The 88,402-nt window shown below is 63.0% G+C and carries 56 protein-coding genes and 1 pseudogene (1 of these 57 cut by a window edge); 19 read left to right on the top strand and 38 right to left on the bottom strand.

From position 1 onward, the window contains the following. The 4 genes and pseudogenes from ACFQ9K_RS02595 to ACFQ9K_RS02580 all read right to left on the bottom strand — a co-directional run. Positions 1 to 3,628: winged helix-turn-helix domain-containing protein (locus ACFQ9K_RS02595; RefSeq protein WP_378982717.1), on the bottom strand; the 3,628-nt coding region annotated here is incomplete at its 3' end. Between the two features lie 304 nt (positions 3,629 to 3,932). Then, on the bottom strand, positions 3,933 to 4,058 hold the full coding sequence (locus tag ACFQ9K_RS02590) for an IS3 family transposase (RefSeq protein WP_378713449.1): 126 nt from the start codon (positions 4,056 to 4,058) through the stop codon (positions 3,933 to 3,935). Between the two features lie 41 nt (positions 4,059 to 4,099). Further along, a pseudogene (locus tag ACFQ9K_RS02585) lies at positions 4,100 to 4,732 on the bottom strand (DDE-type integrase/transposase/recombinase); the annotation flags it as partial. Positions 4,733 to 4,764: 32 nt separating this feature from the next. Further along, positions 4,765 to 5,061, bottom strand: coding sequence for a transposase (locus ACFQ9K_RS02580; RefSeq protein WP_378713447.1), 297 nt, complete (start codon positions 5,059 to 5,061; stop codon positions 4,765 to 4,767). A 268-nt stretch (positions 5,062 to 5,329) separates the two neighbouring features. Here ACFQ9K_RS02580 and ACFQ9K_RS02575 point away from each other — a divergent pair, with 268 nt between their 5' ends. Beyond that, the gene (locus ACFQ9K_RS02575) at positions 5,330 to 5,662 is read left to right on the top strand and encodes an Lsr2 family protein (protein ID WP_378713446.1); all 333 of its coding nucleotides are present in this window, start codon (positions 5,330 to 5,332) and stop codon (positions 5,660 to 5,662) included. 2,044 nt (positions 5,663 to 7,706) lie between these two features. Here the strand turns inward: ACFQ9K_RS02575 and ACFQ9K_RS02570 are convergent. Then, positions 7,707 to 8,267 (bottom strand): hypothetical protein, encoded by a 561-nt coding sequence (locus ACFQ9K_RS02570; RefSeq protein WP_378713445.1) that lies wholly within the window; start codon positions 8,265 to 8,267, stop codon positions 7,707 to 7,709. A gap of 41 nt (positions 8,268 to 8,308) precedes the next feature. Then, complete coding sequence (locus ACFQ9K_RS02565; RefSeq protein ID WP_378713443.1) at positions 8,309 to 9,547, bottom strand: hypothetical protein; 1,239 nt, start codon at positions 9,545 to 9,547, stop codon at positions 8,309 to 8,311. A gap of 437 nt (positions 9,548 to 9,984) precedes the next feature. Here ACFQ9K_RS02565 and ACFQ9K_RS02560 point away from each other — a divergent pair, with 437 nt between their 5' ends. Continuing rightward, positions 9,985 to 12,585: an ATP-binding protein gene (locus ACFQ9K_RS02560; RefSeq protein ID WP_378713442.1), complete on the top strand. Its 2,601-nt coding sequence runs from the start codon at positions 9,985 to 9,987 to the stop codon at positions 12,583 to 12,585. A gap of 20 nt (positions 12,586 to 12,605) precedes the next feature. On the opposite strand, the gene ACFQ9K_RS02555 is transcribed toward ACFQ9K_RS02560, so the two are convergent. The 3 genes from ACFQ9K_RS02555 to ACFQ9K_RS02545 all read right to left on the bottom strand — a co-directional run bounded on the left by ACFQ9K_RS02555 (position 12,606) and on the right by ACFQ9K_RS02545 (position 15,346). After that, positions 12,606 to 13,331: an enoyl-CoA hydratase/isomerase family protein gene (locus ACFQ9K_RS02555; protein WP_378713440.1), complete on the bottom strand. Its 726-nt coding sequence runs from the start codon at positions 13,329 to 13,331 to the stop codon at positions 12,606 to 12,608. 27 nt (positions 13,332 to 13,358) lie between these two features. Next, positions 13,359 to 13,970, bottom strand: a complete 612-nt coding sequence (locus tag ACFQ9K_RS02550) for a dihydrofolate reductase family protein (RefSeq protein ID WP_378713437.1) — start codon at positions 13,968 to 13,970, stop codon at positions 13,359 to 13,361. 131 nt (positions 13,971 to 14,101) lie between these two features. Continuing rightward, positions 14,102 to 15,346, bottom strand: a complete 1,245-nt coding sequence (locus ACFQ9K_RS02545) for an FAD-dependent oxidoreductase (RefSeq protein WP_378713435.1) — start codon at positions 15,344 to 15,346, stop codon at positions 14,102 to 14,104. A 293-nt stretch (positions 15,347 to 15,639) separates the two neighbouring features. On the opposite strand from ACFQ9K_RS02545, the gene ACFQ9K_RS02540 reads away from it, so the two are divergent. Continuing rightward, entirely contained in the window at positions 15,640 to 18,267 is a 2,628-nt protein-coding gene (locus ACFQ9K_RS02540; protein WP_378713433.1) for an AAA family ATPase, read from the top strand. A gap of 95 nt (positions 18,268 to 18,362) precedes the next feature. Continuing rightward, the gene (locus ACFQ9K_RS02535; protein ID WP_378713432.1) at positions 18,363 to 19,247 is read left to right on the top strand and encodes a helix-turn-helix domain-containing protein; all 885 of its coding nucleotides are present in this window, start codon (positions 18,363 to 18,365) and stop codon (positions 19,245 to 19,247) included. A 35-nt stretch (positions 19,248 to 19,282) separates the two neighbouring features. Here ACFQ9K_RS02535 and ACFQ9K_RS02530 read toward each other — a convergent pair whose 3' ends face one another. Then, the gene (locus tag ACFQ9K_RS02530) at positions 19,283 to 21,874 is read right to left on the bottom strand and encodes a prolyl oligopeptidase family serine peptidase (protein ID WP_378713430.1); all 2,592 of its coding nucleotides are present in this window, start codon (positions 21,872 to 21,874) and stop codon (positions 19,283 to 19,285) included. A 1,273-nt stretch (positions 21,875 to 23,147) separates the two neighbouring features. Between ACFQ9K_RS02530 and ACFQ9K_RS02525 the strand changes: the two genes are divergently transcribed. The 8 genes from ACFQ9K_RS02525 to menD all read left to right on the top strand — a co-directional run bounded on the left by ACFQ9K_RS02525 (position 23,148) and on the right by menD (position 42,438). Further along, positions 23,148 to 23,426 carry a hypothetical protein gene (locus ACFQ9K_RS02525; protein WP_378982713.1) on the top strand — a complete coding sequence of 93 codons (279 nt, stop codon included), beginning with the start codon at positions 23,148 to 23,150 and terminating at the stop codon, positions 23,424 to 23,426. A gap of 1 nt (position 23,427) precedes the next feature. After that, positions 23,428 to 25,044, top strand: a complete 1,617-nt coding sequence (locus ACFQ9K_RS02520; RefSeq protein WP_378713426.1) for a hypothetical protein — start codon at positions 23,428 to 23,430, stop codon at positions 25,042 to 25,044. Between the two features lie 156 nt (positions 25,045 to 25,200). After that, on the top strand, positions 25,201 to 26,043 hold the full coding sequence (locus ACFQ9K_RS02515; RefSeq protein ID WP_378713425.1) for a hypothetical protein: 843 nt from the start codon (positions 25,201 to 25,203) through the stop codon (positions 26,041 to 26,043). Further along, positions 26,040 to 36,980, top strand: a complete 10,941-nt coding sequence (locus ACFQ9K_RS02510; RefSeq protein WP_378713423.1) for a hypothetical protein — start codon at positions 26,040 to 26,042, stop codon at positions 36,978 to 36,980. The genes ACFQ9K_RS02515 and ACFQ9K_RS02510 overlap by 4 nt, the downstream gene beginning before the upstream one ends. Positions 36,981 to 37,812: 832 nt before the next feature. Beyond that, the gene (locus tag ACFQ9K_RS02505) at positions 37,813 to 38,415 is read left to right on the top strand and encodes an HAD family hydrolase (protein ID WP_378718276.1); all 603 of its coding nucleotides are present in this window, start codon (positions 37,813 to 37,815) and stop codon (positions 38,413 to 38,415) included. Between the two features lie 253 nt (positions 38,416 to 38,668). After that, positions 38,669 to 39,505 (top strand): hypothetical protein, encoded by an 837-nt coding sequence (locus ACFQ9K_RS02500; protein WP_378718278.1) that lies wholly within the window; start codon positions 38,669 to 38,671, stop codon positions 39,503 to 39,505. Positions 39,506 to 39,706: 201 nt separating this feature from the next. Further along, the gene (locus tag ACFQ9K_RS02495; RefSeq protein WP_378718280.1) at positions 39,707 to 40,831 is read left to right on the top strand and encodes an isochorismate synthase MenF; all 1,125 of its coding nucleotides are present in this window, start codon (positions 39,707 to 39,709) and stop codon (positions 40,829 to 40,831) included. Next, positions 40,828 to 42,438, top strand: coding sequence for a 2-succinyl-5-enolpyruvyl-6-hydroxy-3-cyclohexene-1-carboxylic-acid synthase (menD, locus tag ACFQ9K_RS02490; protein ID WP_378718281.1), 1,611 nt, complete (start codon positions 40,828 to 40,830; stop codon positions 42,436 to 42,438). The genes ACFQ9K_RS02495 and menD overlap by 4 nt, the downstream gene beginning before the upstream one ends. A 17-nt stretch (positions 42,439 to 42,455) precedes the next feature. Here the strand turns inward: menD and ACFQ9K_RS02485 are convergent, their stop codons facing one another. Then, positions 42,456 to 43,319, bottom strand: coding sequence for a fumarylacetoacetate hydrolase family protein (locus ACFQ9K_RS02485; protein ID WP_378718282.1), 864 nt, complete (start codon positions 43,317 to 43,319; stop codon positions 42,456 to 42,458). After that, the gene (locus ACFQ9K_RS02480; protein WP_378718283.1) at positions 43,316 to 44,374 is read right to left on the bottom strand and encodes a cupin domain-containing protein; all 1,059 of its coding nucleotides are present in this window, start codon (positions 44,372 to 44,374) and stop codon (positions 43,316 to 43,318) included. The genes ACFQ9K_RS02485 and ACFQ9K_RS02480 overlap by 4 nt, the downstream gene beginning before the upstream one ends. Before the next feature lie 312 nt (positions 44,375 to 44,686). Here ACFQ9K_RS02480 and ACFQ9K_RS02475 point away from each other — a divergent pair, with 312 nt between their 5' ends. Continuing rightward, positions 44,687 to 45,052 (top strand): hypothetical protein, encoded by a 366-nt coding sequence (locus ACFQ9K_RS02475; protein WP_378718285.1) that lies wholly within the window; start codon positions 44,687 to 44,689, stop codon positions 45,050 to 45,052. Positions 45,053 to 45,113: 61 nt separating this feature from the next. On the opposite strand, the gene ACFQ9K_RS02470 is transcribed toward ACFQ9K_RS02475, so the two are convergent. After that, positions 45,114 to 45,626: a hypothetical protein gene (locus ACFQ9K_RS02470; RefSeq protein WP_378718286.1), complete on the bottom strand. Its 513-nt coding sequence runs from the start codon at positions 45,624 to 45,626 to the stop codon at positions 45,114 to 45,116. A 297-nt stretch (positions 45,627 to 45,923) separates the two neighbouring features. On the opposite strand from ACFQ9K_RS02470, the gene ACFQ9K_RS02465 reads away from it, so the two are divergent. After that, positions 45,924 to 47,030: a transglycosylase SLT domain-containing protein gene (locus ACFQ9K_RS02465; RefSeq protein WP_378718287.1), complete on the top strand. Its 1,107-nt coding sequence runs from the start codon at positions 45,924 to 45,926 to the stop codon at positions 47,028 to 47,030. Here ACFQ9K_RS02465 and ACFQ9K_RS02460 read toward each other — a convergent pair. From ACFQ9K_RS02460 to ACFQ9K_RS02445, 4 genes are all read right to left on the bottom strand, one after another. After that, a complete protein-coding gene (locus ACFQ9K_RS02460; protein ID WP_378718289.1) occupies positions 47,024 to 47,650 on the bottom strand; it encodes a dihydrofolate reductase family protein in 627 nt (208 codons plus the stop codon). The two genes, ACFQ9K_RS02465 and ACFQ9K_RS02460, sit on opposite strands and share 7 nt — an antisense overlap. A gap of 133 nt (positions 47,651 to 47,783) precedes the next feature. Beyond that, positions 47,784 to 48,305: a hypothetical protein gene (locus ACFQ9K_RS02455; protein WP_378718291.1), complete on the bottom strand. Its 522-nt coding sequence runs from the start codon at positions 48,303 to 48,305 to the stop codon at positions 47,784 to 47,786. A gap of 144 nt (positions 48,306 to 48,449) precedes the next feature. Continuing rightward, positions 48,450 to 49,283: a MerR family transcriptional regulator gene (locus ACFQ9K_RS02450; protein WP_378718292.1), complete on the bottom strand. Its 834-nt coding sequence runs from the start codon at positions 49,281 to 49,283 to the stop codon at positions 48,450 to 48,452. Continuing rightward, complete coding sequence (locus ACFQ9K_RS02445) at positions 49,231 to 49,524, bottom strand: WhiB family transcriptional regulator (RefSeq protein ID WP_378718294.1); 294 nt, start codon at positions 49,522 to 49,524, stop codon at positions 49,231 to 49,233. Before ACFQ9K_RS02445 ends, ACFQ9K_RS02450 begins: the two co-directional genes overlap by 53 nt. Positions 49,525 to 49,539: 15 nt before the next feature. Between ACFQ9K_RS02445 and ACFQ9K_RS02440 the strand changes: the two genes are divergently transcribed. Further along, positions 49,540 to 50,013, top strand: a complete 474-nt coding sequence (locus ACFQ9K_RS02440; RefSeq protein ID WP_378718296.1) for a DUF1707 domain-containing protein — start codon at positions 49,540 to 49,542, stop codon at positions 50,011 to 50,013. 6 nt (positions 50,014 to 50,019) lie between these two features. Here the strand turns inward: ACFQ9K_RS02440 and ACFQ9K_RS02435 are convergent, their stop codons facing one another. Together ACFQ9K_RS02435 and ACFQ9K_RS02430 are read right to left on the bottom strand one after the other, a co-directional pair. Beyond that, entirely contained in the window at positions 50,020 to 52,314 is a 2,295-nt protein-coding gene (locus ACFQ9K_RS02435; RefSeq protein ID WP_378982708.1) for a tetratricopeptide repeat protein, read from the bottom strand. A 243-nt stretch (positions 52,315 to 52,557) separates the two neighbouring features. After that, positions 52,558 to 54,093, bottom strand: a complete 1,536-nt coding sequence (locus ACFQ9K_RS02430; protein ID WP_378718298.1) for an amino acid permease — start codon at positions 54,091 to 54,093, stop codon at positions 52,558 to 52,560. Between the two features lie 177 nt (positions 54,094 to 54,270). On the opposite strand from ACFQ9K_RS02430, the gene ACFQ9K_RS02425 reads away from it, so the two are divergent. Together ACFQ9K_RS02425 and ACFQ9K_RS02420 are read left to right on the top strand one after the other, a co-directional pair. Continuing rightward, on the top strand, positions 54,271 to 55,320 hold the full coding sequence (locus ACFQ9K_RS02425) for an SPFH domain-containing protein (protein WP_378718300.1): 1,050 nt from the start codon (positions 54,271 to 54,273) through the stop codon (positions 55,318 to 55,320). A gap of 171 nt (positions 55,321 to 55,491) precedes the next feature. Continuing rightward, on the top strand, positions 55,492 to 56,373 hold the full coding sequence (locus tag ACFQ9K_RS02420; RefSeq protein ID WP_378718302.1) for a hypothetical protein: 882 nt from the start codon (positions 55,492 to 55,494) through the stop codon (positions 56,371 to 56,373). Positions 56,374 to 56,527: 154 nt separating this feature from the next. Here the strand turns inward: ACFQ9K_RS02420 and ACFQ9K_RS02415 are convergent, their stop codons facing one another. The 8 genes from ACFQ9K_RS02415 to ACFQ9K_RS02380 form a co-directional block, all read right to left on the bottom strand. After that, the gene (locus ACFQ9K_RS02415) at positions 56,528 to 61,369 is read right to left on the bottom strand and encodes an NAD-glutamate dehydrogenase (protein WP_378982704.1); all 4,842 of its coding nucleotides are present in this window, start codon (positions 61,367 to 61,369) and stop codon (positions 56,528 to 56,530) included. Positions 61,370 to 61,450: 81 nt separating this feature from the next. Next, a complete protein-coding gene (locus ACFQ9K_RS02410) occupies positions 61,451 to 62,131 on the bottom strand; it encodes a hypothetical protein (RefSeq protein WP_378718305.1) in 681 nt (226 codons plus the stop codon). 8 nt (positions 62,132 to 62,139) lie between these two features. Continuing rightward, positions 62,140 to 63,156: a discoidin domain-containing protein gene (locus ACFQ9K_RS02405; RefSeq protein WP_378718307.1), complete on the bottom strand. Its 1,017-nt coding sequence runs from the start codon at positions 63,154 to 63,156 to the stop codon at positions 62,140 to 62,142. Between the two features lie 82 nt (positions 63,157 to 63,238). Beyond that, complete coding sequence (locus ACFQ9K_RS02400; protein ID WP_378718309.1) at positions 63,239 to 63,616, bottom strand: helix-turn-helix domain-containing protein; 378 nt, start codon at positions 63,614 to 63,616, stop codon at positions 63,239 to 63,241. A 12-nt stretch (positions 63,617 to 63,628) separates the two neighbouring features. Continuing rightward, entirely contained in the window at positions 63,629 to 65,356 is a 1,728-nt protein-coding gene (gene eccE, locus ACFQ9K_RS02395) for a type VII secretion protein EccE (protein ID WP_378718311.1), read from the bottom strand. After that, positions 65,353 to 66,708 carry a type VII secretion-associated serine protease mycosin gene (gene mycP / locus ACFQ9K_RS02390; protein WP_378718313.1) on the bottom strand — a complete coding sequence of 452 codons (1,356 nt, stop codon included), beginning with the start codon at positions 66,706 to 66,708 and terminating at the stop codon, positions 65,353 to 65,355. The genes eccE and mycP overlap by 4 nt, the downstream gene beginning before the upstream one ends. Continuing rightward, positions 66,708 to 68,228, bottom strand: a complete 1,521-nt coding sequence (eccD, locus tag ACFQ9K_RS02385) for a type VII secretion integral membrane protein EccD (RefSeq protein WP_378718314.1) — start codon at positions 68,226 to 68,228, stop codon at positions 66,708 to 66,710. The genes mycP and eccD overlap by 1 nt, the downstream gene beginning before the upstream one ends. Beyond that, on the bottom strand, positions 68,225 to 69,163 hold the full coding sequence (locus tag ACFQ9K_RS02380) for a MinD/ParA family protein (protein ID WP_378718316.1): 939 nt from the start codon (positions 69,161 to 69,163) through the stop codon (positions 68,225 to 68,227). Before ACFQ9K_RS02380 ends, eccD begins: the two co-directional genes overlap by 4 nt. 126 nt (positions 69,164 to 69,289) lie before the next feature. Here ACFQ9K_RS02380 and ACFQ9K_RS02375 point away from each other — a divergent pair, with 126 nt between their 5' ends. Next, on the top strand, positions 69,290 to 69,472 hold the full coding sequence (locus tag ACFQ9K_RS02375) for a hypothetical protein (RefSeq protein WP_378982701.1): 183 nt from the start codon (positions 69,290 to 69,292) through the stop codon (positions 69,470 to 69,472). Between the two features lie 122 nt (positions 69,473 to 69,594). Here the strand turns inward: ACFQ9K_RS02375 and ACFQ9K_RS02370 are convergent, their stop codons facing one another. From ACFQ9K_RS02370 to ACFQ9K_RS02330, 9 genes are all read right to left on the bottom strand, one after another. Beyond that, positions 69,595 to 70,491: an ESX secretion-associated protein EspG gene (locus tag ACFQ9K_RS02370; protein WP_378718320.1), complete on the bottom strand. Its 897-nt coding sequence runs from the start codon at positions 70,489 to 70,491 to the stop codon at positions 69,595 to 69,597. Beyond that, entirely contained in the window at positions 70,481 to 70,780 is a 300-nt protein-coding gene (locus ACFQ9K_RS02365; protein ID WP_378718322.1) for a WXG100 family type VII secretion target, read from the bottom strand. Before ACFQ9K_RS02365 ends, ACFQ9K_RS02370 begins: the two co-directional genes overlap by 11 nt. Positions 70,781 to 71,211: 431 nt before the next feature. Then, complete coding sequence (locus ACFQ9K_RS02360) at positions 71,212 to 72,522, bottom strand: PPE family protein (protein WP_378982697.1); 1,311 nt, start codon at positions 72,520 to 72,522, stop codon at positions 71,212 to 71,214. A 29-nt stretch (positions 72,523 to 72,551) separates the two neighbouring features. Further along, entirely contained in the window at positions 72,552 to 72,872 is a 321-nt protein-coding gene (locus ACFQ9K_RS02355) for a PE domain-containing protein (protein WP_378718325.1), read from the bottom strand. A gap of 87 nt (positions 72,873 to 72,959) precedes the next feature. After that, positions 72,960 to 76,973: a type VII secretion protein EccCa gene (gene eccCa, locus ACFQ9K_RS02350; RefSeq protein WP_378718327.1), complete on the bottom strand. Its 4,014-nt coding sequence runs from the start codon at positions 76,971 to 76,973 to the stop codon at positions 72,960 to 72,962. Further along, positions 76,970 to 78,520 (bottom strand): type VII secretion protein EccB, encoded by a 1,551-nt coding sequence (eccB, locus tag ACFQ9K_RS02345; RefSeq protein WP_378718329.1) that lies wholly within the window; start codon positions 78,518 to 78,520, stop codon positions 76,970 to 76,972. Before eccB ends, eccCa begins: the two co-directional genes overlap by 4 nt. Positions 78,521 to 78,556: 36 nt before the next feature. Beyond that, positions 78,557 to 80,317, bottom strand: coding sequence for a type VII secretion AAA-ATPase EccA (gene eccA, locus ACFQ9K_RS02340; protein WP_378718331.1), 1,761 nt, complete (start codon positions 80,315 to 80,317; stop codon positions 78,557 to 78,559). A 642-nt stretch (positions 80,318 to 80,959) separates the two neighbouring features. Next, positions 80,960 to 82,657, bottom strand: coding sequence for a hypothetical protein (locus ACFQ9K_RS02335; RefSeq protein ID WP_378718332.1), 1,698 nt, complete (start codon positions 82,655 to 82,657; stop codon positions 80,960 to 80,962). 27 nt (positions 82,658 to 82,684) lie between these two features. Further along, complete coding sequence (locus ACFQ9K_RS02330) at positions 82,685 to 83,467, bottom strand: C40 family peptidase (protein WP_378982694.1); 783 nt, start codon at positions 83,465 to 83,467, stop codon at positions 82,685 to 82,687. A gap of 370 nt (positions 83,468 to 83,837) precedes the next feature. On the opposite strand from ACFQ9K_RS02330, the gene ACFQ9K_RS02325 reads away from it, so the two are divergent. Then, entirely contained in the window at positions 83,838 to 84,941 is a 1,104-nt protein-coding gene (locus ACFQ9K_RS02325) for a hypothetical protein (RefSeq protein ID WP_378718334.1), read from the top strand. 77 nt (positions 84,942 to 85,018) lie between these two features. Here ACFQ9K_RS02325 and ACFQ9K_RS02320 read toward each other — a convergent pair whose 3' ends face one another. After that, a complete protein-coding gene (locus tag ACFQ9K_RS02320; protein WP_378982691.1) occupies positions 85,019 to 86,971 on the bottom strand; it encodes a hypothetical protein in 1,953 nt (650 codons plus the stop codon). 259 nt (positions 86,972 to 87,230) lie between these two features. Beyond that, positions 87,231 to 88,402, bottom strand: partial view of a type VII secretion target gene (locus ACFQ9K_RS02315; RefSeq protein ID WP_378724149.1) — the 3' portion only. It continues 715 nt past the right edge of the window; only the last 1,172 of its 1,887 coding nucleotides appear in the window; the start codon falls outside the window, past its right edge — the gene reads right to left on this strand; it ends in the stop codon at positions 87,231 to 87,233.

Below are 88,402 nucleotides of genomic sequence, written 5' to 3'. Positions count from 1 at the left end.
TCCCAGCCCGCTCCATCAAAACCCCCAAAATCTCCGACTGCCTCGAAGACAGGAAAAACTCCTCACCACCAACAACCACCCGCCTCCCCGCCGGCTCCAATCGAACCCCACCCACCTCAACAGCATCAGGATCAACCTCCGGAACAACAGGCAACCGAGCCTCACCAACACCCATGAAGCGATAACCGAGACCCAGCACGGTCGTGAATAGATCAGCGTCTGTGCTGCCGACGATTGTTCTCAGCTGGGAGATCACGGCTGTTATCTCCTGATTCTGCCCACCTCGAATACCAGGCACACGCTCACGGATTTCGCCCAAAGATACGAACCGGCCGCCCCGCTCCATCAAAATCCTCAAAATCTCCGACTGCCTCGAAGACAGGAAAAACTCCTCACCACCAACAACCACCCGCCTCCCCGCCGGCTCCAATCGAACCCCACCCACCTCAACAGCATCAGGATCAGGATCAGGATCAGGATCAGGATCAGGATCAGGATCAGGATCAGGATCAACCTCCGGAACAACAGGCAACCGAGCCTCACCAACACCCATGAAGCGATAACCAATCCCAGGCAAAGCCATGAAAGGATCAACGCCCGTGCCGCCGAGTTCCAGCCTCAATTCGGATACGATCCGGTGCACAGCCCGGGTGCGCGAGTCTCGCAGTTCCGGCACATACTTCCGAATTTCAGCCGGGGAAACGATCTGACCGCCCCGCTCCATGAAGACCCTAAGTATTTCAGACTGTGTCTGTGTCAGATAGTGCTCTGTATCAAGAATGAGTGCTCGTCGAGAGGATGGCTCAAACCGTACCCCACCCACCTCGATAGAGTGGGGATCGACGTCCGGAGTCGCAGGCAACCGATCGTCACCAATACCAACGAAGCGATACCCGATTTCCCGAACATTAGCGACCGGGTCAGCGCCAGCCCTTCCGAACATTTTCCTTAAGCCGAGTATGGCAAGGGCTACCTGACCGCGTTCCAGGTCATTTGTAGTCTGTATTCGTTGGTATATTTCCTGGGTGGACACGACCTGGCCGCCTCGTTCCATCAGGATCCTAATTGTTTCAAACTGATTTCGAGGGAGGACATAGTCCGCATTGGCAGTGTGAGCTAGCCGAATCTCTGGGTCCAGCCGGATTCCGCCGACTTCGATGCCGTCCTTTTCATTGGGCGGCTGCTCGTTGTTTGTGCCGGCCAGCTGCTCCGCCACTCTTGTGATCGCACCAGTGAGCAAAATGGTGGCGGTGTCGGTATCGAATCCCATTGTCAGCGCCACTTCCTCGATCGGCCTGCCTTGCAAGAACCGCAAGATTATAAGTCGGCGCAACGGCATCGGCAGCGATTCAAGGACGTTCTGCATTTGTGCGTAAGTCGCAGCGGCCAACGCCCGGCTGATTGGACTGGCATTACCGATCTCATTTGTCAGTAATGTCCACATTCCATGACGGAATCGATCAAATATTATGCTATGGGCTAGACCGATCAGCCGTTGCCCCGTGTCCAGACTTCGAGAGTCGGTGTCTATCCAAACGCGGACTGCATGATCGAAAACCTCCTCGGTAATATCAGCAGCCCAGTTATAGACTTCTACCCGCGATCGCACATACTTGAAAAGCATGTCCTCGTAGCGCTCATGCAGCTCATCTGCAAGCGCACGACCGTCGCGCTCGGCTTCAGCGCCGATGTCGGCGATATCGGATCCCGTTGCTTCCGATTCCACCGTGGTGGAATCTTCCTGCCCGTCATCGGCAACAGCAAGCAGCGGCAGGAACGGTTCATACTGCGGCGCAGAGAGATGACGAGGCGGCATGAATGTCGGTACTTCGGCTACTGATCGTTGTTCCGGATGGTCTGAGATTTCCGTCGGATCATCAATTTTTCCGGGCTGGGCGATCTGGCCGGGATGTCGTTCGTGTGGGTCGAGCACTGGCGGCTCCAGGGTCGGATCCGTCTGCATGCCAGGCTGATGCGGGTTGGGACTCAGTACCCGCTCGGGCTGCAGCGAGTCGGTCGCTGATTCCGCCGAGCCAGAAACCTCCCCCCAGTCGCGCATCAGCGTCTGTACGATCAACTCTCGGTCTGGTGCTCGCGATAAGCGGGACGAGACTCCTGCGTTTGGCTCAGCGCTCGCCGACACCGTGGATCCAAAGACATCAGGTTCGGTGGCGGAAGCGCGCATACCCTGATTGGAGGTGAATGTGTCTGCCGCATCGCTCGTGCGAGGTTGGGTTTGCCGCGACACGGGCAACAGTGTGGCAACACCGCTCGTGCGATTGCTCCATGGTGTCACGTTCGCGCCGTGATCTGGGTCCAGAGGGCCCTGCGGCGGTCCGCTAGGGCGCCCCTTGGACCATGCCGAACCGCCCTGACCCGGCTCTCGGCCTCCGGCATCGGGTGAACTGTCCCCGGCGTTGAATCGCAGGACATCTTCGAGTCCGCCTGATTCGCCACCGCCAGCGTGTCGCCCTGCCAGACGCCATACCGATTCGGAAACACCGCCCGCCGGCAACTTCAGTCCGGAATCACTGTCCCCAGTAAGTCGCCGCAACTGAGCCGACGCGGATTCCTCCGCCAGTCTGCTCAGGTCAGGCACTTTTACGTCAGCCAGCCATCCCCCCGCTTCTCGAACCGGCCGCGAACCAGGAACAGCCTGGCCTAGGACGTTCAGAGATCCCGGACTCGGACTCCACACGACATTGTCTGCTTCTGGAACGGCGCGTCCATCGCGTCGGGGGACGCTCGCATATGGGTCCGGTGTGGAACGTGCCTGCCTACTCATCCAACCAGCAGCCACGCCGGTTAAAGAATTGCTGATTACCCCGGACAACGACAACCTGAAATCACCAGAGATCAACGCGGACGCCGCCGCGCCACCGATAACTCCGACGGCACCAGAACCCGCGGCCTTCGCCAGCGCCGAATCAACTAGGGCAGAGCCAACCAGCCGACCGCCCAACACCCCACCAATAGCCGAACCAGCACCAACGAACCCAGCGGCCACGACAGTAGAGTGGTCGATCCGGCCGCGATGTCCAGCAATCATCTGCCCTGCTTGCACCCCCAGATCCACCAACGCCGCCAAGCCACCGAACCCGAAAACGTGCACCGACAGAATTCCTGCCCGCTGTGCACCTCGAACAGCACACTCACCAACGAGCCTTGTAACAAATGCTTGATATCTCGCCAAGTGCTTGGCCCTCGCCTCGACGAGAACCTCCGCCGCACCAACCGGATTCCAACCGCCGGCAAGCATCAACTGCCCCACCACCAACAAACCAAAAGCAGCCATCACATACTGCTCTTTCTCCAAATCCGCCGCCGCAGTATCGACGGACTGCGCCATATGATCACAGAACTCTGCCAACTCGCGCACCATCTCCGCCAACTCGTCCCCAACCGCCACTATCCCCTCCCCCACCCGCCCCTCCACCGCAATCTCACTCGTGTCAGCACCACTGATAATCCCCCGCTCAAGTTGGCCCAAGGAGTCGCCAGCACTGCACCAAGCTTTTGCCACCTGACGCAGACACCCGGCATCTCCCTCAGGAAATTCATCCCCGAACACCGCGTCCCGCACTGGCCAAGGGATCTGTGCTAATAACCCCATCAACTCGTCGGTCATATCGCGCTCATACCGACCATCCCAGGGATGGCCGGATCGTCGGACGGTCCGGTGCGTGCGATAATTCGCCGAATACGGTCGTATTTTCTCGACGTCTGAGACCTGTCAGCATCGGCACGCCCTTAGGTGTCGTGCGAACGAACTCGCTCAAGTATCCGGTACTTCCGCAGATGGGAGGGATCCTGCAAAGAGGGCTTAACCGGTACCTATCGGTGAACCCAACTCAGACCGAGCATGGGACTGCCCCCGGTTTGGTTGATTCCTTGACCTGCCCCAGGTTTCGTTACCTGCCCGGATGTGAATCTCAGGCGGTGATGGACTGGCGTTCGTAGCGTAACTCGTGCTCGGTCGGCGATAGATAGTCGAGCTGGGAGTGGCGCCGTTGCCGGTTGTAGAAGATCTCGATGTAGTCGAAGCTCGTGTTCGCCACTTCTTCCGGTTCAGCAGCTCGATCTGCATGCTCGACCAGAACGATTCCATCATCGCGGTGTCGTGGCCATCTCCGATGGTCCCGAACGAAGGCATCAGGCCGGTGGCGCGGATCCTGTTGGTGAACGCCCAAGAGGTGAACTGGACACCATGATCGGCATGAACAATCCCGCCCAGCAACGGTTCTTGATAGCCATGTCGAGCGCGTTGACGACCAGCGCCGAGTCCTGGCAGTTGTCGATCGACCCAGCCGACGATCTTGCGACTGAAGGTGTCCATCACCGCGCAGCAGTAGACCTTACCTTCCCTCGTGGGATGTTCGGTGATGTCGGTGACCCACAACTCATTTGGTTCGAGTCGGTGGAACTTGCGATGTACGAGATCGTCGGCGGTCGCGACGCCATGCAGGCGTTTGACCTTGGCCGGTCCCGGAAGTCCAGCGACGCCGGCAAGTTTCATCAGCTCGACGACGAGGTTCTCGCTGACCATGACTCCCATTCCCTGGGCCAGTTCCGCACGGACCCTCCGTGATCCGTACGTTTGGCGCGACGCACGACGAACTTCACGAATCAGCCCGGTCAGCCACTGGCGGCACATCTTCGTCGGCGACATCGGAGGGGTTCGGTACTTGTAGTACCCCGGCCCGGAAACGCCCAGCAGGCGGCAACACACCATCGCATGGTGCCCGGAATCGACGAGAGCATCGATTACCGCGTGAATCCTTCTGGGGTCGGACGACTCTCCCTGAGCAGCCCCGCCGCCTTGCGCAGGCTTTCGACCTCGGTTTCGAGTTCGCGAGTGCGTTTGTTGGCTTTCGTCAGCGCCGCGTTTTCGGGTGTGCTGATACCGGGGCGTTCACCACGGTCAATCTGGTCCTGGTGGACCCAGTTGTGCAGGGCCGCGGCGCTGATCCCCAGCTCGGTGGCGTCGGTGGTGATCGGTTTCCCTGCCCGCACGAGCGCGACGGCGCGCAGACGGAACTCCGGCGGATACGGTCGGGGCATGGGATCAGAGCCTCTCAGTTGGCGCTGATCTTCACACCGAAACGGGTAACAAAGCCCGGGGGCAGGTCACCTTGACATTTCTGCGTGGTTCCGCCAAATCGAACCGCGCCTCGAACATACAAGCCCTTCCGGACGAGGTCAGAAGGGGTTTCTCGCTCAAGCCGGCAGGATTCGAAACCTGCGACGACCTCACCGCTAGGTCGTTGCAGCCGGTCGGCTACTATCGTCATTCGATACCCACTGTTCATCAGTCACGGAGGAAATTCCTATGGCGCGCCAAGTTGTTGTCACCCTTATTGATGACTACGACGGCAAGTCCTCAGCCGAAGAGACCGTAGTATTTGGACTCGATGGAGTGAGCTACGAGATCGACCTGTCGGTGCTCAACGCAAGCACACTGCGTGGTGCTTTCGAGCAGTGGACCCCGCACGCTCGCAAGGTTGGACGTGCATCGCGAGGCAAGAGCAGTAAAGTCCAACAGTCCACCAGCCGCGAGGACACGGCTGCCATCCGAGAGTGGGCAGCCAAGAACGGACACAAAGTCTCAACCCGGGGACGCATCGCCGCCGAGGTTGTCGAAGCGTATGAGAAGGCCAACTGAGACACTGGTCACCCCCCGAAGTGACGCATGGGCATGCATTCATTTGTCACACCTGAGTACAGCCAACGGTGAAGATACGCCACAGCCGGACAAATTAATATATGTCCATGCCGATCTCATAATCAGTGCCAATTCAAATCAGCCGTGAAAAACAGACCAGTCGCCATCGTAACAATCACATTTCCTGGGCAAATTGAATTACCAGACGGCTTGGTATCGCAAATCAGGCGTTCGACACGTACGCACTTGCGCGCTGACCGTTGACAAGAGGGACACCTTCCCGAAGTGGCCCGTACAGCCACCCACCCGGGTCGATACCGACTGTTCGTTCCTGCTCGGCCGTTGGTGACCTATACCGTCTCCCTCGACGTCATCGCGACCTGTTTTCCGCCACTGGCACAACGTGTCAACGCGCCTGCGGGCTGCTCGTCAGATAGCCTATGACTCGGCGACATCGACGCCGTGACGCCTACCGTTTGGTCATATCCGGGATTCGCGCTGCCGTGCGAGGGCACCGCGAATCGCCAGATGCGCGGAGGCCGCCTTGGATGAAGAACACATACCCTCCACATCCAAGACGGCTGATCGCGATGCGACGAGCCAGTTTCGGCGCCACGCATTTCTGCATAAGTCGCCTTGGCCTCCATACAGCAGATCTTGATGTTTCAAGATCAGCAACTTAATCGCAACCATCCGGCCACCTCATGCTTGGCAGCGGGTCGAGTGTGACCGGCGTTATCGAGAACGGCACCTTGTCGAAAACCCAAGGCTGCCGCGATCCCGAGACAAGCATATTGCGCTGTCCCGCAACATCCTTCGATGCACGCACCACAGCTGGGAAGCGGTAGGCTCACCGCCGCCAACTCCACGATTGACAGGCATCGGACACGGCCCGCGCACCTGTAGCCCTACATGCGAACACGTCGTGCGTCCGGAAACTACTCGTGATCGTAAGAGCTTCCGCCGCGGAGAATGCTGGCGGTCGCGGCGCCCTCGGTTTAGCGGACATGTCGCGACCTCGAAGCGACCACCAGTTGGCCTGCGAGTTCCAACGCTTTCAACTTCCCAGCAGTGACGACACGCTCATGGCTCGCAGGCACGTAATCGGAACAATGCCTATTGGTCACGAGCTTCGAATCAACTCCAAGGCGGTTCGGATGAATGTGTACTGCGCGCACTGTTCGAGGTCACCAACCGCTTAGTCAGGAACGTCGCACTGACCAGAGTCGCGGCGGCCAACACACCGACGGGACAAGTTGCAAACGGGCTAGCGGCCGCGGCAAGGGTAGTTGACGTAGATCAAACTGCCGTAGGTCAGCAGCCGGCCCTGCCACTTGGCCGTAAGCCAAAGAACCACCACAAAACGACGACAATCGGGCTGTACCGCCCTCCAGTCGATCGTGGGGCTCAGCGCAATAGCGCCAGCGACCAGCGGCTCGAGAGTGATCATCGTTCAGCGGGGCGAGGGACGATGCTGACGCAGCCACCGAAACACAATGCGGATGTGTGGCACAGGACCCCAAACTGGGCGCAACTGTGAATGCACTCGGCCGGTCCGCTATCCAGGCGAAGCCTGTTACAACTGCCGGGTCCGGAAATGGCACGTATTTCCTCGCTGGTATATCGACGCCAACCACAACCTTCCCTCCGTTTCCGACGCACTCTTTCATACGCGGGGAACTGTACGCGTCAGAATTGGCGCCGCTCGCCAGCGACTCGATGTTGAGAGGTGGCTCGATTCCGTAATCTGCAAGTCACTCGTAGACGCCAGACCGGATAACCTTTCGCTACGAACGCGTGCCCGACGATGGCCGCGTATCGGTGCTCAACAGAATCGGGCGAACAGCGAGTTGGCTTCATTAGCATCCGTGGCGGACCGAACATCTCCGACACTTCCACGATCCCCATCAGCCGTGGAAGTTGTTGAACACGACCGCGAGTGTGCCTACCGGCGCAGTTGCCACCGGGCCAATGAATCACAACCGAATCCCCCACGCCTACCGTGTTTTCGGTTTTGGGTGCTCATGAAGGCAACGTGCGCGGGCTACTGGGCTTGACCACTACCGAATCTTATGCCGAACCGCTCACCGACCGTACGCAACGCGGCAGGATCACCGTACGCGTACACGACTTCATCGTCGGTGGTCGGTTCCACCGGTCCACACCACCGTTCCGGTGAGCTTGCCGGCGTGAGGTCTGCAATTCTGTCCATGAAGACCTGGAACGCGTCGTAGTCTTCGCATTCCGTGGGCCCGTGCGGGATCGACCAGGTTTTCTGCTCGCCGTTGCAGCGGAAACGAAGAAGATGATCTCCGTGCAGCTCGTCCACCGCCACGTCGGTAATCGTTACCTTGCCTCGTGTGGTGTCCGACAATGCCTGCAGCTGAGCGCAGTACACCTGCAACCCTCGCTCGTGCACTCTTTCGAACTGCTCGCTGTCCAAGAGGCATAGAACCCCCAGCCCGATCAGCACTCCTTGCACATCGTATGCATCTGTACAGCGGGCTTCCAGGTATGGGTCTGATCGCTCGAGCATTCGCGGGTCGCCGATGCCGAGACCGACGATCCATTCCGCCGTCTGGCGGATCGTCCAGAACGACTCCATCAGTATTACCTCCGTTGGTTCAGCGGCATGGAAGTACACGCTCAGGTGGAGACGGTGATGTCTGCTCCACTGAACATCAGGTCAGGTCGGCGGCCGGTGACGGCCGGAGCCTCAAGGCTTCTCGCGTTCGGAGTGAGTGCGTGCAGTTCGCGAAGGAATACCGTGATCGCCGATGTCGCCAGCTGTTTTCCAGGGCACACATGACGCCCCGAACCAAAAGTCAACGGCAGCTTGCCTTTACCCGTCAAATCCCATAATCGCGGAAAAGCATCGCTGTCCCTGTTCGCCGCGGCGAACATTACGAGCACCGGCCCAGGCGGCAACGTGGTACCGCTGCCGAGCGTGATGGATCTGTCAGCGCGGCGCTTCCACGCGACGAGACCGGGGTCGAGTTGCAGCAGCTTGACCGCGACCTCGGCGGCGTGTGCTGGATCGGGCAACAAGCTCCACCAAGCTCGATGTGGATCGGCGAGCAATCGCTGTACTCCCTGCTGAATGGTGCCGCTGACGGTGTGCACACCTGCCGCAAGCGAATTCGCCATGGCGGACACCGCGATCCGGCGCGGCAGTCCCGCCGCGCGCAACCGTTGCGCCAGCCCGCCCGCGTCGGAACCCCGTGCAACGGCCCTGGCGCATATCGTGAACAACCACCCTAGCGCGCAGACCGCGTCACCGAGTTCACGACCGCGCAGCGGGCGACCGAGCAATCCGGATTGAGCCCCACTCCACATTGCCACATCGCGCCACATCTCCGGCGCTAGCCCGACCGCATCGCCCGTCACCCGAGCGGCGTAAAGGGTCGACAACGCGCTTACGTCCAATGTCGCGCCCCGTCCGGCCGACGATGGCAAACTCTCGAGCGCCGCACGAAATTGTTCGGTGAAGACAACTTCGCGTGCTGCTCGATCTGCTTGGGCGATGGTGAAGCATCCTCCAGACCCCCCCAATATGTCCCACACCTGTTTGTGCAATACAGTGTCAGTGAGGTTCGCTGTCGCCTTGGCCGGCGGCGGAAACAAATGCCGTATGAACGGAAAGACGGCAGCGGGGGTGACCGCAATCCGCGGATATCCGACCAGGGGATCTAGCGAATTCGCGTTGGTTATACCCGGTAGCACGGCCTCGAGTGCGGCCCGCACGTCGTCGTACTTCCAAATCATCCGCAGGCCGCTAGGATGCGAATAGCTTCGCTCAGGCCATTCGTGCAGACGCCGATACTGCTCATCTCTTTCGGCGAAGGACAGCTCGTTGGCCGTCACATTTGCGAAGGGAAACTCCATAACCGTACCTTGCCGTTTCAAGACTCATATTTGTTGTCCATCCTTGGCTATAGTCAGCTCTGGGAACATCCCAGCAAATCAGTGAGGCCCAACGCGGCGGCCTACTGACACCAACCCACCCCGGCGGCCGTGCGTCATCGGCAGACCCAACGCCTGTCCTGGGCCGACGGCACCTTACCCAGACGTACAGTCAGCGGCGCCCTCGGCTCGTTTGCCGACGAGAAGACATGCGCAGCATTCCTGTCGGGTAACGATCCCGCCGCTACGCCATTCACCGGAAGTAAAGGTCCGTCGAGGTCGTTGCTACTCAGACCGAGTTCCACGTAGATTCGACTGCTCGAGCAAGATTCCACAGTCAGGCGCTGGCACTCACCCGCGAGTCGGTCGGCTGCAAGCTCTTGATCTGCGCAGACACTTCCGAAGGAGCCACCAACCTCATGTCCGGCAGGAAGACGTCTCGTACGAGCTCGGATGCGGTGGTCACGAGTGATTTCGTCGGCCGGAAGTCCGAGCTCGAGGCGACCAGTTCACTGCTGTCGAACATGGTGCGTCTGGTGACTCTGCTCGGACCCGGCGGTATCGGCAAATCGCGACTGGCAATCGAGGCGACGGCGCGGTTCCGGAAGGCGTCCCGGGTTCCGGTGTACTGGGTCGGGTTGGCGCGACTGCCGACCGGCGCGGATGTAGCAGCCATCGAAGCCGAATTGGCGCACGCGATAGTGCCGTCCGACTTCTCCGGACGAACCGACCTCGCAGCCGTCGTCGACACCCTGACGAGGGTCGATGCCGTTGGGTCCGCGTTACAAACCGTCCTGGTGCTCGACAACTGCGAGCACGTCCTCGATGCCGCCGCCGAGGTGATCGAGGTGTTACTCGAGGCGATACCTGGGTTGTCGATAGTCGCGACGAGCCGCGAAGCGATCGGCTGGGTGGACGAACGCGTCGTCCGGATCCCACCGCTCGCCGCAGAGGACGGGTTGGCATTGTTCCGCGGCCGAGCCGAGCTTGCCGGATATCCGCTCACGGACGTCGATGCTGTCAAAACCGCGGGCGAAATATGCCAGCACATGCATAACTTCCCATTACATATCAGGCTGGCGGCAGCACGACTGCCGCGGCAACCATTGTCGATGATCCTACGCGACCTCGACGGTGGCGAGACCGACCGGCGTCTCAAATGGTCGCATCGCCCGCTGCTCGGCGCGGACGAGCGGCACAAAGGAGTAAGTGACGTCATCCAGTGGTCATATGACCTGTGTGAAGACAAAGAACGACTGCTGTTCAGACGTATGTCTGTCTTTGCATCCGGGCACGATACGCATCCCGACGACACCGTGCGCGAGCACAGCTCCGGTGCTGATATAGAGGCAATCGCGGCGGTGTGCCTTGATGACCCGGATTTATCGGGGACCAGCGACTCCGACTCCCTTGTCGACCTCGACAAGATGCAAGCTGTGCTCGAACGATTGGTCGATCGTTCTATGGTGCTTGCGCATTTTTCCACCGAGTCCGTCAGATATTCACTGATGGAAAGCTTTCGCGTCTTCGCGAAACAGCAACTTGTTTCCGGCGCCGGGGAGGGCGTCGAAGAGTACGCGCGGCTGGCTGCAAGGCATCGTCGCCACTTCCGGGATAAAGCGCTCTTCGCACGTGCCAATTGGTTCAGTCCACGGGATCGCGAATTGCTGGAATGGGCGCGTTCCTCGTGGGATGACCTCGGCCGCGCGGTCGAATCAGCTGTTGCCGACCAGGACGCGGTCGTCGGTTTGGAGATCACGCTCGGCATGTTGATGCTGCGCGCGCCGTTCTTCGTCGGTTCCATGCGGGAGATCCGACGGTGGGTTGAGGTTACGCTAGCGGCAACGTCACGACCCCACGCTGTGCGTACCGAGTCCGAGATCGCTGTCATGGGCTTCGCGGTGTGGATCTTGGTTTCTCAGGGTTCACATGAGGCGGCGCAGCGGATGTTGCGCGACGCCGTGGTGTCCAGCACCTTTGCGGCGGAGCTCGATACCGATTGGCAGGCTCATCCCAGCCGAGATTTCGGTTTTCCACCCGCTGTGGAGTTCGCATGGGGCTGCGAATTGATGTTGCTCCACCGCGATCCCACATCCGTGCATGTCCTCGGGCGGGCAAGGGAGAAATTCACCGCGGCAGGTGAGGCCGGCGGTGCCGCTATCAGCGAGATGATCGAAGCGTGGGCGTCCAGCCTGTTGTCGCCTGCTGCGGAAGCGCTGGAGATCACGCGACGGTACCTCGACCACGCGTCTGCCGCCGGTGCCGTGATGGCAATAACCTGGGCACAGGTCGCTCGCGCTATTGCGCTCGCCAGACACGGCGATCCCGTTGAAGCGCTCGTCGCGGGACGAGCAGCATTGCAAGAGCAAATACCTATGCATGACAAACTCGGAGCGACCTGGGCGATACATTCGCGAATCTGGGCACTGGCCCGCATGATCGTGAACGAGGCAGCGCTGCCCCAGCCCGACACCGACCAGCTGACCGCGCTGGCACGTGAGGCCGCGCATTTGGATGGTGGCGCACAGACGCAGCGCCGCACTCTCGGCTTCGTGCTCGGGAAGCAAAGCCTGTACGCGGATCCGTACGACAGCGCTATAGCGATCGCGCGGCGCACGCTCGGCGACGATTTGTTCGACGCCGCCATCGAAGAAGGAAAACAGCTTCGTCCCGAATTCGCCGAAGTCGAGCGGTTGGCACTCGGTTCGTATTCATTCCCCAAGCGGTCCGGTGACGTGCGGACCGACGGCGACACCGACGCCCTGTGGACCTATCTGTCGACGGCGGAACAGGAGGTCGCGATCTTCGCGGCGGCAGGCTGGACCAACACCTCCATTGCCGCTCGACGCGGTAGCTCCTTCCGCACCGTCGACGCGCAGATGACAATGATTTTCCAGAAGCTGCAGATCAATTCGCGACAGGAGATCGTCGAGCACGTCCCCGCGGAGCAACTGCGCCGAGTGCAGGCGGCAGTCGACGACAGACCGCGGCGAAGAACAGGAGGGCCCGTTTCGGGATGAGGGTGCACCGGCGCGTGTGGCTATGGACGCTTGCCAATCCGCTCCCCGACATCGTCCGCGAATCCGAACGGCAGACTTCGTTCGAACAGCAACGCTGCCGTCCGCTGAGTTCCACGGTGATGTCTTAGGAGTGATTTATAAATACGGTGCGAGCCAAGGGAATTCGCGCAGATCAAGCTGACGAGTCTTTCCACCTCTCGATCCAACTCATCGTCCGCTACGCACAGGTCAACCAGTCCGATCGCCCACCCGTGTGCTCCATCCACCGCTTCAGCGGTGAACGCGAGTCGCTTGGCCGAACTCACCCCGATTCGCTCTGCCAGACGCACAGTCATCCCTCCTGCGGGCACCAGACCCCATCGGCTGTGTGTATCGGCGATGCGAACCGAAGTTGCCGCTACAAGCAGGTCGCAGCACAACGCCAACTCGAGTCCACCGGTCAGACAGTTACCGCGCAGCTTTCCAATAGTCGGCGCAGGGAAGTCTTCCAGCAGATCGAATACCTCGGCTGCGTGGCCAACGGTCCCTGGTTCGAGATCAGATTCCAGATCTGCTCCGGCGCAGAACGATCCGCCCGAACCCGTGACAATCAAACACCTGATGGTCGCGTCCGCGGCCAGGTCCGTGAGGTACTGCCGAAGTTCCGTCAACATCGGGGCGTTGATCGCATTCAGTTTCTCGGGGCGATTCAGGGTCAGCACACCGACGCCGTCCACGAGTTCGCACAAGACTGTTCGCTGAGTCATCCTCGATACCTGGCTCGGACGGAGCGCTTATCGCACTACCGGACTCGTGTTCTGGTATTGAACCTGCACGACTGCGCTGTCGTAGGTGATGACGTCGACCAACTGAAGTGTCGAGGTATCCACGGATTCGGCGAAGAGCGGCGTTCCGCTGCCGAGCAACATCGGGTGCAGGAACAGCCGGAACCGGTCGACCAGGCCATATTTCATAAAGGTGGAGGCAGTTTGGGCACCACCGAACAAGATCATATCGTCATCTGTGCATGTGCGCAGTTTGCGGACCTCATCGAGGAGCGAGTGGCTGACCACGCGAGTGTTCCATCCAGCGTCGTCCAGAGTCCGGGAGAAGACAATCTTCGGCTTGGCCTTCCAGCAGCGAGCGAACTCGATATAGAACGGCGAGATCGCCGGTTCGGCGTCCGCAGTCGGCCAGAACGACGCCATCAACTCGTAGGTCTTGCGACCGTAGAGAAACGTATCGGCGGCACTCAACTCAGACAGAAAGGACGCACAGAGCTCCTCGTCTACCACCGGCCAGTGCGCCGTGTGGTCGGGTCCTTCGGCAAACCCATCCAACGACATCTGCATCCACAAAGTGACAGTTCCCATGACGTACCCCTCAAGCTCGTCGAATGGTGTCATTCTGCGATCCAAGATCCGACGCTCGCATCAGTAGCCGCGATGGAGCAGTGGTAGCCGCCGGTCGCCGTCTACGCGATCACGAACTACGTAGGTAGAACGAAGGTCGATACAACCGCGAGACTGCGACGCGCTCAACCGATCGAGAGCAATTGCGCGACCGTGCTGTCGTGAAAGCACTGGTCGGCAACCGCGAACGGGCCAGCCAGAATCGCTATGCGCGATCCCCCGAGGACCGGGTCGGCCGCGGTCATGGACCAATACCGCTTGCGACGGGCGATCGCGTCGACGTCGTGGCGGAAGTACATGGCATTGCGCACGTCGCTACAGATTCGCAGACGGCGCATCCGTTCGGCCCGTTCGACCTCGTAGGGCACGAAGGTTTCGATGGACCATTTGCCGTCGGCACACAGCAAGTCCCGCACGAAACGCGCGTCGCGAAACGCCCCGGACAAGCCTTGCCCGATGACCGGATCGCTCCAACCAGCGGCATCACCGATCAGCACGACACCAGGTGCGCACACGCGCTCCACCGACGATTCGGTCATGGGTTTGAACGAACAGATCCGAGACGGCGAGGCTGCCGCAAACATCGCACTGCCGGGGATGCATCGGAGACGCAGCGCGTCGACAAGTTTGCGATTCTTGTCGCGCCCCATGAAGCGCCCCAATCGATCTCGTGGACACAGCAGATATAGCCGTGCCTGGCCGGTCATACGCGGCAGGACAAAGTACACGTCACCGTCTTCACCGCCGAATGACGCGACATTGGACGGCCAACCCGTGAGGTCGTTGATCAGCACGCCGCCCCCGAACACCTCCGCACGACCGATCCGCATCGCGATACCGACCTGGCGCCGCACCACCGATCTTCCGCCATCCGCCCCGACCACGAGTCGACAGCGTCTCCTGTACTCGCGATCGGCCGTGCGATACACCACGCTCGGCGTATTCCCCGCCTCGACAAGGACGTCGCGTACGCCCGACACCACGCGCGCGCCGCGCTCCAACCCAGCTGCGCGCAATGCGGCGCAGGCCTCGGGATGGCCGACATCGAGCATCCCCGGCACGCCGCCGACTATTCGATCGAGCCGCGTCGCGTTGGCGACCGCTTCGGCAGGAGCCAGTGCCTCGTCATAGCCAATGAAGGTGTCAACATACGTTCCTCCGGTACCCAGCAGCTCATCCTCGACCCCCAGCGCCCGTAACTCCTGGACGCCCCAGCAGCTGACCGACTCGCCCCGGACGCGGTCACGATAACGGTCCTGCTGTTCGAGAACCAGAACATCCAGGCCGGCGTCGGCCAGCGCACATGCCAGCGAGCCACCGGCGATACCACCGCCGACGATGACCACATCAACGCTAGATTCGTCGAGCACACCGCACCCGTTTTCGTGGACAACAGGTGGACACCACCTGATAACGCACCTCTGTGAAGCATCCCGCCTTCCCAGCGACGGCAACCCGAACGACGCTGCTGTGGCAGACCTGCTTCAGCCGAAGCCGCGGCGCGATCTACATGTCAGCGCCCCTTGTTAGTAGGACCGTTGATCACTATCGGGAAACGTCGCCGACGGATGTTGCGATCCGAACGCAATACGCAACCACTCGGAGTACCCTGCGTGTGCAGGGTCATATGCACGTGCACCGTGCAAGTTCGAAGGGAAGCTCCATGTCAGAGCTGGCTGACCGCGGACGCGCCGGCACCAGTCGACCGAAGACTGAGTTGGTGATTACGGGCGACCGGCAGATCGTTCCATCGGCGCAAGCACCATCTGTCGCCCGGAACGGCTTCGTAGGTAGGGAACCCGAACTGCGTCGTCTCGCAGAACTCCTTTCCAGCGAGACCCGCCTGATCACCCTGCTGGGCTCGTCGGGGATAGGGAAGACCTGGTTGGCCGCCGAGGCGATCCGACGCCTCGAAACAGGACGGGGCGTATCGGTGACGTGGGTGCACCTGTCGCGATTGCCTGCCGGTTCTGCCGCGGATGCTGTTGAAGCCGAGTTCACCGGTGCGGTGCTGGAAGAGAGAGCGGATATCTCGGCAGGCGATTGGGACGCCGCGCTCGATGCGCTGAGACGAACCAACCCGTCGGCCCGCTCGAAGCAGCACCGAATCTTGGTCGTCGAGAACTGCGAGCACGTAATAGCCGGAGCCGGCCACGTGATCACAGCCCTGCTGCGAGAGGTACCCGAGCTCACGGTCCTCGCCACCAGTTGCGAGCCGATCGGTTGGATCGATGAACTATGGCTCACTGTCCCGCCGTTGACGCCTGATCAGGCACTACTGCTCTTTAAGGAAGGGGCCGAGATGGTGAGCCATCCGGTCTCCGGCTCGGCAGAGACGATGATCGCCAGGCAGATCTGCCGACGCGTGCACTATCAACCGTTGTTCGTCCGGATAGCAGCCGCTCGCTTGCGACACCAGCCGATCGCCGCCGTATCACGGGAATTGAGCGGTACCGCGACCGATCGACGATTGCGTTGGTCGCGCTGGCCACGCGTTGGTGTCGAACCACGACACCAACGGATCAGCGATGCCGTCGCATGGTCGTACAACCTATGTGATGACCGCGAACGTGAACTGCTGCAACGGATGTCGGTCTTCGCCAGCGGATGCGACGTCAATCCGGAAGCCAAAACGACCCGATCGGGCGGCGGCGCGGATCTGGACGCGATCCAGCAGGTATGCGGCAACGATGACTCGGCCGAGGACCTACAGGCCGAAGAGTTCGAGGCGCTCCTCGGTCGCCTCGCCGACCGTGCGCTGATCTCTGTGTGGATCACCGCCGACAACGTGTACTACTACCTTTCCGAGAGCGTGCGGTTGTTCGCTTCAGCACAGCTACAGGCAACTTCCTTCGGTCCGGCAAGGTCGAGCCGATTGATCGAGCGGCATCGCCGGTACTACCGCGACCGCTTGCTACGTGGACGCGGGGACTGGACCGGGCCGGCGGAACAAAAGATTCTGGCCTGGGTCCGCCCTGCTTGGCCGAATATTCTCGACGCGATGGACGGTACCGGCATGGACGCCATCGCGGCTGCGGTCGATGTGGAACTGGCAGCGGAATTGTTCCCGCTGCCGGCCTTGTTCGTCAACGGGCCGGTCGGACCGCTTCGTCAGCGATTCGAGCAAGCGATCGCCAACCCTGCAACGCGTATCGGACGGATGCCCGAAGACCTCATCAAAGCGATGTCGATGGTCGCTTGGCTGGCGATATGCCAAGGGGCGAAAGACATCGCCGACCCGATCATCGACAGGTGCGTTGCCGAGGCAGGCGTATCCGCGCCCGTGGATTGGCGTCAGCGGCCGGAAACCGATCTTGGTCTGCCTGCGGCGGTCGAACTCGTCTGGGGTTGTGAACTTCTCATGCTCGACGGCAACGCGCACGCAACGGCAGTTTTGGCGCGAGCACGAGAAAAGTATCGGCACATCGGCGATGAGATCGGTGCCTCGGTCAGCGAGCTGTTCGAAGTAGCTTCCATGACCCGGGCAGAACCTGAGCGGGCCCTCGAATCGGCCCGACGTCTACACATGCGAGCCTCGGCATCTGGAGCTTCGCACGGAGCCGCCTTGGCTGCCGTAGTTCTCGCGGCCGCCAGTACTGACTGCGGGCAGCTCGACGAGGCTCTGGAAATTGGACGAGACGCGCTCGCGTTCTTCGTGGCCTGTGACGACAAATGGGATGCGATGTGGGCGATCCAGCAACGGATTTCGACATTGGTGGAAATGGTCGCCGGCAGACGGGGCAATCGCTCGGAGGTTACCGTCCGCGCGACCGAGGCAGCAAGACTCCAGGGTGGCCTCCGGACATTCCGGAAGCGTCTCGGTGTCGATACCGCAAATATGCGCCCCATGGTCGGGCAGAATCGCAGGATCACCGAGGTTTTGCGGGAAGCCCTCGGCGATGCCGATTACTCCGCCGCGGTAGAACAGGGCGCTCTGCTCCGGCCGGAAGCTGGCGAGTTGCAGCGCCTGGCGCTCGGCACGCTGTCCATCGAGAGCATGTCACCGTCGCACCCCGCGCGTCAGCACATGCCGTCGAACTGGGAAGATCTGACCACGGCCGAGGAAAAGATCGCGCTACTCGCGGCCGCCGGCTGGACCAACACCGCCATCGCCGAGCGACGCGGCAGCTCGTTCAAGACAGTCAACGCGCAGATGGCTTCGATCTTCCAAAAACTGACGATCAATTCGCGCGAGGACATCATCGGTCTCGTTCCGGAGCGGCACATGGAGGTCGTTCGCGCCGAATCCGGGCGTCAGCCGCGCCGCCACAACGAGCGCGCGTCCGCCTAGGTCGTCCGGTGAGCCGCTCGGTCGACGGCCGTTCAGGACCATTCGGGCTGACAGGTCATGGCGCGAAGTCGCACAGTCGAACGAAAGTGGGGAAGGTGACTGAAGCTCCTAGCATCGGAACAACTGGTGGCGGGCCGACGGTGCTGCGCATGATCTTGGGGGCCCGGCTACGCCGACTTCGCGAGACGAGCGGAGTCAGCCGTGAGGACGCCGGCGACGCCATCAGAGCGTCGGAATCCAAGATCAGCCGAATAGAGCTGGGCCGGGTGCCTTTTCGGGTACGTGACCTATCGGATCTGCTCACGTTGTACAACGTCACCGATCCCGAGGAAATGGACGCCTTCATCGATCTCGCCCGAGAGGCCAACGCCGCCGGCTGGTGGCAATGCGAGAACGACTGGCTACCAAAATGGTTCGGAACCTACTTGGGGATGGAGCAGGCAGCTCAGCTGATACGCAGCTACGAGCCTCGATACGTGCCGGAATTGTTGCAAACCGAGCGATACGCGCGAGCCGCACTCAGATTGACGCATCCGGATGACCCGGACGAAATCCTGGAGCGGCGCGTCGCGTTGCGCCTACGGCGCCAAGACATCATGCGCCGTCGTGAACCACCGACGACGTGGTTTCTCGTCGAGGCAACGGCCTTGCGCTGCCGGATCGGCGGAACGGACGTATGGCGAGAACAATTGGACCATTTGATCGACGTCTGCGAGTCGGCGAAAGTCACGTTGCAGGTTCTGCCGGAGCAGCTCGGCGGCTTCGCCATGACGAGTGGACCATTCTCGATATTGCGGTTCGCCGAAGCAGAAGTCAGCGACATCGTGCTGGTAACGCAGCTCACTGCTTCTGCCCTACTGGACAGACGGGCAGAGATCGACGCTTATTCGGCCGTTATGGCACGGCTGTCGGTGAATGCCACGCCTTATGAAAGGACTCCTCGGATGCTGGCGGTACTGGGGACCGAACAACGCGGCTGAACGAGCGACGGCCACTGCTGTTGTTAATTCGCCGCTCATGCCTCTCTTCGGAGAACGCGGTCGAAGAAGGCCAGCATGAGAGCCATACGTAGCGAGGTCGAGTCGGCGGTGGAGTCATAGCCGTGGGCGCCGTCGTCTGATTCGTAGTAGTAGGTGTTCTCGTGGCCTGCGTGGCGGAGCTTCGCTTGCATACGCCGGGCTTGTCCAGGGGTGACACGGTCGTCTGCGGTACGCGTGAAAAAAAGCAAAGCGGGATAACGAGTACCGTAACGTATCTGCTCGAGCGGGGAATACGTTGTCAGGAATGCGCGATCGACGGGATCGCCCGGATCACCGTATTCTGTGATCCACGTACGCCCCTGAGGCTGCAGCCGATCGAATCGAATCATATCGAGTAGAGGTTGCTCGCAGAATATTCCACCGAAAAGTTCGGGGTAGCGAACCGCCATCACCGCGGCGACCAGACCACCGAAGCTGGTACCGATCGCGCCTGTTTCGGCAGGCGTGGTGACACGCCTTTGGTGCAGATCACGAACCACAACTGCGAAATCCTCGAATGAGTTCAATTTTTGCCAAAGTTTTCCTTGGAGGTGCCACTCGCCTCCGCACTCGCCACCGCCTCGGATACCAGCGGAAACCCAGATATTTCCATCGGCAACCCAACGTCGTGCCAACGCGGGGTTGTAGGTCGGAACCGCGCTAACGGTTCCGTGGCTGCCGTATGCGTAGACGATGGTCGACCCGGTGGCGCCCGGCAGGCGCGTGATGAAATAGGGGACCCGTGCGCCGTCCTCGGCTGTGGCGAAATATTGTTCGGTGATCGGTAGCGGCACCCCGGCTGGTTCGGAGGTGGAGGCAAGGAGCTCGATGGCGACTTCGGGAGCTGAATCTCCGATGGAACTAAGACTGACGTGCATCAGTGCTGGTGGAGACGTAGCGCTATCGGTGGCGACGAGCAGCCGATCGTGTACGGGGTCGAGCGATACCAACCTGACCCGGCTGTTCGGCGGAGTCGCGTCCTCGAGAAGATAGGAATTCCACACGTTGTTCGAGTCGGGCGCAGCGACCAAGAGCCGGTTTTGCGCGTCCCGAAGTGCTGGTATCACGAAGTAATTCGAGAGCCATCCCGGTGGCTGAAAAGGCGTCGGACTGAATATGGTGTTCCAGTCGGCAATCAGAACGTTATGGTCATCGGGCGTGAATACGACCTGCATTTCGCCGCCGCCGCCCAAGAATTCGCTCAGCGGGACCGCGAGCAACGCCCCCGCAGGATGGACACCGCCGCCGGTCGTCCAGGTGCTACGCAACAATATCAAAAGCCAGCTCTCCGACCAGAATACGAGTGAATCACTAGGAACATCCAGATGCCGCCATCCTTCTTCGCCTAGCAGCCAAACATCGTAGTCACGTTCGGAGGTTTGACGGATGAGGTAGTGTCGGAGACTTCCAGGCGAGCGGAACCATCGGCGATTCATGGTCCGGCCATAACCTGCGTAAACTCGGATATCAGTCGACTCGCCCTCGAACACAGTTGTCGCTTCTGATAATTCGGTGCCGCGGTGCCAACGTTTGACAATTCGCGGCATGTTCGATTCCGTGAGTGATCCCCGCCCGAAATCGGTCGCTATATATATCGTGTCCCGATCGATCCAGGAAACAAGCGACAACGCCTCCGGCGCATCAAAACCACCGTCAGCCGAAGAAATAAATCTTCGAGAAGTCAGGTCATATTCACGGATGATATGCGAGTCGTTGCCCAGTCGCGACAGTGCGACCAAAGCACGTGTATGCGTCGGATCCGGCTCCGCATTCAACCACGTATATCCGCTGAACTCCGACTGCTCCAGATCCAACAGTACCGACCACACCGGATTGCCGGTACGGTGGCTCTCCGCCGTCGCACGCAACCAACGACCATGTGGATGCTGACGGTCCCTTACATACGTATACATCCACTCATCGCGTTGATCGGGATAAATGATATCGTCCAACGATTCCGTGGCGTCCCGGACCATTCGCTGCCACCGCTCCAGCACCTCGGGCCCCAGCCACGCCACTGTCCGCTCCCGTTCCGCGAGGACTAACTGGACAACTTCCGGCCTATCACTTTGCTCGAGCCCGAGAAGATCGTCATCAGCAGCATCTAGTACATCGGACTCCGCCGGGCGCCCGAGATTCTCACTATCTGCGTTGCCGTACGGAAGCTCATTCCGGCGCAATACCGACTCCAGCGATTCGATCCGCCTCAGCGATCGGTTCGCCTCCCTATACAAGGCGTTCCACAGTGACCGAAACGCCGTTGGCGCGGCATCGAGCATCTCCTCGAGACGCTTCAAAGTGCCATCCTCATTCTCGAACACGCTGCGCGGCACAGATACGTGATGGAGCGACCGAAAGAAGGCGGAGTCCATCTGAGTAAGACGCTTCTGCTCTTTTTGAATTTCCTGTAGCAATAACTGGCGGCCCTGCTCAGACTGCAGATGCGGACCTGTCACCGTGTCGATGTTCTCGGGCTGCGCCTCGGCGGCGGACGGTGCCTGCGACGCGCCCGGCGGCCCATCGGTCTCTCCCTTCGGATGCTCATCGTCGCCGGTCTCCGACATCTCGAACTCGAACAAATTCGGCACGCTCTCGAACCTCTGTGCGCGACCCGGCCCGCCCGACTGCGCCGGAGTCGGGAACGGCACTGGATCGTGGGATATTTCCGTTGGATCCGGGATCTCGCTGGGATCTGGTATCCGTCCAGGATGTTTCTCCCGGGGGTCGAAAAATGTCGGATCAGCCGGAGCCCCGGGAGCGTCCGACTGCGTCGGCTCGACAGGCGACCATGGCGTAGTACCCGCACTCCCCGCCCCGGCCTTCCGATCCAGCGCCAACACATCCCGATTTGCTGTCCCCACCGGAGTCCACCACGGCGCCCTGTAGCCCGAGAGAACCGCGCCAGAAATATCGGGGGCCGACCTAGCCGCGTCGATATTCCGAGGGGCGTTTTGTCCAGACCATATGGATGCCGCACCGAGCAGAACCGAACCGCCCCAGCCATTCAGTCGTGCCTCAACCGGGCCCGCGAGAACGTTGCTCGGCGTTCTTACGCTGTCGTTCCGCACCCGCGGTTCGCATGCGGCTTCGCGAGCTTCAGCAACCTTTGTAGTCGCATTTCCGGAACCCGAATGGCGGAACTCGACCACCGAACGCGGCTCATCAGCGAGGTGATGCAGCTGTCGCATCGCCGAACGGTCTGCCATCTGCGCCAACAGAGACGCCTGTACATCGCTCCCCTGTGTGACAGCTGCCGCCAATCGAAATCCGGCCGCGTCGACGACGTAGCGATTCGACACTGCGGCACTCAAACCGGCTGTCACTCGCTGGAGCGGCCGCACCAACTCACGCACCAGCACCGCGAATCCCTCTACCGAATAGCGTGAACAACGCCCGAGCCAACCTAATCCCGGCCACAAAGGGCTACCGGTCGGTAGTGATCCCACCGCTGGGAAACGGGCCGGAATTCATCGAATTCGAGGACCCGCACGTCGCCGCGAAGGAAGAACAGGCGTGAAAACGCCGGATTCTCGACTGCTCGATGACGCCCGCTGACCGCGGGGATCGCGGATATCTCGATGCGGTTCGCAGACCAGCTCACGCATGCTCAGTATCGACGAGCCGACGATTCCGCGGACGCACCCGGCATACGGTGCATCGACTGGTGGTGGGACGTATGACCATGCTCACCAGCACCCGGTCCGAAAACCCCAGCGCTGGGAACGGGACGTTGACTGAGGCTGCGGACCTGGGCATCCTTGGACAACGCGAGTACGGATACGGGCGCAACGACGCTGTATTACCGCACTCCCGCTGATACGGCGGATGCCGAGCAGATCAACGTAGCCGTCGGGAGGTGTGGTGCAGGAGCTGCCTGAAATCCGGGCAATCGCATTGGTACGCGAACACATCACCGCCGAACGCCTGGATACCACCGGGTACCCGTTGGACCAGCTTGTCGCGGAACGATTCTCCGTCGGATGGATAGTGTTCGTGCCAGTTCAGCGTGGGCAAATCGCGATCGACCGCGCAATTTTCTACGTCGGCGACGACGGAGTGATCGAACACGCTACATCGGCGACAGCCCCACTCGAGTATGTCGCCGGTTTCGAACAGCGTTACCGCCAACGCGCGCGATGACATGACGGGACGGCAGGCGTCGACACGGCTCGAGGTCGACGTGGACACCCTCACACGGCTCGCCAGGCAATACGTTGTGCTGGCCGACGAGATGCACGAGACGATACAGAATCTGACGTTCCGTCTCGCCGCGCACGGCGAGCCATGGGGCGATGACGAACCGGGGCGCGAGTTCGCCGCACAGTTCGTACCCGCGCTGCGCGAGGTGCTCGACGGACTGACCACCGTACGATCGAATGTCCACGCACAGGGCGCGAATCTGGCTGCGATGATCAAGAATCTGCAGGTTGCCGACGCTGCCGTGGCGTCGACGGTCGGCCAGGCGGATCCGGACTCGTCGCAAGCCGTTGCTGCGTCAGCCGCAGCTTCACCCGGCTCGATTCCACCGGTGAGCTCCCCCGCCGATTCGCAGCCGACCGGCGTACGTCTTAATGGTTCCATACCGAGGTCCCCGTGGCCGGTAGCGCAGAGTCCACGGCCACAGATGTCCGAAACCCGATCGCCGATACCCGGCCACCCATTGGAGTTACCACAGACACAGTCAGCACAACAGAACCCGAGTTCGCCGGATCAGAATCCAAACGGGGGACCGTCGAATCCGGCGCAAGCGCGGCAACATCAGATCGGTGCACCGGCGGAACGACAACTGCCACGTGATACGTCGACGCGGGCCACCTATGCCCCTCGGGTCGCCGCACCGACCGACTCGGTTCATCCCAGGACAGGCCCGACACCTGCGAATTCCGGACAGGTCACGGTTTCGCCGATTTCTGGAGCGAAACCGCCTGTCGGTCCACCCGGACCGGCCTCGACACAACCGGGAGCGGACAATTCGTCGCCGCAGTCCCCACAGAGCCCCAAACGCAACCGAGTAAAGACCGACAACCCCACTGCCAAGCCGCCCAAACCCGAAGCCCGTGGGCTACGGCCTGAACGCCGCCCCCGCGAAATCGCGCGATTGCTGCGAGAACGACACTCGATCTCCGTATCCGGACTTGACGACAATGCAATGAATGAGACCGTATGCGCCGAGTTCGCCGCGGCGCTGGACGACATCCTGCCCGCGTACCCTGCCATCGATCTACGCGAAGCGGCGATTGCCGAACTACCGGACGGCCAGATGTCCACCGCGGTGTGGAACTGGCGTTCAGGTCCGAACGGCCCCGCCCCGTACACGGCGCGGATCGTGCTGGCCACCAATGTCGCCCGCGATCCGACGCTGCTCGCAGAGCGAGTCGCGAGTGAGGTCGCCGCGGGTGAGCTGGTCGCCGAATGGGCAGAGCGACCGGTCTATTCCACGGTGGTGCGCGAACTGGGTTGTGCGCTCGACGTCGCCGGTCACTTTCGCGCCCGACGGGAAGTGCAGCACGCGTTGATCGATGAACATGTGCGCTCTCTGCCGCCGCCGTTGCGACTGCGCACCGTGATCGATTCGTACCGGGTCTGGCGGGCAGATCTCAGCCCGCATAGTTTTTATGGACCTCGTCTGCTTCCCGGCGCGGCGCTCGCCGAGGCATTCACGGAGGTGCAACTGCGCGGACCAGAGGCCTGCGCACCGGCCCGAGTGCTGCACCGATTGCTGACCGCGACAGCGGCCGCCTTCGCTGTGACGTCGTAGCGGCGGTAGGTAAGTGTTCATGGTCGTCTTCGGACAGAAAACGCCGACCGACACGGCAAACCGAATCGGAGTCCGGTGAGCGTCGGCAGGCCGTCGGAGCACGACCTGACCAAGGCGCTAGACGCTGCGGTGGCATGCGCCCTCGCCGGTCGGGACATGGCGATCAACGACGTCTTCGGCCCAGACATCGCACAGGCCCTGATCGAGCTGGCCTTCGACCGCGTTGAACTCAGTGCTGATCCGGCCGGTGTCCACCAGCGAATATCTGTGCTACACCGGATATTCACCGCGGAAAGCAAGACTTGTTCGCCGGCGCGCGCGACCAAGGCCGATGCAATGCGAGCCGTCCTCGGCCAGATGGCGCGATGTTCGTTCCTGGAGTGGCACGCGGCGCGGACAGGCTCGACGAATACCGAGCAGCACAGGGCGCGGCGACGCCGATGGCTGCGACGTCTACGCCGACTGGCTTCCGTAGATCAGGTCAGCCTCGCCGAGGCTCTGGACTTGCCGGCGCTCGACATCGCACCGCTGCCACTCGTAGATGAGGTGTTCGCCCGCCTCGACCAGGATGCGCTGGCCGCACTGTTCGATTTCGACATCGTCACCGACGTTCTAACCGATGCCGGAGCGTCCGACGAACCGAGGGCGGTACTGCTCTACCGCGGCAATCCGCCGCTGCACGCTTTACATGTGGCAGACGTAATCGGTGGCACAGCAATTGATTTCGATCTTCTGGCGGCATATCATCCGCATTCCGTCGCAGGCATGGACGAATCGCTCTGGGATGACGTGGCGGTGTGGACGATCATGGCGCTGCGATACGTCGCTGACCGCCGCCTGGATACCGTGATACAGACTGCCGCTACCGAACCTGCGCAGATCGATGCGGTGGCCGCGCTCTGCGCGTCCGTCGGCTATCGCGTCGTCGCCGTGCGGCCTCCCGTCGATGTCGCACCGCTGGGTGTAAACGGCACAGCCGATCCGGAGTCACGCCTGTGACGCTGCAGCTGCCGATAGACCTCCCAGGCCCGCTGGTGTGGGCTGCCGCGGGGCAGAAGTTCCCAGTCGGCGACGAAGACAAGCTGCAGGCGATCGCCGGCACGCTCGCCGAGAGCAATCTGTTCCTGCACGACGCACTCGCCAGATATCAAGCGCTGCAACGTGGTTTGGCGCGAGTCGGCACAGGCGAAACCATCGGGGGTGCAACCGAGTTCGGCAAAAAGCTGGATCCGGCTTGGAGTGAGTTGCTCGTCGGCGTCAAAGCCCTCGCCGAGGACTCGGCACAGGCAGGCGCCGACACCTTGTTCACCAAAGTCGTTGTCATCACCGCCCTCTCGCAGCTGGCACTGCAGACGCTGATGGCGCTGACCGGCGTCGGGGGGCCGGCGACGCTTGCGACGGAGGCGGCACGGATCGAGCGGACCAGGGCAACGGTGCAGCAGGCGGTGGCCTGGTTGGTCGAGCGGTTCCGCAGCCGCGGCTTATCGATGATCGTGGCGCACGGTTCGGTTCAAGGCACGCTGCCCACGCTGGCCGGGCAACTTGCGTTGATCGCCACTGATAAACGCACCGAGCTCGACTTCGGTGAGCTCGCGACCTCGCTGGCGGCAGGCGCGGTAGGCGCCGCGATCGGCCACAAGGTGGTCGGCCGGTTGGCGCCCCGATTGACTGCCTTCGACCAGAACATCGTGTCGAAACTGAACACACCGTGGAAGCAACGGGCCACGCGGTTCGGCGAAACGCTGCTGCTGGCCGGCGCGGCCGGACTGACCGGAGGTGCGGGAGGCACACTGGCGGCAGATTTGTTGTCGCAGCGTGATCTCAGCCTGACGACCATTATCAGCGCCGCGGGCGGCGGTCTCACCGGGGCGCTGCTCGGAGGTGCCGCGCACGCTGGTCGCGCGAAGTCGGCCGGGGCAGAGGTCGCCGGTAAACCGGCCGTCGAGGCACACGATGTGACACTCGAGGACGGCACGAAGGTGTTCTTGCCGACGGAGACGTTCGGTCCCGAACGAGGCCGAGCCATCGCGAAATACACTGCGCTGAACGCGAAGTGGGCGGCGATCACCGATGCTCGACAGGCCGCGAACCATGACCGGTTCACCGGCGATGCCACGCTGTCACCGCGTGATAGCAGCAATCCTGCGCACAGCACGGTCGAGAACGCGCTGTCCGAAGATCCACGAACTCACGACGTGTCCCCAGATCCCGAATCCCTTGCGCGGAGTCACGATGGGACGCCGCCGGGCGATGATGTCTCGCCGAGCGAATTTCAAGGTGGTGACCTGACAAACGTCGTCGGACCTGATTCCGCTGAGTACCAGCAACTTTCCGATCACGCACGCGGCATCCTCGGCGACTATCACGCGTGGTGTGCCGAGACCATGCCGCCGAACCTGCGCCTGAGTGAATTACCGAAGGAGTTATTGGACTTCGGTCTCCATTTCCGCGACGAGCACACGTCGCTCCTCTCGGCGATGGAGATCATGCGTCGCGGGACTATTTCAGCAGCGGCACCGGACGGCAAGCTGCTGCGGCACACCCAGCTCATGGGCATATTCGCGATGCGCGAAGGGTGGATAGCCCAGATCGCACCCGGCGAAGGCAAGACCTACACCGCGATGCTGCACAACGTATGGGCTTCGATCCATCGAGGTGGCTCCGCGCTCCTTCTCACCAGCTCGGATCCGCTGGTGTACGAGGCGATGACGGAAGGCGCAGGACTGTTCGGTGATCACGGCGTGCGTTTCGTGCAAATAGATCCGGACCAACGCGTGCCTGAACCGATCGCCGGCATACCGACGTGCTATGTGTCGACCAAGGATACGCTCGGTTTCGCTGAGCTACGCCACAATATGGACGGCATCCGGTTTTGCGGCTGTGTCGTAGACGAAATCGACACCCTCGCCTACTCACGCCTCGCCTACGTCATCAGCGAGGGCGCGGTCGAAGTCGCGTCACCGGAATACCGGCAAGCCGTGCAGCGGGCGATGGACTTTGTTGACGATCAGCTGGCCCGAGACGGTGGACTGACGCCGGCCGACTTCGGGCGCGACCCTACTCGTCCGCGTGCTCCGGCGAGGCTGACCGCGCAAGGGCTGGAGAAGGCGCGGGCCGGGTGGGGCAACGTGTTGTCCGACGACGAGATCACACTGATCAACGCCGCGGGCGCGGTCCGGTTGAACGACTTCGTCGAGAAGCGCCACTTCGAATGGTTCACCGATGCGAAGGGCACCCGTCCGATCATTCTCGACCCACTCACCGGCCTGCCGATGCGAGATCCACGTACCTCCACCGAGAGCCGCTGGCACGATATCGCCCCGATGCTGGAGGCGGCGCGAATCAAAGATCTCGGTCCCGCCGCAGTCGGAAGCGGCATGGCCATCCACGGCAACCCGGCGACCAGGGACCAGATCACGCTGGTGGAGGTCCTGCACCGGCACGTCGTGCCCGGCGCGCTGACCGGGATGTCGGGCACCGCGCTGAACACCGCGGATGCGTTGTCGAAGGTGTTCGGCACCGGCAAAGCGGTGGACGTGGAGCGATACCAGGAACACCAGCTCCGTAAGCTGGGCGATTTCAACGGAACCGGCTGGCTGAACATCGACGCCGCGCAGGACTTGGACGGCCGGCCGGTGGACATCGGCGACACCACCGGCGACCTGGTCCATAAGGATCAGCGGCAGAAGCTGGCGGCGCTCATCGCGAACGTCAACGAGATCACGTTCGACGACGGTGCGCCCCAAATCGTCGCCGTGCACAACAACGACGATGTCGGCACAATCGCCAAGGCGGCCCGAGCGTGGGGGCTCGAGGTCGAATCCGTCGATGCCGCATGGGTACTCGCGCAAGGCGAGCATTGGCAGGCAAAACTCGCCGAACTGGTCAACAATTTCGGTCATACCAATAAGATTCTGGTCATCAATCTGGCCGGCGGGCGCGGCATCGATTACAAACTGTTCGACGATTGGCAGCACACCGGCGGAATCGTGCTGCATCTGTACGGCCGGTCGGCGCTGTCGCTGGACATCGACATCCAGATGATCAACCGGGTCGCTCGCAACGGCGACCAAGGTCGCTACATCGTCTACACTGCGCTCGACGACCACGCCTACGACCGGCCGGACGATCCGAATGTACGGGAGATCGTTGTCCGGTATCACAGCGCAGAACAAGCGCACGACGCTGCCATTCTCGCGTACGCGGCCGAGCCCACACCCGGCAATCTCGCAGCGCTCGACCGTGCCCGTGCCGAAATGACGCACGCGCAAGCCGCCGTACGCGGTATCACCCCCGTGCTACAGCGGGAAGCGATGCAGCGCATGATGCTGGAGTTCTTGCAATCCAACGCAGATACACTACTCCACCGACTCGGTCCACAGGGCGACCTCCATGCGCTGTCGTCGGTCGCCTCGGAGGTTGCCGAACCCGCGCCCGCAGCCACTTCCATGCCCGATCAGCATCAGCCGAGGGGCGCCGCCGACCCTGCGGCCTCGCGCGCGCAAATAGCCGCGGACAACTCGGCTACCCATCACGAATCATCAAGTGCCGCTGGCATCGAACAACTGATCGCGGCGCGGATTCGGGCCGAAGAAGTGCTCCGCAGCGCCGAACGAGCGCACACGCAAGCGATGGATGCGCTCCGAGCACAGCCGAGTCAAGCGACGCAGGACGGGTTCGAGCATGCGCGGAATGCGCTGGGGTCGCGGGGCGAACTCGACCGGGCACAAGCAGATTTGGACCGTGCGCAGGCAGAGGTTCCCGCCCACGACCCGACACACACCAACGAGACGGAAACAAGCGCTCAGCACGACACAACTTCCGCTGACGTCAATGGAAACCGTTCAGCCACTGCAGATTTGGCAACGCTGCTCAAGCAACCGCCAGAAAACGCCTTACGACTGCTCGAGCAGGCACAGCAGGACCAAACCCAAAAGTCACTGATAGCAGCGCTGCAACCAAGCGAATTGTGGACCGACTCGGTATTCGGCGAGGGATCCGACGCGATAGGGGTTCTGGCACAGGCGAACAGGCCGCAGCCCGGCGCTAAGGGCAACCGGCACGGAGGTCGACCGACGCCATCGCCCCTCTACAGTCCAGCTGCCCGCACGGATCGAAATAGACCGCGCGGCGATACCGATGCAACTCCGGACAGAATTGCGCTCCCGACAGGGCCGACATATGAAGGTGGCGGAGGCGCGACAGGATCCGCTGAGGTAACTCGACTTAGCGCCGCCGTCATCGACGAGGCCATGCCGACCGGAGGGGACCAGCTCGCGGAGTCGGTAGCCGACGATCGAGTGCAGACGGAAGCACCTGCTGCGACAGGTGTTTGCGTCACCCACGTCTACCGGCGTTACGGCATGCCTGAACAGCAGGTACCGCTGGCCGGGATCCAAGGCCTGCAGTTCGCGGGCGACTTGGGCATCGCCTTCCGCAGCTGTCCGGAAGGTCTGAACGGCGCGCCGCCGCTCGACCAGGTCGCCGAAGAACTTCTAAGCGTCGGCCACGGAGCGGAAGCCGTCGTAGTCGAGGAGCACACCACCGGATCGAGCTCCGTGGAGGACGCTTCGGTAGTCGGCGCGCACACAAAGGTCTTGTATAACGATCGTGGCGTGATTTGGGTGCGAGACCCGATGGCGGGCAACGATTTCCGCTACGAGCGTGGTCGCCGCCCCTCGACCAGTGTGGTCGCCACTTACGCAAGCCTGCTCGCCCCGGATCCGGAGGCGAGCGCCGATGCAAGCCGGGAGGCATCCCCCACACCGGAGCTGATATCACCGATCACCGGCACGCAACTTCGCCCGGTCCATTCATTCGAACCCGAAAACGTTGGCGAGGCAGGCATCGACCGCCCTCGTGATGGCGTGCTCATCACAGGTTCGCCGGATGCTCGCCCGTTCGGCGCTCTATGGGAGGCACACTCGGACGCCGCACGAGCCGAATTAGCTTCGCGCTTCGACGATCCCGGTCTGATCGGCAACTTGCTCGACACTGTGCAGGATCTCGCGCAGCAGCGCAACCCACTACGCGACCCACGTATTCATCCAGATATATGGCTGTCCCAAGTGGCCGCCACCGTCGCCGAAGAACCGACCGCCTGGGCGGACCGATTACGCTCTGCCCTAACCCGAGTACTGCGTCCGGACGAGATCTGGCCTCTGGCACTGATAGTGGAGGAAGAGACAGCGCACGGTCTAGCGCTGGCCGTATCAGGTATGCGGGCTGGTCGTCGGCAGGTCGCAGACCTACTTGCGCGCGGCGAGACCACCGCTACCCTGGCCGCCCTCGGTTTCGACGCCGCCGTGGTGCACGACACCGCTCTTGCCGTATGCGCCGCGGTGGGTGCCGAAAGGGAGGTCGGGCAGATTCGCGCCAGGCGCCGCGCCGAGCCCGCCCGAGAGCAAGCGAACGACACACTGTTGCGGTTCTCCGGAGTGGCCGACCCGAATGACTACGCCGCCATATCGGGCGCGCTCCGGCACCGTGGTGCCAGAGTGCTCGGCTCGCGACAGCCCGCCGAGCGAAAGGACCTGGATGTCACTCGTCAGGCAGCAGACCGACAAGCAGGCTGGGCGAGGCCAGCACTCTTCGATGCGTTCACGAAGCTCGACCCGGCGGCCAGAGAGTACCTCCAACTGCGCACTGCCGGTACGGCCATATTGGAGGCATTCGAACTGATCGGGCAGCCGACAGAACCCTCAGAGCGGCAACGGCTTCACGACCGGGCCATGAACGCGGTCGCACCCGGACTGGTCCAGGCGGCGCTGACCAGTGCTCCAGAACTCGTCGAACGTGCGCTTATGTTTATGCCGGAAACACATCGGGCCGCCATAGCTGACATCCGAACAGGTCGAGTACCGCTGCCCGAGCTACTGCCATCTGCAGGTGCGCACATCGCCCACCCCTCATCGCCTCCCGCGCTGACCACTCTGGCCGAGATCTGTCTTTCGGAATGTGCGCCGCCGCTGGCTTTACCCAGTGAAATCGGCCCGTATACGGCTACTGCCCTTCGATATCACGTCGCTGCCCAGCTCAATGGCGAACAAGCCCGACTGCTTCGACTGAAGCTGTGGCTCGATGACGACGAGATCAGCCAGGCACTGAACCTGGATATCGGCGACTGGCGCCTCGGCGATGCCCTTGGCAATGCCATCTCGGCCGAGATCGCCAAGGCCGCGGTGATGGATGGCGCGTCTATCGATCCGGCCGACCATCGTGCCTTCATGAGATGGCTACGCGGACATGCGCAGAAGCCGGCGCGACCCGCCCCTGCGGGCGGCCGCGGCCAGCGAAAGAGGCCAACGCCCGATCGACCGCCGTGGCCCGACCACCCTATCTCGACCCTGCCTGATCCACGACCCGCCACCGCCGCGGAAAAACATCGAGCTGCGGAGGCGGCAACGCTCCTTGCTGCGGGTGCGCCATGGATTTCCTTGACCGAAAACCAATTCGACGCATTGGTCCGCGCTCGACCCCGGCAGTTGCTTGCTACTGCCGCGCCATGGCCGGTCCGGCACGCCGCCGCGATGCAGCTGCTGGTGCGCGAACGCCACGCGGTGTGGCAGGGCTCGGTGCACGACCTTGCTATCGAGAGTCAAGCGGACGCTGCGCGCCGCGAACTCACCGATCTCGGTGAACGCTCGCGGCGGGCAGCCGAGACACTCGCCGCAGTACGTGCGTTGCAGACCCGGGTCGCCACGGTCGGCAACGGCTGGCACGCGTGGCTGGTCTCGTTCGATCCTCGGGTCGGCGCCGCTGTCTTCGCCGTCGCCAACGATGAACGCGCACAACGGGGAATGCTCACCGGTCATGTGATGGCTGAGAATCTTCCGCTACACCTCCAGTTTCGCCGAGCAGTCGAGCTGCTCGTCGACGCCGCGCGGTGGGCCGGAGATGCGACCACACCGGTCGGAGCGTTGTGCCTGGTCGCGGATTCGGTCCAGAACGACGCATTCTCGGATCTGGCCGATGCCGCATGGATCCAGGTACACGGGATGCCAACGGACGCCGATCTACCCTGGTCGGAGCAGGTCAGGATGTCGCCGGCCGACCAATACGAACTTCATGCGGCCATTCGGCGGCACCAAGGGCTGGAACTGCGGGATCCGGCGCTCATCTCGTGCCTGGACTGTGTGTCAGCGCTACACCAGGCACTCGGATACCCCGGCCATACCCTGTCGGATTGGACAGTGGCGGGGGAACGCCGCATGGGCGACCGGATTCTCGTCGTGGCGGACGGCAACGGAAATGCGAAAGTCGAAGTGCGCTGGCGTGTCACACCGGATCCACTGCGCGGTCCCGAACCCGACGACGCGGCTCCGCGTCTGGCCATTCAGATGGCGTTGAATGTCGATCGTTACGGCGATGCCGCAAAAGCTATCGCGACGCTCGCAAGCGGTCAGGGCACACGCGCGCTGCTGGAACAGTCGCTGTCCACGCTACTGACCGAACATCGGCCGGCGAATATCTGGGTGGATGTGTGGACCACCGGCGGCGAGCAGCACGTCCGGGCGGCGATATCGGAACACGATGACATGGTGGTCGTGCGTGAAGAGAGGGATCGGCAGCGACTCAGTCCCGACGATCCGTACGTGCTGCTCGAGCAGTTTGCCGAGGCATCAGGCCAGAGCATCGATGAGGTACGTGTCTTCTGGCCCGATCTGCAACAGCTTTCGGCGCTGCTGCGCGACTCACCGACTGCCCTGAACGGGCAGGCAATCACCGCACAGCGCATCGCCGAGTTCGCGATCTGGATAGCGAGCGCACACGAAGAGATCGACACATCGCCGGAAGCGACAGTGTGGCGTCTACTCGAAGCCACACACGAAGCGAACTACTACGGCCTACTCGATCCAGAGGCTGCCCCGGAAGTGCACCAGCTCGAACTGGGGGCGGTAATGCATCTGACCCGGCTGTCCGCCGAGGAATCTCACGGCCCCGGATCGCTGTGGAATCTGGTGTCCACAGTGGCCGATTGTGCCGATCCGCGCGACGTACTCCATCGCTACACCCTGGTACATCACGAACACAACCCAGGCATATGGACCGACGAGAACGCTCGAGCCGTGCTGCGACCGATCGGCTTGGCGGAGCTCCGTCGATGGAAGCCGAGCCGTGAGTACGCCAGTTTCGCCTATTGGGACGTACTCGAGTACGTCCTGCGCAACTACCACCAGGACGAGTACCCGGGCATCTTCGATCGCCGCAACCGACGATGGACGCCCCGGTACGCACTGGAGCGCGTGATACGTGACGACGCCGAAATTCTGCGTGCGCTGTTCGCGATCTTCGAGAAGCTGGGCATCGAGCCTGGCTCGTGGAGCAGCGCGATCGACTTCGGCGCCGGATCGAATCTCTATCCAGCTGCTGTAGCGCAGCTCATGACACAGCGAGATGGCCGCGTTGTGCGGCTCGTATACCACGGCAACCAGCCTGAGCTGGAATACAACTGGGTCCTCGCCGATCTCGACGGAGACGGGTTGCTCCGGGATACCAGTCCCGTGCACGGACCGCGAAATGTCGATACACGTAGGCACTGGCTGAAGTGGCCCAGGACGCTCGTCAACGCCGCACGACAGTCGTTTCCCCACGTTTCAGGGCGAGGGTTGTTCGCCCGTGCGATGGGCAGTCCAGTGATACCGGGCGAAGCCGCGGAGTTTTCTCCGCTCGGTGTACTGTCCCCGCTCGGGCTGCTCACCGCACCACGCTTCGGGTTCGGCTCCGATTTCTATGTGATCGACTCGGTATTCCCCTACGTCGGACAGCACTACGGTGCGTTGCTCTGCGAGTTGTACGGCGTCGAGAACGGGCTGGTGTCCGGTTGGACGATCAACAACGGCCAGGGATATTGGTCGGGCAGTAACTACTACCGAAACACTCGATACAACAAAGCCGAACGCGAAGGCTTCCTGCATCGTGTCCCGCGGGTCATCGCCGTCGAGACCTTCGAGTATAAAGTTGATGCGTCGTTTTCGGAAAACGACGAAGGCTTGGCGGTCAATGTCACGCGAACCGTGCCGCATCCGTCTGAGTCGGACATCGCTGAACTTGCCGAATTGCGCAGCGGACTCGTGGAAAAGGTGTGCACAACAGTCTCGGATAACGCAAGAGATCGCATGATCAATGAGCCCGTACAACATGAGCGGGGCAAGCGAGAAAAGCGAGTAACTGATTTGGCGCGCGCGGGTCTGCCAGACGACTCACTCGGCGAGCTGACCGCCCAATTGCTGGAGTCCGTCTGCGGCGACTGGCCTGCTTTCGCGGCAACGTTGACCGCGGTCGGTGTCGACGAATCAGCGTGTGCCGCACTCGCCTCTGCAGCACGCGCATATCAGGACGCCGCCGTCCGTGCTTTCGACGCACGTCGGGACTGCTTACGTGTGGAGTTGGACACCGTGCGCGCAGAAGTGGAGACGCTGCTGAACGCGGCTCTCGAATCATTGTCCTTGGACGCCCGCGCCGAACTGAACACGAGCGGCGCGCTGTTCGACGAGCTACTCGACAAGCAGCTAGATCCCTTGGACGTTTACGAACGAATGCGCGTAGCCGGCGTACAGCAGTCGGCAATCGACCAGTTGTCGGGTCCAGTTGCCTATTATCTCGGACAGGCATGGGTGTTGTCCTGGGGAGACGCGCAAGCCGCCGAGTTCGCCGAACGCCGGGCTTTTCCTCATAACCGGCCGAACGGTGACCTGCCCCAGATCGTTGCGGCGGCTGGCGAGCCGCAACAAGCTGATGCACCAGTATTTTCGGGTGTTCCGCAGGCACCCGCCCCGTTCGACATCATCACACTCGAGGAACGAAACAACGCGGAGCCAGCGGTTCCCGCCGCCCATGAGGTGATAATTCCTCTGGTCAGCGATCCGACTGACGCCATCGCCAGACTTACAGCGCAGCGTATCGTCCGCAACGCCGCTTCCCAGCGCACCGATGAAATCGAACCGATTCTCACCCAGCTAATCATGCGCTCTCATGTAACGCGGCTACTGATGACTGTGGCTTGCCCCGAGGATTTCGATCTCGTCATATTGACCACCCGCGCAGGCGATTGGCTCCTGGAGCAAACAGTCGACACATATACCGACGCACCGCTGCCGACCAAGACGGCGATACGAATGCCGTTCAACCCCGCATCTCCCGAGGATCTGCGTGCTGTCCTCGAAGCCGGTCTGCGATCGGACGGCTTCGTCGAGAAGATCATGACTGCTGTCGCCACCGTCGATCCTGGCATGGTGTCCCTGACGATCACTCGTCCACCCGGTCACCGCGCCGTCGAGTTGGCCACCGGGCGACACCGGCAGATCTTCTTCGAAACCGATGTCTACGAGTTCGTACCGTTCCAACCGCTCCCTGAACTAGACCAATGGAGCCCCACCCAGTACGCGGAGATAGCGCGAAACGAGCTGATGCCGGTACACGTGGATCTATCGGAGTCCGTTTCAGACCTGTCGAAATACGCGGCAAAATACCTACCGCAGACATCCGCGCAGCCCCAGCCGATACCACACGACGTGATGGTCAGATGCGATGTACCCGCGGACTCCAGTTGGGAAGACACTGTCGTCACGCGGCAACCCGTGACCGTCGGCGCGACAAGGTCGAAATCACGACGCGGAGTCGCAGACCTCCGCCTGCCAGCGGGGACGCTGGTCATTTGGAGAGCGGACACCGAAGAGCTGTACATCCATTCCACAGTGCACATCACCCGTTCTGTCAGCGACCGCGGCATAATGCGCTACTACGGTGTGGCGATACCCGGTTACGGCAACCGGGATGTCGTCGACACTTTGTCAGAGCAGCCAGCCGGCCATCGAGTCGTCGAGGTGAGCGCCCCCGAATCACACCGGACTCCTTGGCAACAGGGTCCACCAGCATCGCAAAACATTCCCCCGGGCTCTGCCACTTCCACACCATGGTCTTCGCGCCACGCCTAGACGGTAACGACGGCGGTACGCGATCGCGTACCGCCGTCGCAGAACTCCCCATCTTCGATGTAACAGTCGCACGGGCCCGAATTGCCGGAACCGTAGGCAGACCAGTCTCCACGCGAAACTCCCGGCCGACTGATAACGCCCGACAAGCCAAGTGCGCAAATCCCATCCGATCTACTGGCCCCGTTTATGGAGCGGACCACGCACTCCACGAACAGCCGTTGTTCTCGGTAGGCAGCGATCGAAGCCGCGTTCGCACTCGCCCGCCGGACGGCATGGAACTGTCGGTGCCTCAGAAGCTGCATGAGCGGCTTGGCGGAGAACTGGACTGTCCTGCGGCCAACCGAATAGGAGCACCGGTAGTCGAGCCAGATCTGAGCACCTTGACCTAGATCTGCCTTGAAGCCGCCCTGTCCTCGGAGCCCGGCGAGATCACCGGCTCCCACACCCGGTTGACCGAACCACGGGGTCCGTCACGAGGGACTTTCGATCACGACGTGAACTATGAGAACTCTTCCCGCTGGCGGTAAGCCTCACGCAGCACCGGGTCAGACGCAACGCACCGCTTAGGTTTCCCAAATTTCAGACCCGAGACCTGCTGCCGATGGCAAAGTGCGCGACTCACCGACTCCATCTGGCCTCGGTGAGCTGTTTTCTCGCCAGCAGCTTCGATCAGCTCGTTGAACTGTCATCCGGCGAGGATTTACTGAACCCGAGACGCGGCTCCCGTCCACCGAACTCGTGGGAACGGCCGTACGGTCTCAGTATTCGTAGATAACGCATAATGTGATTCCATAGCCAGGGGGTTCTTCGAGAACCAGGAGGTGATGACTACGTGAGCCAGCGTGCGATCCTGATCGATATCGGTGGCGTCCTCGTACACGACTACCTGACGGCAGCGGCCGCGGAATGGAGCTCCAGACTCGGAATGTCCCCAGCTACGTTCCTCGCTGCGCTGTTCGGCGGCAATGACGATCAGGTACTCATCGGCCGTGTCAGCGAGGAGTCCTGGTGGAGGATCGTTCGAGACCGACTCGGCGTCGGCGCCGACCTGATCAACACGATCCGATGCGACCTGGCCTCCAGAGAAGTATGGGATGCCTCCCTTGTGGAGGGCCTCCGAGGCCTACGTGGATCAGCCAAGACCGCTATCGTCAGCAACACCTGGCCAGAGATCCGCGTCAGGATGGCGCGCGTCGGCCTTCTCGACATGGTTGATGCCATCCTGTTGTCCTGCGAAGTCGGTTACGCCAAGCCAGACCCGCGAATCTACACAGCAGCCTTGCGGTGTGTGGGTGCCGACCCTACGGAGACACTCTTCATCGACGACGCTCCCGCCAATGTAGCGGCGGCAAGCTCCCTCGGCATACACAGTCACCGACACACGAATACCAACGACACTCTTGCCCGGATCCTGGAATTCACTCTGGCGGGCTGACTCAACCAGACATCCCTTCGTAGCGGCCCTCGACGTCGACTTACCCGCACGCCTCACCGAAAACCTGCCGAGCACGGGTGCACAACTGAGCGGCGGAAGCACTGATATTCGGCCAGCCGCCAACTGCTGCCGCACGACACTTCGGCCGTCTCCGGTAACCTGGAACGCCCTACTACTACGGCATCGCTCTTGCTGACTGAAACCAGCGCCAGAGTCCAAGAAAGCCTGGCAGCGATAATTATAAGTTGGACAAATGGAAATAGGACCCCTGTGGGAGAATATCAGAAGCAGAATAACCCGACGCTTCCACGAAATCACGTCCGCGAAATCTGGTCGAGTAGATGATTTCGGCAAACTCCTGCGACAGTCGACCGGCATTACGGACGAATTGGATAAGCGTGGCATTATCGCCGACAACCAGCCACAGGCGCACACTCCGATGCTCTACATTTATACGCCACACGACGATGCCCCGTTACTCATCGCCGACGAGCTCGAAATATTTCACACCTCGGGACTACAGGCGCAGTGCAGCCCTATCAGGGTCGGACATCCCGACCGCAAGTTCGGCGCATGGATGCTCGCGCCCCACTCGACCCCGCTCCCCGCACTGGAGCCGCGATCCGCTTTCAATTGCTGGGAGATGATCTTTTACGCCGGCGCACGGCGACGCCTGCTCGACCCGGATACACTCGATGACTTTATGCCGTGGATGGACAGGAGCCTGACCGGCCCGATGTGGTCACGCAAGCTCAGGGACAGCTTGCTACAGCACAACAAACAGCACTACGTCCCCGGCGACCACAGCAGTCCGAGACCACAGCGCGGCGATCTGATGGTCTGGGGAGACGCCGAACACGTAGCGATGGCTACCGGCGAAACCGTGCGCGGATCACCCGAGGTCTTCTCGTTCTGGCCACACTACCCAGACCCCGCACGGTACCCGCCCGAGGCACTGGTCACATACGACGATCTCACACTGCGCTGGACGATGCCAGTACAACGAGTTTCGGTCGACGAGTTGAACAGTTTCTGGACCGAGGACGGGCTTTCACCACCACAGATATTGTTCGGACGCGGCCCTTGGTAACAGGATTGATCGTACAACCCCTTCACGCATAGGTATATGCCGGACATAAGAGGGTACGGACCCAACTAGACACGACAGCAATACCTATTGAGCGGGATGCCCGGTAGTGCTTCTATTGGTTGTCATCGGTGCAGCGGCATCGATTGTTACCGATTTCAAGCTTCGACTTTCCTGGCGGAGGTCATCGCTCAAAGGTGCGCAATGACGAGATTTCTGCTCTCCAATAGCGGTCTGACGTTACGGTGCGATGGAGTACGCGAGCGCTACGACGATGTCACGGCGGCTTCCCGAGCGGTGGCCGATGGACGGGCCCGCCTGGTCGCGGGCGCATTGCGTTTCGATCCGCGTGCAACGGCCGAGCTCATTGTTCCGGAAACGGCGGAATTCAGCCGAGGTCGAGCTCGATTCAGCTGTCTGCAGACTCTACCGAAGGCCTCCATCCTCGCCGAAATGCCGAATTGCGAAGGCCATGTCGGCCGTGTTGCCGAACTGGTATCGCGGATACGGGGCGGCGAATTACGGAAGGTGGTCGCCGCTCGATCGGTTCGGCTGGAGTTCGATGATCCGGTCGACCCCATGCTGTTGGCAGCGCATCTCATCGTCCGCAATCCTGAGGCCAACAGCTTCGTCGTCGACCTGACGGGTTGCGGCGTCCGCGATGTCGCGCTGGTCGGCGCGAGTCCGGAGATGCTGATATCGAAGCAAGGCCTTGCCGTGTCGTTGCGCCCGCTGGCCGGCACGACACCAAGATACCGAGATCCAGAAGTGGATCGGCGACAAGGTGAAGAACTGTTGTCGTCGGTGAAGAACCTCGAGGAACACTCCTACGTAATCGAATGGATCCAGGAACGACTCGCCCCGGTTTGCCGCGAGCTATCGGTCCCGCGAACACCGGAGTTGTTCAGTACGCCGGAGGTCTGGCACCTCGCGTCATCGATCACCGGTGTGCTCAGTGATCCAGCGCTGACGGTGCTCGATCTCGCGGCGCTGCTGCAACCGACACCCGCACTCTGCGGCGTACCGGCTGACCTAGCGCTCGAGGCGATTACCAGCGGCGAGGGCGACCGCGGCTTTTACGGCGGTGCGGTCGGCTGGTGTGACTCACACGGCGACGGCACATGGGTCGTAGCGATCAGATGTATCGAACTCGATGCCGAACGCCGCGGCGGGCGCGCCTTCGCAGGTGGCGGCATCATCGCCACCTCGGATCCGTATGCCGAATGGGAAGAAACCGTAGCGAAGCTCCGTACGGTGCTCGGCGCCTTCGACATTCGAGAAGATCTCAGCGACGCCGCGCTCGGCGCGCAGGAAGTGATAGCGCAATGAACCCGTCGACTCTGGAAGCAACAGTCATCATCGATGAACTCATTCGTGGTGGTGTGAAAGATGTTGTGCTGTGCCCCGGTTCGCGCAGCGCGCCGCTGGCCTTCGCGCTACAGGCCGCCGACAATGCGGGCCTGGTCCGATTACATGTTCGGATCGACGAACGCAGTGCGGGCTTCCTCGCGATCGGACTGGCCGGTGCTGATCGGAGTCCGGTGCCGGTGGTGATGACCTCGGGCACCGCCGTGGCGAATCTGTGCCCCGCGGTACTGGAAGCCAGTTACGCGGGCGTACCACTGGTGGTGCTGAGCGCGAACCGGCCGTACGAGATGATCGGTACCGGGGCGAGCCAAACCGTCGAACAGGTCGGGCTGTTCGGTGAACAGGTGCGAACCACCATCAGCCTCGGTGTCGCGGAGCAGGGTGCCCAGCAGAACGGGGCGTGGCGTTCTGCGGTTTGCCGGGTCCTGGCCGCGGCCAGAGGCATTCGATCAGGCAACCCGGGACCGGTGCATTTCGACGTCCCGTTCAAGGAGCCCCTTGTGCCCGACGCAGGCGCTGCCGATACGGCGGCTAACGGCCACTCGGGCGGGCTCCCGTGGACGTCTGTGCAGCCGACGACCCTCGACGCACCCATCGCCGTTGATCTCACCGCGGATACCGTCGTTATTGCCGGCCATGGATCCGCCTTACATCCGGAACTGGCAGGACTCCCGACCGTCGCGGAACCGACCGCGCACATGCACGGGCGCCCGCTGCATCCACTGGCTTTGCCACTGCTTGCGCCAAGCCAAGCGATCGTCACCGGCCGCCCGACCCTGCATCGGTCGGTGGCCAAGCTGCTCGGCGACCCGGCGGTCGCGGTGTGGGCGCTGGGCGACGGCCCACGCTGGCCCGACATCACTGGAAACGTGAACGGGACAGGCACGCGCGCGGTGGTCTCCGGTCGACCGCACCCTGCCTGGCTCGCAGCGTGCGACGAGATGACCGAACGCGCGAATCGTGCTGTGCGCGAACAGCTCATGTCGCATCCCAAGCCCACCGGACTACATGTAGCCGCCATCGTCATGGACGCGCTCACCGATGGTGATCAACTTCTGCTCGGCGCATCGAGCCCGGTACGCGACGCCGCGCTGGCAGGGTATCCGAAGCCCGGAGTTCGCGTGTTGTCGAACCGCGGTGTAGCAGGCATCGACGGCAATGTCTCCACCGCCGTCGGCGCAGCGATGAATCATCGGGGCCGTACTATCGCCTTGCTCGGCGATCTCACTTTCCTGCACGACACCTCGGGTCTGCTGATCGGGCCGCGCGAACCCCGCCCCGAAGATCTGACGATCGTGGTCGCGAACAATCACGGCGGTGGCATCTTCGAACTGCTGGAGCAGGGCGAACCGCAGTACGCCGGGGTTTTCGAGCGCGTCTTCGGCACGCCACAAGGGACTGATTTGGCGGCGCTGTGCGCGGCCCATCAGGTGCCGCATCATCAGGTGGATCTCGCTCAGCTCGGACAGTTGCTGACCGGTCATGCGCACGGTGTGCGGGTGCTGGAGGTCATCACAGACCGCGGTTCGCTGCGCGACCTGCACGCGGCGGTCCGCGCCGAACTCTGAGCCGATCTCGAAACTGTCTACCCGGCAGGGCGGGTAGGGCAAACCGTCGCGGTCGATGAGTCCACGAACACGTGCAACTCGCCGAACCCGCTGATGGCCAGATCAATCCGTTGTCCATGGACGACCTCACCGACGCCGGCGGGGGTCCCGGTCGAAATGACATCGCCGGGGTGCAGGTGCATCACCGACGACACGTAAGAGACGAGTGTCGGTACGTCCCAGATCAATTCACCGATCGACGCATCCTGGCGCAGCGCCCCGTCCACCCAGCAGCGTAGCGACAGCTCGTGGACCGGACCAGCTTCATCGGGTGTGACCAGATAAGGCCCCATCGGTGTGAAGGTATCGAAGGACTTGCGCATCGAGCGATCCTCGCTGCCCCGCATCGTCATATCGAGCAGGCCGGTGTAACCGGCGACGTAGTCGAGCGCGTCCGCCACGGCGACGTGTCGAGCCTCCTTGCCGATGACAAGCGCCAGTTCCCCCTCCTGATCGAAGCGCCTGCCGTGGTAGGGCAGAACGATCGTGCCGCCCGGCGGCAGCAATGATGATGGGGCTTTGAGGAATACACCGAGGCTATCGATATGCGTCGGATGGTGCATCTCGGTCTGATGGTCGCGATAGTTCACCGGGGCAGCGACGATCTTGGACGGATCGGGGACGGGCACGTCCAGGATCACGTCTTCGACTGGCAAAAGTGGGGCGTTGTCCAGCCGACGCTCGAGCGATGCCAGCCGGCCATCCGTTGACGCCAGAAGTCGTTTGATCGGTGATGGCGACCCGCCGGCATCCGGATTGATCGACAAGACCCGCACACCATCGGAAGTTATTGCGCCCGCGCCACTTTCGCCGGCCTTGGTTCGAAAGCTGACGAACTTCATCGCGGTGTCTCCGCCCATTCCTGTCGGAACAGTCGGGTGGCCTCGAGGATCGGAGCATCGCTGACCATGAAGATGTCGAGGTCGCCCCGCTCGTCGGCTTTCAGTCCGAACCAGGACCACGACGGCACCACGAACACGTCGCCGTGTTCGATATCGAATTCCTTGCCGCCGATGGTCATCGTGCCCGTTCCGTTCAGCACCGCGCCGATCCGGGAGCCGGTCTGCCGGTGCCGGGAGGTACTCGTGCCCGGCTTGACGCGGCCCATCTCGCAGCGCATCGTCGGCATCACGTCGATACCTCTGGCCGGGTCCGTAAAACGCAGCCACACAGCGGAATCCGTCGTCTCGGCAAGTCCGCGCAATGCGGCGTCGGTCGTGCTCCAGCGGTAGGCCAGCAGCGGGGAATGGTTGACCGGGGCACCGCGACCCGCCGGAACGAGGCCGGGACCCGCGCCCCACATCAGCTCGGCGGTCGATGTGGATTCAGCCCACCGAGCCGGCGGCCGGCCGGATCCGGCCTCGAAGAAGACGGACTCCAGATATCCGACGAGCGGCACGTCCAAGACGTCCAGCCACATCATCGACGCGGCCGTCGAATTACGGTGTTCGTGGAATGCCCAGGAGGGGGTCAGGATCAGATCGCCACGGGACATGAGCACCGGCTCGCCGTCCACCGCCGTCCAGACGCCTTCGCCCTCGAAGACGAAACGCAGCGCCGCCGGGGTGTGCCGGTGCGCGGCAGCGGATTCGTGCGGGCCGAGGTATTGCAGTCCCGCCCAAAGCGTCGGCGTCGCGTGCGGCGCACCAGCGAGGCCGGGATTCGCACAGGACAGCACGCGCCGATCCCCGCCGCGATCGGACGCTACCAACTCCCCCGATCGCTCGCATAGTGCGCGTAAATGCTTACCCCGCCAGCGGTACGGCTCCGTCCGCGCGGCAGGCTCCGGCGTCAGGGTGCCGGACAGTCGCCACAGCGGCTGTAGATCGGCGGCCGCGAGGTCGCCGTAGAGAGTATCGAGGTCGACGTTGTCGTCGTTGAAGCGTGTGGTTGCCACGAGCCGCTCCTCATCGCGTACCGAGGAGTCCTGTCACCCGAGGACCGAGCAAAAGCAAGCGGCGAACCGACCTGACCAGCGCAGAGGTCGAATACAGGAAATCCGAACTAACGCAGCAAACCTTACCGCTATCTAACGATCCACTCAATAGGTGATCCAGACGGGACATGAGGTGCGCGCTTCCCGCTGACGGAAAGAGCATACACGAAATTTAACGCCATTCATCGTACCGTTGAACAGCGGCTCACTGCTCGATGTTGAATCCATCGCTTTGGAGCGCGTAGTCGCAACCCCGATAGGAATGGAGATTCCATGTTCACCACGAATCCGACGACCGTCCGGCGAATCCTGGCGTCCACCACGGTTGCCGGCATGATCGCGGGCGCGATCGTCCTGGCGCCGGCCTCTGCGTTTGCCGGGAACGAACCACACACACCGAACGATGGTGGCGACACGAGCGGCTGGCATCACATCGATCCCCTCGGCCTCAACCACCAGGAAACCGATCCGCTGCGCGCTGCCGAGGAACGCGAGAATCGTCGCGAGTACTTCAACAACCATGCCAGCACTCCGCCGCGCAATCAGAGCGGCAACCACGAAGGGGCTCCGAGCTGGTCTCGCGTCCAGCAACCGGACGGGCGCTGGGTCGTCTGCAAGCCGCAAGCAAGCTGGTGCTGAAGCCCGTGCGTGCGGCGCTTGCCGACAGCGTCGCACGCACGGCGCTGTAATCAGGGCTCTCTCATCCGCCGAAGAGGTCGAACGGATTGCCGAGAATGAAGTTCGCGTTGATCACACCGTCCTTGGTCTTGCCTCCGATGACGATCACGGTGTCACCAGCCCGCACATCGGAAACTTGCGCACCAGCCGGGACGAATACGTGCGTCGTGTGGTCGGTACGCACTACAGCGATCCCGCCCAGCACCCCGGCCACCGTCAACTTCCCACGGTCATTAGCGATCACCGTGCCCGCGGTGAGCCCTAGCGAAGTGTCGGTATTCGACGCGGCAGTGGGCGGCTGTGGATCACCGGGCCAAAGAGCCGTGAAAATCAGCAAGAGCAGCACGGCCGTGCCTACGCCAATGATCAGGCCCGCACGATGCCGCGCAGACCGTCCGAACCACCACGATCGCACGGTGTCGCGCAGCGATCGCCGCGCCTCGAGCTGCGGTTCAGGGCTCAGGGCCGCACCCGGCACCGTGGCGGACGATTCTTCTGTCGTCTGACGGGTCCATGGCGTATTCGGATCGCTCATCGCACCGCTCCGATAGTTACCGTGAAATATCGCAAAATTCTCCGTACGGGCCATGGAGAAGCTGTTGCCGACATTAGTCGGTGCATACATCCGGCGCCTGTCCCGATTCCCATAGTTGGCAAGCAGAACGGCGCAGCGGTGCCGCACCCGCCCAGCAATATTCCCAGCTAGGGGAACGTTCGATACTCGAGGAAAGCAGAGATCGAATCAGGAATGCGAGGGTGGCCAATGATCCCGGCCGGAACAGTCGAACGCCCTCGGGCGGGGGCGACCGAGGGAGCCACGCGAATAGGCGATTTGCACGAACTGCCGGACTGCGCGCCGTCGGGACTGATCGCTCTGTTCAGGTTGGCGGAGGGCGTCATTCAAGCCCAGATCGAGCTGCTCGGATCCGGCAAACCCTCTGCGGCGCCCAACCTGCGCGAAATGCTCAGCAGCCAGGGGATTGCCCATCCCAAAGACGAATCGACGATGATCGACAATTACAACGATCACAAAGTCGAGGTGCAGCAGGCGATATCGGGCATCCATCGACAGGACGACGGCATCGTTGTGCGAACCGCGGGAGTCGGCGACTCCGTGACGAGTGCCTACGGTGCCATCGGAACCGCTGTCGGAGAACTCAATACGAAGATCGATGCCTCTTTTGCCACGGTGCGAACCGTGACCGACAGGGACGGCGAAACCCATAAGGAACTGCCGAGGGACGTAATAGACGGCCTGTTCAATGGCGTTTGGGATACGTTGGACACGACCTACAACCAGGTGCACAGCGTCTCGGACCAAGCGGCCGCCGCAGCGCTCAATATCAATAGCGAACAGCCGACCTACGCCGTCAGCGGCGGCTCAGCCCCACCCACGTACAACGCCGTCGGTGCCGGCGGCACGATGCCGACGTCGTTCAACGCCTTGGGTTCCGGCAGCCCCATCAGTCCTCGCATTCCGCCCAACCACAGTGGATCCTACGACGACCACTACACGGAGCGAGTCAACGCGACATCCGGCACACGCGGGCACAACCGCCTGAGCGAGGCAGAACTCCGGAAACACATTGGCGAGGCGCTCGACGCGCTCGGTATCACCGACCCGGTCGCCAGAGAGAATTGGACACGTGGCTACCTGGTGCTGATCCAACGCGAATCCGGCGGCGACGCGGGTTCGATCAACACTTGGGATTCCAACGCGGCCGCAGGACACGCATCCCAGGGCCTCACACAGACAATTCCCACGACCTTTTCCGGGTATCACGTCAAAGGTACCTCGTCGGATATCACCGATCCCACGGCCAATATCGCGGCGAGCATGAATTACGTTATGAACAAATACGACGTATCACGCGACGGAAGCAATCTGGCACACAATGTCCAGCAAGCCGATCCGACCCGCGGCCCGAAGGGTTACTGATTGCCCAGGCCTGCACTGGAGCCGAGCACCAGGCAGGGATTGGAGGCCGCGACGAAGACATCCGGTCGCTGATAGTGCATCTGCACGACGGCGCTGTCGAACGCCACCACGTCGACGAGCTGCAGGCCGAATGCCGCCGTGCTCGGGAACAACGGGACTCCCCCACCGAGCAAGAGGGGATGTACGAACAGTCGGAACTCGTCGACCAATCCGTATTCCAAGAAGGTCGCGGCCGTCCGAGTACCACCGAACAGAACCATGCGGTAATCGCTGTCAGCCCGCAGGGCGGAGATTTCTTCCGCCAGTGCGGTCCGGACCACGCGGGTATTCCAGCCGACATGGTGCAGTGTGCGTGAGAAAACGACTTTCGGGGTCGCCTTCCAGCACCGGGCGAACTCGATGTAGAACGGCGAGATCGCTGGATCGGCGTCGGCCGTCGGCCAGAACGACGCCATGATCTCGTAGGTCTTTCTTCCATACAGGAACAGATCCGCGGTACGGAGCTCGTCCAGGAACGAGGCGCACAACTCCTCATCCACCACCGGCCAGTGGATCTCCTGGTCGGGACCCTCGGCGAATCCGTCGAGCGACATTTGCATCCACAATGTCACGCTTCCCATGGCAACCCCTCTGCCTCCGTGTAGAGGCCAAAGTATCGATGGAGCGTCAGCGTGGCCACATCGGTAGATGGAGGCCCCACCCCTACCTAGGCAGGCGCATATATAGGCTCTGATCTGGAGGTTCGGCGAGTCGTCAGATCAACACTCCGTCTACGCAGAGGCTGCCCGTACGCCAGGTCGGTGACGGCTGCCGACCGGATTCGAAATCCCAGAAGGTAATCGGACCGACCGATCTCCACATCAGGCCGGACCCATTGGGTACCACCTCGTAGATGTCTTCGGCGCCGTCGATCAATTGGCTGCCGACGCAATAGTCGTTGTAGGAACTGCCGGGTTGCCGAGCACCCGGACTGAATGCGCCTGCCGGGTTTCCGGTCGCGCCGGGATTCGGAACCGTACTGTGCCGGCCAACAGCGCCGTCGCGCGACCAACGGGCGCCGCCATAGTTGTCCAAGCGGCAGGTGAAGGCCCAGCCGCCCGCGTAGACAGTGGAACCCTGGCGATGCGCACCCCCGGCCCACAGGCAGGGAACGCCGCCCGCGTCCGCGCTCGCTGGGGTGATCGGGCTCGCGAAACCGGCCCCGACCAGCGCGGCAGCGGTCACCGCAAGCAGAGTTCGCACAACCGAACGGCTCGAAACGATAGGTTTGCTCATCGACAACACTCCTTCGCTCTTCCGTCCCGCGACCCGGAGACCGGAAGCGGTACTTCGTCATATTTAATGTACCGCTGAATAGCGGTACATTAAAGAGCGTGTCGCCACTCATGGGAAGGAGTTTGTGAAGTTGGAGCGTCCAGGCTATTGGTCGCCCGACAGTGCCTCGCTGAGCTCCGCATCCAAGTCGAGGTAGCGGCCGACCAACCGGCTGATGTGCTGGGCGCTCGCGCGCCCCGGAGCCGCGCGCAATGCGAAGGCACGCTGCGCGAGCTCGGCCGAATCGCCTGATTTCTCGTACGCTGCCCAGGCTGTGCGACGGAACAGGTCGACGAGACGGCGGGCAACCCGCTCGGAATCGGCGTGCAGTTTCTCCAGCTCGCCGAGCACCTCGTCCTCCGGTATGCCGGCCTCCGCGAGCTGCTCCGCGACCCGCATCAAATCCCGATCGCCGACTCGGTAGGTGGCGGCGTCGACGGGCTCGTACAGGCCGATGGCGACCACCCTGGCAAGACCTTGCCGCACATCGCGATAGCGCTCCTGCAACTCGGTACCGGTGATTGTGTCATCGATCGGTGACTCGACTGTCGGTGTCTCGAACCCGTCGGGCACACCGAGTAGGTCAGCGAGGTCCTCGCCGCGCGCGTAGGCGTCGAATAGTTCTTTGATCCCGTTGACCTTGACGCCCTGCGCCATCAGCCGGTTGATCGTCTGCATACGCACCAAATGTTCCGGCCCATAGAAACCGGTGCGCCCCTTGACCTGGGGCGGAGGTAACGCCCCGCGCTCGTGATAGACACGGATTGTGCGAACTGTGGTGCCAGCCGCACGCGCCAACTCGTCGATCGTGTATTCCACACCCGCTGCCATGCCTAAAAGGAAACCACACCCATTCCGCACACAACATCGGCATCGCCGTGCGCGCTTACCCCAGCCACCCTTGCCGAGTCCGGACCTCCAAGTAGCGCCGGCGTTCATCCTCGGTCATCCCGCCCCACACCCCGTACGGCTCGTTCACCGTCAGCGCGTAGTTTCGGCACTGCCTGCGGACCGGGCAGCTGTGACATATCTGTTTGGCCCGGCGTGCGCGCGCCTGACGCGCCCTGCCACGCTCTCCATCTGGATGGAAGAACATCGCCGAGTCGAGTCCGCGACAAGATCCGCGCAGCTGCCATTCCCATGCCTCGGCGACCGAGCTGTACTTGCCTCTGATACGCACCGCCACTCCTTACTAATGGGCGGATTCGAGCGTAATTCATCCCCAGATCTGGGAATTCATTTCCGTAAATTACTTCCCAGCTCTGGAAATCCACTGCATCAATGGAGTGCCACCAACGAATATTCTCAACGAGTGGATGAAGTGCATGACGTTCGGATTACCACCGACGAACGAGAGCGGGCGCTGCGCGAGCTGGCGACACATATGGCCGCCGGTCGATTGAGCGTGGTCGAGTTCGACGAACGCAGCGCAGCGGCCGCCGAGGTGACGACAAAGACCGAATTGGCCGAACTATTCGCCGACCTGCCCGGCGCCGTCCCGGCAGCACCAGCATCCGTCGAGCCGAATCCGATGCGACGGCTCGTGTTCATCGCAGTCACGTTCGCGCTCTTCGCAATTGCGGCTGCGCTGGTTTCCGGGAACACGCTGTGGTTGTTGCTTCCGGTCTTTCTCACGTTGATGATCGCGCTCGTCCGCCGCAGACACTGACCGCCGCTACCATCGCGTCCGTACCCGAACCTGATTCGCCAGATCGACCAGCCGATACTTGTGCCAGCGGTCGGGCGCGGTGCGAGCGAGTGCACGCAGACCCGATTCGAGGCCGCTGCGCAATCCTGGTTCGGTGAGCGGAAATTCGAGAACGTTCGCGCCGGGTTTCGACGGCTCCCCGCCCGCCCGCATCCATTCCAGGGCGGCGCCGATCACCACGACTCGTAGCTGTAAGGCGCGCGGCTCATCGCGCGCGGGCAGTCGCGCTGCGGCGGCGGCCAGGTCGGCCTCGGTGATCTCGACGGTCGGCCGCGAGACCAGCAGCAGACTGGCGGTCAGGTGCGCGATGCTGTGGTGACGGGAGGCCGGCGACACCTCGTCCAGCACGGCAACTGCGTCCAAAAGGCCGCCGTCGGCGGCGAGCATGCGGGCCAACCCGAAGGCGGCGCTGACCACACCGTGATTGGTCTGCCATGCCATTCGATAGTGCGCCGCGGCGGCCTCGCGCCAGCTTCGTTGTGCGGCATCACCAGTGGATTGTGCCAGTGCGAGTTCCGCCGCCGCGGCTAGCGCGAGCACAGGAGCGATCTCACCGGGCAGCATCGAACGGACCACGTCGAAGTCCCGGTACGCCTCCGCCGGCCGACCGGCCGATAGGGCGGCGATTCCACTGAACCACTCGATGCGCCAATCCCCGCGATATCGCCCGGCAAGCTCATTCAACAGTGCCGTGGCGCCAGCGGTTTCTCCAAGATCGAGCAAGGATCGGACTTCGGTCAACGACCCCTCCAGGCCGAATGTCACTGGCTCGGGAATCGTCCCGTCGGCAATGCGATCGCGGGTGCGTGACAGCACATCCAATGCGTGCTGCGGATCGCCGTGCAGCAATGTCGATAGCATATCCGCGCTGGGATCCTCGCTGTCGATCAACGGAACCGGCAGTGCCATGTTCACGCTTCGCGCGTCGAGCGGCTGGCCGACAGCACGCCCGTAGATCATCTGGTCGGCCTGCCCGATCAACGTTTCGATGCCGAAATCACCGCGCACCGAACCGAATTCGATCGAGGCCTGGGGATGCTCCCGCCCGGTGTCGGTCGCCAGCACCATCCTGAGCACGCCGGCTAGCTGGCCGTGCATCGCGTACGCGGACGGGAATCGGCGCTTGGGGTCACTGTCAGTAGCGCGCAGCAGCAGCCGATACAGCGAGGGGTGCCGACGCAGTAATGGCTGCTCATCCGGCGCGGGAATGCCGGGCGCGTAATGCCCGGACGCGTCTCGCGGCAACTCGAGCGTCAACGCCGCGAGAGTCCTGCCGACGGAGTAGATGTCGGTAACCACCGATGGCCCGGTCTCGGTGAGTTCAGGGGCCTGGTAGCCCGGCGTGGCGTAAATGCTGCCATAGGCGCCGATGGCGGAGACGCCGCCGAGATCGATGAGTTTGACCTCGTCGCCGCTGAGCATGATGTTGTCGGGCTTCAAGTCGTTGTAGGCGAGGCCGAGCGAGTGCAGGTAGTCGAGGGCGGGCAGGATCTCCATCATGTAAGCGATTGCTTCGGTGAGCGGAAGCCGCTCCGGCGCATGGTGATCGAGCATCACCCGCAGCGACTGACCGCCGACATACTCCATGACGATGTAGCCGTCCGGAACGTCACGGCCCGCCTTGTGCTTGACGAAGTTGTGAATTTTGACGATGCCGGGATAGGCGACCTCGGAGAGGAACTGCCGTTCGGCGACCGCGACGACATGCGCTTCGAAGTCGAGCGGGTTCTGCAGCCCTTTCAACACCACCCATCGGTCGCTGACGTAGCGATCGATAGCCAGGTAAACCCACCCGAGTCCGCCGTGCGCCAAGCAGCCCTGCACTTCGTACTGTCCGGCAATCAGATCGCCCGGCTCTACCGGTGGCCGGAAGTTGTACGGCGCACCACAATTACCGCACTCACCGACCACCTCCGCGGGCGCCGATTCGGTTCGCCTGCCGACCGGCTCCTCGCATTTCCAGCAAAACCGTTTCGCCTCGGGAACTTCCGGATTCTGCAGCATGGTGGAGCGTGGATCGATCGCCGCCACCTTCGGCATCAAGACCAATCCCCCGCCGAGCCGCGGCAACGTAGGACGTGATCTGGCGTTGCGACCCGAAGCCGGCTCGACCTCGGCTCCCGAAGCGGTAGGATCGAACGAACCGCCGGGGTCCGGCGGAGGTGCCGGCTGGGTGGATTCGCCACCGGGGGCAGCAGGAATCGATGCGGCCTCAGGGTCTGCCACCGCAGGCCGGTGCTCGACCGGCTCAGGCTTCAACATCCGCCGGCTCGCCCAGGGATGCTGGGGCGGACTCGGCGTTTCGGTTCCCCGCGTTCCCCGTATCCGCCGGCTCGCCCACGGGTGCGGCAGCGGCGGTCGATCGGACGTACTGGGGTGTTCCGGCATCGGAACCTTTCGAGCCCGCGAATGGATCGAACATCATTCTCGTTCTCCGGCATTTGCCCCTCTTCCCGGCGGTGGGAAAGGGTCCGCTCCGAGGCATGACCCGAAGCGGACACCTGTCTATGCCTCGTTCTCGACCGAAGCGTCCTCGACGAGCACCACCGTGTCGTTCTGCAGTGGCCGCTCGGCGATCACCGGGAACTGCCCGGTGTAACCAGCCCGCTCGTCGGCTATGTTCAGTACCCGCTTGCGGGCCAGGAACCAGCCGCCGACGAGGGCGGGGACACCGACGAGACCGACCGCCATGACGGCGCCCCGCTGCACCTCGTCATTGCTGAAGGCCATCAATACCACGACGGCGACCAGGAATATCAGCGTCGCTACGCTCGTGTACGGCGCACCGATCAGGCGGAACGCAGGCCGCTTCGCCCGCCCCGCCCGATCCCAGTGCCACAGCTTCAACTGGCACAGAATGATCACCGTCCAGGCGGTGATGGTGCCGAGCGCGGTCATGTTCAACACGATCTCGAAGGCACGCTCCGGCACGATCGCGTTGAGGCCGACCCCGGTGAGCGCCACCACGCCCGTCGCGAGGATGCCGACGTAAGGCACTCCGCCACTGGACATTCGAGACGCGATGCGAGGCGCGCTGCCGTTCACCGACATCGATCGCAGGATCCGGCCGGTCGAATAGAGCCCCGCGTTCAGGCTGGAGAACGCTGCGGTCAGCACGACCAGGTTCATGATCGAACCGGCGCTGCCGATGCCGAGCTTGGCGAAGAAGGTGACGAACGGACTCTCGCCTGCCTTGAACGCGGTGTACGGCAGCAGCAGGCCGAGCAGCACCAGCGAGCCGACGTAGAACAAGGCGATACGCGCGATGACCGAGTTGATCGCCCTCGGCATGATCTTTTCCGCGTTCTCCGCCTCTCCCGCGGCTGTTCCCACCAATTCCACACCGGCATAGGCGAAGACGACGCCGGTTGTGACGAGCACAAGCGGAAGCAGGCCGACGGGTATCAGGCCACCGTGCTCATTGACCGCGCTGAATCCCGTCGGCTGCCCGTCGATGCTGAAACGGCCACCGAGGAAGATCGTGCCGACGATGAGGAAGGTGACCAGCGCGGCGACCTTGATGATCGCGGCCCAGAATTCCAGTTCGCCGAACCAGCGGACTGATATCAGGTTCAGGCTGACAATCAGCGCCAAAGCCACCAGCGCGATCAGCCATTGCGGCAATATCTGGAAGGCCTGCCAGTAGTGGATATAGGTGGCGATCGCAGTGATGTCTACGATTCCGGTCATGCACCAGTGGAAGAAGTAGACCCAACCGACAGCGAACGCGAGCTTTTCACCGTAGAACTCGCGAGCGTAGGAAACGAAAGAGCCCGAGGACGGGCGATGCAACACCAGTTCGCCGAGTGCGCGAAGCACGAAGAAAACGAAGACGCCGCATATTCCGTACACCAGGAAAAGGCCGGGTCCGGCGTGTGCCAGACGACCACCCGCGCCGAGAAACAATCCGGTGCCGATGGCACCACCGATCGCGATCATTTGCAACTGACGCGGACGCAACGCTTTGTGGTACCCAGCATCCTCGGCGTGCAGCGCGTCCTCAGAGGCGTGCGCCCCAGAGGATGGTCGGGTCGTTGTCATGAGGCGGCCTTTCGAGTGACGACGATCATATCAGCGTTCAATGTACCGCTATTTAGCGGCTCACTCAATAGGTCAAGCGTCTTGGCCTGCAACGAAGTACGCACACGTAGGCGTACAGTGACATGAGCCATAGAACATCGGCTCACCGAACAGGGAAGCACAACAGCTGGAGCACACATGGCTTTGTTCGATCGCGAGTTCATCGCGGTCCCCGAGGACCGCAAGCACCAGCTGGTCTACAAGTGGCCGGATGTCAACATCCGCCGGTATACCCGTGCCATCGTCAATGCCGACCAGGTAGCGCTGTTCGTCAGATCCGGACAGGTGGTAGCAACGATGGGGCCGGGAAGGCATCGGCTCGACGCGGTCGAGATGCCGGTCCTCGGCGCACTGATCGACGGACTCACCGGCGGCAACTTCTATCGGGCCGAGTTGTACTTCGTGTCGACCCGCGAGGCACCCGGTATCAAGTTCGGCGGACGACTCGCCGATATCGCCGATCCGGTCAGCGAGCAGGTGCTCACGCTGCGCGTGTTCGGCGAGTTCTCCCTGTCGATCCGCGATCCGGCCGAGCTGATCACGTCGCTGGTCGGCACCGCCGATCTCGCCGCACCGGCCGTAGTCGAGAACTGGTCCGCCGATCTCCTGCTCAAATCGATGAAGGTGGCTGTCACCCAGGGCATTTCGAACGGTGACTGGCCGGTGCTCGGCCTCACCGCAGCGCTGCGGCCCATCGAGGCCGCAGTCCTGCGGCAGACCAACCTCGCGCTGTACGAATATGGATTGCGCGTTCCGCGCATGGGCAACTTCGACATCACCCTCGCACCGGAGGACGCCGAACGCCTCAAGCGCCTCGCGAAGGACACCACCTATATCCGCCTGGTCGGCGACTTCCAGCGCTACGCGGCGGGTGAACTCGCACTCGGCGCGGGCCAGGGCTTGACACGGGGAAACGGTGACGGCGCCGGCGGGTTTCTCGGTACGGCCCTCGGCATCAACGCGATTCAGCAGCACGCCGGCCAGCCGCAGACAGCGGCTTCCGCGCTCGCCGCACAGCAGGCCTGCCGGAACTGTCACTCCACCAATCCAGCCGACGCGCAATTCTGTATGAACTGCGGCGCTCGGCTGACTCCACGCCCCGCGCGCCACTGTGGGCACTGTGGGGCAGAACTGCCGACCTCAGCGGCGAAATTCTGTGGGGCATGCGGGAACTCGGTTTCCGGTTGACCGACTGAGCAGATCTAATACTGCAACTGCCCTCGGTTGTCAGCCCTGCCATCCCCGTCGGCAGATGTACCAGAGTCGCTGAAGGGCGCCACTACCGTCCACCCGCGTGAACAGCCGTTCCCACCGATGGGAATCATCGAGGATGGTCTGGTTGAGTAACAAGAGACGGTGGTGAGCGATTTGTCCGAAGACCTTGTCACATCATTATTCCTGCTCATAGCTGATCAAAGCGGGTACCAGCCCAGCATTGTTGACAGGAACACGATCATCTGCACCGCAGGGGAGGCAGAGTTCGTCGCTTTCTTGAACAGCCTTCGGACCAGGCTCGACAACGAACCTACTGAGCAATGGCCAGCTCACATTGCTGACTACTTCAGCACGCTTGCTATGGCGGCAGAGGCCAGCGCTGCTGGGGAAGCTCTCGAAAACGTCGGTTTCGAAGTCATCCGATCCCGCTTCAGAAGCCAGATCATGCCCAAGGTCGCGGCTCTGCCTGGCACCGTGTACCGCGATATCGCGCGCGGAATAGTGCAGCTGGTGATGCTGCACGATGTCACCATCGCCTCGCCAGTCGACCGATCGGATCTGTCCGGTTGGCCCATCTCCGAGAGCGAATTGTTCGATTTGGCCGAGGCCAATGGGCGCGCCAACGGCTTCCCCGACATCGACTGGCGGGTGTACAACGGGGCTGCGATCGCCATCATGACTGGCCCGACCGGCATACTCAGTGACTACGTGCGATGGCTCGGCGACTACCCAGTTGTGGATGAACGGCTTGGCGCGCTCTTCGCCATCCCGCAAGAAGGCAGTATCTATGTTCACCCGGTGAGCCCCACCAGTGTCACCGCAGGAATGCTGATCCTCGGCAAAGCTGCGGCCAATATTCACCGAACCGCGGCGCATGCGATCAGCCCCAGCGTCTACCGTTGGCAGAACGGCCGGATCACGCTCGCCGCCGACACGACCATCGATGGTGCAGAGAACGTCCTCGTCGAGCCCTTGCATGAGTTCCGGAATGAGCTCCGCGAACTGGCTCCCTGGACGTGGGCTTAACACTGCAACTGTCGAACTGTTCTCTAGGTGAATGGGTGCCCTCGGCGGCGGTAGTGCGACAACCGGGCTTGGTGTTGTCAGCGTCTCCGCCAGCGCGACCAAGCCCAGATGTGGTGTGGCAGGTGATGTCAGGCTAGTACGAACGCCTGCAGAATTAACCGATATGTGCCGTGGCAACCGGAACCGCAGCCGCCGCGCCGCCGCTCACCATCCCGCGCACCTGCCGCGCGGCGACCGACAAGGTCGCGAGATTGTGTGTGTTGGCCTCCAGCATCTCGTGTAGCGCCGCGCGAGCGCGCGCCAGGCGAGACCGGTTGGTGGACTCCCAATAGGCGATCTTCTCCGCCGCGCTGTCGCTGGAGTCGGCCACCGCAAGCACATCAAGGGTCAATGCCCGCAGCGAACCGTAGAGATCATGCCGGATAGCGAGCCGAGCGAGAGCGCGCCACCGATCGCCGCGGTCCAGGTGAGCTACCGCGTTCAATAGCCGCTGTATCCCGAAGTGCTCATCGAGCGCGTAGTAGAGCGCCAAGACCTCCGCCGGGTCGCGGTCGGCGCGCTCGCTGATATCGAGCACGTCCAGCAACGGGAATTTGTAGATCAGTAGGAATACCTCTTCGGCGAGCTCCCGCGGCGCGCCACCGTCGATCGCGTGCTGCGAGCGCCGGATCATGTCGTTCGCGATCGGCGCACGCCACGCCGGGACGATCGTCGAGAGCCGGGCGACACCGCGTCGATAACGCGCGATCTCGGCATCGACGTCGATGGGCTGCGGACGATTCGTCAGCAGCCACCGCGACACGCGATCGAGTGTGCGCTTGATCTCGAGCTCGAGCTCGTCGCGGGCGGAAGTGGGCAACTGCGCCATGCGGACCCGCCGCCACAGTGAGTGCAGATCGAATATCTCGACGGCCGCGGCGAAAGCACGCACCGCGTCGTCGGCGCCGACGCCGGCTTCCTCGGCCAGCCGGAAGGCATAGGTGATCCCACCATTGTCGACCATCTCGTTGACCACCATGGTCGCCACGATCTCGCGGCGCAGCGAATGCCGGTCGATAGCCGCGCCGAAGCGCTTTCGCAATGGCGTCGGGAAGTAGTCGGACACCTTGGACGCGAACGCGGGACGGTCGAACAGGTCGCCGGTGAGGAGCTCGCTTTTGAGCGAAAGCTTCACGTGCGCCATCAGGTTCGCCAATTCGGGTGAGGTAAGCCCACGCCCCTCCGCTATGCGCGATTCCAGTTCGGCGTCCGATGGCAACGCCGCGAGCCAACGGTCCAGGCTCCGGCGCGATTCCAGGTCTGCGATCAAACGACGATGTACTACCGCCATCGATTCGGCGTCCGCACGCGCCAGGCCCATCAGCACGTTCTGGGAAATGCTGTCGCGCAGAACGAGTTCGAGGACCTCGTTGGTCATTTCGCCGAGCAGTGCGGTCCGTTCCTCCACGGCGAGATCGCCATTGGACACTGCGGTATCGAGCAGGATCTTGATATTGACCTCGTGGTCGGAGCAGTCGACGCCTGCTGAGTTGTCCAGCGCGTCGGTATTGCATTTGCCGCCGCCGGTACAGAACTCGATGCGGCCCAACGGCGTTATCCCGAGGTTGCCGCCCTCGCCAATCACCTTGACACGCAAACGGTTCGCGTCCACCCGAACACTGTCATTGGACTTGTCACCGACGGAGGTATGGGTTTCGGCGGCGGACTTCACGTAGGTCCCGATGCCGCCGTTCCACAGCAGGTCGACGGGCGCAAGCAGGATGGCCTTGATCATCTCGGGCGGCGACAGCCTTGTCACCGCGGAGCCGAGGGCAAGCGCGGAACGGACTTCGGGCGTCACCGGGATCGATTTGGCGGACCGGTCGTAGACACCGCCGCCCGCACTGATCAGCGAGGTGTCGTAGTCGGCCCACGACGACTGCGGTAACGAGAACATCCGGCGGCGCTCCAGGAACGATTGCGCCGCCACCGGATCCGGGTCCAGGAAGATATGCCGATGGTCGAAAGCGGCGACGAGTCGAATGTGCTGTGACAGCAACATGCCGTTGCCGAACACATCGCCGGACATGTCACCGATGCCGACGACGGTGAAATCGTCGTTCTGCGTGTCGATGTCGAGCTCGGCGAAATGCCGCTTCACGCTCTCCCACGCACCCTTGGCGGTGATCCCCATGGCCTTGTGGTCATAACCCGCGGAACCGCCCGAGGCGAACGCGTCGCCGAGCCAGAAACCATATTCGCGCGCAATGTCGTTCGCGATATCGGAGAAGGTGGCGGTGCCTTTGTCGGCGGCGACCACCAGGTACGGGTCGTCGCCGTCACGCCGCATCACTCGCGGAGGCGCAACCACCTCCCCTGTCGCGCCAGCCATATTGTCAGTGATATCGAGCAGACCAGAGACGAACGTGCGATAGCAGGCAATGCCTTCGGCCCGCAATGCCGCTCGGTCACTGTCAGTGTCACCGGTCGGTGCCGGTGGCTGCTTGATCACGAAGCCACCCTTGGCGCCGACCGGTACGATCACGGCGTTCTTCACCGTTTGCGCCTTCACCAGGCCGAGGATTTCGGTGCGGAAGTCCTCCAGGCGGTCCGACCATCGCAGCCCACCACGCGCGACGGCACCGAACCGAAGATGCACGCCTTCGACCCGCGGCGAGTACACGAAGATCTCGAAATGCGGTCTCGGCTCGGGCAATTCGGCAATGGTCCGAGGGTTCAGTTTGACCGAGAGATAGTCCGGTGGCTGACCGGCGTCGTCGCAACAGTAGTAGTTGGTACGCAAGGTAGCCGTGAGCAGCCCGAGTAAGGCGCGCAAGGTCCGGTCTGTGTCGAGGCTGACAACGGCATCGATCTCGATCCGCAGCCGCTGAGCGATCCGGTCGGCGTCGACATCGACACCGTCGGGATCGAAGCGGACGGCGAACAACTCGACGAACAATCGCGCGATGTCCGGGTTGGTAACCAGGACTCGTGTGATCTTGTCGAACGAATACGCGAAACCCGCCTGTTGCAGGTACTTCGCATAGCCTCGGAGGATGGTGATCTGCCGCCAGCCCAGGCCTGCCAGCACCAGTTCGTTGAGTCCGTCCACCTCCGTGCGGCCCGACCACATAGCCGCGACCGCATCCGAGAAGCGCCGTGGCATATCGTCTTGGATCGCCGCTGGCATAATCAGGCCGAAGTCGTAGATCCACCGCGGGCCTTTGCGCAACTTGAGGCGATGCGGCTGTTCGTCGCCGACCTCTACGCCAAGGCTGTGCAACACCGGCAGTATCCGACTCAGCGATATTCCAGCACCGGTGACATAGAGGGCGAACCGCCACTCCCCTGGTGCGGCGTCGGGACCGCGATACAACTGGGTGTCGATCTCATCGATTCGCTCCAACCGTCGCAGATCAGCCAGCGCCTGGTCCGGTTCGTGCGCGTGCCGATATGCCTCGGGAAACGCTGCTGCATAATCCTGCGCGATATCGGAGGCGATATCGGGCGCGCTCGCCGCCGCGACGAGCAACCGGTCCGCCCATGTTCTGGTAGCGGCGAACACCAGCTCCTGAACCCGCCCACGGTTCCCTTCGGACACATCGGCAGCTGCGGCCCCCGCCGCACGGTGCACCGTGAAATAGACAACAGCCAAATCGGATTCGGTCACCCGTGCCGAATAGACGACTCTGGAGCCGTCGAACTCGGCCCGCAACAGCTCCTGCATGTGCCTGCGCACTTCACTCGAATAGCGATCGCGGGGCAGGTAGACCAGGCAGTACACTGCGTCGTTGCGAGTATCGTGCCGCAGGAACAGGCTAACCTGCCTCCGCACGCCCAAATCCATTATGGCGGAAACTGTTTCGAAGAGCGGCTGGGCTTCGGCGACGAACAGCTCCGCGCGCGGGAAAGCCTGCATGAGCTCCAGCAGCGCCCGACCGGAGAACGAGTTCAGCTCGTAGCCGGCCCAGTTGGCGACCTGACGGACCCGGCGGGAGATCACCGGTATGTCGAGCACATTCTCGTGCAGACCCGTCACCGTGAGGGTGCCGACGAACACGTGCTCGCCCATCACGGGCACGAACGGATTGCCATAAACGGTTGGCTTGTCCGGCTCGGCCTTGCCATATTCGGCAATGCCGACGATGTAGACATCCTGCGCGCTGGGCAACGCGGACTGCACCGAGCCGTTCGCGATCCGCAAAGCGGGGCCGGCCAGCCGGAGCACGCCGAGATCGGCTGCGGGACCTGACGGATTCCAGAGGACACCGAGCCCGCTGCCCGCTACGTGCTGGGCTTGCCGGACGGCCATCGGGCCGGAACGTAGAAAGCGATAGTGGCAATACCCGAGCACGGTGAAATTGCCGTCGGCGAGCCAACGCAGCAGAGCCGCGTGTTCCGAGGCATCGGTGTCCGCGCCCTGTTTTCCAGCCGCGTCCAGCTGGTCGGCAACCGCGGTCATGAGGTGCACCATGGCCGGTGTGTCATCGCTGACGCGCCGCAGTTCGTCCAGCACACGCGGCAGGCCCTGCTCGATCAGATCCAGCGTTTCCTCGGCGATCGAGGGACTCAGCTGAATATGAATCCACGATTCGTGCAGATGCTCTTCCAGCCCGGAAGAGATTTCGCCTTCCCTGCGGTGAGGTGCAATGGCCAGCAGGCGGCCCTCGCGATCCCGCGTGACATCGAATACCGGATGCATGATCTCGGTCTCCGTCACGTCCAACTGGCGTAGCGCCGAGATCACCGATTCGACGAGGTGCGGCATATCGTCGTTGACGATCTGGATCGCCGGACCGAGCGACCCGTTCTCAAGTGACCGATACACCCGCGTCGCGGCGGTGCCACGGCGACGAACCGCGCCGAGCTCGAGGTGACTGTGCACGATCTGGCCTGCCCGATCGGCGATAGTGACTTCGGCGGAGTTCGGCTCCAACCAACGAAAGTAGGCCGCTTCCACATCTGTCGGTTCGCCACGGTAGCGAGGGGGCGAACTCGGGGGCGGGGTGGTTACCACTTCTCTTGATCCCCACTCTCCGAAGGAATGTCCAGCTTTATAGACACCCGTTCAATGTACCACAATATAGTGGCTCATAATTCAGGTTGTAAGCCCTGAGCGTGCGATAAAGGTCTGGGCCGCCGCCCGGCTAGCGAACGCGTCGGTCTCCAGGCGCAGCCCGATCAGTCGATTCACGAACCAGACCGTCGCCGACGGTCCGATCGCCACGAAAACGGGGCCATCGGTGACGACGACCGCGCCCGATTCGCGCCAATGCGCGACATCCGCACGCACACGATCAGGCGCGATCGGCTCCACGGTGAACGCGAGTTCCCGCCCACCGGCGATGCCGCCGAGCAGGATCGGGTCGGTCGCCGGTATGACACATCGGTCGGTCCTGGACGACGGATCCGGACGCTGACAGGAGGCGATCGCACGCATCGCCGGCGGCAGCGACTGGGTAAGGGGCAGCTCGGGCACCTGCAGCGAGGGCAACGAGCACGAATGGGCGAATGCGACGCCGAGCACCGTAACCAGAGCGGCGCACGCACCCCCGACCTGCCACAACCATGCTGGAATACCTTTGCCCACAACCTTTTCCACTGTCGCCGCGATTCTCGTGGCCTCGACCGCCGCATGCTCGGCCCGGGCGAGCGCCGGCGAATGCGCTGCGGACGACAACGCCTGCTCGACGGCTTGCAGGGGCCCGCCGCAGTGGGCACAGCGCGAATCCATACCAGTGTTGTGGTGGGAACAGTATTGGCAGACGAGGTTGGACATCGTGCCACTCAATGTCCGGTGATCACGATCGAGGAGATAGCCACCGTGTTGATGGTCGGGTCACCTTTCGACGCCAGGACCGTGAGAATGATCCGCGTAGTGCTCACCGGCGGATCTATCTTGGTCACCACCAACGTGCGCTGATCGAGCGTCTGCTGATACAAAAGTCTGGTTTTGGCCCCGTCGAGTTGATACGAAACCCGGCTCACCGTGCGGTACTTCTGCCACTGATCCACGCCGTCCGCACTGACGCTGTCCCAGCCGGGGACAATACCGATCGAGTCGACCGTATAGCTTTTACCCAGGTCGATGGTGAGTACCTGGCCATCCACCTTGAATGCCCGCTCACACGCCCACGCCTTGCCCTGTTGTCCACCGAACGCGTCCATTCCCGGTGTGCCACCGGGCGGACAATGCGACTCTGCTGATTTCACCGGGATGATCGCCCCGGGGGCGGCCGCGCCGGAAAGGGGCGGCTTCGATGTGGTCGGCACGGCGGATTGAGCGACGACCGGAAGTCTATCGGAATCTTCCTTGTTCTTGCCGCCGCTGTTCACGAGCGCGACAATGAGCAGGATCACCAACGCCGCGCCGAGCGGCAAGGCGATCTTCGGGTTCTTCAGGTAGGTGAGGGCCTTGCCGGCAAGTCCTTCGGCCGGTGCTTGCCGACGCGAGTCTGCCTGCTCGGTAGCTTCCGACACAGGCCCAGCACTTCTCGATGCGGCCATGCCATGCTCGGCGAGATCCGGAAACTCCGCCGAAAAATCCAGTGCGGAGGCCGATTCCGGCACAGTGCCGTTGAGCAGAGCGAGGATCCGGTCGCTGGCCTTGGGCCCGCCTGCCGACCGGCGCTGTTCCGGCGTCGGCGGACCCATCGGTTCGGTGTCAGCGCCGAACGGCACGCCGAGATCCGGCTCGCTCGTTTCCAGCTCGGCGGCGACCGGGGAAGCGGGTTCGGTCAGCAATGCGTCCAGCACCGCGCCGCGATGGCGGAGAAAAACATCCCCCGCGTCCTTCTCGGGCATGCCTAAAATCGTATCCAGAATGGTCTCGCGACCGTGGGATCACGATTCCCATCAGCGGGAACAGTTTGGGAAGCAGCCTTCGTCAGGGCTTCGCTTCGGTGGTCACGAAAAACTCAGGGGGAACATCGAATACCCGCGCGAGCGCAATAATGAGATCGAGCCTCGGAATGGCCTCGCCATTGATCAACCGATAAAGACCCGATTGCGATATAGGGACATCGGGATAGGCCAACTCCAAATGTTTTGCCAATGAATACAGCGTCAGCGACCGCGAGGCGCCGTCGTCGGTGGCGACGACGGATTCGGCGATCAGCTCACCAAGGCGGCGGGAGAAAATCTCGGCAGCCGCCTGCCTCGGGGTGACCACTTCATCGCCGTCGGCGGGCATGGGGTCGACACCGTCGTCCGATTCGACGCGATCGGCGTCCGATGGGGAATCCACTGGCACAGGAATAGACATTACCGATCCTTCTCAGCTAACGCGACGACCACCGGGCGGCAATCCGGGTGGTGGCGCCGCCGAGTTGTGCGTCGCGACCGAGGTCGGCGCTTGCTCGGTAGCGTCGTAGTAGCGGGTCTCTCCCCATGGCTCGATCAGGTCGACCCGCACGGTGCGCATCGGAATGCTGACATCGACGGTCGAGGCGCCGACCTGATCGATCATCAGATCCACCGAGCGGCGACGCGGACTGCCGGGGTCGGTGATCGTGACGGTGGTCTGCGCGGGCGACGCGCGCGGCGGCAGATTGTCGAAGACCGCGATCGTCGCCGCCGTCTGCTCGATGTCGGCGCCCGCGGCTGGATGCTCCTGCTGCGAGTCCGGGGCCAGCCGCAGCGAGGCCTCGTCCCCCACCGCGGAAACCAATTGCCACCAGCGTTGCGGCCGGGTCGAGTGCACCTCGACGTCGGCGCCGACGACCATGGCGCGCAACACGATCTGCTGCGCGACCGGCAACATGGCGTGTACGTCGATCGTACGTCGCCTCGGGTTGTAGCGGGCCGGGTCGAACAGTGGCAACGCCAGGGTATGACGCGGTTGCCCGCTGATCGAGCCGAGGATCTGACCATTAGGACCGATCGCGACGGTGAGCTCGGCGAACAGTCCCGCCTGCGAGCCGACGGGCTGCGGCCGCACAAACGGCAGTTCCCGGACGGGTGATCCGGAAGGCAGGGTAGCGAGCAGGGCATCGGATTGTTTGCCGGTCAGCAGCCGCAGATAGGCCGGCGGTTCGGTGGTCACCTCGGGTCCGATGTACCGGGCGATCGCGCGCGGCTCGGCCGTCGGTCCGGTCAGGCTCACCACCAGGGTCGTTCGACCGCGATGCCAGGCCCAGCAGTCGTCCAGACCGGCGCTGTCCACGCGGGACCAGTCGACCTGAAAACTGGTCACGTATCGACCGGGCACCGACGATTCCAGATGACTCCATTTCTCGCGCAGATCGGACAGTTCCACACCCGCGTGCAAAATGCGGTTCGCCTCGATCAGCGATGCGGCGGGCAGTGCATGGGCAGCGATACCGCGCTCGCGCAACCGGCCGGCGATTCGATGTGCCGCGGTGGCGAGCGCCTTCGGCGCGACGACCGCGCATGGTCCGCGCCGTCGCAATGCCCGCAGGTTACGTTCTTGGTTCAGCCGGACCACCAACCAGGTCAGGCGGTGTCCCACCACCGGATGCGGACCGACCAGCTGGTCGTACAACATGCTGTAGCTGCCGGTCGGCCGGACCCGCTGTCCGGTGGTCACGATGTCGATGTCAACCGCGATACCGTAGTGATCGAGCAGCGGCAGCAGCGCGCCGAGCGGAATGGTGTCTTCGGTGTAAACGCTCTTCTCGGCGATGACCGTCGGCAGGTCGAGATTGGGCGCGAGCTGAATCATCGCAACGAGTGTCGTTGACCCAGTGCGGATTCCACAGACGCCAGCGGCAACCTCGACATCCCGGACGACGGCGGACTCGACCCGAGCCGCGGCGCGCGCGGAACGGCCGACCCGGAATTCGGCCCCGTCCAGCAGCCAACGAGCACCGGTTCGCCCGTTGACGCGCACCGTCACCATGGTCACCAGTCCGACGGCAACCGCCACCGCGAGCCACCACGGCACCTGTGCGGTCAGCGCGACCACCAACAGGCTGCCACCGACCACCACGGTGGCGAAGGGACCACGTTCGATCTCGCCCGCCTCGATCCTCGGCAGCCTCACGGTCGCCTCCGGATCGCGGCTTTCGCGGACGACGCGCCGATCCCGAAGATCGCGACCACCAGGATGACGATCGCGGCCGTGACCGCGGGCCTGAGGTCTTTGGCGCGCGAGGGCGCGGGCAGCGTGACCGTCCCGGCCGCGTACAGCCCGACGGGCGGCTGTGGCGGGGTCCGATAGGCGAGGGCGGCGAGCGGATCGATAACCCCGGCGCCGACTACATTGTCGACCCCGCGCGCTGGAGCGTGCGCGCTGCTGGTCAAACGGCCGGCGATGTCGGCGGGGGTTTCGTTGGGGAAGCGGGAGCGCAGCAACGCGGCGACTCCGCTGACATACGCGGCGGCGAACGACGCCCCGCCGACCGGCACCAGTTTGCCGGGTTCGCCGACACCATTGATCAATCCGCCACCACCCGGACCCAAGGATTCGACGCCGGTACCGGGGGCGGCAACCGAGACCCATGGTCCGGTCAGCGATTCCGGCATCACCGCGCCGTTAGCCGTGGTGAAACCGACGGTGAGCACGTCGGGTGTGAACCAGCCGGGCACTGAGATGGTCTTGACATCGCGCCAGTTGCGCGGATCGTCGGGACGAGCCGGATCGCTGTCGGGATTCTGCTCACAGCCTTGACCACCGGTGTTCCCCGCACCGGCGACGACCAACGCACCCTGAACGTGTACGGCATAGCCGATCGCGGCCGACAGCATGGATTGATCAATGGGCGCGCCTGCGGGAATGCAGAGGGGCAACGTCACCGCGATCACGCCCGCCCCTTGATTGGCAGCATGGGTGATCGCCCTGGCCATTGTCCGGATATCGGCGGAAAGTTGTTGTGCCTGATCGGTACTGGGTCGTTCGGCACTGAAAGCACCGGAGCGGTAACGCACGGAAAGTATTCGCGCATCGGGCGCGACACCCGTGAAGCCGTCTGCCGGATCAGCTGCGGCACCGATGATTCCGGCGATCAGCGTGCCGTGCGCGTCGCAGTCGGCGAGCCCGTCCCCGCCCGCCGCGACATAGTCACCGCCACCGACCAGGTCGCGCAGTCTGGGATTCGGGCCGACTCCGGTGTCGACAACCGCCACGGTCACCCCGCCACCACGACTCAGCGCTCGAGCCCGCGGCAGATCGAGGGCCAATTCTGGTGGCGGCGTGCGAGACAGGTCGCTGTCCGGCAGCACGCCCGTCGCCAGGCACGCCTTGTCCTGCTTGGTCGGCACCTCCGGTCCGGGCGGGCCATCCGGCGGGGCGGGGCCGACCGCCACCTCCGGCGGTACCACCGCCACCGCGGGCGCGGCGGCCGCGGCCAACGCCAATACCGCCAATGCGGCAGCCACGCCGCGGATCAGTGCCATCAGATCGCCCGCATCGCCGTGTAAACGCCCATGATCCACACCGCGAGAATCGGGACGACAAGGATGAACGCGTACTCGATCAGATCGATGACCCGCCGAGTCACCGGTGATAGCCGCCGCCCCGGCAAACACACTGCCACAACACATCCCAGGCCGATAACAACAGCGACCACGAGCACCGTGATCAGCCGTGCCCACGGACTGCCGTACGCACCGACCAGCACGAACGCGGTCCCGGCCACGGTGAGCACGGACCCGTACACCAGCGCGATCGCCTGCACCCGGTCCGGGAACCAGCGCGATCTCATGGCGAGCAGTCCTGCGACGGCGGCAGACAGCACGATCTCTCTGATCCCCCCTGGTCCAGCCGCGGCGGCGAGCACCGTCGCGATCGCAAGCACGGTCGAGATCGCGGCGATCAGCCCGCGCAGGCTCGTGACAGCGAGCCGGGCCCGACTCTCGATGGTCCCCGCACGCTTACGATCCGTATCGTCTGTTCGCTCCGGATCATCCACGCCGACCGCTTCGGCATCGAAGATGTCGGTCAACGTGGTCGGGGCGACATCGGTGCCGGGGTCGGGCAGATCAGGGGGCCTGATCCGCGCGATCACAACCGCCAACCGAGGGGCGGCGGTCAGCAATATCAACGCGAGAAAAACCGCCCCGCCGACCGCCTGCCGCTCCGAAACATTCAGATAGGTCAGCGGAATCGCGACGATGGCGACCAGCACACCGAGCACGGTGACCGCCATCAGAGTGGCAATACCGACACCAGTCAGGCGCATCATCGCCGCGGCGGCAACGGCCGCGACTACGGCACCGGCGGCCAGATTCGCCGCCGCGAACGGACCTGGCTCGCCGTAGGCGGGCGGCACGAGCATGGCACCACCGGCGAACAGCAGTGGAATCGCGGACAGCGCCGCGCCCAAACACACCCTCGACGTGGCATTCCGGCGGCGAGCCAGCAGCGCCGCAGCCCAGGACGCCGCGCCGAGTACCAGCGCGGGCAACGCGCACCATCCGACCGATCCGGTCATCGTCCACGACCACGACAGCAGCGCCGCGATGACGATCGCGCCGACTCCCATGGCGGACAAGCCCGTGATCGCCACGGTCGCCTCGTCGTACTCGGCGAACTCGCGCTCGTTGATCAGGGCGAGCGCGTCTGTGATGTCCTCGACAACGGGGGTGAACACCTCGGCGGATTCCACGGTCGCCAGCATCAACACGGTGCCGTCGACGACCTCGTGGTCAGCGAGGCTGCGCCAGCGCGGCATCGGCGGCTCGCCGGGCCGAGCGAGGCTCCACTGCCCGCTCGCCGGGGTGAAATTCACATTCTCGTCGTCGATCGCCTTAGCCAGCACGGCGATCAGGTCATCGATGAAGGTCTCGATAGTGAACTTGGTCGGCACGACGACATCCACCTGATAGGTGGAGACCATGACGGCGATCCGCGCCCTGGCCACTTCGGCCGACGGTGACGCGGAAGTAGTCGGTGTCGGCACGACCGCGGTACTCATCGCCATCCTCCTCGGTCGCCGGCACCCGCAAGATAGTTCGGGAAGCCCTCGGCGAGCGCCGCCGCGAGTTCCTCGAACGCAAGCTGGGTTCCCCGCTCCAACAGCCGCAGATCGACCTCGCCGCCCTCGGCCAGGTGTTCGTCGTACGGCACGAGGCGCGTCGGACGCTGTGCGGTCTCGAACAGCTTCTCGATCGCCTCGATATCCACGATCGGCTTGGACCGTTGTTGATGGACGATGGCGACCACCGATTTGGCGACGAGATGCTGCAGACCGTGGGAGTTCAGCCAATTCAACGTCGCGACAGCGCCTTTGACGCCGCCGACGCTCGCCGGCGTCACCACGACTACCGCGTTGCTTGTGTGTAGCACGGCACTGGTCACCGAATCGAGGACACCGGTACCACAATCGACAAGCAGCAAATTGTAGTGCCGTCGCAGGAGCTCGACAGCCGCGCCGTATTCCTGCCCACTAAGCGGTTGCACCGCCTCCGTGGTCCACGGCGACGCGATCACGGCGAGGTCGGACGAGTTGATCGACGCGAACGACTGGACCGCCGAGAATGCCTCCAGGTTCGAGGCTTGGACCAGGTCGCGCAATGTCAGTCCGTAAGGGTGCGGTCTCGTGCGGGTCGGGAGATCACCGAAGTCCGGATTCGCGTCTATCGCAACGACTCTGTCGGCACGCAGATCCGCGAACGTGGAACCGAGCGCGGCCGCCGTAGTAGTCCGGCCCACACCACCTTTCACACTGACCACCGCGATTTGGTAGGTGGTGGTGAGTTGACGGCGGATCACACCGAGGCGATCCTGCGCGCGCTGCTCGGCCGGTGAGAGGCCGAGGTTGAACCCGACCTTGTTGAGCGCGCCGCGCATGCCGCTGCTCGACCGGAGCTTGGCGCGGTTCGCCGCCGTGATTTCGGCGAGCAGATCCATTGACGTCAGCGTGGCTGGCAATACTTCGACGCCTTGGGACAGGTGCGGTGTCCGTTCGACGCGTTCCGGAGCCCATGGCGACCCGGGACGGGCGACTTCCTGTCCGGTTGCGTGAGTCTGCGACTGATGGCTTGCCTGTTGCTCAACCGGACCGGCCGGATCCGAAGTGGGCGGTCGCGACGGAGCATTCACGCCCTGCGGCAACGCGCCGCCGGCGAGCGCACCCATCGGCGGCCGCTCACCCGGTTGACCGATCACGGGATCGCCCGGCCGGTGCGCGAACTCCGCGTGCTGCGCAGGACCGGCTGAGCCCTCCGCCGCGAAGTACGCATCGTAGCCACCTTGCGGTCGCGTGGATTCGACCGCGTGTCCATTCGTGCCCGATCCTCGGCTCATGGTCAATCGTCCCTCTCACACTCTTCGCCGGACGCTCAACGAATCCGGCTGGTACCGAACCAACTCCGGCTCGGCAACAGGTCGACCAAAGCGGCAATGCCAGCCTGCAGTGCTTCGTCGTCGCCAGGTCGGTACGTCGAACGCACCTCGCCATCCATCGCGACACCGGGCGTGACGACGATCCGCCCGGACAATGTGTCCAACACGCTCAAACACACCGACGTCTCCACCGATCCGCCGTCCCGATGCTCAGTCATCAAAATCTCCGCGCGGCACACTATTTCGTCCAGCGCGCGGGTAAGCACGGTCGCAGTCTGAGACGATGCGCCGAGCTCGAGCAACGCCCACGGTCGATCGGCGGGTTCGGCCGGTACCGCTGTGAACTCCTCCAAAGTCGCGGTCAACGGATTGAAATACAGAGCGGGATACGGGCCGAGCGCCGCGGCGACGGCTGCGGCCACCGTGTCCAACTGCCGATGTTCCTGAAACACCGACTGAATGACGACCTCATCGTCGCAACGCAACGCCAATACGTGACTCTCTCCGCAGCGCACCAGGGAAAGCCGTAGCATCGCATTCGGCCCGCTGTCGCGGCCGATACTCACGATCCGCCCGACCAACTCCATGTCTGGCCGATACAAACATCGCAGCCAATGCTCGACCATCGGGTGCACGCGGTCGCCGGTGATGACCCCCACTTCAGCGAGGTCAGCGGCGACCACAGCGTGTACCCGGTCCCGGTCCTCCACTTTCTCGATATTCGGCATCAGTGCCAGTACCGGAGGGTAGGAGTCGATGCCGACCATGTCTTTCAACAACAGTGCGGCATCGACGTTCAGGTTGATCGCGACAGGATCGGCATTCATGCCATAACCGGATACCCACTCAGCAGACGTGGCAACTGCACTCCACGAGGAGATGTCAGTGCCCACCTGCCAAGAACCTATTTCCGTTGGCCTGATCAGTGGTGTGCATGATCCCTTGGGTACCGGCGGCCTGCACGATCGCGAGTTTCACATTGTTGAGTGTGGTCTGGTAGTCGGCGATATCTACGTCGAAACTTTGCATGACTTCCTGATAGCCGTTTGCTCCCAAACCTTGAAATTCGGACAGCAGACGATTACGCAACGTCCGAATATTGTTCAGGTTGTCATCCATGCCGCTCAAGACAGACTGCAAAGTTGCACCATGCTCGTCCACCGCAGCGTAAGCGTATTTCATGATAGATCCTCTCGGATTAGTTTGTTTGAACTACTCGTGGACTACGCCCACGTCGCGGTATCCACTTTGGTGGCGCCCCCACCGCTAGCGGCAGCGGAGTTGACAGCCGCTGAACTTTCCATATCTTGGGCATCCACCCGCACACCAGCGGTGCTCAGGTCGCTGGATATCTGCTCCAGCCTGGCCTTCAGTTTGTCCCCCGCAGCGCACAAATTCGTGAGGACTTGGGACATACTGGTTCCTGCTTGCCCGACTACCGCCGTCTGCAATTCAGCCTGCACGTATCTTACTGACGTTATGTGACTACCCAATTCGCCGGCACAGCCGACGGTCTGATTCGCCGACGTCTGCATTGTCTGAGCATCGCCGTGGAGTGTAATGGCCATCTCGCGTTCCTTTCGCGATCGATCTCACTTTCGCCTCGGCGAGATTCACCGTGGACGTTCTTGGGTAGGGGGCGCCGAATCCTCGTCGTCCCGCTGTAGGACACCGAGCAGCACTCGGTCGTCGAAGACTGATTCGTCCGGTCCGTCGCCGTCGCTGTATTCGAGTACACCTATCGCCGGTGCTCGATCCAGCAGCGGCACTTCGTACAGGTCGCCCGGAGTGAAAACTTTGCCGGACTTGCGCTGGATCTCGTCAGCGCGCCTGCGCAACTGTCCGGCCGGCGCGGATGCACCGCGCGGCGCGGCGGCCCGGCCGACGGGAGCACCGGCGACCGGCTGAGGTGACGCACCGAACGCTGTTCCCGGACCCATAGACGACCAATTCGTCGGCATCCGAAATCCCGTCGAGGCCCCGGACATCTGACCGAGTCCGCCGCGGATCATGCTCAACGGAACGAGGCTGCCCACGCTTCCGTTCAATCCAGCGAGGGTGGGCGAATACGGCGACGTTCCCGCGAAGCCATGCTGCGACAAACCACCGTCGACGCCATTCGACACTGGGTCGGCCAGCGAATCGGAGTTCAAATTCGCAGCCTGATTCACGTCGGAAATCGCCTGCTGCGTCAGCGCATCCGGCGATAACGGCTGATCGGACACCGCCTGAGCGGCCTCAGAGATCGAGTCTCCGGCTTGGGGCCCAGGGCCACCGGTCTGCTCTGCCAAGGTGCTTACCGTATCTCCGGCATTGGCTGAGCCGACCGGAGAACCGATGCCACCGGCACCGGGGACGCCTGGCGCGGACGCAGGAGCGCCGCCCCCGCCTGGCATCGCGATACTGGGCGGCATCGTCGGCGGCGGAACCGTCGACAGTGCGCTCATCGCCTGACCCGCATAGGCATTCATGACCGCGGCGGTCTGCGCCCACAACCCGATATATACGGCCTCGTTCGCGGCGAGCGCAGGGGTGTTCTGTCCCATCGCGTTGGTGGAGGCGAGTCCGACCGAGGTGGCACGGTTCGCCATGATCACCGGCAACATCGCCGCCGCATAGGTACGCGCCGCCGAATAGGCGGCGGCTACCGCGGCGGCGGCCGCGGCAACCCGTCCGGCGACCGCAGACTGGTGACGCAACCAGTTCGCATGATTTCGGAACGCGGCCTGGGCCTGGTCGGAGGCGGGGCTACGCCAGGACGCGGACAACGCACCGGTAGAACCATCGGACCCGCCCGCTGCCGCGAGCAAAGCATCCGCCATCTGCGCGTACGCCGCCGCGGTGGCGCTCATCGGCGCCTCGCCAGGACCTGTCAGCAACATCGCACAGGCCAATTCTGGTGGTGCCGCTCCGAAGTCGAACATAAGCGGAGACATGACGAGGAGCCCGTGCCCTATCTCGGAACAGTCGAACCGGCAGCGGTGACGTTCGCGCTACCGGTCAGATCATCGGCGGTGTATAGAGCGGCGACCGGGGTCAGCTCCTGCGAGCCGGTGACCAGGTTGGCAATCCCGGGTTGGGTCGACATGCCGAAGAATGTCGGCTGATAGGCACCGAAGAAACTCGCGGCCCAGCCACTCACCGCGTCGGCGGCCGCAGGCACCGGCGTAGCCGCAACCTGGGTAGCGCTCGCGGCAGCGGAGAGACTCGCGGCATTCGCGGTCTGCTGCGCGCCGATAATGGGAAGCTGCTCCGGAATAATTTCGAGAGACATGGAGTCCTCCTGATAACGAGCGTCGGCTCGTGGCGAGCGATACAAACAGAACGTTAAGTTATTCCCACCCTTGGGGACGGCTCCGAATCAAGCTTCTGACGGCGCCCAGGCGGCCTGCACAAGATCACGTCGTGAGTGCAGCGGCTCTACGAAGATCCCCCGGCCCACCGGCTGCTTCGTCGGCTTGACGTCACCGATCAGAATGCCGTCGAGCTTCGAGCCGTCCATGATGAGGCCCGACGAGTTGAGGTTCTTGATCTGGCCGAGCACGCTGTCGTACAACGCCGTGTCGGCCTGGGCGATATTGCGGGCGATGATCACATGCAAACCCGTATCGCGCCCGTCCACAATAATATCTTTCAGCGGGTCCAGCGGATTCATCATTCCGCGTTGCGCAACCATGTTGTAGTCGTCGACAACTACAAAAATTTCCGGCCCGGTCCACCAGGATCGCGCTTTGAGCTGCTGCGAGGTTACCCCGTCGGGAGCACGGCGCTCCCGCATTTTCGCCGCGAATCCAGGCAGACCATCCTGTACATCACGCTCGCTGGTCAGATATCCGATCAACTGCTCGTCCGGGATCGCGTCCATGTGCTGGCGTCGATAGTCGACCAGCAGCACCCTGGCCTGTTCGCTGGTGAACTGCGCCCGGATCGAGGAAAGCAACGCCGCGAGTACCGTCGACTTTCCACATCCGGATGAGCCGAGGACGATCAGGTGGGTGGAAACGCCGAAATCGACTGCGGCCGGGCCGAGATCGGACTCGCGGACGCCGAACGGCACCACCAGCCGCTGGGCGAGATCGACCGGCTCCGGCATCGCGGCGCGGATCTCGTCCATGCCGATGCGAGCGGGAAGCAGTTTTACCTCAGGTGCGCGCCGGCCGGGCACCGATCGCGTCAGGTCGGCGATCGCCGAGGCAAGTCCCGCGGCCGCCGACTCGGAGTCGCCGACCCCGTCGGTGCGCGGCAGCGCGGTGAGCATGTGCAGACCCTCGGTCGACACCGAACGCCCAGGCCGATCCGGCGGGATCGCGGCGACCACCGCGCGATGTTGCAGAAACGTGGTGTCGGTGAGGTCGCCGAGTCGCATCTCGAGCCGAGTTTGCAGCAGATCCTTGATGGCCGGCCGGATCGCCGCCCAGCGCGAGCTGCTGATCACCAAATGGATGCCGTAGTTGAGGCCTTGTACGGCAATCGACTCGAGCACTGGCAGGTACTCGTCGAAATACGGTCCGGTGACGGCGAATCCGATATCCCAGCCATCTATGACGAAGAAGACATCACCGTGGTGGTCACCGTGGGTGGTGATCACGGCGGACTCTCCAGGCGTGTTCCTGCGGCGCCGGAACTCACGCATGCTGTCGATGCCGAGTTCGCTGAACAACGCCTGCCGATGGGCGAGTAGTCCGGTGATCAGGGCGAAGGTCCGCCGGATCCGATCGACCTCCCTTGCGGCGGCAACCGATCCCATATGCGGTAAGGCGCGGAGCCCGGAGAGTCCACCCGAGAAGTCGAGGCAGTAGAACTGCACCTGCTCTGGTGTATGCGTGAGCGCGGCCGACATGATCAACGTCTGCAGCGCGGTCGACTTGCCCGACTGCGGCCCACCGACTACGGCGACGTGCCCGCCGGCGCCGGACAGGTCGATCGACCACACGTCCTGCCGCTGCTGGCGAGGCTTGTCAACAATCGCCATCGGCAATTTGAGTGACCCGGGGACCGCGGTGGTGATCAACTGGTCCAATGTCGGTGGTACGCCGAGGGGTGGCAGCCACATTTTGTGCGCGGGCCGCCCATGGCCGGCGAATTGCTGAAGGACCGTCTCCATGACGGTCGCCGGGTCGATCTCGGGTGCCTCCGCCTCGGGAACGACCGGCTCCGGTTCAACCGGCTGGACCGGACGCGCGTCCAAGATGTGCGCTGCCGTGAACGGTTGCGGCGGCCGGTAGCCGCCGCCAGTCCGCCGGGCCCGCTGAGCACTGGCGGTGGTCGCCAGCGCGGGCGGAGTATAGGGACCGCCCACATATGCGGCTTGGAATCGCTGCAGGTCACCGGAGCCGACACGCAGGTATCCCGAGCCCGGTTTCTTCGGCAGATGGTAAGCGTCGGCGGTGCCGATGGCGTCGCGCGAGTCGCTGGTCTGGTTGGTGCGCAACGCGACTCGGTACGACAGGTGAGCTTCCAACTCTCCCATTCGATTCGCGGGCACCTTCTGTGACGAGAGCAGCAGGTGAATGCGCAGCGAACGGCCTAGCCTGCCGATGGCGACGAAGAGTTTGGCGAAGTTCGGGTACTGCTCCAGCAGTTCCGCGAACTCGTCGAGGATGACGAGAAGTGTTGGCAATGGGGATAGTTGGGCGCCCTGCTCGCGTGCGCGTTCATAGTCGGCCACACTGGCGAAATTGCCCGCGTCACGCAGGATACGTTGCCGCCGAGCCATTTCGCCGTTGATCACGTCTTCCATACGGGTGACGAGATCGGCCTCCTCCTCCATGTTGGTGACCACGGCGGTGACATGGGAAAGCCGGTCGAAGCCGAGAAAAGTGGCGCCACCCTTGAAGTCGACGAGCAGCAGGTTGAGCACGTCCGGCGAATGTGTCGCCACCGCTGAAAGCACAAGCGTGCGAAGGAATTCCGACTTTCCCGAGCCGGTGGCGCCGATGCACATGCCATGCGGCCCCATCCCTTCCTCGGCCGACTCCTTGATGTCGAGGTACACCGTGCTGCCCATCGGGTCATGTCCGAACGGAATGGTCAGCCTCGACCGGTCGCCGTCGGGCAGTCGAGGCCATTGACGGTCGACCCTGATCGCCCCCGGATCCGGTATGCCGAGCATCTCCTCCCAGCTCGCGCTACCCTTGGCCTGCTCGGCGGCAACGGCTTCCACCACCGTCGACAACCGGTAGGGCGAGACGCCGCGAGCCACCGCGGTGACGGCGGGCACCGTCATCAGATCGGCCACCCCGACACGTCGGCTCCCCCGGGTTGTCACCTCGTGCAACGCCCGGTCTGCACCCACGGTGAATCGCAGCGCACGCGGCAACGTCTGCTCCGCGCCGCCCAAGCGAAGCCACGTGCACCCGTCGATACCGGAGATATCACGGTCGGTGGCCGGACCGCTGACATCGACGATCAGCACGAAATGCTTTCGGTCCATGGAGGGTTCGGAGTTAGCGGAGAACGGGCCCCGGTTGAGTCCGGCAAGTACGGCCGTCCGCAGTTCCGCGACGGTGCGGTACACCATCCGGCTCGGCCCGATCGCGTCGGTCTGGCTCGGATGCTGAGTGTGCGGCAACCATTTCAGCCAAGACCATTGCGGCGCATCGGGATCGGACAGTACCGCAGCGATCGACACCTGATCCGGTCCGTGCAATACCGCCACCTCGGCGATCATCGCGCGTACCAGGCCGGCCACCATCTCGGCATCGCCGTCGAGGCCGACCTGCGGCGCCGAAAGCAGGTTGATGGCGACCGGCATCCCGCCGACCGTCGAGTACGCCTTCGCGAACTTCGTCACCTCGACGACACCGACCGGATCCAAATCGGAGGTCGGCGCGGCCTCGGGCACGATCACCCGTACCTGGTTCGCGATCCGGCCACGCCCGACCCGCACCCGCATGAACTGCGGGCTAGCGACCTGCACCTCCCACATCCGCTTTCCGCCGACGAGCCTGGCGATTTCGGCCGGTCCGGGGTGGGTGTAGCGCAGATACTCGAACAGCTCGACTTCCGACTCCCACACGGTTTTCCGGTTGTCGGCGATGCTGCGCAGGTAGTCCTTGCGCTCCTCGTTCAGACCCGCCGCGCCGGCACCGGAGTTGCCGCCGAGTACGCCGCCCATCATGCCGCCCATCGACACCAGCATCATGATCGGAAAGAACATCATCATCGGTGACACGGCTCCGCCGCCGCGGAACATCATCACCATCATTCCGCCCATTCCCGCGACCATGACGACCGGCATGATCATCTTGAGCCGGGACGGCGGAACGGGTTTCGGCAATTCGGTGGGCGCCGCGAGGCGCAACTCGGTGACCGCCGGCGCCTTCGGACCGCGCTCTATCCGAGCGGGCCGCACGAACCTACGCGTGCTCGTCACGGCGTCCCTCCGCCCAATCCGGCGACGGCCTTGTCCGTCGGAATGCCGTCGTGCACGATCTGGGCGTCGCGGCGCGACAGCGTCGGACCGACCGCGAACAGCGACACGACGCTCCACGGGGCTGAGACCGGCGATCCCAGCCCCAGGGCGGTCAATGTGGGATCTGAGGTTCTGTTGGCACCGGAGTCGTTGCGTTCGACGGCGATTCCGTACCGCACACCGCTGTCGGAGATCCAGTAGAGCGATTCGCGCAGAGGCGACGCCGGATCGGCACCGGTGACCTGAACCAAGCGGCCAGTGTTCCGCGGCAGGTAGGCGGCGTCGGCGGTCGTGCCGCGGGAAAGCGGCGCGGTGACGAGGCCGACGGTGCGTTGCTGCTCGGTCGGGGTCAGCGGAAGTTGCCTGCCGACAAGCAGTTCGGTCGCGGCGTTCGGGTCGCTGCCCCCGCGCGACCAGTGATAGCAGGTCACGCCGGATCTGTTCGGATCGATTAGACGCACCGGACTGTTCGGGAAGGTCTGTGTTCCGGGCCAGGACCCCGGCCGGAGATTTGCCGCGATCATGTCGGGGCCGACGACGAGATTGGTGATGGAGCCGTGCGAATCGGCGTTACGCAACATCGCCGCGAGCACCGAACTGATTCGTACCACGCCGGATTGGGACACCAGATAGTAGGCGGCACCGCGGTCGGGGGTCGCTACCGACAGCACCGACCCCACCGCGACGATCGGGCCTGAACTCAGCGTCACCGCCATGCCGGACCCTGGAACGCCGGGCACCCGAAGCGGGGGTACCTCTGGAATCGCGTCGATCAAACCCTTGGACACGGCGAGCACCGTCGCGGTCGGGTCGATGCCGAGGGCGAGGGTCACCGGCGAGTCGCGCAGGTCTATGGCGGCGCGCACCACACCCTTTTCTACGTCGCCGTAAATCAGCCAGGTGGTCGTGCTGTCCCGCATCAACCGCGCTTCGCCGGGCGCCAGGCCACGAATCGCGTCGTTGTCCATGGTGAGTGGACCGCCGATGGCGGTGGTCTGCACCGGCGACAGAGTGACCGTCGGCAATCCGGTCGTCGGGCTGACCGGTGCGGCCGCACCGACTTTCGCGACGTCGCACACCGTCCACGACGAGTTCCGGTCACGGCTGTCGGCAATGCTGCCGGGCGCCCCCGGAATACCGACCATCGGGCCACGGGGATACTTCGCCAATTCCTCGCGAGAAACCGACACCGGGTTGGCTGCCTCTCCCGCAACGAGCCGCGCCGAGGTCAAGTTCAACGCCGGATAGAGGCGATCACCGAGGTGAACGAACAACGCTCCGGAATCGGCTTCGGCGATGATTTTGGCGTCGGCCACTTGCTTTGCCGGTTTGAAGAAGCCCAATGCTGCCGCACCAGCGACCAGAACACACGCCAGTGCGATGCCGATCGATAACGCGGTCGCCCGCCCTCGCTGCGGGTCGTCCATCATCGAGGCATCGCGGCGAACCAGCGCATGCTCCATCCGGCGAAGCAGGAAACGCCAGCCCGAGACCTGGTGTTTGGTCACTACTCGAAAACGCGCCACCGGTTCTGGTCCCTTTCGCTAGGCCGAGGTGGTCCGGGCCAGCCCTTCCAGCGCCGCGGTGATATCGAAGGCATCGATGGTCATCAACTCCTGGTCGGTCATCGACCCGATGTCCATGCCTTCCCTGGTGAAGCGGTAGTCGCGCTCGGCTTCGGCGGCCTCGATCACATTGCGCACGAAGCGGCCGTTGCCGGCCAGATCGATCAACCGGCGGCCGTTCTTCGTCCGACCGGCAAGCTCACCGCAGCGGGCATGCAGGATTTCGCGCGCCTGCTCGGAAAGCACCGAGTCCTTGCTGCGTGCGATTTGTTCGGCGATCCGCACCAGTTCGTCGGGTTCGTAGCTGGCGAATCGGATCCGCTTGGTGAACCGCGAGGCGAGACCCTCGTTGGAGCCGAGGAATCGGTCGATCTCGTCCTCGTATCCGGCGATGATCACGACCAACTTGTCGCGATCGTTCTCCATGCGGGCAAGCAACGTATCGACCGCTTCCTTCCCGAAGGCGTCGCCGCCGGAAAGCCCTTCCTGGATAAGGGTGTACGCCTCGTCGATGAACAGCACCCCGCCGAGCGCGGAATCGATCAACGCGTTCGTCTTCGGAGCGGTATGACCGAGGTGGGTGCCAACCATGTCATTGCGTGACACCTCGATCACTTCGGCGTTCTCGACGACCCCAAGCCCCGCGAAAATCTTGGCGATCACCCGGGCGATGGTGGTCTTACCAGTGCCGGGGGGGCCGGAGAAAATGAGATGCTGCGAACGAGCCTCCACCGCCAATCCGCGTTTCGCGCGAACCTGGTCCATCAGCACACCGGACTTCAGCCGCTCGACCTGCTCCTTGACCGAATCCATGCCGATCTGTGCTTGCAGCAGTTCCGAAGCCTCAGCTTGCAGGCTCTCCCGCTCGGCCCGGGCGGCCGAGGCAGCGACTTCAGCGGGATCGTCTCCCGACTTCGCATCCCACCTGTCTGTGCGCGACGCGATGACCTCGGCGGGGACAATCTCGAGTTGGAACGTCTTGTCACGCAATGCGCGCGACCATTCTGGACGCTGCGCCCACAGGTTCGAGCCCTGGAGACCCTTCAATATCTTGTCGGCGACCTCGTGCTCCCCATTGCGTCGCAACAGCATTCCGAGCAGGTAGTGCGCGTCCGCCCAAATATAGGACTTGTTACCTGATGCGCTTTCCTCGACGATCCGTTGCGCACGCGGTAGTGCCTCGTCCACCCGTCCGAGATGCGCGAGCGACTCCGCCGACATGAGCTCGGCCGCGATATCGAGCAGCCCGTCGTCGAGCACGGGCCGCGCGTTACGGGCGGTGAGCACATCCGGCCAGCGGCTGGTGCGGAAATAGAGCGACATGCGCACGAAGTCGGCCACGTCGTCGCTGGGCACGCTGTCGAGAATCACTGCGGCTTCCTGCCATTCGCCTGCCTCGGCGTATGAGCAGGCCTGCGCGACCGCGATCTGATCGCGATCGGCCATCGCGATTCGCAAGCCGTACATGCCCATTTCGACCTGGCACCACAGCGCGCGATCGGCAAGACCAGCTCGCTGCTGATCCCGATAAAGGTTGTGCACCGATCGGTACGCGCCGTAAATCACCTCAGAGGTGACCTCACCGGCCATCGCTCGGCCCAGCCACGCATCGCACATGTCCGGATCCAGATTCGTGGCGGCCCGGAAGGCCGCTGTGGCATGCTCGTCGTTTCGCACGCCACCGGCGACCAATCCGAGAGATTGCACGCCGGTGTAAAAAGCGTCCTCAGCCGCTGTCAACTCGGACTTCCCTTCAGACGATCTGGCTCGGTCGACGATAGCCGCGGCGCGTCCGGATTTGACCTGGGCGTTCCCAGCACCGGGAAGGTGGCAGTCGCCCACCGATTGCGCGCATCTTTACAGCAAATATACCGTTATTTAGTGGCGCGTTATTGAATGGCTCATAAAAATGAGATAGGATTAGTTCGGTTGGCAGGTTCCTCATCCCGCCAACCCTCCCAGCGGCGACTGGTCGACCCACCCCCACCTCGGCCGGTCGCCGCACCTAAACAGCCAGACAGATCACTGGCCATCGCGACCCCGATACGGTCACCTTCCCGTCACGGGCCGCACAATTCTATGCTGTCATTTTGAGAGCCATAATCTTGTGGGCCGCCATACAGTGTTATGATTTCGGTGGATCGGTGATTCTGCTGCTCCCTCCGCACCGGGGTCGACTAGTTCAGAGCCCAATTGGGCACTCACTCTCGGCAGCGGGTCGCCTCACCTTCGCCAGGCGATCCCTGTCGGCGGCGGTCGATCGTCTTACTGCCCGGATCGACCGCCGCACCCCGGAACATCCCGGTGGTCGCCAATGAACTTCGGCCGAGCACTCGGAGGACCCAATTTCGACGAAGCTCAGCGTGTGCCTAATATCCGAACTCAAGCCGTAGGACGTGGCACGGATGGCGCGATGACAGAGGGCCGAGCCGACTTCGATTCTGTTTTCGCAGTATTCATTTCGAGCTCCGCCTCGTCCCTCTCCGTCGGCTTCTTGTTGACCGATCCGGTGCGGTTCACGTCGCCCTCGGTCGGCACGAACACCCGGGGCGGCGCGTTGGTCGCACGGTCCGGTTTCGACCAGGGAGTCGCCAACGATCCACGCCCCGGAGCACTGCCGGCAGGGGGAAGTACCTTAGGACGTACGACTTTCGTAGCACTCGCCGACCTATCAGAAGTTCGGCCGGAACGAGCCCACGGGCTGCCCGGATTAGCCGGACCACTGCGAGCCTCCGGTTGCCGCAGAGCGGACCCCTGCGGACCGTCAGTCTGTCCACCCCGAGACTGTGCAGGGGTAGCAGGCCCAGGAGCTGACCCCAGATCATCGTGTACGGCATCGACCTCAGCGGATAGTGTCGGCGCCGCAGCTGTGATCGCGGCAACGGGGCTGAGTGAATTTGCATAAGAATCGAGAGATTTCGTCGATATGGTCTCCGGCAGGCGATCTGACGGCACATCGCCGACCGGGTCCGAGCTCGACTGGTGGTCGGCGGTGATCGGTTCGGACGTCGGTCTGGGGACTGCGTCTTCCAGTGCGCTGCCGACGGCCGCGCTCGGCGGCCAAGATCGGGTTGATACGGTGTCGCCCGTCACGGTCGAGTCCGCAGGGTTGTTGCCAGGTGCCGACGTACCAGGGGCCCCAATGTGGTCTATCGCCTGCGGCGGTGGCTGACGACCGGCTTCAACGACGGCAGACGACGAGCGTCGCTCGAGTACTTCATTCGCGCCGGCCGGACTCGGTACGGTATTCGAAGCACCGACAATCGGGACCGGCATATCGGCACTTCCGATCCGAGGCAACTCGAGCGGTCGACGCAGCAGCGGCATCTGGTAATTGCCAGGAGTTAGAGTAATCTCGTTGTGACTACCGGGGGTCGCAAAATCGAGTGCGGATACATCGGTGGCAAACTTGTTCGCGTGCTGCAGGATTTCATCGGCATAGCTGTCGAGCATGTCTGCACTGCGCAGGACCTCGTCGGGCTCGATACGCAAAGTCTCGGCCGTGGAATCTGACGGTAAATTGGCGCCTTCCGGCATGACCGCGCGATAAACCAGCCCTTTTATCATGTCGTCGATAGCGTGCTCGAAGGGTTCGATGGCCTTGCCTACTACCTCAGCGACCACATAGCCTATTACACTCTGCTCCATCTGCGTGCACACGCGTCGCGCGGCGGCGGCCAGCGCGGGAGTCATCAATCCCATGCCCGGCGTCGCGAGAATGGTAATAAAGGATACGGTCAACGCCGCGAGCTGAGCGATCACGGCGATCTTCACCGCGAGGATCACGTCGGCGGCGACCTCCAACGCGCCGGCCACGAGCTTGCAGACGCGGTCGAGTTCGGCCATATGCGTCGCGCTCATCGCACCCCACGCAGCGACAAGTTGGTTGTATGAATAGCCGGAATAGAACGAATTCATATCTTTGATGAGCTGTGTCGCCGCACCGTGTGTCTCGTTTACGTTCTGGGTGAACTGCCGCATGTGCTGTGCGAGCGCACGCACATCGTCCTCATTGACATCGGGATACTGGACACCAACGAAATTGAGGAAGAACGCGACCTCATGCGGCAGTTCGAGCATTACGCCATGCCTCCGCCCCGATGTCCGTCACAGGACACGCACCACCACGACGTTGGCGGGCATCGGCGACCATTTCACCGTTGAGCCGGAATGCGGCGCCTCGATGACCATGCCGTCTCCCGCGGCGAGTTGTACGTGTTCCGGCCCCCGCGCGGTGAACGAGTCGGCAGGAAATACCAGATCACCCGCGCGTACATCGTGCGGGCTTATTCGGACACCGCTGTGGATCTGCTCGTAGGTCGTCCTCGGCAGGATGACCTGGCCGTTGCTGGCCTGCGCCACCGCATACTGGGTCAAACCCGAACAGTCGAAACCGCCGGCGGTCGGCCCGCTCGCACCACCGCCACCCCAGATATAGGGGGTGCCGAGCCAACCACTCGCCGCGCTGACCGCCCGCCCGCCAGCGGTCCCGTCCGAGGGGACCGGGGTGCGTTGGCGAGGTAAACGCGAACGGGAAATCGAACGCGGGCGGTTTCGCCTGCGTCGCCGGCCCGAAGCCCGCCGCCGCGGCGGCAAGGTCTGCGGAGCAGGCGGCGGGACGATCTGCGCGGCCTGCTGTTGGACCGCCGCGACATCGGAATTCACCTGTTTGGTCGCGCTTCCGAGAGCCTGCTGTGCGACATTGAGCAGCGCTGGACCACTGAAACGCACATCGCCGACAGAGGCGATGGCTCGTGCCCTCGACTGGAAGTCGGCGATATGGTTGGTCAGCCTGCTTCGTCCGTTGAGGCTCCCGTCTCCGGTCGCAGCTACCGTGTCGTGGACGACTCCGTCACGACTTGCCTGGGCTTGCGCTACTGCTGTGTGCATATCGAGGGCACCCACGTATGCTTGGACGCCGACCCCGGCGTGCGTGCGCAGGTCAGCCGTGTGTTGCTGAGACGTGGCCGCCACATCACCACTGCTCGGTAGCCCAGCTCCGTAGAGATCGAGCAACGATCGAAGCACCATGCCGGTGTCGCCCGTCACGCTCGGCGACATCTGTACGACCCGCCCTCGCGCATCACAATCGCCTCCAATTCCGTGCAAACATTGTGGTACCGATGAAAATCCATGCCTTCCCAACTTTGGGGACCACGGATAGGACGTATGCGGGCGAATTTGGCAAGCAACGAATCACCTTCCCATAGCCGGGAAGGCGTGAGAATCGGGGGAAGAATCCAAGGAGGCAGGTGCAGCAATGGCGGCGAAAACAGCCTCTGCCGACGTCTCGAAACGGACTGCTTCAAAGCATTACGCCAGCGTCGATCTCGTGCCACCGAAAGGCGCGTCGATCGGACTGGTGCACTTCGTTGGAATGGCCGACGCGGCAATTCAGGATGCTGTCGATCTACTCGGGCATGGCGTGCCGACGCCACCGCCCGATGTAGCGGATCTGCTGCAGCCTGTTGTTTACCGCAACCTCGGACAGAGTGAGGCCACGGAGGAATACCAGAAAACAATCAGCGCAATTGATGCAAGGCAAGGTGCCCTGCTCACCATGGATCGGCAGGTGGTGACCACCTCGAATGTGATTGCCGCCGAACAGAACCAGACGCTGGGCAGCATCATGCAGGATGTCGACGCGCTCAACGCCGCGTTCCGGAACGCGGAACCGCTCCTGCAGGCGGCGTCGAATCGGCAAGCGAAGGTCGCCATCGAGATACCGCTGATGGACACGATCGCCCACACGATCCAACGGGTGTATGCCAGGGTCATGGCGGTCTACCAGCTCAATACCCAACTGGCGGGTAATTCGAATTCTGGCACACCCCAGAACACAAGTCCGGCAGGTCAGCAACCAGCAGCGGGCGGGGGCGGCGGACCCGATCTATTGTCGTCGCTGATGCCGATGATCGCGATGCTGCCGATGGCGGCTATTCCGCTGATGTCGCTGCTGCCCGAGTTATTGAAGAAGCCCGGGGACAAGCACGGCAAGGACGATAAGGACGACAACAAAGCCCACGGCGACCCTGCAACTGCGGCACCGGACAACTCCGCACCGCCTGCTGACCCGGGCCCGCCGCCGGTCGACCCCAATGCCGCCCCCGTCAACCCGGATGCCGCTCCCCCCGCACCGCCACTCGCCCCAGGGGCCAAGCTTGCCGATCCGCCAGGAAAACCGGCAGACCCCGCGAAGTCGAGCGACCCTAAACCACCGACACCCCCGCCGCTCGCGCGCCCGATAACCGCGCCGTCTGTCCATCGCCGCCAGAACACCGCGCCGGCACGAACAGCCAAGGCAGATGCCGCAGGCGAGACCGAATCGGGCGCAACGGACGCGAGCGAACCACAGGACGTTTGACCGGCCGCCGAGCCCTCAGCTCAGCGACCGACTGGTCCGGAATTCCCGTTGTCCAATCCTGTTCGTTCCCCTGCGAATCACGCTTTCGCGGGCACCGGAGGCTTGGGAGCTGCAGGTGCAGTCACAGCGGCCGGCGGCGGTGGCGCGGGGTTGTCGGCAGTTCCGGTCATATCGACGTTGCCTGGGTGGAAGAAGCCCATGCATCTGACCGGGGCGCTACTATCCGCGCCGGTGCCTGCTTGGATAACGCTGCGGACAGCGTCTGAGGGATTAACGGGGTCCGGCAATTGAACGAGATCGTGATAGGTGACCAATTGCATATGCCCATCGGTAACAACAACGATACCGGTACGAACAGCACCGTTGTCGGGGTTCTCCCACCGCACCACATCGCCGGTCCGTGGGGTACCGTCAACCGGGGTCAACGACGTATTGCCGTACGCCGCGAGCGCGTCTATTCCATTAGGATTATTGTATTGGTTGTTCACCGCCTGAGCGACCGACGCGGGCACCGACTGTTTCAAATCCAAATCGCCCACTTTTAGATTAACCATGGACTTCGGCGCATGCGTGGGCGGCGTCGGCGCAGCATTCGCATTCGGCCCGGTGGGCGCGTCAGCCATTGTCGTCGGAGGTGGATTCGTGAAGGGATTCGACGGCACCTTCGGCAGCTCATTCGAATACAGTCGTCCACCAGGATCGGGTATCCGGCTCGGATCGAGCTGCTGCGCCTTTTGCTGATTCGCCAGGTTCGCCATCATCTGCGGCAGGCCGGCCATCATCTGCGGAAGCGCAGCCATCGACGCCATAGGATTACTCCCAGGATTGGCTGCCGGCATGCCGGCATTCCCGGGAATCGACCCGTTGGGCAACCCTCCATTCTGGAGTTTTTCGATTACCGATTGAATTTTCGATGCCGGATCCGGGACGGTTACCGCTGCCTTGTCGGCCGCCGGCTCCGCGTCGTCCAGGTCACCGTTGTCGCCGAGTGCCTCGTCGACGAGTTGGCGATGGTCTGGGTCAGGGACGATTACATCGTTCGGACCTCCTGGCGCCGGTCCTGGCGCCGGTCCAGGCGCCGGTCCAGGCGCCGGTCCAGGCGCGGGGCCAGGTCCAGGACCGGCTGGGCCCGGCCGAGGCTTTTCTTTCTCGACATGCGCACCCAGCTTTGCCAGCTTGTCCGCGACGGACTGCACCTTGTCCTGCACCTTGTACACGGTGTCCGCGATCGCCTGAACAAGTTTGTCTTCGACCGGTTTAGAGATCTTGTTCGCATGCTTCGATGCGTCAGCGGGCGCAGCGTTCACGTTTATCGCTGCCGCTTTCAGCTGACCCTTCAAGTCACCGACGAAATTTCCAACAGCCCCCAAACCATCGGTGATTGTTTTCGGAACTTCTTTGGTATCCTTCTCGACGCTCTTATTTTTGGCCAGGAGATCACTGGCGACCTGCTTTATGTCTGCGAGATGTAATGTATACTTATCGGTCATCAGCGAATGATTTGTTGCATCGACGATACCCGCTTTCTCCAGCACTTTGGAGTCTTCCGGATGCTCGTCCGCGTGCCCCTCGCGCAACGCGGCTACCAACTCGTTGATCCGCAATTCACCGACGGTGATGACAAAACGCAGCATCTCCGATGCACCGTACGGGTAGTACAACGGAAATCGAAAATCGCTGACCTTCGGTTCGAATAATACCGAAACGGCCCGGTCGTCGGACATCACCGCAATCGTACCGTCGTCGAGCAGTCCAACGGAATCGCGGTCGGCAATCGATTTCACCGTGCGCACAACCGAGTCGAGTAAGCCAGCCTTCGACTGTTCGCCGCCGAACGGTTTACCTTCACTGTCGGTAAAATCACTGATTTTATTGCCGCGGCCATCGGACAGATAGAGCCGACCGTCCGGTGCAGCCTGAACGGCCACTTGGCTCGGATTGGTGCCCGGCGGCAATTTCGAGGTCCATTGCTGCACGACGCCCCGGTCCGCATTGTTCAGCACCAACGTACCGTCCGGCTGCAGCGTCAAGGTATTGCCGCCCTTGGTGAGGGGCGCTCCGGGAACCAAGCGTTGATCTTGCCCCAAGGTCGACCCGTGAGCGGTGCCGGCCAGCGGCTTGGGACTTGGGGGGGCAGGCAACAGCCAGGGGGGTGCCCACCCACTCGTTGGGTCGACGTGAGGAACCTTCGGTCCTGTCATGAGTGCCCGGCCCCGCGCGTCACCATCGTGATTCCCGCCCTAGCCGTCCTGACCTCGGACATCGTATTCCTCGCTTTCACAACGCTGTTCATGATCCGATCGACATCCCGGGCGGCGGTGCCGAAGAAGGTGCGCTGATTGCCCCTGGCGACGGCACTGTCGGCGCGTCGGGTGCGGAAACCGAGGCGTCCTCGGCCGTTCGATCGGTCCCGGTAGCCGTGACCGTCTCCGGAACCGAGATGGCGACTGGTATCTCTACGAACTGCGGATGTCCGACTATCTGCTCGTACGCGTACACAGCGTCGCGCAGCGTCTGCCGGGTCGTCTCGTCGGCAAGCAGTAGCACCAGTTCGTTGCATCGGCGCTCGAACACCAGCGCGCGCAGTGCCGACCCCTCGTCGGCAATACGCAGTTCGCCGAGACCGACCTGCCCCGCGTCGATGCGCTGCGAAAGCATCGAAGCGATCAGCAGTCCGTCGCTGTCGCGCAAATCTTCCCACCACTCCGCCGGCACCGGCTGACTCGCCTCTGCCATCGCCAGAATCCGATCGCGCAACCTCCGTGATTCCGCCCCTTCGACCGGACTCGAACCCGTTCGTGCAAGCCTGGCGTGCGCGTCGAGGGCCAATTCGACGCACGCGCCGCGAATCGCCGAATCCGCGGTTTCCGCAGCGCGATCCAACATGTCCGCCGAGCCGATCAAGCCGAGCCGATCAGTGGTGTCATCCGTGGCGTTGCGCAGATCGACACCGAGCGACGGTCCGACCATGTCGGCCATGGCAGTTTCCCCGAATTGAGTGCGCAGCCCAGCGCCGATCGGTCCCGATGAAGCCAGCGCGGACAGTCCCGCATTGGCCTTCGGCCCCCAGACCAAGGTGAATTCGGCGAGCACCCGCGCAGGGTCGGCCACGCCTTCCCAACCCGCAGCACCGTCCTCGCCGAGCATCTCGTCCCACAGCCATGGCGTCGACACAATCCTTGGCAGAAACAGCCCAGCTGGTAGCCAGCCGCGGCCTTCATTCGAGGTGATGAAGACGCCCGCACCATCAGGTCCGCGTATAACGGCGACCGCCCATGCCATACCGAATGGCGAGTCGACTGCGGCGAGCACGCCACCCAGTAGCGTTTGGGCGACGATGAGATCGTCGTTAACCTCGTCGCCGATGGCGTGGGCCGACTCGGCCTGCTTGTCCTTGGCGGCCGCCACCGCGGCCGCGAACGGCGTCGGGACCGGTAGCGGCGGCGCGGGATCCATGGTCG

It is taken from the genome of Nocardia sp. NPDC056564, assembly GCF_042793755.1.
In the GTDB taxonomy this organism is placed as follows: domain Bacteria; phylum Actinomycetota; class Actinomycetes; order Mycobacteriales; family Mycobacteriaceae; genus Nocardia.
The sequence above is the reverse complement of the archived record's forward strand: the minus strand, read 5'-3'. Positions and strand labels throughout refer to the sequence as shown.

Excerpts from the sequence above, each read along its gene's own strand:
- ACFQ9K_RS02435 (WP_378982708.1), bottom strand. The coding sequence starts at position 52,314 with ATGTTGAAGCCTGAGCCGGTCGAGCACCGGCCTGCGGTGGCAGACCCT.
- ACFQ9K_RS02570 (WP_378713445.1), bottom strand. The coding sequence starts at position 8,267 with ATGGAGTCGTTCTGGACGATCCGCCAGACGGCGGAATGGATCGTCGGT.
- ACFQ9K_RS02455 (WP_378718291.1), bottom strand. The coding sequence starts at position 48,305 with ATGAGCAAACCTATCGTTTCGAGCCGTTCGGTTGTGCGAACTCTGCTT.
- eccD (WP_378718314.1), bottom strand. The coding sequence starts at position 68,228 with ATGAGTACCGCGGTCGTGCCGACACCGACTACTTCCGCGTCACCGTCG.
- ACFQ9K_RS02540 (WP_378713433.1), top strand. The coding sequence starts at position 15,640 with ATGTCAGAGCTGGCTGACCGCGGACGCGCCGGCACCAGTCGACCGAAG.
- ACFQ9K_RS02515 (WP_378713425.1), top strand. The coding sequence starts at position 25,201 with ATGGCGATCAACGACGTCTTCGGCCCAGACATCGCACAGGCCCTGATC.
- ACFQ9K_RS02475 (WP_378718285.1), top strand. The coding sequence starts at position 44,687 with ATGTTCACCACGAATCCGACGACCGTCCGGCGAATCCTGGCGTCCACC.
- ACFQ9K_RS02460 (WP_378718289.1), bottom strand. The coding sequence starts at position 47,650 with ATGGGAAGCGTGACATTGTGGATGCAAATGTCGCTCGACGGATTCGCC.
- ACFQ9K_RS02375 (WP_378982701.1), top strand. The coding sequence starts at position 69,290 with ATGGCTTGCCTGTTGCTCAACCGGACCGGCCGGATCCGAAGTGGGCGG.
- menD (WP_378718281.1), top strand. The coding sequence starts at position 40,828 with ATGAACCCGTCGACTCTGGAAGCAACAGTCATCATCGATGAACTCATT.
- ACFQ9K_RS02410 (WP_378718305.1), bottom strand. The coding sequence starts at position 62,131 with ATGTCCAACCTCGTCTGCCAATACTGTTCCCACCACAACACTGGTATG.
- ACFQ9K_RS02335 (WP_378718332.1), bottom strand. The coding sequence starts at position 82,657 with ATGCTCGAACTGCCGCATGAGGTCGCGTTCTTCCTCAATTTCGTTGGT.
- ACFQ9K_RS02555 (WP_378713440.1), bottom strand. The coding sequence starts at position 13,331 with ATGACTCAGCGAACAGTCTTGTGCGAACTCGTGGACGGCGTCGGTGTG.
- ACFQ9K_RS02500 (WP_378718278.1), top strand. The coding sequence starts at position 38,669 with ATGGAAATAGGACCCCTGTGGGAGAATATCAGAAGCAGAATAACCCGA.
- ACFQ9K_RS02360 (WP_378982697.1), bottom strand. The coding sequence starts at position 72,522 with ATGTTCGACTTCGGAGCGGCACCACCAGAATTGGCCTGTGCGATGTTG.
- ACFQ9K_RS02495 (WP_378718280.1), top strand. The coding sequence starts at position 39,707 with ATGACGAGATTTCTGCTCTCCAATAGCGGTCTGACGTTACGGTGCGAT.
- ACFQ9K_RS02355 (WP_378718325.1), bottom strand. The coding sequence starts at position 72,872 with ATGTCTCTCGAAATTATTCCGGAGCAGCTTCCCATTATCGGCGCGCAG.
- ACFQ9K_RS02430 (WP_378718298.1), bottom strand. The coding sequence starts at position 54,093 with ATGACAACGACCCGACCATCCTCTGGGGCGCACGCCTCTGAGGACGCG.
- ACFQ9K_RS02425 (WP_378718300.1), top strand. The coding sequence starts at position 54,271 with ATGGCTTTGTTCGATCGCGAGTTCATCGCGGTCCCCGAGGACCGCAAG.
- ACFQ9K_RS02325 (WP_378718334.1), top strand. The coding sequence starts at position 83,838 with ATGGCGGCGAAAACAGCCTCTGCCGACGTCTCGAAACGGACTGCTTCA.
- ACFQ9K_RS02580 (WP_378713447.1), bottom strand. The coding sequence starts at position 5,061 with ATGCCCCGACCGTATCCGCCGGAGTTCCGTCTGCGCGCCGTCGCGCTC.
- ACFQ9K_RS02575 (WP_378713446.1), top strand. The coding sequence starts at position 5,330 with ATGGCGCGCCAAGTTGTTGTCACCCTTATTGATGACTACGACGGCAAG.
- ACFQ9K_RS02560 (WP_378713442.1), top strand. The coding sequence starts at position 9,985 with ATGTCCGGCAGGAAGACGTCTCGTACGAGCTCGGATGCGGTGGTCACG.
- ACFQ9K_RS02565 (WP_378713443.1), bottom strand. The coding sequence starts at position 9,547 with ATGGAGTTTCCCTTCGCAAATGTGACGGCCAACGAGCTGTCCTTCGCC.
- ACFQ9K_RS02330 (WP_378982694.1), bottom strand. The coding sequence starts at position 83,467 with ATGCACACAGCAGTAGCGCAAGCCCAGGCAAGTCGTGACGGAGTCGTC.
- mycP (WP_378718313.1), bottom strand. The coding sequence starts at position 66,708 with ATGGCACTGATCCGCGGCGTGGCTGCCGCATTGGCGGTATTGGCGTTG.
- ACFQ9K_RS02520 (WP_378713426.1), top strand. The coding sequence starts at position 23,428 with ATGACGGGACGGCAGGCGTCGACACGGCTCGAGGTCGACGTGGACACC.
- ACFQ9K_RS02470 (WP_378718286.1), bottom strand. The coding sequence starts at position 45,626 with ATGAGCGATCCGAATACGCCATGGACCCGTCAGACGACAGAAGAATCG.
- ACFQ9K_RS02380 (WP_378718316.1), bottom strand. The coding sequence starts at position 69,163 with ATGGATCTGCTCGCCGAAATCACGGCGGCGAACCGCGCCAAGCTCCGG.
- ACFQ9K_RS02550 (WP_378713437.1), bottom strand. The coding sequence starts at position 13,970 with ATGACACCATTCGACGAGCTTGAGGGGTACGTCATGGGAACTGTCACT.
- ACFQ9K_RS02365 (WP_378718322.1), bottom strand. The coding sequence starts at position 70,780 with ATGAAATACGCTTACGCTGCGGTGGACGAGCATGGTGCAACTTTGCAG.
- ACFQ9K_RS02440 (WP_378718296.1), top strand. The coding sequence starts at position 49,540 with ATGGGCGGATTCGAGCGTAATTCATCCCCAGATCTGGGAATTCATTTC.
- ACFQ9K_RS02405 (WP_378718307.1), bottom strand. The coding sequence starts at position 63,156 with ATGCCCGAGAAGGACGCGGGGGATGTTTTTCTCCGCCATCGCGGCGCG.
- ACFQ9K_RS02485 (WP_378718282.1), bottom strand. The coding sequence starts at position 43,319 with ATGAAGTTCGTCAGCTTTCGAACCAAGGCCGGCGAAAGTGGCGCGGGC.
- ACFQ9K_RS02400 (WP_378718309.1), bottom strand. The coding sequence starts at position 63,616 with ATGTCTATTCCTGTGCCAGTGGATTCCCCATCGGACGCCGATCGCGTC.
- ACFQ9K_RS02450 (WP_378718292.1), bottom strand. The coding sequence starts at position 49,283 with ATGAACGCCGGCGCTACTTGGAGGTCCGGACTCGGCAAGGGTGGCTGG.